The 115,343-nt window shown below is 64.9% G+C and carries 78 protein-coding genes, 4 pseudogenes and 1 riboswitch (2 of these 83 running past the window's edge); of the genes and pseudogenes, 47 read left to right on the forward strand and 35 right to left on the reverse strand.

The genetic code is table 11. From position 1 onward, the window contains the following. A protein-coding gene (locus ACK2SD_RS11250) for an ATP-binding protein (RefSeq protein ID WP_412462146.1) crosses the window boundary here: on the reverse strand, window positions 1-1,306 show its 5' portion. The gene continues 650 nt to the left of window position 1, outside the view; the window shows 1,306 of its 1,956 coding nt (coding positions 1-1,306); the start codon lies at window positions 1,304-1,306; its stop codon lies off the left edge, out of view. A gap of 237 nt (window positions 1,307-1,543) precedes the next feature. Here ACK2SD_RS11250 and ACK2SD_RS11255 point away from each other — a divergent pair, with 237 nt between their 5' ends. From ACK2SD_RS11255 to ACK2SD_RS11275, 5 genes and pseudogenes are all read left to right on the forward strand, one after another. Continuing rightward, window positions 1,544-3,334, forward strand: a complete 1,791-nt coding sequence (locus ACK2SD_RS11255; protein ID WP_412462147.1) for a putative bifunctional diguanylate cyclase/phosphodiesterase — start codon at window positions 1,544-1,546, stop codon at window positions 3,332-3,334. A 204-nt stretch (window positions 3,335-3,538) separates the two neighbouring features. Beyond that, window positions 3,539-4,147: pseudogene (locus tag ACK2SD_RS11260) on the forward strand (PAS domain-containing protein); the annotation flags it as partial. A 150-nt stretch (window positions 4,148-4,297) separates the two neighbouring features. Further along, window positions 4,298-4,756: pseudogene (locus ACK2SD_RS11265) on the forward strand (methyl-accepting chemotaxis protein); the annotation flags it as partial. Between the two features lie 40 nt (window positions 4,757-4,796). After that, window positions 4,797-5,105 (forward strand): chorismate mutase, encoded by a 309-nt coding sequence (locus ACK2SD_RS11270; protein ID WP_029613873.1) that lies wholly within the window; start codon window positions 4,797-4,799, stop codon window positions 5,103-5,105. 87 nt (window positions 5,106-5,192) lie between these two features. After that, window positions 5,193-7,547, forward strand: coding sequence for an FdhF/YdeP family oxidoreductase (locus ACK2SD_RS11275; RefSeq protein WP_412462148.1), 2,355 nt, complete (start codon window positions 5,193-5,195; stop codon window positions 7,545-7,547). Window positions 7,548-7,551: 4 nt separating this feature from the next. Here ACK2SD_RS11275 and ACK2SD_RS11280 read toward each other — a convergent pair whose 3' ends face one another. Together ACK2SD_RS11280 and ACK2SD_RS11285 are read right to left on the reverse strand one after the other, a co-directional pair. Then, window positions 7,552-8,349, reverse strand: a complete 798-nt coding sequence (locus tag ACK2SD_RS11280; protein WP_412462149.1) for an amino acid ABC transporter permease — start codon at window positions 8,347-8,349, stop codon at window positions 7,552-7,554. After that, complete coding sequence (locus tag ACK2SD_RS11285) at window positions 8,346-9,167, reverse strand: ABC transporter substrate-binding protein (RefSeq protein WP_412462150.1); 822 nt, start codon at window positions 9,165-9,167, stop codon at window positions 8,346-8,348. The genes ACK2SD_RS11280 and ACK2SD_RS11285 overlap by 4 nt, the downstream gene beginning before the upstream one ends. A 118-nt stretch (window positions 9,168-9,285) precedes the next feature. On the opposite strand from ACK2SD_RS11285, the gene ACK2SD_RS11290 reads away from it, so the two are divergent. Beyond that, on the forward strand, window positions 9,286-10,170 hold the full coding sequence (locus ACK2SD_RS11290; protein WP_412462302.1) for a homocysteine S-methyltransferase family protein: 885 nt from the start codon (window positions 9,286-9,288) through the stop codon (window positions 10,168-10,170). A gap of 18 nt (window positions 10,171-10,188) precedes the next feature. Here ACK2SD_RS11290 and ACK2SD_RS11295 read toward each other — a convergent pair whose 3' ends face one another. From ACK2SD_RS11295 to ACK2SD_RS11360, 14 genes are all read right to left on the reverse strand, one after another. After that, a complete protein-coding gene (locus ACK2SD_RS11295) occupies window positions 10,189-12,243 on the reverse strand; it encodes a TonB-dependent receptor (protein ID WP_412462151.1) in 2,055 nt (684 codons plus the stop codon). 75 nt (window positions 12,244-12,318) lie between these two features. Beyond that, a complete protein-coding gene (locus tag ACK2SD_RS11300; RefSeq protein WP_412462152.1) occupies window positions 12,319-12,723 on the reverse strand; it encodes a DUF2946 family protein in 405 nt (134 codons plus the stop codon). Window positions 12,724-12,782: 59 nt separating this feature from the next. Continuing rightward, window positions 12,783-13,511, reverse strand: a complete 729-nt coding sequence (locus ACK2SD_RS11305; protein ID WP_412462153.1) for a response regulator transcription factor — start codon at window positions 13,509-13,511, stop codon at window positions 12,783-12,785. Between the two features lie 112 nt (window positions 13,512-13,623). Beyond that, the gene (locus tag ACK2SD_RS11310; protein ID WP_412462154.1) at window positions 13,624-15,012 is read right to left on the reverse strand and encodes a UDP-glucose dehydrogenase family protein; all 1,389 of its coding nucleotides are present in this window, start codon (window positions 15,010-15,012) and stop codon (window positions 13,624-13,626) included. Continuing rightward, window positions 15,009-15,422, reverse strand: a complete 414-nt coding sequence (gene arnF, locus ACK2SD_RS11315) for a 4-amino-4-deoxy-L-arabinose-phosphoundecaprenol flippase subunit ArnF (RefSeq protein WP_412462155.1) — start codon at window positions 15,420-15,422, stop codon at window positions 15,009-15,011. The genes ACK2SD_RS11310 and arnF overlap by 4 nt, the downstream gene beginning before the upstream one ends. After that, window positions 15,419-15,769: a 4-amino-4-deoxy-L-arabinose-phospho-UDP flippase gene (locus ACK2SD_RS11320; RefSeq protein ID WP_342651357.1), complete on the reverse strand. Its 351-nt coding sequence runs from the start codon at window positions 15,767-15,769 to the stop codon at window positions 15,419-15,421. The genes arnF and ACK2SD_RS11320 overlap by 4 nt, the downstream gene beginning before the upstream one ends. Further along, window positions 15,766-17,406, reverse strand: coding sequence for a lipid IV(A) 4-amino-4-deoxy-L-arabinosyltransferase (arnT, locus tag ACK2SD_RS11325; RefSeq protein WP_412462156.1), 1,641 nt, complete (start codon window positions 17,404-17,406; stop codon window positions 15,766-15,768). The genes ACK2SD_RS11320 and arnT overlap by 4 nt, the downstream gene beginning before the upstream one ends. Further along, window positions 17,403-18,290 carry a 4-deoxy-4-formamido-L-arabinose-phosphoundecaprenol deformylase gene (arnD, locus tag ACK2SD_RS11330; protein ID WP_412462157.1) on the reverse strand — a complete coding sequence of 296 codons (888 nt, stop codon included), beginning with the start codon at window positions 18,288-18,290 and terminating at the stop codon, window positions 17,403-17,405. The genes arnT and arnD overlap by 4 nt, the downstream gene beginning before the upstream one ends. Further along, window positions 18,287-20,275, reverse strand: a complete 1,989-nt coding sequence (gene arnA, locus ACK2SD_RS11335) for a bifunctional UDP-4-amino-4-deoxy-L-arabinose formyltransferase/UDP-glucuronic acid oxidase ArnA (protein WP_412462158.1) — start codon at window positions 20,273-20,275, stop codon at window positions 18,287-18,289. The genes arnD and arnA overlap by 4 nt, the downstream gene beginning before the upstream one ends. 4 nt (window positions 20,276-20,279) lie before the next feature. Next, window positions 20,280-21,290: a glycosyltransferase gene (locus ACK2SD_RS11340; RefSeq protein WP_412462159.1), complete on the reverse strand. Its 1,011-nt coding sequence runs from the start codon at window positions 21,288-21,290 to the stop codon at window positions 20,280-20,282. Continuing rightward, the gene (gene arnB / locus ACK2SD_RS11345) at window positions 21,287-22,435 is read right to left on the reverse strand and encodes a UDP-4-amino-4-deoxy-L-arabinose aminotransferase (protein WP_412462160.1); all 1,149 of its coding nucleotides are present in this window, start codon (window positions 22,433-22,435) and stop codon (window positions 21,287-21,289) included. The genes ACK2SD_RS11340 and arnB overlap by 4 nt, the downstream gene beginning before the upstream one ends. A 218-nt stretch (window positions 22,436-22,653) precedes the next feature. Then, entirely contained in the window at window positions 22,654-23,571 is a 918-nt protein-coding gene (locus tag ACK2SD_RS11350; RefSeq protein WP_412462161.1) for an amidohydrolase family protein, read from the reverse strand. Between the two features lie 85 nt (window positions 23,572-23,656). Continuing rightward, complete coding sequence (locus tag ACK2SD_RS11355) at window positions 23,657-24,985, reverse strand: MFS transporter (RefSeq protein ID WP_412462162.1); 1,329 nt, start codon at window positions 24,983-24,985, stop codon at window positions 23,657-23,659. Between the two features lie 84 nt (window positions 24,986-25,069). Further along, window positions 25,070-26,047 carry a hydroxyacid dehydrogenase gene (locus ACK2SD_RS11360; RefSeq protein WP_412462303.1) on the reverse strand — a complete coding sequence of 326 codons (978 nt, stop codon included), beginning with the start codon at window positions 26,045-26,047 and terminating at the stop codon, window positions 25,070-25,072. 221 nt (window positions 26,048-26,268) lie between these two features. Between ACK2SD_RS11360 and ACK2SD_RS11365 the strand changes: the two genes are divergently transcribed. The 3 genes from ACK2SD_RS11365 (at window position 26,269) to ACK2SD_RS11375 (ending at window position 29,059) form a co-directional block, all read left to right on the forward strand. Further along, on the forward strand, window positions 26,269-26,946 hold the full coding sequence (locus ACK2SD_RS11365; RefSeq protein WP_412462163.1) for an RraA family protein: 678 nt from the start codon (window positions 26,269-26,271) through the stop codon (window positions 26,944-26,946). Window positions 26,947-27,077: 131 nt separating this feature from the next. Continuing rightward, a complete protein-coding gene (locus tag ACK2SD_RS11370) occupies window positions 27,078-28,271 on the forward strand; it encodes an MFS transporter (RefSeq protein WP_412462304.1) in 1,194 nt (397 codons plus the stop codon). Window positions 28,272-28,354: 83 nt separating this feature from the next. Then, a complete protein-coding gene (locus ACK2SD_RS11375) occupies window positions 28,355-29,059 on the forward strand; it encodes an IclR family transcriptional regulator (protein WP_317871935.1) in 705 nt (234 codons plus the stop codon). Window positions 29,060-29,100: 41 nt separating this feature from the next. Here the strand turns inward: ACK2SD_RS11375 and ACK2SD_RS11380 are convergent, their stop codons facing one another. After that, window positions 29,101-31,293: a TonB-dependent siderophore receptor gene (locus tag ACK2SD_RS11380; protein WP_412462164.1), complete on the reverse strand. Its 2,193-nt coding sequence runs from the start codon at window positions 31,291-31,293 to the stop codon at window positions 29,101-29,103. A gap of 260 nt (window positions 31,294-31,553) precedes the next feature. Here ACK2SD_RS11380 and ACK2SD_RS11385 point away from each other — a divergent pair, with 260 nt between their 5' ends. From ACK2SD_RS11385 to ACK2SD_RS11430, 10 genes are all read left to right on the forward strand, one after another. Then, complete coding sequence (locus tag ACK2SD_RS11385) at window positions 31,554-32,360, forward strand: ABC transporter ATP-binding protein (protein ID WP_412462165.1); 807 nt, start codon at window positions 31,554-31,556, stop codon at window positions 32,358-32,360. Continuing rightward, window positions 32,357-33,346: a FecCD family ABC transporter permease gene (locus ACK2SD_RS11390; protein ID WP_412462166.1), complete on the forward strand. Its 990-nt coding sequence runs from the start codon at window positions 32,357-32,359 to the stop codon at window positions 33,344-33,346. The genes ACK2SD_RS11385 and ACK2SD_RS11390 overlap by 4 nt, the downstream gene beginning before the upstream one ends. Beyond that, window positions 33,346-34,392, forward strand: a complete 1,047-nt coding sequence (locus ACK2SD_RS11395; protein WP_317871939.1) for an iron ABC transporter permease — start codon at window positions 33,346-33,348, stop codon at window positions 34,390-34,392. Before ACK2SD_RS11390 ends, ACK2SD_RS11395 begins: the two co-directional genes overlap by 1 nt. A 37-nt stretch (window positions 34,393-34,429) precedes the next feature. After that, window positions 34,430-35,365, forward strand: a complete 936-nt coding sequence (locus ACK2SD_RS11400) for an ABC transporter substrate-binding protein (protein WP_412462167.1) — start codon at window positions 34,430-34,432, stop codon at window positions 35,363-35,365. Between the two features lie 125 nt (window positions 35,366-35,490). Then, complete coding sequence (locus ACK2SD_RS11405) at window positions 35,491-36,465, forward strand: TauD/TfdA family dioxygenase (protein WP_412462305.1); 975 nt, start codon at window positions 35,491-35,493, stop codon at window positions 36,463-36,465. Window positions 36,466-36,522: 57 nt separating this feature from the next. After that, window positions 36,523-41,331: an amino acid adenylation domain-containing protein gene (locus ACK2SD_RS11410; protein ID WP_412462168.1), complete on the forward strand. Its 4,809-nt coding sequence runs from the start codon at window positions 36,523-36,525 to the stop codon at window positions 41,329-41,331. Between the two features lie 43 nt (window positions 41,332-41,374). Next, the gene (locus ACK2SD_RS11415) at window positions 41,375-50,830 is read left to right on the forward strand and encodes an amino acid adenylation domain-containing protein (RefSeq protein WP_412462169.1); all 9,456 of its coding nucleotides are present in this window, start codon (window positions 41,375-41,377) and stop codon (window positions 50,828-50,830) included. A gap of 11 nt (window positions 50,831-50,841) precedes the next feature. Next, on the forward strand, window positions 50,842-59,847 hold the full coding sequence (locus ACK2SD_RS11420; protein ID WP_412462170.1) for an amino acid adenylation domain-containing protein: 9,006 nt from the start codon (window positions 50,842-50,844) through the stop codon (window positions 59,845-59,847). After that, a complete protein-coding gene (locus ACK2SD_RS11425) occupies window positions 59,844-63,605 on the forward strand; it encodes a non-ribosomal peptide synthetase (RefSeq protein WP_412462171.1) in 3,762 nt (1,253 codons plus the stop codon). The genes ACK2SD_RS11420 and ACK2SD_RS11425 overlap by 4 nt, the downstream gene beginning before the upstream one ends. Then, a complete protein-coding gene (locus tag ACK2SD_RS11430; protein WP_412462172.1) occupies window positions 63,602-65,248 on the forward strand; it encodes a cyclic peptide export ABC transporter in 1,647 nt (548 codons plus the stop codon). The genes ACK2SD_RS11425 and ACK2SD_RS11430 overlap by 4 nt, the downstream gene beginning before the upstream one ends. Window positions 65,249-65,253: 5 nt before the next feature. Here ACK2SD_RS11430 and fhuF read toward each other — a convergent pair whose 3' ends face one another. After that, window positions 65,254-65,994: a siderophore-iron reductase FhuF gene (fhuF, locus tag ACK2SD_RS11435; protein WP_029612479.1), complete on the reverse strand. Its 741-nt coding sequence runs from the start codon at window positions 65,992-65,994 to the stop codon at window positions 65,254-65,256. 197 nt (window positions 65,995-66,191) lie between these two features. Between fhuF and ACK2SD_RS11440 the strand changes: the two genes are divergently transcribed. From ACK2SD_RS11440 to ACK2SD_RS11490, 11 genes are all read left to right on the forward strand, one after another. Continuing rightward, window positions 66,192-66,410 (forward strand): MbtH family protein, encoded by a 219-nt coding sequence (locus tag ACK2SD_RS11440; protein WP_039578105.1) that lies wholly within the window; start codon window positions 66,192-66,194, stop codon window positions 66,408-66,410. 35 nt (window positions 66,411-66,445) lie between these two features. After that, entirely contained in the window at window positions 66,446-67,864 is a 1,419-nt protein-coding gene (locus ACK2SD_RS11445; RefSeq protein WP_412462173.1) for a diaminobutyrate--2-oxoglutarate transaminase, read from the forward strand. A gap of 181 nt (window positions 67,865-68,045) precedes the next feature. Continuing rightward, on the forward strand, window positions 68,046-69,455 hold the full coding sequence (locus tag ACK2SD_RS11450; RefSeq protein WP_039578099.1) for an LLM class flavin-dependent oxidoreductase: 1,410 nt from the start codon (window positions 68,046-68,048) through the stop codon (window positions 69,453-69,455). A 19-nt stretch (window positions 69,456-69,474) separates the two neighbouring features. Then, complete coding sequence (locus ACK2SD_RS11455) at window positions 69,475-70,446, forward strand: AMP-binding protein (RefSeq protein ID WP_412462174.1); 972 nt, start codon at window positions 69,475-69,477, stop codon at window positions 70,444-70,446. Continuing rightward, on the forward strand, window positions 70,443-71,213 hold the full coding sequence (locus ACK2SD_RS11460; protein WP_029612473.1) for an ABC transporter ATP-binding protein: 771 nt from the start codon (window positions 70,443-70,445) through the stop codon (window positions 71,211-71,213). Before ACK2SD_RS11455 ends, ACK2SD_RS11460 begins: the two co-directional genes overlap by 4 nt. Then, complete coding sequence (locus tag ACK2SD_RS11465) at window positions 71,210-72,091, forward strand: branched-chain amino acid ABC transporter permease (RefSeq protein ID WP_412462175.1); 882 nt, start codon at window positions 71,210-71,212, stop codon at window positions 72,089-72,091. Before ACK2SD_RS11460 ends, ACK2SD_RS11465 begins: the two co-directional genes overlap by 4 nt. Window positions 72,092-72,095: 4 nt before the next feature. Beyond that, window positions 72,096-73,160: a branched-chain amino acid ABC transporter permease gene (locus ACK2SD_RS11470; protein WP_412462176.1), complete on the forward strand. Its 1,065-nt coding sequence runs from the start codon at window positions 72,096-72,098 to the stop codon at window positions 73,158-73,160. Window positions 73,161-73,238: 78 nt separating this feature from the next. After that, on the forward strand, window positions 73,239-74,576 hold the full coding sequence (locus ACK2SD_RS11475; protein WP_412462177.1) for an ABC transporter substrate-binding protein: 1,338 nt from the start codon (window positions 73,239-73,241) through the stop codon (window positions 74,574-74,576). A 92-nt stretch (window positions 74,577-74,668) separates the two neighbouring features. Beyond that, entirely contained in the window at window positions 74,669-75,487 is an 819-nt protein-coding gene (locus tag ACK2SD_RS11480) for an ABC transporter ATP-binding protein (protein ID WP_412462178.1), read from the forward strand. 2 nt (window positions 75,488-75,489) lie between these two features. Beyond that, the gene (locus tag ACK2SD_RS11485) at window positions 75,490-76,722 is read left to right on the forward strand and encodes an SfnB family sulfur acquisition oxidoreductase (RefSeq protein WP_412462179.1); all 1,233 of its coding nucleotides are present in this window, start codon (window positions 75,490-75,492) and stop codon (window positions 76,720-76,722) included. Between the two features lie 10 nt (window positions 76,723-76,732). After that, window positions 76,733-77,104: a hypothetical protein gene (locus ACK2SD_RS11490; protein WP_412462180.1), complete on the forward strand. Its 372-nt coding sequence runs from the start codon at window positions 76,733-76,735 to the stop codon at window positions 77,102-77,104. Between the two features lie 45 nt (window positions 77,105-77,149). Here the strand turns inward: ACK2SD_RS11490 and ACK2SD_RS11495 are convergent, their stop codons facing one another. Next, on the reverse strand, window positions 77,150-78,388 hold the full coding sequence (locus tag ACK2SD_RS11495) for an acyl-CoA dehydrogenase family protein (RefSeq protein WP_412462181.1): 1,239 nt from the start codon (window positions 78,386-78,388) through the stop codon (window positions 77,150-77,152). Between the two features lie 350 nt (window positions 78,389-78,738). Here ACK2SD_RS11495 and sfnG point away from each other — a divergent pair, with 350 nt between their 5' ends. Further along, window positions 78,739-79,830, forward strand: coding sequence for a dimethylsulfone monooxygenase SfnG (gene sfnG / locus ACK2SD_RS11500; protein ID WP_295481894.1), 1,092 nt, complete (start codon window positions 78,739-78,741; stop codon window positions 79,828-79,830). A 23-nt stretch (window positions 79,831-79,853) separates the two neighbouring features. Here the strand turns inward: sfnG and ACK2SD_RS11505 are convergent, their stop codons facing one another. Beyond that, window positions 79,854-80,957 carry a sigma-54 interaction domain-containing protein gene (locus tag ACK2SD_RS11505; RefSeq protein WP_412462182.1) on the reverse strand — a complete coding sequence of 368 codons (1,104 nt, stop codon included), beginning with the start codon at window positions 80,955-80,957 and terminating at the stop codon, window positions 79,854-79,856. 184 nt (window positions 80,958-81,141) lie between these two features. Between ACK2SD_RS11505 and ACK2SD_RS11510 the strand changes: the two genes are divergently transcribed. Beyond that, window positions 81,142-81,582 carry an SPOR domain-containing protein gene (locus tag ACK2SD_RS11510; RefSeq protein WP_412462183.1) on the forward strand — a complete coding sequence of 147 codons (441 nt, stop codon included), beginning with the start codon at window positions 81,142-81,144 and terminating at the stop codon, window positions 81,580-81,582. Between the two features lie 117 nt (window positions 81,583-81,699). After that, window positions 81,700-82,683: a 5'-nucleotidase gene (locus ACK2SD_RS11515; RefSeq protein ID WP_412462184.1), complete on the forward strand. Its 984-nt coding sequence runs from the start codon at window positions 81,700-81,702 to the stop codon at window positions 82,681-82,683. A 274-nt stretch (window positions 82,684-82,957) separates the two neighbouring features. Here ACK2SD_RS11515 and ACK2SD_RS11520 read toward each other — a convergent pair whose 3' ends face one another. After that, window positions 82,958-83,872, reverse strand: a complete 915-nt coding sequence (locus ACK2SD_RS11520) for a LysR family transcriptional regulator (protein ID WP_116888376.1) — start codon at window positions 83,870-83,872, stop codon at window positions 82,958-82,960. A 186-nt stretch (window positions 83,873-84,058) separates the two neighbouring features. Between ACK2SD_RS11520 and ACK2SD_RS11525 the strand changes: the two genes are divergently transcribed. The 6 genes from ACK2SD_RS11525 (at window position 84,059) to pgm (ending at window position 94,047) form a co-directional block, all read left to right on the forward strand. Then, a complete protein-coding gene (locus tag ACK2SD_RS11525; protein ID WP_304484140.1) occupies window positions 84,059-85,084 on the forward strand; it encodes a zinc-dependent alcohol dehydrogenase family protein in 1,026 nt (341 codons plus the stop codon). A 553-nt stretch (window positions 85,085-85,637) separates the two neighbouring features. Continuing rightward, entirely contained in the window at window positions 85,638-86,990 is a 1,353-nt protein-coding gene (locus ACK2SD_RS11530; protein WP_412462185.1) for a hypothetical protein, read from the forward strand. Then, window positions 86,990-88,336 (forward strand): aminotransferase class I/II-fold pyridoxal phosphate-dependent enzyme, encoded by a 1,347-nt coding sequence (locus tag ACK2SD_RS11535; RefSeq protein WP_412462186.1) that lies wholly within the window; start codon window positions 86,990-86,992, stop codon window positions 88,334-88,336. Before ACK2SD_RS11530 ends, ACK2SD_RS11535 begins: the two co-directional genes overlap by 1 nt. Window positions 88,337-88,417: 81 nt before the next feature. After that, window positions 88,418-90,070: a VRR-NUC domain-containing protein gene (locus ACK2SD_RS11540; protein WP_412462187.1), complete on the forward strand. Its 1,653-nt coding sequence runs from the start codon at window positions 88,418-88,420 to the stop codon at window positions 90,068-90,070. Beyond that, window positions 90,067-92,325 (forward strand): ATP-dependent DNA helicase, encoded by a 2,259-nt coding sequence (locus ACK2SD_RS11545; RefSeq protein WP_412462188.1) that lies wholly within the window; start codon window positions 90,067-90,069, stop codon window positions 92,323-92,325. Before ACK2SD_RS11540 ends, ACK2SD_RS11545 begins: the two co-directional genes overlap by 4 nt. A gap of 84 nt (window positions 92,326-92,409) precedes the next feature. Next, window positions 92,410-94,047 (forward strand): phosphoglucomutase (alpha-D-glucose-1,6-bisphosphate-dependent), encoded by a 1,638-nt coding sequence (gene pgm, locus ACK2SD_RS11550; RefSeq protein WP_412462189.1) that lies wholly within the window; start codon window positions 92,410-92,412, stop codon window positions 94,045-94,047. 81 nt (window positions 94,048-94,128) lie between these two features. Here the strand turns inward: pgm and ACK2SD_RS11555 are convergent, their stop codons facing one another. Continuing rightward, window positions 94,129-94,827 (reverse strand): pirin family protein, encoded by a 699-nt coding sequence (locus ACK2SD_RS11555; protein WP_029613496.1) that lies wholly within the window; start codon window positions 94,825-94,827, stop codon window positions 94,129-94,131. Window positions 94,828-95,046: 219 nt separating this feature from the next. On the opposite strand from ACK2SD_RS11555, the gene ACK2SD_RS11560 reads away from it, so the two are divergent. Continuing rightward, entirely contained in the window at window positions 95,047-97,518 is a 2,472-nt protein-coding gene (locus tag ACK2SD_RS11560) for a UvrD-helicase domain-containing protein (protein WP_412462190.1), read from the forward strand. A 157-nt stretch (window positions 97,519-97,675) separates the two neighbouring features. Continuing rightward, window positions 97,676-98,602, forward strand: a complete 927-nt coding sequence (locus ACK2SD_RS11565; RefSeq protein ID WP_412462191.1) for an alpha/beta fold hydrolase — start codon at window positions 97,676-97,678, stop codon at window positions 98,600-98,602. 50 nt (window positions 98,603-98,652) lie between these two features. Here ACK2SD_RS11565 and ACK2SD_RS11570 read toward each other — a convergent pair whose 3' ends face one another. The 3 genes from ACK2SD_RS11570 to ACK2SD_RS11580 form a co-directional block, all read right to left on the reverse strand. After that, window positions 98,653-98,955 carry a hypothetical protein gene (locus ACK2SD_RS11570; protein WP_317871108.1) on the reverse strand — a complete coding sequence of 101 codons (303 nt, stop codon included), beginning with the start codon at window positions 98,953-98,955 and terminating at the stop codon, window positions 98,653-98,655. 84 nt (window positions 98,956-99,039) lie between these two features. Next, window positions 99,040-100,392, reverse strand: coding sequence for a GntP family permease (locus ACK2SD_RS11575; RefSeq protein ID WP_412462192.1), 1,353 nt, complete (start codon window positions 100,390-100,392; stop codon window positions 99,040-99,042). Window positions 100,393-100,498: 106 nt separating this feature from the next. Next, entirely contained in the window at window positions 100,499-101,038 is a 540-nt protein-coding gene (locus tag ACK2SD_RS11580) for a gluconokinase (RefSeq protein ID WP_039578034.1), read from the reverse strand. A 196-nt stretch (window positions 101,039-101,234) separates the two neighbouring features. Here ACK2SD_RS11580 and ACK2SD_RS11585 point away from each other — a divergent pair, with 196 nt between their 5' ends. The 3 genes and pseudogenes from ACK2SD_RS11585 to ACK2SD_RS11595 form a co-directional block, all read left to right on the forward strand. Continuing rightward, window positions 101,235-102,254, forward strand: coding sequence for a LacI family DNA-binding transcriptional regulator (locus ACK2SD_RS11585; RefSeq protein WP_412462193.1), 1,020 nt, complete (start codon window positions 101,235-101,237; stop codon window positions 102,252-102,254). 218 nt (window positions 102,255-102,472) lie between these two features. Further along, window positions 102,473-103,102 (forward strand): annotated as a pseudogene (locus ACK2SD_RS11590) (PAS domain-containing protein); the annotation flags it as partial. Between the two features lie 153 nt (window positions 103,103-103,255). Beyond that, a pseudogene (locus ACK2SD_RS11595) lies at window positions 103,256-103,687 on the forward strand (methyl-accepting chemotaxis protein); the annotation flags it as partial. Here ACK2SD_RS11595 and ACK2SD_RS11600 read toward each other — a convergent pair. The 6 genes from ACK2SD_RS11600 to ACK2SD_RS11625 all read right to left on the reverse strand — a co-directional run bounded on the left by ACK2SD_RS11600 (window position 103,662) and on the right by ACK2SD_RS11625 (window position 109,856). After that, on the reverse strand, window positions 103,662-106,916 hold the full coding sequence (locus ACK2SD_RS11600) for a transporter substrate-binding domain-containing protein (protein ID WP_412462194.1): 3,255 nt from the start codon (window positions 106,914-106,916) through the stop codon (window positions 103,662-103,664). The pseudogene ACK2SD_RS11595 and the gene ACK2SD_RS11600 sit on opposite strands and share 26 nt — an antisense overlap. A 10-nt stretch (window positions 106,917-106,926) precedes the next feature. Next, a complete protein-coding gene (locus tag ACK2SD_RS11605; RefSeq protein WP_039578027.1) occupies window positions 106,927-107,541 on the reverse strand; it encodes a response regulator transcription factor in 615 nt (204 codons plus the stop codon). 253 nt (window positions 107,542-107,794) lie between these two features. Continuing rightward, entirely contained in the window at window positions 107,795-108,547 is a 753-nt protein-coding gene (cobM, locus tag ACK2SD_RS11610; protein WP_342651397.1) for a precorrin-4 C(11)-methyltransferase, read from the reverse strand. Window positions 108,548-108,575: 28 nt separating this feature from the next. Next, window positions 108,576-108,968, reverse strand: coding sequence for a cobalamin biosynthesis protein (locus tag ACK2SD_RS11615; protein WP_412462195.1), 393 nt, complete (start codon window positions 108,966-108,968; stop codon window positions 108,576-108,578). After that, entirely contained in the window at window positions 108,968-109,660 is a 693-nt protein-coding gene (locus tag ACK2SD_RS11620; RefSeq protein WP_412462196.1) for a CbtA family protein, read from the reverse strand. The genes ACK2SD_RS11615 and ACK2SD_RS11620 overlap by 1 nt, the downstream gene beginning before the upstream one ends. A gap of 10 nt (window positions 109,661-109,670) precedes the next feature. Next, the gene (locus ACK2SD_RS11625; RefSeq protein WP_039578008.1) at window positions 109,671-109,856 is read right to left on the reverse strand and encodes a CbtB domain-containing protein; all 186 of its coding nucleotides are present in this window, start codon (window positions 109,854-109,856) and stop codon (window positions 109,671-109,673) included. Between the two features lie 96 nt (window positions 109,857-109,952). Continuing rightward, window positions 109,953-110,170, reverse strand: a riboswitch (cobalamin riboswitch). A gap of 160 nt (window positions 110,171-110,330) precedes the next feature. Between ACK2SD_RS11625 and ACK2SD_RS11630 the strand changes: the two genes are divergently transcribed. Then, the gene (locus ACK2SD_RS11630) at window positions 110,331-111,062 is read left to right on the forward strand and encodes a hypothetical protein (protein WP_412462197.1); all 732 of its coding nucleotides are present in this window, start codon (window positions 110,331-110,333) and stop codon (window positions 111,060-111,062) included. A gap of 13 nt (window positions 111,063-111,075) precedes the next feature. Here ACK2SD_RS11630 and ACK2SD_RS11635 read toward each other — a convergent pair whose 3' ends face one another. Then, the gene (locus ACK2SD_RS11635; RefSeq protein WP_039578006.1) at window positions 111,076-111,960 is read right to left on the reverse strand and encodes an alpha/beta hydrolase; all 885 of its coding nucleotides are present in this window, start codon (window positions 111,958-111,960) and stop codon (window positions 111,076-111,078) included. Between the two features lie 192 nt (window positions 111,961-112,152). On the opposite strand from ACK2SD_RS11635, the gene ACK2SD_RS11640 reads away from it, so the two are divergent. Together ACK2SD_RS11640 and ACK2SD_RS11645 are read left to right on the forward strand one after the other, a co-directional pair. Then, window positions 112,153-113,241 (forward strand): metal-dependent hydrolase, encoded by a 1,089-nt coding sequence (locus ACK2SD_RS11640; RefSeq protein ID WP_412462198.1) that lies wholly within the window; start codon window positions 112,153-112,155, stop codon window positions 113,239-113,241. Further along, on the forward strand, window positions 113,190-113,960 hold the full coding sequence (locus ACK2SD_RS11645; protein WP_412462199.1) for a TraX family protein: 771 nt from the start codon (window positions 113,190-113,192) through the stop codon (window positions 113,958-113,960). Before ACK2SD_RS11640 ends, ACK2SD_RS11645 begins: the two co-directional genes overlap by 52 nt. A 15-nt stretch (window positions 113,961-113,975) precedes the next feature. Here ACK2SD_RS11645 and ACK2SD_RS11650 read toward each other — a convergent pair whose 3' ends face one another. Beyond that, entirely contained in the window at window positions 113,976-114,149 is a 174-nt protein-coding gene (locus ACK2SD_RS11650; RefSeq protein ID WP_412462200.1) for a hypothetical protein, read from the reverse strand. Window positions 114,150-114,293: 144 nt separating this feature from the next. Continuing rightward, a protein-coding gene (locus ACK2SD_RS11655) for an efflux transporter outer membrane subunit (RefSeq protein ID WP_412462201.1) crosses the window boundary here: on the reverse strand, window positions 114,294-115,343 show its 3' portion. It continues 369 nt past the right edge of the window; the window shows 1,050 of its 1,419 coding nt (coding positions 370-1,419); its start codon lies off the right edge, out of view; its stop codon occupies window positions 114,294-114,296.

Genomic DNA, 115,343 nt, shown 5'->3' on the forward strand with positions numbered 1-115,343 from the left:
TGCCGCTGCCGCTGTCGCTGACGCGGATGAGCACGTACTCACCGGCGCGCAACTCGGCATCGGCCTGTTCGCTGTTCACTGTGCTCACGCCCACCTCGACCTGCAGGCGGCCGCCCTGGGGCATGGCGTCGCGTGCGTTCAGGCACAGGTTCATGACCGCGCTTTCCAACTGATGGACATCGCAATAGCAAAGGACGGTCGCGCAGGCGGCCAGCACTTGGAAGTCGATCTGTGGCGTCAGGGTTCTGCTGATCAGGTCTTTCATGTCGTCGATCAGCAGCGCTGGATCGACCGCTTCGCTGGCTGGCGGCTGGCGTCTGGCATACGCCAGCAGGCGCTGGGTGAGCGAGCTGGCGCGCCGTGTGGCGGTCCTGGACAGGGTGACGTAACGCGGCAGCTCAGCGTGGCGACCCTGGGCCAGACGCTTTTCGATCATGTCCTGGGTGCTGGTGATGACCGTGAGCAAGTTGTTGAAATCGTGGGCCAGGCCGCCGGTGAGCTGGCCCAGCGCCTGCATCTTCTGGCTCTGCTGCAACTGCGAGCTGACCTGCTCGAACGCCTGCTGACGCTCACGGTATTGGGTGACGTCTCGGGCAATGGCGAAGTAGCGGCCAGCGCGTCCGGTAATACGCCAGTTCAGCAGCAGCGGCTGGCCATCGCTGCGCACGCTCTGGGTGTCCAGTTCGACGATGCTGCGTTCGCTCAAGCTGCGCAGGGCATCGGCGATCTGCGAGGGCGCGATCAGGCTGTAGAACGCGCCGTCGCGCAGTTGCTGGTCGGACCAGCCGGTGTGGACCTCCCAGGCAGGATTCATCGCCAGCACCGCGCCGTTCTCGGACAAGGTGCAGATCAGGTCGGGCGACACATTCCAGACACCATCGCGCTCGTCCTTGCGTCGCTGAGCTTCGGCCGCCAGCCGGTGGTTGGCCTGACCCAGTGCCCTCAGGTTGCGACGAAACAGCGCACACACCACCGCCATGGCGAAGGTGACCAGGCCGAAACTGGCGCTGTTGGCCCACGAGCCCCAGTCTGCCTCGAAGCCGATCGGGCCGATGAAGAAGTATTGCGCCGCCAACACCGCCAGTGTGCAGCCGAGCGCCGATGGCCCGATGCCGAGCCAGAAGCCGATCAGCATCAGGCCAGGGATGAAGAACAGGTAGGGCAGCGCCGTCGCCGGCATCTGCGAGCGCGCGAAGCTGCACAGGGCCACGACGGCCAGTGCGCCCAGATAACGCATCAGAACACTGAGCTGTGCGCCGTTCCAGCGCTTAATGACACGGGCGGTCCATCCGATGAATCGGGTCAAATAACACTCCGGCTTACAGATGTTCAATCAATCGGCCCGGCGGCCGACAACCTCGGTATAGGGCGAAAATAGCTTGGCCCGGCGGACAAATAGGCTATTCGTGGCCCTTCGTCCAATAGTTTTTTTCACTGTGACTGCGTATGAACTCCGTTATGTTGCACCGCTGTTGTTTGTCTAAGCTGGCTATATGCCGCTATGCAACACCGTTTCTTGTTTACCCTGATATCTGGAGGTCCCATGGGAATTTCGGCAATTGCACAGGATGAACGCCTGCGGTTGGTCGAAGTGGACCGCCTGACGTCATCCATTCCAAACGGCTCGGACCCTGTGCTCAATAGCGTGGTGTCCATGCTCTGCAGCTACTTTGGTGTGCCCACCGCACTGGTCAGCATCATCGACCGCGACTACCAGGTGTTCAAAGCCCGCATGGGCATGGATGCCGAGCGTACACCACGGGAGTTGTCGTTCTGCGCCCATGGGCTGCTGCTCGACGCGGTGCTGGAGGTCTGCGACACCACTCAGGACGATCGCTTCGCCGATAACGCGCTGGTGACCGGCGATCCTCACATCCGTTACTACGCTGGCGCGTCCCTGGTGGTGAGCCCAGGGCTCAGCCTTGGCCGCCTGTGCATCATCGACCAGCAGGCGCGACCGACGTTGAGTGCGCGTGATCGCGCATTGCTGGTCAATGCCGCTGACATCGTGGTCGCTCGCCTGAAGTCCATCCACAAACAGCATTTCTTCGATCCGATGACCGGCTTGCCCAACCGCAAGCGTTTCGAAGCCGACTTGAACGAGGTGCACGCCTTCAAGAGCCAGACGGCCGTGTTCATCGAGCCGATTTCCGCCTCGGCGATGGACGGCTTGGTCAAGGCGCTGGGCGTGGAATTCTTCGTGCAGTTCATGCTGGCGGTCAAAGAGGCCCTGTTCGAAGCGCTGCCGAGCGGCGCGCGCCTGTATCGGACCGGCACCTTGAGTTTTCTCACCGTATTGGAACGCTCCGATCCCGCGAGCCTGCAAGGGCAGCTCGACAGCATCGTCGCCGCGCTGGCCCGCCCACTGCATTGTGGCAGGGTGCCGGTCTTCGCCGACGTCGGGATCAGTTTCCTGCAGTTGGGCATCGAAACCGACGCCTCCATCGACAACCTTCGGCTGCTGGCCAGCATGACCGACACGGCGCGCCGCAGTGAGCGACGCTGGCTAGGCTACGACCCACTGATCGATGCCAGCTTGCGCCGCAGCACGGTGTTGCTCAATGCCTTGGAGGGTGCGCTGATCGCACCGGATCAACTGCACTTGGTCTATCAACCGCGCATCGACCTGTCGGTCAATCGCTGCGTGGCTGTCGAAGCCCTGCTGCGCTGGACCCATCCGGCGCTCGGCTCGATCAGCCCTGCGGAGTTCATCCCCCTGGCGGAAACCACCGCGTCGATCCGCGGAATCACCCGCTGGGTGGTTCGCCATGCGTGCGAACAGCTCGCTGCTTGGCGCGCCGACGGTCTGGACATGGTGGTCTCGCTGAACATTTCCGCGCTCGATCTGGCCGACGGCCACCTGTTCGACGACCTCACCCGAGCCCTGCGCGAGTATGACGTCGACCCTCGGCACCTGGAGCTGGAATTCACCGAGAGTGCGCTGGTCACCGACTTCGACATGGTCCAGGAACAATTGCAGCGTTTCCGCACGCTGGGCGTGGCCATCGGCATCGACGACTTCGGCAGTGGCTACAGCAACTGGGTGTACCTGCGGAAGATTCCGGCCACCAGCGTCAAGCTCGACCGTTCGCTGCTGGCCAACCTGCAGCCGGGCAGTAACGAATGGCACATCATCCGCAACCTCGTCAGCCTGCTGCGCGACTTGCGCCTGACGGTGGTGGCCGAAGGCATCGAAACCGATCTGCATCACCATCTGCTGCGCGGATGGGGTTGCGATCAGGGGCAGGGCTATTACTACGCCAAACCGATGTCGCCGGCGGACCTTGCAGGTTGGCTGCAAAAAGGCGGCGTGTTTCCGGCCACCTTGAACTAGCGTGTTGTGTACACCCCATGACTTCCAGCGCTGAGGGTTGACGATCCTTGGCCCTACACAGACCCCTGCCAACTCAAGGGAAGTGACATGTTCAACGCCAACCTCAAGAAAGAGATCGACCGACTCCAACGGGAAGTGGAGCAACTGCGCAGCGCTGAACGCAGCCGAAGCGATCAGATGCTGGAAATCACCGTGGATCGCGACATGCAGATCACGGCGGTCAATGACAATTTCGCGCGGTTGGTTGGGGTGGAGACGTCGCGGCTGGTCGGCAAGTCCCTCGGCACCCTTGCACCCAGCTATGTGAAAGAGCTGCAGTGCTACAAGAACTTTATGTTGGCGGTGCGCAACGGTCGTGGGGTCAGCGATGATTACCGCTACATCGCGGCTGACGGCAAGATGGTGTGGATGCGCGCGGCCTGGTGTCCGACCAAAGCGGCAGATGGCACCGTGACCCACATGTCGGCCTACGGTATCGATGTCACCTCGGCGATCAACAAAGCACGCGAGGACAATGAGTTCATCAGCGCGCTGTCGCGCTCTACTGCGGTGATCGAGTTCGATCTGGATGGCACCATCCTCAACGCTAACCAGAATTTTCTCGACACCGTCAGATACCCGTTGGCCGAAATCGTCGGCAAGCACCATCGCATCTTCTGCGACGCAGCCTATGCCAACTCGCAGGAGTACCAGCAGCTGTGGCGCCAGCTTAACGAAGGCCACTTCGTCGCGGACCGCTTCAGGCGTCTGGACAAGTCCGGTCGCGAGCTGTGGCTGGAAGCCTCCTACAATCCTGTTCGCGACACGCGTGGCCAGTTGTACAAGATCGTCAAGTTTGCCACCGATATCACCGAGCAGGTTCATCGCGAAACGGAGGTCAGTTCGGCGGCCGGAGTGGCTTACGAAGTGTCCCGCAAAACGGATGAATCGGCGCGGCGCGGCGCCGAGGCGGTGACCGACACGGTGCAGACCATGAACCGGATCGTTACCCAGGTCAGCAGCGCTTCGGCCGGTGTCGAAGCCCTGGGCCATCAGTCGCAGTTGATCACCTCCATCGTCTCGACCATCGGTGGAATCGCCCAACAGACCAACTTGCTGGCGCTCAATGCGGCCATCGAGGCTGCGCGGGCTGGCGATCAGGGGCGCGGCTTCGCCGTGGTGGCCGATGAGGTGAGAAAGCTGGCAGGACGCACCAGTGTCGCCACCGAGGAAATCGTCGAGGTGGTGCAGAAGAACAATGCCTTGGTGGAAGAAGCGGTGTTGAGCATGGGCGAGAGCAGGAAGCAGGCCGAGATCGGCTTGTCCTTGGCCAGCCAGGCGGGCAAGGTGATTTCCGAGATCCAGGACGGTGCGCAGGAGGTGGTCACGGCAGTCGGGCGCTTCGCCACGCATATGGCCGCGGAGACTGACGTCAGGCAATAATGGGCGCTTGTCTCGACTTCAGGAAAAGGAAATCGCCCCGATGGACGCACCCTGCACCTCACTCGATCAGGTTCGCCAACGTATCGACCAGATCGACCGCGAACTGGTGACGTTGCTCGCCAAACGGGGTGGCCTGGTTACCCAGGCCGCCCGTTTCAAGAAGACCACCGATGACGTGCGCGCACCGGCGCGGGTGGAGCAGGTGATCAGCAAAGTGAGGGGATTGGCCGAGCAGACCGGCGCTTCGCCGGTGGTGGTCGAACAGGTTTATCGCGCCATGATCGCGGCCTTCATCAATGAAGAGCTGGACACCCATGCCGCGTTGCAGGCAGACACCCGCACGCCGTGATTATGCCGCTCCACGGCGCTTGAACTTTAATTTGCAGGGCTTCCTCGAACGTTCAGACCCTCTGAACTCTGACCAGCGAGGCGGCCCATGTCGCTCATTCATCCCCAGGCGCACTACACACCTTATCGCTCGGCCGCTGGCGGCTGGGGCTCGGCCAGGTCGGTCATGGCCATCCTCTGGCGCGAGCAGGCCCTGGCCACCGCGCCCCGCGCGCTGCTCAAGCAGAACAAGCCCAAGGGCTTCGCTTGTGTGAGCTGTGCGTGGGCCAAGCCGGGCGATCCCCATGGCCTTGAAATCTGCGAGAACGGCGTCAAGGCCACTGCCTGGGAACTGACTCGCCATCGCACCGGCCCGGCGTTCTTCGAGGCCCATACGCTGACGGAACTGCGCACCTGGACTGACCACGCGCTCGAACAGCACGGCCGCTTGACCCACCCGCTGCGCTACGATGCCGCCAGCGACCGCTATCAGGTCACCACCTGGGAGCACGCCTACCGCGAGATCGGCGCGCAGTTGCGTCTGCTCGATCCGCAGCAGGTGGTCTTCTACGCCTCGGGACGGGCGTCCCTGGAAGCCTCGTTCATGTATCAACTGTTCGCCCGCGCCTATGGCACCAACAACTTGCCGGACAGCTCGAACATGTGCCACGAGAGCACCTCGGTCGGCTTGCAGGAGAGCATCGGCGTGCCTGTTGGCACCGTGACCCTGGCCGACTTCGAGCACACCGACTGCATCTTCTTCTTCGGCCAGAACGTGGGCAGCAACGCGCCGCGCATGCTCCATCCACTGCAGGCGGCGCGCAAGCGACAGATCCCGATCATTACCTTCAACCCGCTGCGCGAGCGCGGCCTGGAACGTTTCGTCAATCCGCAGTCGCCACGCGAGATGATCGGTCCCGAGTCCACGGTGATCAGCACGCAGTATCACCAGGTGAAGATCGGCGGCGACCTGGCGGCCGTGACCGGCATCATCAAGGCGCTGCTGGCCATGGAGCGCGAAGCCCTGGCCAGTGGTCGCGTGTCGGTACTCGACCATGCCTTCATTCGCGAACATACCCAGGGCTTCGATAGCCTCTGCCAGGCAGTGGATGGCTATAGCTGGGAAACCCTCGAGCGCCGTTCAGGTCTGGGACGCGCTGCATTGGAGGCAGCTGCCACGGTGTATGCCCGCAGCGAAAAGGTGATGGTGGTCTATGGCATGGGCATGACCCAGCACCGGCATGGTGTGGAAAACGTGCAGATGCTGGTCAACCTCCTGCTACTGCGCGGCAACTTCGGCAAACCCGGTGCTGGAATCTGCCCGGTCCGCGGGCACTCCAATGTGCAAGGTCAGCGCACAGTGGGCATCACCGAAGACCCGGCCAAAGTGCCGGCCGACACATTGCGCGCGTTATTCGGCATCGAGGTGCCGCCGAACAAAGGCCTGGCGACGGTGGACACCTGCGAGGCCATTCTCGACGGGAGGGTCAAGGGGTTCATCGGGCTGGGCGGCAACTTCCTCAGAGCGATCCCCGACTCCCCGCGTCTGGAGCGGGCCTGGTCCGACCTAGCACTCGATGTCCAGGTGGCGACCAAACTCAACCGAACCCATCTGGTACCCGGCGCCAGCACCTGGTTGCTGCCGTGCCTGGGGCACATCGAGATCGATCGCCAGGACGGCGTGGTGCAGGCCTATAGCACCGAGGACAGCACCGGCTGCGTGCGTGGCTGGTTGGGCACCCACGAGCCGGCCGGCGAGCAGTTGCGCTCGGAAGTGGCGATCATCGCCGGCCTGGCCAGCGGTACGCTGGGCGATAACTCCCGTGTTTCCTGGTCTGCCTGGCGACAGGACTATGCGCTGATTCGCAGCGCGATCGGCCAGGTGTACCCGGAGATCTTCCACGACATGGAGTCGCGAATGTGGCAGACCGGTGGCTTCCACCGTCCCGTTGCGGTCAACCAGCGACAATGGCCCACTGAGTCGGGCAAGGCACAATTCGTCGCGCCGGGTCGGCTCAATCCTGACGACGACGTGCTCCATGAGCCGATGCCGCGTGATGTGCTGCAATTGATGACGCTGCGCAGCAACGATCAATTCAACACCACCGTCTACGGCTACGACGACCGTTTTCGCGGTGTGCATGGCACCCGCAGCGTGGTGTTCCTCAATCGCAGCGATCTGGTTCGCCTGGGGTTTGCGGCAGGGGATTGGGTCACGCTGCGCACCGCCGTGGAACCCGAGGTGGTGCGCGAGGCGGGGCCCCTGCAGATCATCGGCTACGACATTCCCGAAGGCTGCGCGGCCGCTTACTACCCCGAATGCAACCCGTTGGTGCCGCTCTGGCATCATGCCGAGCGTAGCAAGGTGCCGGCGGCCAAGTCGGTGCCGGTCACGTTGCACCGGGCGCAGCCTTCAGCGGCGCAGCTGGCTCGGGCGGTGCCGGCGCGGGATCAGGTGCGCTGAGGGATCAGCGCAGGTACGCCTTGGCGAAATGCCGTTCGAGTCGCGCCTGGATCAACTCCAGCAGGATCGACAGCACCCAGTAGATCACGGCGGCGGTGGTGAGCATCTCCAGGTAGCGATAACTCGAGCGGCCATAGGATTGGGCCAGGAACATCACCTCCCAGATGCCCATCACCGAGATCAACGACGAGTCCTTGAGCATGGAAATGAACTGGTTCGCGGTCGGCGGAATGATGACTCGCATGGCCTGGGGCAGGACGATATGGCTGAAGATCTGCCGGCTGCGCATGCCCAGCGCCAGGGCCGCCTCGCGCTGGCCACGGGCGACACCCAGGATACCGGCCCGGAAAATTTCGCTCAGATAAGCGCCGTAGTTCAGCGACAGGGCGATGATGCCGGCACTGATGGCGCCGGGCACCAGCCCCAGTTGCGGCAAGCCCAGATAGATCAGCAGGATCTGGATCAACAGCGGCGTGCCGCGGAAGAACGACGTGTAGAAACTGGCGATGCCCACCAGCACGGCACTGCCCGACAGCCGGGCCAGTGCGGCGGCGAAGCCCAGCAGCACCGAGGCCAGTATCGAGCACAGGCACAGGAACAGCGTCAGGGCAGCGCCTTGCAGGAAGCCATTGGGTCCGAGCTTGAAACCGGCGAGGTTGGGAAACTTCTCCAGAATGATCGAGAACTTCAGGTCGAAGCTCAGGAAAAAGCCGATGAACAGGACGAACAGCGCCAGCCATGTCAGGTACAGGCGAGCGCGAAAGCCCAGCAGGGATCTTGAAGCAAAACGTTCGGCGTTCATTTGCTGATATCGGCACCGATCCACTTCTGCGACAGCTTGGTCAGCGTGCCGTCGGCTTTGAGCTCGGCGAACACCTGACGCACCTTGGCATCCCATTCGGGATCGCCTTTTTCGATAGCCACGGAGTTCGGTTCTTCATACAGCGGCGCACCGGCCAGTTTGAAGCGCTTGTCCTGGTTCAATCGCGGCTGAGCAGTCACCAGATTGGTGAGAATGGCATCCAGGCGCACGCCGGCACCCAGGCCCAGGTCCTGGAAGGCGACGTTGTCGGTGTCGTAGGGGGCGATCTGGACGAAGTCGAACGGATAGTCGATCTTGCGGCCTTCGTCGCCTTCGATCACCAGGTTCTTGTTCAGGTAGCTTTCATAGCTCGACGCGCTGGTCAGGCCGACCTTGCGGCCGTCCAGGTCCTTGGCGCCGTGGATACGGTCGTCCTGGGCATTGACCACGATCACCGCAGGGGAGGCGTAATACTCCACGGGGAAGTCGAAGACTTCGGCGCGCGCCTTGCTGGGGGTCATGGAGCAGATGCAGATGTCGTAGCGCCCGCTCCAGCGACCGGCGGCAATCACGTCCCACGACGGCGTTTCCAGGCGCAGCTTGACGCCCAGCCGCTCAGCGACGGCCTTGGCCACGTCGACGTCGAAACCATCCAGCTGGTTCTGCTCGTTCAGGAAAGAAAACGGCGGGTAGCTCTCCATCAGCACGTTGACCAGTTCCTTGCGAGATTCGACCCGCTCCAGCGTGGCGCCGGCAAGCGCGTGAGTGGCGGTGGCGAGCAGCACGAGGCCCGCGCCGAGCAAGGCAGGAAAACGCATGTAAGTACCTGAAAGGTTGGCGGAAAGTGAATTCGGATATTTAATAGGTATAAATCCGACGTTCATAATGAATTTTCTTCATAAGAACTTGCAGAGGCGTTATATGAAACAGCGTGACATGGTGATTCTTGACGGGGGCATGGGACGGGAGTTGCAACGCAGCGGCGCACCGTTCCGCCAGCCCGAGTGGTCGGCGCTCGCCCTCAGCGAGGCCCCCGAGGCGGTAGTCGGCGTGCATGCCGCGTTTATCGAAGCCGGGGCGCGGGTGATCACGAGCAACAGCTATGCGGTGGTGCCGTTCCACATCGGTGAGGCGCGGTTTGCCGAAGAAGGCCAGCACCTAGCCGACATCGCCGGGCAACTGGCGCGCCAGGCCGCCAGGGCCAGTGCGCATCCTGTACAGGTGGCCGGGTCGTTGCCGCCGCTGTTCGGTTCGTACCGGCCGGACCTGTTCCAGCCTGAGCGCGTCGCCGAGGTCCTCACCCCACTGGTTCTGGGCTTGGCTACACATGTAGACGTCTGGCTGGCCGAGACGCAGAGCGCCATTGCCGAAGTGCGCGCCATCCATGCCCATCTGCCCAAGGACGGCAAGCCGTTCTGGGTGTCGTTCACCCTCCAGGACGAAGAGGTCGACCCGATCCCTCGCCTGCGCTCCGGCGAGCCGGTGAGCGAGGCGGTGGCGGCGGCAGCCGAACTCGGCGTGGCGGCCGTGCTGTTCAACTGCAGCCAGCCTGAGGTCATCGGTGCCGCGATCGACGCCGCGCGTGCGGTGATCGACGCGCGCCAGGCCGACATCGCCATCGGCGCCTATGCCAATGCCTTCCCGCCCCAGCCGAAAGAGGCCACCGCCAACGACGGACTGGATGAGTTGCGCGACGACCTGGACCCGCCGGGTTACCTGAAGTGGGCCCAGGACTGGCGTGAGCGCGGGGCGAGCATGATCGGCGGCTGCTGCGGCATCGGTCCGCAACACATCGCCGAGCTCGCCCAGCACCTGCGTTGACCGGACCGGCTGGCGGACTTAGAAGTCGAAGGTGACCCCGGCGTACAGCGCGCGCCCGTCGCCTGGCGAATGCAGCGAAGCCTGCGCGCCATCGGGGTCGTACCAGACGTATGCGTAGTAGCGGTTGGCGAGGTTCTTCAACTGCAGGTCGACGCTGACCGACTCGCTCAGTCGGTAGCTTGCACTCAGGTTCATCAGCACGAAGCTGCCGTAGCGGCCCTGGATGTTTTCGCGTTCCAGGTAATAGCGCGACTGGCCGTTCATCCACGCGCCCAGTTGCAATGCTGGCGAGGCCTGGTAGCGGACTCCGGCATTCCACACGTGATGGGGGACATGATCGATCTCCTGTCCTCGGCTTGCCGGCAAGGCGGCGCTGGGCTCCAGGATGCGCGAGTACTGCCAGGTATAGGCCAGCCACCACTCGGTGCGCTCGTCCGGGTGCAGGTTCATCTGCAGGTCATAGCCCCAGCGCCGAGTTTCGCCGACATTGTCGGACTCGCCACTGGGATCGTTCAGGCGCCGGCTGACTTCGCCACTGGCCTCCTGGCGCCAGTAAGCCAGGCGACCGTCCAGCCAGCGCGTGGGGTTGAAGGTGATGCCCGTCTCCCAGCCCTCGTTGATCGAGGGCGCTAGGTCCTGGTGGCTTGGCGGGATCTTGTACGCCGCCGCGCCAGTGCCGACCTGGAAGGTACGACCCCAGTTCGCGTACAGGCCTGCCACGTCCCATGGCGTCCAGGCGATGCTGAGTTTCGGCTGGCGGATCAGGCCGTAGTCGTTGATCGGCGCCTGCTGTCCATTGGCGCGGTTGTCGAAGTGGCCACTGAGCGTGTCGACGCGATAGGCCGGGACGATTTTCAGCGAGGCGACTGGCTCGATCTCGGCCTGCACATAAGCGCCGAGCGTGTCGAAATCGAACTGCTGGTCGCGGGTACGGGCCTGGCGGGTTCGGTCGAGGGTGCGATAGCGCTGGCTGCGATTGTCCTGGCGGTTTACGTCGCTGCCGCCTTCCAGGGCAAAGCCGTGCAGGCCCTGAACCTCGGGTCGCCAGGTGAGCGAGGTGAGGGCACCATACTGGGTTTCGTTCGCGTAGCGCTCCTGTTGTGCGCTGGTGCGCCAGTACTGCGTCCAGCGCCGGTCGTCGAAGGTGTTGAGGTATACCTTGGTGGACCAGGCGAGGACGTCGGTCAGGTCGGTGTCCAGATGCAGGCTCAGTTGGTTGATGCGCCGGGTGCCTTGGTCGGTCGCATTGAAGGCATTGCTGTGGCGTGGATCGTGGCGGGCGTCGTCTGCGCTGAGGTAACCGGCCTCCTGGGCGGTGCTCTGGTAGTGGCGTGCGATCAATCCTGCGCGGTAGCGGCCGTCATCCGGGGTGTAGAACCATTTGCCGGAAAACGTATAGCGCTCGGTGTCGGCGTGGTCCCGGTATCCGCCGACCTGTTGGCGGGCGAAGAAGTAGTTCTGAGTCCAGTTCGTGCCTTCGATGCCTTTGGCCAGTTGCACTTCACGGGTGTCGAAACTGCCATAGCGCAGCCGCGCCTGGCTGTATTCACCCCCGGTGCGGGTGTTGATCGAAACGTTGCCGGCGATGTTGTTCAGTCCATAACGCGGGTCCTGGGTGCCGCGCACCACCTGGATGTTGTCGATGTCGAGCGGGAACACCGCATCGATGAAGGGCATGTTGCCGTCGTTGGTGTTGCTGGGGATGCCATCGATCAGCAACTTCACGGCGTTGACTTCGCCCTCGCCATTGAAGCCGCGCATCGACAGCTTCCCCGAGGTGGTGCCCTGGTTGAATTCGGTCAGCAGCACGCCCGGCGCGCGCCTGAACAATTCCCAGGCGTAGGCGACGGGCAGGGTGTCGAGCGTGTCGGCGCGCAGCACATCGACCGAACCGATCAGCGCGGCGCTGGACAGTGGGCCGGTTTCGCGGCCTGAGACGCTGACAGCGCTCAAGGTCAGGGGGGGAGTCGCGGGAGGGATCGTCTCGGCTTCGGCCTGGGCGGCCGGAGCGAGGGTGCAGGTGAGGGCAAGCGCGGGCAGGGCGGCGCGTGCGGCATGGCGTGACGCAGTCATGGAAAGCGGTTCCTGGCAGGACAGTCGTGTGCGTGCGCGCAGCAGTGCGCAGCGCGGTGCTCTAGGGACGAGTCTTCAAGCCAGGGGAGAGGCGCGCGGTGTGAGGGCGGGTCGTTGCTCGCGCGGGACTGGCCGGTCAGGCGCCGGGCTGAGGAGCAGGACGTCGGGCCAGAAGCGCGGAATCAGATGTCTGAAATAGGTCGAGGCCAAGGCGGCCTGACCCGCGTGGCCGCAGCAGCAATCGCCGGGCGCAGGTGGGCTGTCGAGCTGATCGGACAACTCGGCCTGGTCGAGCTTGAGTTGCGCCAGCACCGACTTGGGCAGGTTCTGCACACCATGCAGGCTGCAGAAACTGCCCAGCAGCAATGATGAGTCGACTGCAGGAGGACGTAGCGCGCGGTCGAGCGGCATCGCCAGCAGGTTGAACAGCACGACGAGGCAGGCAAGCAGCAGCAGGGGCGTGTGACGCGTGGTGGGCATTGGCCATCCTTGAGCGGGACGGCGCTATTAAGCCGCAGCTGGGTGAGTCTGTAAAAGCTTTAGGGCGCGCCCATTTGCCGCAGTTTGGCCACCGACCTGAATCGGTAGCCCACGGCCCTGACCGTGCTCGGCACTTGCATGACCCCTGCGGCTTCGAGCTTGCGCCGCAAATTATGGACATGCGTGTCGATCACGCGGCTCTGGGCATCGCTGTCGGGCATGCTAGACGCCAGCAGCTCTTCGCGGGTGAAAGCTTTGTAGGGGGTTTTCAGCAGTGCAGTCAGCACGCCCAGTTCGGTCCGAGTCAGACTCAGCAGGATCGAGTCTCCGTCGGCAGTGCGCACGCCACCGACCAGGGCGTCGAGGTCCACCCAGACGCCGTCGCATTCGAGGACGCTTCGCGACGCCTGCGCTGGCCAAGCACGGCGCAGTACAGCCTGAATACGCGCCGTGACCTCTCTTGGGTTATAGGGTTTGAGAATGTAATCGTCCGCCCCTTGGCGCAGTACGCCGATTTTTTCCGTGACGTCGGCCGCCGCGGTGAGGACGATGACGGGCGTCATGCGGGGTTGACGCAGGTTGAAGAGCAATCGGTGTAGATCCCTTCCTGGCAAGGTGATATCTAGCAGGACCAGCGCTGGATCGAGCTGGTGGAATAGGGCTTGGCCTTGAATGCCGTCGTGTACGACCGTAGTTTCGAAACCCTCCCTTTTTAGATGGCTCGCCAACCGGCCTGCTCCGTCGCAGGGGTCTTCAATGATGAGAATTCGTCGATGATTCAAAAGCACCTCGGGTCACAAACCGCGTGCAGCCTCCATGACCAACAAGGCGAGCACTGCATCGAATTAGGCGTTGTACTCAAAACGCCCGATTACCACCCTTGGACTTTTCCCAAGATCACTAAGCCGAAATCGACGAGTCCGACACCTCGTCGGACGTATCGCAGTCATCTGAGGTTGCACACGAGCGTCCACGGCCAATGGGGAAGTAGGTGATACCGTGCCTGTGCATCCGCTCGGGATCGAAGAGATTTCTGCCGTCGATGATGACCGGTGCGTTCAAGCGGTCTTTGATCGCCTCGAAATCCGGGGCCTTGAACTGTTGCCACTCCGTGCAGATAACCAAGGCGTCCGCCCCCGTCAGCGCCGCCTCGGGCGTGCCCATCAACGACAGGCGCGCATCGTGGCCGTAGGCGCGTTGGGTTTCCAGCATCGCCTCTGGATCGTAGGCATTGACCCGCGCCCCGTGGGCCCACAGCGATTCCATGAGTACTCGGCTGGGCGCATCACGAATGTCATCGGTGTTGGGCTTGAACGCCAGCCCCCAGAGCGCGAAGACCTTGCCGGTGAGGTCGCCGCCGAAGTAGCTCTTGATGCGTTCGAACAACTTGCTTTTTTGCCGTCCATTGATCGCTTCCACAGCCTCCAGCAGGTCGCTCGGGCATTGCACCTGCTGCGCGCTGTTGATGAGCGCGCGCATGTCCTTGGGAAAGCATGAGCCGCCGTAGCCGCAGCCTGGGTAGATGAAGTGGTAGCCAATTCGGGGATCTGCCCCCATGCCCAAACGCACCGACTCAATGTCGGCGCCCACGTGTTCGGCAAGTTCGGCGAGCTGGTTGATGAAGCTGATCTTGGTGGCCAGCATGCCATTGGCTGCGTATTTGGTGAGTTCGGCGCTGCGCAGCGCCATGAACAGTATGCGGTCATGGTTGCGATTGAATGGCTCGTAGAGTTCGCGCATCACCTGACGCACCGCTTCGCTCTCGGTCCCGATGACGATCCGGTCGGGGCGGCGACAATCAGCCAGTGCCGCACCCTCCTTGAGAAACTCCGGGTTCGAGGCAATTTCGAACTCCAGTGAGCGCCCCGCATCGTCGAGTCGCCGGCGAATGTGCTGGCGCAGGCGATCACCGGTACCCACCGGCACCGTGGATTTTTCCACGATGATGACCGGTGCTGAGCGGTGAAGGCTGATCTGATCCGCCACCGCGAAGACTGCCCCCAGATCTGCCGCACCGTCTGCCCCCGGGGGCGTGCCGACCGCGATGAATTGCACATGCCCATGCTCCGCAGCCAGACATGAGTCGCTGGTGAACTGCAATCGGCCGCTGTCCAGACCTTCGCGCAGCAGTGCCTCGAGCCCCGGCTCGAAGATCGTCGCCACGCCCCGCGACAGTGCGTCCACCTTGATCTGATCGATGTCCATGCACACGACATCATGACCGACTTCCGCCAGCACACTGGACTGCACCAAACCGACGTAGCCGCTTCCATAGACCGTGATTTTCATTGACTCTCCTTGGAACACTGGACAGGGCAGTCGCGGCTCCCACCGCAGGTATTCATTAGCCATACGCCGGCCACGACCAGGCTCACGCCCACTGTCTTGATGGCCGAGAAATGGGTGTCGAAAAAGGGCAGGCTCGCCGCCAGGATGTAGACCAGCGCGTAGCTAAGGCCAAGCAGGCCGTAGGCCCTGCCCAGAGGCAGGTGGCTTAGGGCCAGTAACCAGAAGCCGAGTGAAATCACGTAGGCCATCACACCGCCTGCCACACAGGCCAGTGCACCCATGGGCCACGTGCCCCAGGCCCAGTCAGAGAACGCTGGCAGACGGGTCATGCCCCAGTGCATGGCCAACTGCGCAGCACTGACCAACAGGACGCTGGTCCAGGCAGCGGCCAGACCTCTGCGGCAGCTCATGACAGCCCCCCCAGCATCAGTACGCCAGTTGCGATCAGGGCTATGCCTGCCAGACTTCGGCCTTGCAGGATTTCGCCGAACAGGTAGCGTCCAGCAAGCGCCACCAGTACGAAGTTCAGGCTCAGCATGGGATAGGCGACGCCGACATCCATGTGCCGAAGCACCCCCAACCAGCAGCCCAGGCCCAGGACAAGACTGATCGATGCCAACCACGGCCAGGGACAACCCAGAATGGCCCACCCCGAATTGCCGCCGGCCAACGCCGCCCAGCGCTGGGCCGTGAACTTCTGCGCGATCTGCCCGCAGCAGATCAGCAACGAGGTAGCGAGTAGCAGCAGGGTGATCATTGGCTCTGCTCGAGAATGATGAGGGAGAGGTGCCCCGATGCGTACCGCTCGCCGCCAGGAAGCTGGGGCAGATGGCGACCAGACCCGTCCTTGCTTCTCAACACGATGGCCACCGATCCGGTTTTTCGCGCTTCCTGCAACCACGCCTGGAAGGCGTCAGGCGCGACGCTGCGATGACGGTGTTCTGGGTATGACAAACCGTATTTCAGTTCGCCTTTGGTGTCGTAGAGGGTGACCTCGGGCCTTTTCGTACGCCACGCCAACGCCGAGGCGGCGCCCAAGTCATTGCTGACTAGATGCGTTACATTTGCCAGTTCTGGCAGATACGCGGCAATGAACGTATCAGGCGTCTTGTTGTTCACCACACGTGCGGGCATCGCCGCTGGCAGGATCGCGATCAGCGTCCAGAGGCCCAGCAGCGGGGTGTACCACAAGCGGATGGGCTTGATCGCCTGGGCCAGACCACACAGCCCCCACACGACGATGACGATGACTGCCAGCCACAACACCAGAGGTTCATCAACATAGACCGGCTGTTTCCACTGCACAACTGCCAGGCCGCCGCTGGCAATCACGGCGATGCCGAGATTGATCCAGCCGTTGAAGCGAAGCGCTGCACCTTCGTACTCGCTCAGGCGCCGGTCGATGGCACGGGCCATCATCAGCGCCAGGGGCATCAGGCACGGCATGATGTAGGTCGGCAGCTTGCCACGGCTCAGGCTGAAGAACAGGAACGGTAACACCAGCCAGAGCGCCAGGAAGACCATGTCGGCGGATGAGCGCTCGCGCCACGCTTGTTTGAGGCTGATCGGGAGCAGGCCGGCCCAGGGCAGGGTGGCCGCGAGCATGAGGGGCAGATAGAACCACCAAGGCCGCAGGTGCTGGGCGTCTTCGGCAGCGAAGCGTCGAATGTGCTCATGCCAGAAGAAGAAACTCCAGTAATCCGCCTCCCTGGCATGCACGCTCAACGCCCAGGGTGCGCACACCAACAGCGCCACCAGCACTGCGAGCGGTCCAAACTTCAGCAGTAGCTTGAAGCACTTGCGACACACGGCGTAGGGCACGGCGATCAGCACCGGCAACAGCAAAGCGAGGAACCCCTTGGTCAGGAACCCCATGCCGCAGGCCAGTCCAAGCACGGCCCACAGCCCGAGTCGCCGTCGGGTCGTTGAGGCGTTCAACGCGCCCCACAGTGCAGCGAGGCTGAAATTGACCCACCAGGTGAACTGAGGATCCAGGTTGCTGTAACCGGCCTGTCCGGCAATCAGCCCGAAGCTCGCATAGAACGCCGCCGCCAGCCAGCTGGTACGGCGGTTGTGCCAGATGTGCTGGGCCAGTTGGAAAATCAGCAGGGTGCTCAGGGCTGTGGCGAGTAGCGATGCGATGCGTACTCCGACAAGGTTCTCGCCGAAGACCGCTTGTCCTGCGGCGATCATCCAGTAACCCGCTATGGGCTTTTCGAAATAGCGCAGGCCCATGAAATGCGGGGAAACCCAATCACCGCTGAGCAGTATTTCCTGGCCGATTTGCGCGTAGCGCGTTTCGTCCGGGATCCATAGACCGTGGTTGCTTAGTGGCAGGGCATAGAACAGGACGAAGATCAGGGCGATCAGTGACCACTGTTGAACGCGACTCATGTGTGACGAACCCCCACCCAACCTTCGCGGCCCGCCACTGCCCCGCGTATGACATGGGCGGTCGGTAGGCGATGGACATCCTCTGGCAGCAACGCCCCCAGGGGCTTGAAATCGATGTCGCGCCAGGCCGCGCGTTTGAGCAACTGTTCGAATCCACCGGCCATGCTCCGGCCTTCCACTTCGGCATGTACGGTGTAGACGCCATAGTGGCTGGCAGTGAGACGCTCAAGGATGAGCTCGTTGAAGCTGTTCATGGATAATCCAGGCCTGGCCATTTCATCGAAGGTCGGTACGTTCACGGGAATCTGCGGGGTGCCTGGGCACTCGTCGGACAGCAGCGGGAGGAAAATTCCGCCGCCGCGGCAGTCGCTGTTATAACGAAAGCCAAGCGCCTGCTTGGCTGAAAGGATTGACGTGTCGGCCCGCCAGCCGGGCGCTGCCGAGCAGGTGACCGATTGGCCAATAATGTCTTCCAGGCATTCCTTGCCCTGACGCACCTGATCGATCAGAGCCCGATCCGACCAACGGCCGGCGTGGGCCTGCCAGGCATAGTGATCCCAGGCGTGCAGGCCGATCTCATGGCCAGCCTCCTGGGCGCGTCGCATGATCGGCGCGAGTTCGCGGCCTATCGACTTTCCAGGCCATGCCGTGCCGGCCAGGAGCACGTCCCATCCATACAGGCTGGCGGCCTTCGAGCGCAGCATTTTGCGCAGGAACGCCGGGCGAGCAAGTCGCCAGAGGTGGCGCCCCATGTTGTCGGGGCCCACGCTGAAAAAGAAGGTGGCCTTGACCGCAGCGGCCTCTAACAGATCGAGCAGCGCGGGCACGCCTTCGCGCGTGCCGGTGAAGGTATCCACATCGACTCGCAATCCCACCGGACTCATCGGCTTCTCCCGCGTTCGAGGAGCGCTTCGTTGAGGAAGAAGTCCAGGGTCTTGGCGATCGTCTGCTCCAGATCGACGGTCGGCTGCCAGCGCAGCAAACGGCGTGCATTGGCGATGCGCGGTTTGCGGTGGCTGACGTCCTGGTAGCCGTCGCCGTAGAACGTGCGGTTCTCCACCCACTGAAACCCGGCAAAGGGCGGGAACTCGGCGCGTAGCGGGTGCGCATCGAACTGGCGCAGCAAGGCTTCGCCCAACTCGCGAATGCTCGCCTCGTTGTCAGGATTGCCGATATTGATGATCTGCCCGTCGCAGCAACCGTCTGCGTTGTCGATGATGCGCGCCAGTGCTTCGATGCCGTCGGCGACATCGGTGAAGCAGCGCTTTTGCTCACCACCGTCGACCAGGCGTATGGGCGTGCCTTCCACCAAGTGCAGAATCAGTTGGGTGATCGCCCGCGAGCTGCCGATGCGCGCCGAGTCCAGGCGATCCAGGCGCGGTCCTACCCAGTTGAACGGACGGAACAAAGTAAAACGCAGGCCTTGTTTGCCGTAGGCCCAGATGACCCGGTCCAGCAGTTGCTTGGAAACCGAGTAGATCCAGCGCTGTTTGTTGATGGGGCCTACGACCAGATTCGACCTGTCCTCGTCGAACTCCGGATCCTGGCACATGCCATAGACTTCCGAAGTGGAAGGGAATATCACGCGTTTTCCATACTTCACGCAGTAGCGGATGATCTTGAGGTTTTCTTCGAAGTCCAGTTCGAAGACGCGCAACGGATTGCGGGTGTACTCAATGGGCGTGGCGATGGCGACCAGCGGCAGTACGACGTCGCATTTCTTGACGTGGTATTCGATCCATTCGCTGTGGATGCTGATGTCGCCCTCGACGAAGTGGAACTGTGGATTGTCCTTCAACCGTTCGATGGCATCCGAGCCAATGTCCATGCCATGGATTTCGTAGTTGCCGTCACTCAACAGTCGCTCGGACAGGTGATTGCCGATGAAGCCATTGACGCCGAGGATCAGCACCCGCGTCGGGCGTTTTGCCGGCGGGTGCGCCGCATTCAGCGACGCTCCCTCCACAAGGCCCAGCTCACGGGCCAAGCCCGCACCGCAGAGGTACAGACCATGGTCGCCGCGCTGGGCATGGCGCACCACCAGCGAATCTTCCCCGCAGGCGATGCGCAACGGATCGGCGCACAGCACCGTGCCTGGCGGCTGACTGAGGTTGCCCGGGATGACGTCGGCGTCCCAGATCAGCAATTTGTGCTCACCGCTCTTGCAATGGGCTCCAGGGTAAGGATGGGTGACCGCGCGGATCAGGTCGTAGAGCCTTTTGGCCGGGCACTGCCAGTCGATCAGGCCATCGGCGGCTGTACGGCGGCCGTAGTAGCTGGCCTGGGCTTCATCCTGCAGCACCTCGGCAAGGCCACCAGCCGCCAGTAGTGGCAGCTTTTCGCGCAGCAAGCCGATGGTTGCCGCGCGCAGTTTCTGTTGAAGCCTCAGACCAGTATCGGTTTCGGCGATGGCTACCGGAACTTGAGCAAGGATCGGCCCTGCATCGGCGCGTCCGACCATTCGGTGCAGGGTGACGCCGGTCTGCGTCTCGCCGTTGATAATGGCCCAGTTTGCCGGTGCTCTGCCTCGGTAGCGTGGCAGCAGGGACCCGTGCAGGTTGAATGCGCCGCGCTTGGCGCAGGCGAGGATACACTCGCCCAACAGCTGCCGGTAATAGAAGGAAAACAGGAAGTCCGGCTCAAGTTCGCGGATGCGTTGCACCCACAGGGGGTGATTGACGTCTTCGGGGGCGTAAACCGGGATGCCACGCTCAGCACACAGACGCGCCACTGAGCCGAAGAATATCCGCTCCTGCGGCTGGTCATGGTGGGTGAAGACCGCCGTAATGTCGTAACCGGCTTCGAGAAGGGATTCGATACCGGTGCAACCGATATCGTGATAGGCAAAGACAACGACTTTGACGTTCATGTCGTCAGGATTCTCTGGCAGAAGTAAGCGGATTGGCAGACGGCGTCGGCGCCGGGGGCGAGGCAGGACTGGCTCTGACGACCTGTTCGATCAGAAACCGTGGGCGCGCCCTGATGTCGCTGTACAAGCGGCCCAGGTATTCGCCCAGCAGTCCCATGCCCAGCAACTGGACGCCGCTGAACATGAACAACACGGCGAACAACACGAACAGACCGTTACCGGCCCAGGCCGCGCCAAACGTCAGGCGCAACAGCACCAGGGCGCAGGCCAGCACGAAGCCAGCACTGGCCATGACTGCACCGCACAGACTCAACAGGCGCAGCGGCATGTTGGTCATGCAGGTGAGCAGATCGAACATGAGGTTGAGCAGGCCCATCGGGCTGTACTTGGACTCGCCATGCTCACGCTCGGCATGGGCGACGCGTATTTCGCAGGTGTGGCGGGCGAAGCTGTTGGCCAGCACGGGAATGAAGGTGCTGCGTTCCTGGCACTTGAGCATGGCGTCGACAATTGGCCGACGGTAGGCGCGCAGCATGCAGCCATAGTCGTGCATGGCCACCCCGGTGGCGCTCTTGACCGCTCGATTGACAAGCCGCGAGGGCCAGCGTCGCCATGCTGAGTCCTGGCGGCGCTCGCGGACCGAGCCCACCACGTCATAGCCACAGGCGGCTTGTTCGACCAGCCGTGGAATTTCCTCAGGTGGATTCTGCAGGTCGGCATCCAGGGTGATGATCAGGTCCCCGGCAGACTGCTCGAAGCCTGCGAAAATCGCCGCATGCTGGCCATAGTTTCGGTTCAGCAGTACGGCCACCACCGGGCTGCCATTGGCCGAGGCTGCTTCTTGCATGATCGTCGAAGACTGATCGCGACTGCCGTCATCCACCAGGATGAGTTCGAACGGTTGCGATAGCTGACTGCAGGCAGCCAACGTTCGGCTCAACAGTTGGGGCAGGCTCGCTTCTTCGTTGAACACCGGAATCACGATCGAGATGAGTTCGAATGCAGCCGGCTTCATGTTCTTGCCTCCAGACTGTATTCGATGGCTGAAACCACGCGTTCCACATCACTGTCCTGCATGTCGGGAAACAGGGGGATCGTGCACAGTCGCGAAGCATTCCACTCACTCTCCGGCAGTCGAACATCCGGGTAGGCCTGGCGGTAGTAGGGGTGCAGGTGTGCAGGAATGAAGTGGATGCCGCAGCCAATACCCTGGTGCTTCATGGCCTCCATGAACGCGTCGCGAGTCAGGCCACAGGCCTGCTCATCGATGCGCAGGATGAACAGGTGCCAGACGTGGCGGATCGGGTAGGTCGGAACAGTCAGTGGCGTGACGGGCAGATCGGCCAGGCGAGCGGTGTACTGTTCGGCCAGCGCGTGGCGCCTGGCATTGAGTGCTCCCAACCGCTGCAACTGAACCAGCGCCATGGCCGCATTGATGTCCGCCAGGTTGTACTTGAAGCCTGGCTCGATGACCTGCGCCTGGGGGCGCCGGCCTTGGCTCGAGCGATCGAACGCATCGACTTCCAGTCCATGGAATTTCAGGCGCCGCACGCGATCGGCCAACGCGTGGTCGTCGGTGACCAGCATGGCGCCTTCGGCGCAGGTCAGGTTTTTAATGGCGTGGAATGAAAAGATGGCGGTGCCGCTGGCGCCGATCCGAGCACCGCAATACTCGGTTCCCACCGCATGGGCAGCGTCTTCGATCAGCGCAATGGCGTGCTGTTCTGCGAGGGCTCGCAGAGGTCGCAGGTCCAGTGCGGCTCCGGCGAAATGAACGGGTATGATTGCCCGCGTTCGCGGGGTAATGGCGGCCTGTACATGCTGTGCATCGCACATCAGGGTGTGCCGATCGACATCCACGAACACCGGCGTGGCGCCGATCAGTGAAATGATGTTGGCCGTCGAAACCCAGGTCAGCGAAGGCGTGATGACTTCATCCCCTGGACCGATCCCCAACGCCAGCAGCGTGACGTGCAATGCGCCGGTAGCACTGGACAGTGCAACTGCATGTTTGCCGCCCAGGTACTCGGCGAAGCGCTGTTCGAGCTCCAGATTTTTCGACCCGCTGGTGATCCAGCCTGATCGCAGCACCTGTGCAACGGCGGTAATCTCTTGCTCGCCAATGCTCGGACGAGAAAAGGGTAGAAAATGCTCGGTCATGCAGACCTCGGTAGCCGACTTGAAGGCAAGGAACCCATTGGTTCCTCGAAGCGCCGGGATCCTAGCGAGGTCGCATCAAGGTTTTCTTCAAGCAGTCTGAACGAAGGCTGAACGAGCGGAAGTTGAGGGGGTTAGCAGAGGGGCGGTGTGTGAGGTGCAAGGTCGAGCCGAAGAACAGAGGCCCCTGACAGGCCGCCCTCCTTGGCCGGCACGCTTGCTTAGAAGTCGTACAGCTTCACGGGCGTATCGCGCAGTATCATCGTGCGCACGCGGTCATCCGGTGCCCATTGCAGTAACAGGTCCAGCAGTGCTGCATCGTCCGGTTTTTGCTCTGGCGCCAACGTCGGATGCGGCCAGTCGCTGCCCCACACCAGGTGTTGGGGATAACGCGCGATTAGCGTGCTGACGACCACGCCCACATCCTGGTAACCCGGCGCACCGACTGCTGAGCGCAGGTAGGGCGCCGACAGCTTGACCCAGGTGCGTCCGGCGTCGAGCAGTCCTGTGAGCGCGGCGAAGGCCGTGGATTTCAGGCCCTCTGGCTGCGGTACGTGGCCCAGGTGATCGATCACCAGCTTGCTCGGTAGCTTGGCCAGGCGCGGTGCCACCTCCGGCAGCAGCGGCCCGGTAGCGACCTGGACGTTCCAGCCCAGTTCGTTCACACGGGCGGCCAGCGCTTCGATGCCATCCAGGGCCTGGGTGCCGACGCTGAGGTTGAAGCGGATACCGCGAACGCCGGCCTTATGGAGGTGCTCCAGCTCGGCATCGGTGATGCTGCTGGCCACCACCGCGACCCCTCGCGCATCGCCGCGACTGCGCAGCAGTCCGTCGAGCATGACGCGGTTGTCCGTGCCGTAGGTCGAAGGGGTGACGATCACCATGCGACGTAGCCCGAGACGCTGCTGAAGCTGGCGATAGTCATCCAGCGAAGCATCCGGCGGCAACAACGTGGCGCCAGCGGCGGCGGGAATACGGCTGTCGTACAAGTGCATATGGCAGTCGATGCTGCCTTGAGGTGGCACCAGGCGAGCTGGCGCCTCGCCTTGGCTGAACGGCACCTTGGCCAACACCCCGGTGGAAGCGGCAGCGCCAAGGGCGCCGGCCACCTGCAGAAAGTGGCGACGAGTAAGAGACATCGCAAACCTCGTTTTATTGTTGTAATGACAAGACGACGCCCAGGTTCCTCGACGGAAGGTGGGCGTCGATGCGTACGGTGCAGAATTACTTGGCCCCGAGCGCCGCCGCCGCTTCGGCCTGCTCAAGCTGACGTTTGCGACCGATCACCAACACCATGACGCCGGCCAGGGTGCACAGCGCCGCCAGTGGCATCAGCGCCAGCGCGTAGCTGTTGGTGGCGTCGTGGATGGCGCCATAGACGTTCACCATCAGGCCACCGCCGATGAGGTTGGCCATCGCGCCCACGGCCGCCAGGCCGGCGGCAGCGGTGGAGGAGGACAGCCAGCCTGACACCAGCGCCCAGAACGGACCTTTCATCGAGTAGGCGCCTACCAGCACCATGGTCAGCATCACCACGGTGGCCGGCAACGACGAGGTGAACAGGGTCATCAGCAGGCCGGCCGCGATCAGCAACATGGTCATTGCCGTGTGCCAGCGACGTTCGCCCGTGCGGTCGGAGCTGCGACCCCAGACGATCATCAGGACTGAGGCGATGCCGTAGGGAATGGCGTTGACCAGGCCGATTTCCATCGATGTCAGACCAAAGGTCTTGAGCAGTTGCGGGGCCCAGACGCTCATGGTGCTGCCCGCAGCAGAGGCGCCCGAGTAGATCAGCGCCAGCACCCAGATGTCCTTGTGGCGCAACAGCTTCCACAACGAAATATGGCCAATGGTGGTTTTCTTCGCCGCTTCCTCGGTCAGGCGTGTGGTCAGCCAGGCGCGTTGTTCGTCGCTCAGCCACTTGGCCTGCTCGGGGCGGTCGGTCAGCACGAGCAGACAAGCGATGCCCAGCAGCACGGCGGGAATGCCTTCGAGAATGAACAGCCAGTGCCAGCCGCGCATGCCCATCCAGCCGTCCAGGCTCAACAGCAGGCCGGAGAGCGGCGAGCCGATGAAGTTGGCGGCCGGAATGGCCACCATGAACAACGCCACCATTCGCGCACGGTAGGCCGAGGGCAACCAGTAGGTGAGGTAGAGCAGGACGCCGGGGAAGAAGCCAGCTTCAGCGGCGCCGAGCAGGAAACGCATCACGTACAGCGAGTTGGCGCCCTGGACGAAGGCGGTGCCGGCGGAGATCAGGCCCCAGGTGATCATGATGCGGGCGATCCAGATCCGCGCGCCGTAGCGCTGCATGGCCAGGTTGCTGGGCACTTCGACCAGGAAATAGGCGAAGAAGAACAGGCTGCTGGCGAAACCGAAGACCTTGGCGGACAGTTCCAGGTCCTGGTTCATCTGCAGCGAAGCCATGCCGATGTTGCCGCGGTCGATGATCGCGATCAGGTAGCAGACGATGAGAAACGGCAGCAGGCGCCAGGCGACGCGGCGCATGGTCGCGCGTTCGAGCTCACTGGGCTGTGAAGTCACTGAAATCATGGTGCTCTCCAATTGTTGTTTTTCTGGAGTGAGACTTGGCCCTGGCGCCTGCCGCACGGGCGGTGACGCGCCAGGGATGGATGATCAGCTGTCGAACAGGTGCCGGTTGACGACGCAACGTGGCTCCAGGGCCTTGCCTTCCCAGACGTCGAGGATCTGCTGGAGCGCCACCAGGCCGACGCGGTCGCGGGCCTCGGTGGTGTTGGCGCCCACGTGCGGCGTGGCGACCAACGTCGGCAGCCCCCACAGCGGGCTGTCGGCCGGTGGTGGTTCAGGGTTGAAGGTATCCAGGCCTGCGCCGCCGAGGCGTCGCTCGCTCAAGGCACTGACCAGCGCTGGCGTGTCGACCAGTTCACCGCGTGCCGTGTTGATCAGGATGGCGCCGGGACGCATGCGCGCGATTTGCGCGGCGCCGATGAGGTTGTGGTTGGTCTCGGTCAGCGGGCAATGCAGGCTGATCACGTCGCTGTCGGCCAGCAGGCGATCGAAATCCTCTTCGCGCTCGACATGCTCGCGTGCCGGCAACTGCTTGAGGTAGGGGTCGTAGACCTTGACCTTCATGCGCAGCGGCGCCACCAGGTCCATGAGGATGCCGCCGATCGAACCCAGGCCTATCAGGCCGAGCGTCTTGCCGCTGAGCTCGATGCCATTGGCCGAGGCTTTGTCCCAGTGTCCGTCGCGCAGTCGCGCATCGAGCAGGGCGGTCTGCCGGGCCACGCTGAACATCAGGGCAAAGGCGTGTTCGGCGACCGATTGGGCATTGGCACCCACCGCGATGGAGACCGGGATGCGGCGGTCGGCAGCAGCCTGGATGTCGATGGTGTTGTAGCCCACCCCATGCTTGGCGATCACTTTGAGGTTGGCTGACGCATCGATCATGGCGCGGGTCAGGCTGCCCTGGCGCACGACGATGGCGTCGGGCTGTTCGGCGCGAATGATCGCCTCCAGCTCCTCGGCCGGCAAATAGGGCGTGGTCGGGATGATTCGGACGCCTTGGGCGGCGGCCAGGCGCATGGCCTCTTCGGCCAACGCTGGGCCGGTGAGCAGAATGGTGCGGGACATCATCGATACCTTGTTCTTGTAGGGGACGGTATGGCCGTGCAGGTGCGGCATGGGTGAACACTACCATAATGAAATGGCGTTGCAACCATGCACGCGCTAACTGGCAATAAGGCTTTTAATCGGCACCAAAAATCAATTGATAATCCACTAACGAAATGACATTCTAAAAACCTAGTCGGCCTAGCCGATGAAATCGAATAACTCCAATAGAGGTAGGTCACATGAGCATTGGCTTCCAAGTGCTTGAGCGCGCTCGTAAAGTGGGCGACGAATGGGTTGCTCGCTATCGCGAGGTACCGGTTGCGAACGTCAGCGACTCGATGAATCGCATGACAGCCGGCGGCGCACGTCTGCGGCCCATGCACCGCGAAGGCGTGCTGTGCGGCGCGGCGCTGACCGTCAAGGCCCGCCCAGGTGACAACCTCATGCTGCACTACGCGATCGATATCGCCGAGCCGGGCGATGTGATCGTGGTCGATGCCGGCGGCGACCTGACCAATGCCCTGATCGGCGAAATGATGGTGGCCTATGCGGTCAAGCGCGGCGTCGCCGGTATCGTCATCAACGGCGCCATTCGCGATGCGGCCAACATTGGCGCGGGCCAATTCCCGCTGTTTGCGGCTGGCGTTTCGCACCGAGGTCCCTATAAGGACGGCCCCGGCGAGATCAACGTGCCGATCGCCATCGACGGTATGGTGATCCACCCCGGCGATCTGATGATCGGCGATGACGATGGTCTGCTGTGCGTGCCTTATGATGAGGTCGCTGAGGTCTACGCGCGTGCTACCGCCAAGCACAAGGCGGAAACGGCTCAAATGGAACACATTGCCCAAGGCACCAACGACCGCTCCTGGGTCCTGGAGTCCTTGAAGAAGAAAGGTTGCCTGCTGCCAGGCTGAACCCTATCCACGGCGCGCCTTGTCCAGGGCGTGTCGCAGGCGACGGGCGATGCTGGCGGTGGGTCCGTCACTGAGGATTCGCATCGTTGCCCCACCTGTCGTCATCCCCTCGCGCCCGCTGGCCTTCGGCCATTCGGGCGCTCGCTCATCGCAACTTCCAGATCTATTTCGCTGGCCAGGGCATCTCCACGTTAGGCAAGTGGGTGCAGCAGGTGGCGCTGGCGTGGCTGGCCTATCACCTGACCGGTTCTGCGGTGCTGCTCGGTCTGATCACCTTTCTGTCGCTCATACCGCAACTGCTCATCGGCCCACTGGCCGGTGCCTGGATCGATCGTCACGACAAACGGCGACTGCTGATCATCGTTCAGTCGATCCTGGTGGGGCAGTCTGCCGTGCTGGCCCTGGCCACGTGGTGTGAATGGGTCGATGGCCCCTTCATAGCCGGCATGGCACTGCTGCTTGGGCTGCTCAACGCGCTGGAAACCCCGCTGCGCCAAGCGTTGATCGGCAGCTTCGTCGATGAGCCTGCGGACTTGCCTAATGCGCTGGTGCTCAATGCCATGCTGATCAATGCCGCGCGTTTCATCGGCCCGCCGTTGGCCGGTGGCTTGATCGCGCTGGCAGGCGAGGCGGCCTGTTTCGCCCTGACGGCGATCGGTTTCACCGCCTTGCTCGCAGGGCTGCTCAAGGTGCGCGGCGGTGATAGCCCGCGCGCCAGCGGTTCGACCGCGCAGGTGTTTCGTGAAGGCCTGGCTTATCTCTGGCACACCGCCAGCGTTCGCCAGTTGCTGATCAATGTGGTGCTGGTCAACCTGCTGGCATCTTGCTACGCAGCACTGTTGCCCATTCTGGCCAAGGCGGTGTTCGCCGGCGATGCCCGCATCCTGGGCTGGCTGTGGGGCGCTGCAGGGGCAGGTGCATTCGTCGCCACCGTGGTGTTGGCGGTAGGCGGCGCGCTGCATCGGCTGGGTCGGTTCACGGTCGCAGGCGCGTTGCTGTGCGCGGTGTCGCTGGTCTGCCTGTGCCTAGCCAACGTGCTACCGCTGGCGTTGGTCGCCTTGGCGATACTCGGTTTCGGCATCACCCTGAGCAATGTCAGTACCAATATGCAGTTGCAGAGCGAGGCGCCAGGGCCTTTGCGCGGCCGCGTGGTGGCGTTCTACATCGCTTTGCGCTTTGGCTTCGAGGCGCTGGGCGGCATGATCGCCGGGGTGTTGGGCGCTCAATTCGGTGCCCCGGCGACGCTGGGCGTGGCCGGGGTGCTGTTGCTGCTGGCGCTCGGCACTGCCTACGTAGCCCGCTATAGGGCCGCGCTGCCAGGCTGACCGTGGCGTCGAGCAGGGCATTGGCGGATAATGCGCGCTTGGCCCACGAGGGGCCAGACTACCGATCAGACGAGGTTGTTCAAATGGTAAAAGCGCGGCCACGTCCCGCAGTCAATGGTGTGGCATCGGCCGACCGTGTGCTGACCGTGCTCACGGCGTTCCAGATCGGCGATACAGCCCTGAGCTTGGTGCAGTTGGTGGAGCGCACCGGGTTGATCAAGAGCACCATCATGCGTTTGATGGTCTCGTTGGAAACCCACGGCTTCATCACGCGCATGGCCGATGGCCGTTACCAACTGGCCAGCGAGGTGATGCGCCTGAATGCGGTGTATCAAGAGGCACTGGATCTGGAGCGGCATGTCATGCCGCGTCTGCATCACTTGGCCGAGCAGTCCGGCGAGACGGCGTCGTTCTACGTCAGGCACGGCGCCTACCGGATGTGCCAGTACCGGGTGAACTCGTCGCACCGGCTGCGCCTGAACCTACAGCCCGGCGACATGCGTCCCATGGACGAGGCGGCCGGTGCGCAGGCGTTGCGGGCACCGTATGACATCGGTATCGCTCTGCAGAAGCCGTTCTTTTCCCGGGGCGCCACCGATCCGCACGCGGCTTCAATGGCCTTGCCCATCTATGGGGCGCAGGGGGAGTCGATGGGGGCGTTGGTCATCTCGGGGCCTGCCAGTCGGCTGACCGAGGAGTGTGCTGAAAGCCTCAAGCAGATGTTCTTCGAGACGGCGCGGGATTTGATGCGCAGTCTGGGGTACAAACCGCAGGCCCCTGGCATTTAAAGCGCAGCCGCCGTAGGCGGCGTGCTGCGCTGCTCAGGCGCTTACCAGCGGAAATTCACCGAAGTGACCACTTCGCGTTCGTCACCGTAGCGGCAGATGGCGAACTCGCAATACGTATAGGCTTTGTTGGTGACGTTGTTGGCGTTGATGGCCACGTCCCAGTTCTTGTTCAACTGGTAGCTGGCGCGCAGGTCGAACAAGGTGTAGGCGGGCATCTGCGAGTCGATGCCCGAGGCCTGGGTGGTGCCTTTATAACGGGCACCGGCGCCGACTTTCAGTTGCGGCACGCCGAACAGGCCGAAGTTGTAGTCGACCCACAGGGCCGCCTGGTGGTAGGGCGTGTCTTCGCTGCGCTGGCCTTTCTCGCTGGGGTTGGCGCTCTTGGTGATGCGCGCATCGGTGTAGGCGTACGACGCCAGCAGGGTCAGCTGGGGTGTGACGTCCGCCTTGGCTTCCAGTTCCAGGCCACGCGAGCGCTGCTCGCCGATCTGCTGCGCATTGCCGTTGAAATCGGTCTTCACCACGTTTTCCTGGGTCAAGTCGTACACCGCCGCGCTGAGCAGTATGTTGCTGTCGTGAGGCTGGTAGCGAATGCCCATTTCATACTGCTTGCCTTTGGTCGGGTCGAAGGTCTGCCCGGTGAATTCGGCCACGCCCACCGGGAAGAACGACTCGCTGTAGCTGACGTACGGCGCAAGACCGTTGTCGGCCTGGTACACAAGCCCTGCGCGCCAGGTGGTGGCCTGGTCGTCTTGCTTGAGCTTCTGACCGTTGCGGAAGGCGCGTTGATCCTGGTCGGCCCAGTCGCGACGACCGCCGAGCAACAGCAACCAGCGCTCGTCGAAACGGATCTGGTCCTGGAAATAGAGGCCGGTTTGCAGGGTGTCGAGTTGCGAGCCGCGGTCAAGGTTCTGGCTCTTGTTGACTACGACTGGCTGGCCATAGTTATAACGGCTCAGGTCGAGGCTGGGCGCATTGCCGCGGAAGTTGTGCGAGTCATAAGACGCATCGTAGGTATCCAGGCCCACCAGGAAGGTGTGCTCCATACCGGCGATGTTCCAGCGGCTTTCCACGTTGGTGTCGCTGGCCAGTGCGCGTGAACGCTCACGACGATCACTGTACTGGCGACGCAACACCCCGGTGCTGGCCGAGGCAGCCACCGAGGCGGGGGTGGCCTGCAGGTACTTCCACTTCACATCCGATTCGTAGTACCGCAGCTTGTTGCTGATGCGCGTGTGCTCATCGAACCGATGCTCGAATTCGTAACCAATGGCGGACATCTCGCCATTCATGTCGTCGTAGGACGGCTCACCGATGAAGTCGTGACGGCCGATGGTGAACGGGCCGTTACCCACATGCTTGACCATCTGGTAGGGCAGGGGCGCGGAGAAGCGCGTGTCGCTCTTCTGGTAGAACGACAGCAGGGTCAGCGAGGTGTCTTCATTGGGGCGCCAGGTCAGCGCCGGGGCGATGTAGAGCTTGTCGTCATTGATATGGTCCTGGGAGGTGTTGCTGTCGCGCTGCAACAGGGTCAGGCGATAGCTCAGGGTGTCGCTGTCACCCAGCGGGCCGCTGAAGTCGCCGGTCAACTGCTTGCGGTCGTGGTTGCCATATTGCAGGCCCAGTTCGTGCAACGGCGTCTCGGTCGGGCGCTTGCTGATGCCGTTGACGAAGCCGCCGGGCGACAACTGGCCGTACAGCACCGAGGCCGCGCCGCGCACCACTTCGACACGCTCCAGGCCGAACGGCTCCTGCACGCCCTCGTAGGAGTTGTTCTGCAGGCGCATGCCGTCGCGCATCGAACCGCCGGTCGCGGACTCCACATCGAAGCCGCGCATGCGGAAGCGGTCGGCGGTGCGGTTGAAGCTGCTCGGCTGGCTGGTGAACCCTGGCGTGTAGCTCAGTGCGTCTGCCAAGGTGTCGGCCTTGCGCTCATTCATGTCATCGGCGGTCACCACCGACACCGACTGCGGCGTTTCGGTAATGGCTGCATTGGATTTGGTGGCACTGGCGTTGCGCAGGGCGACTTTGCCGGGCAGCGTGCCGGTGGGGTTTTCCAGGGCCTGGGCGCTGACGGTGGTGTCGCCCAGCTCGATGACGGCGGCGCCGGGCGCGGCGCTCTGTTCGGCCCCGTGAGCCTGCGCCGAGAGCATCCCTCCCAGGGCCAGGGCGATCGTCGTCAACTTGAAGGCGGGAAGGTTCTTGCGAGTGCGGGCTGTTGTTATGCGCAGCATCTAAATGTCCTTGAATTGACGCAGTTGAATGCCAATGTGCCCTTGATCCACGACGACTCTGGCCGAACCCGGGCCGGAACGACGGCCGATACTTTAACGCCAAATGATAAATGTTCACATTACTATTCTGTTGCCGTGTGGCGGCTGCGTCGCTTTTCGTCTTATCCTGTGGCCTTTTATCCGCCCGGACACGGCACAATGCGCTTCGGGTTTCGCACGCAAAACAGGCGCCGCGCGCGCCGCAGGGCTAGGAGAAACAGATGCTCGAGGCCAGCGGAGTCAAGCTGAGCTACGGTGAGCAACAGGTGTTGAAGGGCGTGACGCTTGAGGTTCCGCAAGGGGCCTTCACCGCGTTGATCGGCGCCAACGGCTGCGGCAAGACCACTTTGTTGAACGTGCTGGCGCGGATGTTGCGCCCCGAGGCCGGCGAGGTGCGGTTGGCCGGCCAACCGGTGACGCACTTTTCCCGTCGCGACCTGGCCCAGCGCCTGGCACTGCTGCCCCAGCGCACCACCTCGCCGGCAGGCATGAGCGTGCGCGAACTGGTGATGCAGGGGCGTTTTCCCTGGCAGAGCTGGTGGCAACAGTGGTCGCCCGCCGACCAGCAGGCCTGCGATCAGGCCATCGCCCTGGCCGGCATCGAACCCTTGCTCGACCGCTCCCTGGCCACGCTCTCGGGCGGGCAGTTGCAGCGCTGCTGGATCGCCATGACGCTGGCGCAGGACACGCCGGTGATCCTGCTGGACGAACCCACCACCTTCCTCGACATCGCCCACCAAGTGACCCTGCTCGAACTGCTGGTCAGCCTGCGCGAGCAGGGCAAGACCATCGTCGCTGTGCTGCATGACCTCAACCAGGCCGCGCGCTACGCCGACCATCTGGTCATGCTGCGTGACGGTCAGTTGCAAGCCGAAGGCCCGCCGCGCGAGGTCTTCACCGCCGCCAATCTCAAAGCGGTGTTCGACCTCGACGCCCACATCATCACCGACCCCCACACGGGCGTGCCGCTGTGCGTGCCAGCCGCCAAGTCCGCGCTGCGTGCCAGTGCGCTGCGGGTGGCGCAGTGAAGCCGTCCACTTCACTGCGCCTGCCGCTGTGGTTCGCCGTGCTGGCGGTATTGCTGGTTACGGCGCTGGCGCACCTGGCCTTCGGCGCCAAGTCGATTCCCTGGAGCGAGGCCTGGCAGGCGCTGGTGGCCTATGTGCCCTCGGACCCGGACCAAAGCATCGTGCGCGGCTCGCGCTTGCCGCGCTTGCTGGTGGCGATCATGGTCGGCGCCAGCCTCGGCTTGGCCGGTACCCTGATGCAGGCGATCGGCGACAACCCACTGGCCGACCCCGGCATCCTCGGCATCAACAGTGGTGCGGCGCTGTTCGTGGTGTTCGGCCTGTTGGTGCTGCCCGGCAACGACCTGTCGATGATCCCGCTGTTCGCCTTCGCCGGCGCCCTGGTCGCGGCGGTCGGCGTCCTGGCGCTGGCTGGCCGAGGGCATAACCCGGTGCGCCTGACCTTGTCCGGGGCGATGATCGCGGCGCTGTTCAGTGCCATTACCGCAATCCTGTTGCTGCTCGATCAGCAAGGCATGGACAGCCTGCGACGCTGGCTCACCGGCTCCATCGGCCTGACCGACAGCTCGGTGCAGCGCTGGGTCTGGCCGTGGATGGCCCTGGGCCTGCTGCTGTGCCTGATCAACCTGCGCGCCTTGAACATCCACCGGCTGGGTGCCCAGGCGGCGGCCGGCATGGGCGTGAATCTGTTGAAGATGCGTCTGCTGGGTCTGCTGGCGGTGGTGCTACTTTCCGGCTGCGCCGTCGTCCTGGCCGGGCCCATCGGTTTCGTCGGGCTGGTGGTGCCGCATGCGGCGCGCTTGCTGTTCGGCAACGACTACCGGCGGCTGCTGCTGGCAGCGCCATTGCTGGGCGCGCAACTGGTCATGCTGGCCGACCTCGCCGCTCGCACCCTGGTGCGGCCGTTCGAGCTGAACACCGGCATCGTCACCGCGCTGATCGGCGGGCCGATCTTCGTCGTACTGGTCTTGAGAAAGGTACGTTGATGAAAAGCGTTCTGCTGTTGCCTCGACGCTGGCATCCGCTGCCGGTGTTCGGTCGCCCCATCGATCTGATCTGGACGCTGCTATTGATACTGGCCACGGTGGCGCTTGGACTCTACGCGCTCACCGTGGGCAGCTACCCCATGGGGCTGAGCACGGTCTGGCAGGCGTTGACCCAGCCTGAGCGGGCTGACCCGACGGTGCTCAACCTGGTCAGGGAGTTGCGCCTGCCGCGCGTGCTGCTGGCGGTCCTGGCCGGCGCCGCCATGGCCCTGGCCGGCCTGTTGATGCAGTCACTGACGCGCAATCCGCTGGCCGCGCCTGGTCTGGTGGGGGTGGAGTCGGGTGCCAGCGTCACCATGTTGCTGATCATGGTGCTCTGGCCGCAGTGGCTGCCCCCTGCGCTCTATCCGCTGGCCGCGCTGGGCGGCGGCCTGGCAGTGGCGGCGCTGGTCGCGGTGCTGTCCTGGCGCCAGGGCATCTCGCCATTGCGCCTGATCCTGATCGGGGTAGGGCTCACCGCCATCCTCAGCGCCGTCGCCGACCTGATCATCACCTACGGCGATATCGATCATGTCGAGTCGGCCTTGATGTGGCTGGGTGGCAGCCTGCACCGCAGCGGTTGGCCGCAGGTGTACAGCCTCGGCCTCTGGCTGCTGCTGGCGGGCCTGCCGCTGCTGCTGTGCCATCGGCTGCTGAACCTGCTGCAACTGGGCGAGAGCGTGGCCTTGAGTCGCGGCCTGAACGTGACCCGCACCATGGGCTTGCTGCTGTTGAGCAGTGTGATGCTGACCGCGGCAGCGGTGGCCAACGTCGGCACCATGACCTTCGTCGGCCTGGTGGCGCCGCATCTGGCCCGCCAGCTCGCCGGCGATCGACACGGCGCGTTGCTGCCGCTGTCGGCCCTGTTCGGTGCGTTGCTGGTGCTGGCAGGCGATACCCTCGGGCGAGGCCTGTTACCGCCATTGCAGATCCCGGCGGGGCTGGTGGTGGCCTTGCTCGGTGCGCCGTACCTGATGTTGCTGCTGGCGCGCCAACGCAGTCGTTGATGCCCTGAATATTCATTCAAGAGAGAGCCGAGAACCGATGATGTTGCGCCAATTGACCGGTCTGCTGTGCCTGCTGCTGACCTGCCTCATACCGCCCGCCACGGCAGCCGAGACCCGCACCTTCGAGAATCAGTTCGGCCGCGTGCAAGTGCCCGTGGCGCCGCGCTGCGTGGTGTCGCTGCATGATTTCAGCCTGACAGCGCAGTTGCTCGAACTGGGTATCACGCCCTGCGGCTCCACGGGGCGCAAGAAGCTGTTCTCCGATGTCACCCTGCGTGGCGTGCAGGAGCGTTTCGATGTCAGTGCCATCCGCTATGTCGGCTCGCATCAGGCACCGGATATCGAAGCCATCGCCGCGCTCAAGCCAGACCTGATCGTCGGGCTGTCCTACCAGGCCGACCTCAAGGAAAAGCTGGCGGGCATTGCGCCCGTGGTGCTGCTGCCGGTACGCGAGGGCGATATCAAGACCTACGCCAGTCAGCTCGCCGACCTGGTCGGCAAGCAGTCGCGCTATCAGGAATTGCTCAAGGAATACCAATGGGTGGTGAGTGAGTTCAAAAAGCGCGTCAAGCAGCCGGAACGCATTACCGTGACCACCCTGGAGGTATACCCGGACGGCTTTCAATTGATCGGTCGTGGCGGCATGGACGATGTGATCGCCGATTTCGGCCTGGGCCGCGTGGCGGCCTACCGCGAGGCGCGTCGCAATGTGCCCTACAGCCTTGAGCGCATCGGCGACTTCAACAGCGACTTCATCATCGACACCTACGAAGAGATGCTCGGATCCGAGGCCAGTACGGCTGCGTTCCGCCGCTCGGCGCAATGGCAGAACCTGTTCGCGGTGAAGAATCGACAGTTTCTTTACTTCAACCGCAGCCGTTTCCCAGACACGATGCAAGGTCTGATCGGCTCGGCGTATCTGCTGATGTCACACATCGCCGAACGTGATTATTTGCTGCAAGATGCGCCGTAATGCCTTCATTTTGCTATCGCCAATGCAAATGATTCGGAATTGAATTCGTAACATCTTTGTATTAGGTTGTCGGCCAGGTAAAAAATCGCATAGTAATCTCAGGCGAGGACTGGTCCATGGAGAGCATGTTGGTACGGGTGCAGGAGCGGGCAGTCGATCTCGAGGGCCAGAGGGCCCTCCCGCTGGTGATCACGCCCCGACAGCCCGGCGCCGGTTGGCGCAGTGAACTGCCGGAGCTCGTACACCGCATCGAGCAACAGTTGCCACAGGTCGGTGGTGTGCTGCTCAGGGGCTTCGACTTTTCCGACGAGACGGATTTCGAAGCCTTCGCCCGCAGCTTCGGCCACGAACTGCTGACCTACGACTACGCATCCACGCCCCGCACCCGTCTCAACACCCGCGTCTACACCTCCACCGAATACCCCGCGCACCAAGTCATTCCCCTGCACAACGAACAGTCCTACTCGCTGGGCTGGCCGATGAAGATCTGGTTCCACTGCATCACCGCCTCGCCGGTCGGCGGCGAAACACCGATTGCCGACAGCCGCGAGGTGTTCCAGCGACTCGACCCCGCCATTCGCCAGCGTTTCGCCGACAAGCGCCTGATGTACGTGCGCAACTACGGCAACGGCCTGGACCTGACCTGGCAACAGGCCTTCAGCACCGACGACCGTGATCAGGTGGAACGTTACTGCCGCGCCAGCCAGATCGATTTCCAGTGGGACGAGGAGGGCGAACTGTCCACCCGCCAGGTGTGCCAGGCGGTCGCTCAACACCCGGTCAGTGGCGAGTGGGTCTGGTTCAACCAGGCCCACCTGTTCCATCTCTCCAACCTGGCGCCTGCGGTACGCGAAACCCTGGTGTCGATCGTCGGCGAGCAGGGGGTGCCACGCAATGTCTTCTACGGCGACGGCTCGCCCATCGAAGAGCAGGCGCTGGCGCACATCCGCGAGGTTCTCGAGCAGTGCCAGGTCACCTTCGCGTGGCAGGCCGGCGACGTGCTGATGCTCGACAACATGCTCGTGGCCCATGGCCGTTCGACCTTCCAGGGTCCACGCAAGGTCGTGGTCGCCATGGCAGAGCCGTTCGCCGGCCAGTGATCCATTCGCCGGGCCGAGCGATCGGCCCTGACCGCATTCATACATGAAGGATCTCCAATGCTCGATCGTCTGATGCAGGGTTGCTGGCTGCGCGGCATTCGTCTGTCCGCCCGCGCAGGTGAAGTGGTTGTCGACCATGCGCCACCTGGCGCGCTGGACGAGTCGACCGCCCAGGCGCTACGCAGCCACGGCGCCGACGTGGTGCGCTGGCTCGACGCCCACCCGGCGTATTTCCGCGACCGTGCGCTGACCGATAACGAACAGGCGCTGTGGTTTCTGCACCGCCTGGAGCCGCAAAGCTGCGCCTACAACATCGCCTATGCCGCACGGCTCAAGCCGTCGCTGCTCGATGAAGATTTGGTGCCGCGTCTGCAACGCGCCTGGCATGACGTCCAGCAGCGCCATCCGCTGCTGTGCAGCCCGTTCGCCGAGCGCGACGGCGTACCTGTGCAGCGCGGCGCGCCGACCCAGTGGCTTGGGTTGCGCCAGGTCGAGTTGCAGGCGGCCGACCCGAAGGCCCTGCACCAACGTCTCACGGACTTGGCCGACGAACCGTTCGATCTAGCCAGTGGCGACGTCAGCCGCCTGACGCTGGTCTGTAACCGGCACGCCGAAGGCTGCGACTACATCCTGCTGTTGGGCATCCACCACATCGCCGCCGATGGTGCGACCATCTATCAGATCATCGTCGACGAGTTGATCTCGCACCTGGCCAGCCAGCCTCTGGCGCCGGTCGATGCGCAGGCCTACCGCGACTTCGGCAGCGCCCTGTATCGGCGCAGCGAGGCCGAGCAGGCGAGCGAGCTGGCCTGGTGGCAGGCGCGCTTGCAGGACGCCCCGGCGCTGGTGCTGCCGACCGACTTCGTTACCAGCGACACACCCGCCCACGTAGGCGGCGATACCTCGGCCAGGTTCGACGAGACCGATACTGCACGCATTCGCGCCCTGGCCCGTTCCATTGGCGTGACGCCCTACGTGCTGTTGCTTTCGCTATTCCAGCAATACCTCGGCGTGCTATCGGGGCAGACCGATTTCGTGCTGGGCACGCCTGCCGGATGGCGACTGCGTCGCGAGCACCTGCGCATGCCGGGCTACCTGGTCAATCCGCTGGCTTTGCGCTGCACCCTGCAACCGACGCTATCGAGCATCGACTGGGCGCGCTGCGTGGAGCGCGAGGTAAAAGAGACCTTGCAGCACCGGCATTACCCGTTCGCCCGCCTGAGGCAGCAATTGGCGCTGCCGCGCGAGCACGGCCGCGCCCTGTTCCAGCACATGTTCACGCTGAACAAGGACCGCTCCATGCCCTACGAGGTGCATGTCGAGCGCCTGTTCGCCGAGCAGCGCGGCGCTGCCCATGCGCTGAACCTGGTGATCAACGACGAAGACCGGCATTTCCATTGCCGCTGGCGTTTCAGCAAGGCGCTGTACCGGCAGGACACTGTCGACCGCTTGCGTGACCAGTTCATCGGCTTGGTGCAGGCAGTGCTGGAGCGCCCGGATGTGCCGTTCGCCGACCTGGACTGGCTGGCGCCCCACGAGCAGGCGCAATTGCAGGGCGAGACCTGCGCGCCGGTGTTCGACAATGCCTGGCAGGCCTTCGTCGAGCAGACCGTGCAGCGCCCTGCGGCCGTGGCCCTCGAAGACCTGCACGGCTGCCTGGACTATGCCACCCTGGGCCGCCAGGTCGCCGTGCTCGCCGCCCACCTGCAAGGGCAGGGCGCGCCTCTGCCAGGCCAGCGCATCGCCTTGTGCCTGCCCCGCAGCCGCGCGCTGGTGCTGCACATGCTGGCCGCGTGGCAGAGCGGCGCGACCTTCGTGGTGGTCGACCCGGCATGGCCCGCCTCCCGCCAGCAGGCCATCTGCGAAGACGCGCAGCCGTGTCTGTGGATTGGCCAAGCGGCGCGGCCTGAGTGGCTGCCGGCCGCCATCGCCTGGCTGGAGCCCACCTCCTTGAAAGACGCTCCAACCATCGGCCTGCGCCCACAGTTGGCGCCCGAGACGCCGGCCTACGTGGTCTACACCTCCGGTTCCAGTGGCCGTCCCAAGGGCGTGATCGTCAGCCACGGCAACCTCATCCACTACGTCAGCGCCTGCCTGGCCCGACTGGACCTGCCCGTCGATGCCAGCTTGGCCAGCCTGGCCAGTTGCGCCACCGACCTGGGGCACACTGCGTTGTTCGGTGCGCTGCTCAGCGGCCGACGCCTGCGCTTGCTGGACGAATCACTTGCGTTCGATGCCGAGGGCCTGGCCGATACCCTGCAAGACCAGCCCGTGGACCTGCTGAAGATCGTGCCGTCACACCTCAATGCCTTGCTGGTGGCGTCCCAGCCGCAGCGCGTGTTGCCGCGCCTGTGCCTGATGTGCGGGGGCGATGCGCTCGGCGCCGAGCTGATCGCTCGGGTGCGTGAGTTGCGTCCCGCGCTGCGCATCGTCAACCACTACGGCCCCAGTGAAACCACTATTGGCGTGCTCACCCACGAGGTGGACAGCGCGGGCACGGCTGCGCTGGGACGACCGCTGGCCAATGTGCAGGTCAGCGTGCGCGACCCCGCCGGGCGGTTGCTGCCGATTGGTGTCGCAGGCGAACTGTGCATCCAGGGGCCGACCGTTGCGCTGGGCTATGTCCATGCCAGCGAGGCCGACCGAGCCCGGTTCACCGCCCACGGTTATCGCACCGGCGACCGCGTGAAGATCAACACTGCCGGGCGGGTGGAATTCTTCGGCCGCCTGGACGAACAGGTGAAGATTCGCGGCTATCGCGTCGAGCCCGGCGAGGTGGCCGAGCAACTGCGTGCACTGCCCGGTGTGCACGATGCCCAGGTGTTGAACGCGCCCGTTGCCCTGACCGGCAACCGCCTGGTGGCCTTCCTCATCAGCGACAGCGACGACCTTCAGCCGATCCAGGCGCGCTTGCAAGCGCTGTTGCCGGATTACATGCAGCCGGCCCAGTGGCATCGCGTCGAGCGCTTCGAGCGCCTGGCCAACGGCAAGGTGGACCGTCAGGCGCTGCTGCGCCGGGTCGATCAGGTGCCGCTCGCAGAGGCCCAGCCGCAGGCCGATGCAGCGCCGTCCAACGCGCTGGAAGCCCAGTTGCTGGAGATCTGGCGCACGCTGCTGGGCAAGCCGACGCTGGGCGTGGACGACAACTTCTTCCAGCACGGCGGCGACTCCATCCTGGGCTTGCAGATCATCGCCCTGGCGCGCCAGCAGCAGATCACGTTGACGCCCAAGCAACTGTTCGCCGAGCCCACCGTGCGACAACTGGCGCGGGTCGCCCGCACCCCGCGCAGCGAGACCGAACAGTGTCTGCTGGCCATTGCCCAGGAGATTCTCGGCAAGCCGGCGCTGCAACTGGACGACAACTTCTTCGCCGTCGGCGGCGATTCGATCCTCAGCCTGCAGATCATCGCCAAGGCCAAACAGGCCGGGCTGACGCTCAAGCCCAAGCAGATTTTCGAGTACCCCAGCGTGCGCGGCTGGGCCGAGGTCGCCGTGCGCAAGGATACGCCCGCCGCGAGCGCTGCCGATGCCGTCGAACCCAAGACGACGTTCGCCCTCACGCCGATCCAGCGCTGGTTCTTCGAGCAGGAGCAGCAGACGCCGGGGCACTGGGATCAGTCGATCCTGCTGGCCGTGCAGCAGCCCCTGGACACCGAGCGCCTGGCCGCTGCACTGGCGCGTCTGGTGGAGCGTCACGCCAGCCTGCGACTGGTCTTCGAACGCGATGCGACGGGCTGGGCCCAGCGCTACCAGCCCGCCACGCCTGACTTGCAGGTGCTGCACCTCGAAACGCGCCCGCTGGATGACGACTTGCTCGCTCACTGGCAAGGCGGCTGGTCGCTGGACCAGGCACCGATGATCCGCTGGGTGTACTTCACCCACGACCAGCAACTGCTGTGCAATGCCCATCACCTGCTGATCGATTCGGTGTCCTGGCAAGTGCTGATGGAGGAGCTCGAACAGCTCTATCTGCGTCCCGAGCAAGCGTTGCCGCCGGTCTCGGCGGGTTTCCACCGCTGGAGCGAAGCTTTGGCTCAGCATGCCGCCGAACCCCGCGTGCAGGCCCAGGCCGAGTACTGGCGCCGCCAGCTCACCGACAGTGTGGTCAATGCCGCAGGTGACAATCACTACGGCGACAGCCGCACGCTTGAGGTGCGCCTGTCGGCCGAGCACACCGACCGCCTGCTGGGCGAAGCCAACAGCGCCTATGCCACCCAGACCCAGGACCTGCTGGTCGCGGCACTGGGCAGGGTGATCGCCCGCTGGCTGGGTCGCGAGCAGGTCACCCTGGAGCTGGAGAGCCATGGCCGCAGCGCCTGGGACGACAGCCCCGAACTGTCGCGCTCGGTGGGCTGGCACACCAGCCGCTATCCGCTGGCGATCAAGGCCAGCGACGATCCGGCGAGCGCCATCGTCCAGGCCAAGGAAGCGCTGCGCGAGGTGCCCGAACAAGGCATCGGCTATGGCCTGCTGCGCGCCGACCCGGCCCATGGCCTGGGCGCTGCCGACCTGCTGACCTTCAACTACCTGGGCCGCGCCGATCAGTGGTTCGCCCAGTCGCAGCTCTGGCAGCTGGCGCGTCCGCTGTGTCCGGGGATGCGCGCCGCCAGCACCGCCCGTACCCACTGGCTGGATGTCACCGCGCTGGTGGAGCAGGGCCAGTTGCACCTGGAGTGGCGTTACGCCCCCCAGCGCCACAGCACGGCGCAGGTCAGCGAGCTGGCCAGGCAGATGGTGCAGACGCTGGAGGCGCTGCTGGAACACTGCCAAGGCCCCTCGGCAGGCCGCGCGACCGCCTCGGACTTCGCCGACTCAGGCCTGTCCGACGACGAATTCCTCGCCCTGCTCGAGCAGTTGGAGCAGTGACCACCCCTGCGGTGTTTCTTTCAAAGGTTCGGATACCGACAGCATGAACGACAAGGTCAAAGCACTTTCGCGCAACATCGAAGCGATCTATCCCTTGGCGCCGATGCAGCAGGGACTGCTGTTCCACAGCCTGCTCAATCCCGGCAAAGGCATGTACCTGCTGCAGTACCGGCATGTCATGGTGCTCCCGGACCTGAACCTGGAAGCCTTTCGCCAGGCCTGGGCCCAGGTGATCGAGCGCCACGAACTGTTGCGCACCTCGTTCGTCTGGAAGCAGCAGAAGCGGCCGATGCAGGTGGTACACAAACAGGTCGAGCTGCCGCTGACCTTCGAGGACTGGTCGCACCTGGACGGCGCCACCCAGCAGCAGCGCCTCGACCGCCTGCTGGCCGAAGAACGCGCCGAAGGCCTGGACTTCACCAAAGCGCCGCTCATGCGCATCCGCCTGTACAAGCTGGCGCCGGACACCTATCAGTTCGTGCGCAGCTATCACCACATCCTCATGGATGCCTGGTGCTTTTCGATCATCATGGTCGACTTCTTCAAGAACTACCGCGCCGCTTCGCAAGGCCAGCGCCTGGAGCAGCCCAAGCCGCGACCCTACCGCGACTTCGTGCGCTGGCTGGAAAGCCAGAACAGCGAGGACCACCGGCAGTTCTGGCAACAGCGCCTGGCCGGTTTCGACACGCCCAACGAATTCGGCTTCGGCTACGCCGGGCGCGTCACCGAGGCCGCCGAGCCGGTCGAGGACTGCGTGCAGCGGCTCAGCGCCGAACAGACCCGCAGCCTGCAACAGGTCGCCGCGCAGCATGGCATCACGCTGAACACCCTGGTGCAGGGCGCCTGGACCTTGCTCATGAGCCGCTACAGCGGCGATCGCGACCTGGTGGTCGGCATCACCGTGGCCGGGCGCCCGGTGCACCTGGCGGGCATGGACAGCATCGTCGGTTTGTTCATCAACAGCCTGCCGCTGCGTTGGCAGTGCAATCCTCAGGATCGCCTCGGCGCCTGGCTGCGCGGGCTGCAGGACGAAAGCCTGAGCCTGCGCGAGCACGAGAGCGTGTCACTGGCCGAGATTCAGGGCTGGAGCGACGTGCAGCGCCAGGACCTGTTCCACAGCCTGTTCGTCTTCGAAAATGCGCCGATCACCGACGATGTCCGGCAGGGGCAGTTGGATTACCTGATCAGCGACATGCACAACCGAACCCACACCAACTACCCGATCACCGTGGTGATCATCCCCGGCGAGTGCCTGCACCTGCAGTTGACCTACCTCACCGACTGGTTCCTGCGCCCGGAAGTGGAGCGCATGCTCGGTCACCTTCGCCGGTTGCTGCTGGAGATGGCTCAAGCCCTGGGGCGTGACCCGGACACGCCGCTGCACCGCCTGAGCATGCTCGACGACAGCGAAATCGCCACCCAGCACGCCTGGGCCGGCGGCGAACTGGCCGCGCAACCCGAGGCACTGCAACCGCTGTACATCGAGCGCTTGCAGCGACAAGTGCGCGCCACCCCGCACCACGCGGCCCTGATCCACGATCAGCAGCAACTGACCTTCGACCAGCTCAACCGCGCCGCCAACCGCCTGGCGCGCCACTTGCGCGAGCAGGGCGTGCAGCCCGACCAGTTGATTGCCGTGTTCGACGAGCGCGGGCTGGACCTGGTGGTCATGATCGTGGCCATCCTCAAGGCCGGCGCCGGCTGGCTGCCGCTGGATCCGCGCAACCCGGCGCAGCGTCTGGCCCAGGTGCTGCGCCAGAGCCGCACGCCACTGCTGCTGCACAGCGCCGAGATGGCCGAGCTGTCCGCCGAAGCGCTGGCGCTGCTCGACGCGCCGCCACGGCACTTGCGCTACGACGCTGCCGAGCTGGTGCACTACAGCGACACCGACCTCGACCTGCCGGTCCATCCCGCGTCGCTGGCCTACTGCATCTTCACCTCCGGCTCCACCGGCACGCCGAAGGGCGCCATGGTCGCCCAGGCCGGGATGCTCAACAACATGCTCGGCAAGCTGCCAGGTCTGGCGCTCGATGCCGACGATGTCATCGCCCAGAGCGCGCCGCAGTGCTTCGACATTTCCGTGTGGCAGACCTTGGCCGGGATGATCTTCGGCGCGCGCACCGTGATCCTGGCCGACTGCGTGATGCAGCATCCGCAGCGACTGGCCGACACCCTGGTCACGCAAGGGATCACGGTGCTCGAAGCCGTGCCTTCGTTGATGCAGAGTCTGCTCGACATCGACCTGCAGCACACGCGCCTGCGCTGGCTGCTGGCCACCGGCGAGGCCTTGCCCGCCGCCCTGGCGCGGCGCTGGTTCGACCAGCACCCTCAGATCGTGCTGATGAACGCCTATGGCCCGGCCGAATGTTCGGACGACGTCGCCTTCCACCCCTTGTTCGAGCGCCTGCCGCAGACGCGCAGCAACGTGCCGATCGGCAAGGCGACCCTGAACAACCGGCTGTACCTGCTCGATGCCGACCTGCAGCCGGTGCCTCTGGGTGCGGTGGGCGAGATCTTCGTTGCCGGGGTCGGCGTCGGGCGTGGCTACATGGCCGATCCGGCGCGCACGGCCGCGGTGTTCCTGCCCGATCCGCTGGCCAACGACGGCAGTCGCCTGTACCGCACCGGCGATCTGGCGCGCTGGCTGCCTGAAGGCGATCTGGAATACGTCGGGCGTACCGACCATCAGGTGAAGATTCGCGGGCACCGCATCGAGCTGGATGAAATCGAAGCCTGCCTGGCTCGTCATCCGGGCGTGCGCGAGGTGGTGGTGGTCGCGCGCGACGATGCCCAGCGCGCCAAGGTGCTGGTGGCGTACGTCACCGCTGACGGCGAGCCGAGCGTCGAGGCGCTGCGCGAGCATGTGCTGGCGCACCTGCCGCCATACATGGTGCCGAGCGCCTTCATGTTGCTCGAGCGCTTGCCGCTGAACGGCAATGGCAAGGTCGACCGCAAGGCGCTGCCGGCGCCGGACTTCGCAGCGCAGAGCCTGGCCCGCTACGTGGCGCCGAGCAGTGCACTGCAACAGCAGATGGTCGACGCCTGGCAGCAGGTGCTGGGGCTGGCGCAGGTGGGCGTGCAGGACAACTTCTTCGAGCTGGGCGGCCATTCGCTGCTGGCCACGCAACTGATCGGCCTGGTCGGCAAGCTGACCGGCAAGGACCTGCCACTGCGGGTGGTGTTCGAGCATCCCACCATCACCGCGATGGCCGAATGGCTCGACACGCGCGAGCAGCCGGCCAAGCAGGGGCCGAGCCGTTTGTCACGGCCGACGCCGGTGCCGCTGTCCTTCGCCCAGCAACGCCTGTGGTTCCTCCAGCAGCTCGACCCCCAGAGCCCGGCGTACAACCTCAGCGGCGCGGTGCGCCTGAGCGGCGCGCTGGCGGTAGATGACCTGCAGCAGGCGCTGCAATGCCTGGTGGACCAGCACGAGGTGTTGCGCACTCGCTTCCATGACGGCACCGATGGTCCCGTCCAGCACGTGCTGGCGCACCTGCACCTGGCGCTGCCGGTGATCGAGGTCGATGACGAAGCGGCGCTGCACCATAAGCTGCGCCAAGACGCGATGACAGCGTTCCGGCTCGACTGCGAGCCGTTGCTGCGGGTGCGTCTGTACCGGCTGCAAACGGACCTGCATGTGCTGTCGCTGAACTGCCACCACATCGTGGCCGACGGCTGGTCGCTGCACCTGCTGATCGACGGCATGTGCCAGCACTACCGCGCCTTGCGCAGTGGCCAGGCCCTTGAGCAGACGCCGCTGCAATTGCAGTACGCCGACTATGCGGTCTGGCAGCACCAGTGGATGCAGGGCCAGGACTGTAGCCAGGAACTGGCCTTCTGGCGCGAGCAACTAGCCGGTGAGCTGCCGGTGCTCGACCTGTCGCCGGACTTCCCGCGTCCAACCCAGGCCAGCCAGGCCGGTGCGCGTGTCGAGGTCCGGCTGCCAGAAGCCTTGGCCGCACGCCTGCGCGCCTTCAGTGCGCGCCACGGCTGGAGCAACTTCATCCCGTTGCTGAGCGCATTCCAGCTTCTGGTGCGCAGCCGCAGCGGCGAACAGGACGTGCTGATCGGCGTGCCGGCGGCCAACCGTCACCATGCCGTGCTGCAGCCGCTGGTGGGCTGCTTCGTCAACACCCTGGTCTACCGCCAGCACCTGCCGGGCGAGCGCAGCCTGCTGCAACTGATGGGCGATTTGCAGGCCTTGTCGGTGGCGGTGCAGTCGCATCAGGACCTGCCATTCGACTACCTGATCGAGCAACTGGGTGTGGTGCGTCAGGTCAGCTACAACCCGCTGTTCCAAGTGATGTTCAACTACTTCCCCGGCAATGCCCTGGAGCGTTTCGAGTTGACGGAGCTGATCGCCGAGCCGATCGACAATCGGCCCGACAGCGCCTTGTGCGACCTGAACCTGGACGTGCGCGACAGCGAGCATGGCATCGCCCTGAGCCTGCAATACAGCACCGACTTGTTCCGCGAATCGACCGTGCAGGCCATGGCCGAGGACTACCTGTCGCTGCTCGAGGCCCTGTTGACCCACCCCGAGCGCGCGCTGGGCGAGTTGAACCAGGCCGGGGCAGGGCGCGACGCTGCGCGTCTGCCTGGCGTGGCGGTGCCGCCTGGGCAAAGCCTGTTGCAGGCGTTCGCCACCCACGCGGCCCGCCACCCCGAGGCGCTGGCCGTGCAGGACGCCGGGCGGCAGTTGAACTACGCCGAACTGGACCAGGCCTCCAGCCACTTGGCCGCCGCCCTGCAAGCCCATGGCGCCGGGCCTGAGCAGCGCGTCGTGCTGTGCTTGCCGCGCGACCATCGCCTGCCGCTGGCGATGCTGGCCGTGCTCAAGAGCGGCGCCGCCTACGTACCGCTTGCCGAAGACACGCCCAGCGAGCGCGCCCGGCACATCCTCGCCTCTTGCGCCCCGGCCCTGTGCCTGGGCACCGCCGACACCTTGCCGGCGCTGCGGGCAGCCACCGAGGCACCGCTGCTGGACCTCGATACCTTGCGCTGCGACACGCCGCTATGCCCGAACCCGCCGCATCCGGCGCAACTGGCCTATGTGCTGTACACCTCCGGCTCCACCGGCAAACCCAAGGGCGTGGCCATCAGCCGTGGCAACCTCGACAACCTGATGCAGGCGGTGGACCAGGTGCTGCCGCTGACCACCGGCGATCGCGTGCTGGCCCTGACCACCGCGACCTTCGACATCGCCATCGTAGAGCTGCTGCTGCCGTTGGCGCGTGGCGCCAGCGTGCTGCTGGCCGACCGCGAGCAGGCCCGCGATCCGCAGGCCATCGATGCGCTGTTGCAGCACCTGCGTCCCAGCGTCATGCAGGCCACGCCCGCGACCTGGCGGATGCTGGTCGCGCACACCCACAGCACCTGGCAGGGCGTGCGGGCGATTTCCGGTGGCGAGGCGCTGCCGGCGGCCTTGGCCGAAGCGATGCAGGCGCGAGGGGCGTCGGTCATCAACGGCTACGGTCCCACCGAAGCCACGGTCTACAGCACCTTCGAGGTGTGCAGTGCGGCGCTGCGGGGCACTGAGGTGCCGATCGGTATGCCTGTGGCCAACACCCGCGCCTATGTGCTCGATGCCGACCTGCAACCGGTGCCCGAGGGCGTGATCGGCGAGCTGTACCTGGCCGGTGAGCATCTCGGGCGTGGCTACTTCGCCGCCCCCACGCTGACCGCCAGCGCTTTCCTGCCCGACCCGTTCGTCCCCGGCGCCCGCATGTACCGCAGCGGCGACCGGGTCCGGCGCAACGCCGCCGGCAGCCTGGACTACCTGGGGCGCGTGGATTTCCAGGTCAAGCTGCGCGGGCTGCGTATCGAGCTGGGCGAGATCGAAGCGGCCATGGCCGCCATCGCCGGTGTCGAGGAAGCGGCCGTGGCTTTGCTGGGGCAGGGCGAACAGCAGCGTCTGGTGGCCTACCACAGCGGCGACGAGCGCTCGGCGAGCGTGCTGCGCGAAGCGCTCGCCACGCAGTTGCCGGACTACATGCTGCCCAGCCAGTTCGTCTGGCTGCAGCGCCTGCCGCTGAGCCCCAGCGGCAAGGTCGAGCGCAAGGCGCTGCCGGCGCCGAGCGTGCAGCAAGGGCAGGCCAGCGCGCTCGAAGGCCATTGGCAGCAGGTGCTGGCCCGTCTCTGGCGGGAGCTGCTGGGCTGCCACGAAGTCGGTGCGTTCGATCACTTCTTCGAGCTGGGCGGCCACTCGCTGCTGGCGGCCCGACTGGTGGCGCGCCTTGCCGAGCAGCAGGGTCGACGCCTGCCGTTGCGGGCGGTGTTCGAGCACCCTCGACTGGTCGATCTGGCCAAGTGCCTGGAACAGACCGAAACTGAGGGCGACAGCCTGTTACGCCCGCGGCAGACGTCCAGCGCGCCGCTGCATTTCACCCAGCAGCGCCTGTGGTTCCTCGACCGCCTGCAAGGCGACACCCAGGCGTATCACCTGTCGGTGGCCCTGCATTTGGACGGCGTGTTGCGCCCGGAACTGCTCGAACAGGCCCTGGAGCAGCTCGCCCAGCGTCAACACAGCCTGCGCACCCTGTTCGTTGACGACGAGACGGGGCCTGTGCAGCGGGTCGAGGACACCTCGACGGGGCGCCTGGACGTGCAGACGCTGTCGCTCGATCCCCATTCGCCCGCGTTCGCCCAGTACCTCAGCGACGAGGCCAAGCGCGCCTTCGACCTGGGCACTGCGCCGCTGTGGCGCGTGCGCCTGTATCAGGGCCAGACGCACAGCGTGTTGCAGGTGACGTTGCACCACATCATCGCCGACGCGCGTTCGTTGGAGGTCTTCTGCCACGAACTGCAAGCCCTCTACCAGGCGCTGCTGGAAGGGCGCAGCGCCGATTTGCCCGCGCTGGTGTTGCAGTTCGCCGACATCGCCGACAGTTGGCAAGGCCCTGCCGGGCAAGCACAGATCGAACAGCAGTTGCAGTACTGGCGCGACAAGCTGGCGGGTGAGCCGCCCGTGCTGGATGTGCCGACCGACCTGCCGCGTCCGGCAGTGCAGGGCTTCAAGGGCCGGCGCCTGCGCTTCACGCTGCCGCAGGCGTTGGTGCAGCGCCTGCGTGACAGCGCCCGGCAGCAAGGCCTGACCGCCTTCGCGCCGTTGCTGGCTGCCTGGAAAGTGCTGCTGGCGCGCCACAGTGGGCAGCGCGAGTTGTGGGTGGGTCTACCGGTGGCGCACCGTCACCAGGCGCACACCGACCACCTCATCGGCTACTTCGCCACCACCCAGGTGGTGCGCAGCGTCATCGAGCCGACGCAGACGGTCGAGGCGTTCTGGCAGCAACTGCAGGCTGACCATCTCCAGGCCCAGCAATACGCCGACGTCCCCTTCGAGCGCCTGGTCGACGCCCTCCAGGTGCGTCGCGACCTGAGCCACACGCCGCTGTTCCAGGCGCTGTTCAACCTGATCCAGAGCGATCTGACCCAAGGTTCGCAGCAGTTCGCTGGCCTGTCGGCGCAGCGTCTGGCGGTGGAGAGCGACAGCGCGCTGGTCGACCTGGGGCTGCACGTCGAGCAACAGGGCGCAAGCTGGCCCTGCGTGCTGGAGTACAACACCGAGTTGTTCCTGCCGAGCACGGCCCAGCGTTACGTCGATGAATACCTGCACCTGCTGCACGGCATGCTCGAGCGTCCGCAGGCTGCGCTGTGGGACATCGACCTGGCCAACACCGACCACGCACTGGCCGAGCGCCCCTGGAACCTGCCCGGTCGCACGCAGCAGGCCACCGACGATCTCATCCAGCGCTTCGAACGGCATGCGGCGCTCACCCCCGAGGCCCTGGCGGTGGACTGCCAGGATGAACAGATGAGCTACGCTGCGCTCAACGCGCGGGCCAATCGCCTGGCTCACTGGCTGCGCGCGCAGGGCGTCGGTCGCGACGACCTGGTCGCAGTCTGCTTGAGCCGTGGCCCCTGGCTGTTGCCGACCCTGCTGGGCATCCTCAAGGCAGGCGCCGCGTATTTACCGCTGGACCCGCAGCAGCCCGGTGAACGCCTGCGCAGTATCCTCGCCCACGCGCGCCCAGTGCTGACACTGGGCGAGCAGGGCAGTGCCGAGGTGCTGGGCGAGGCTGCCGTGCACGAGGTCGATGGGCTGGCGCTGACCTCGCAGCCGGCAAACAACCTTGAGCTTGGCGTACACCCGCTGCAGCGCGCCTACGTGATCTACACCTCCGGCTCCACCGGGCTGCCCAAAGGCGTGCAGATCACCCGGCAGAGCTTGGGCAATCTGCTCGCCGGTCTCGACCGGCACCTGCCACTGAGCGCCGAAGATGTCTGGCTGGCCAGCACCACCTACGCCTTCGACATGTGCAAGCCCGAGCTCTTCCTGCCATTGGTCAACGGTGCCTCGCTACTGCTGGCGCGGCGTGAACAAGTGGTCGATGGTCATCGGCTGTTCGAGCTGCTGCGCCGCGCCAGCGTGTTCCAGGCCACGCCGGCCGGCTGGCAACTGCTGCTGGAAACCGGACAGCGTCACTGGCCAGCCGTGCGCGGCCTGATCGGCGGCGAAGCGGTGCCGGGCGAGCTGGTGCGCAGCCTGTCGGCACTGGGGGTGCGCCTGATCAATGCCTACGGGCCGACCGAGACCACGGTCTGGTCCACGCTGCAACCGCTGGAAACAGCGCCCCAGGGCATCGCCGACATCGGCACGCCGTTGCTCAACACCCGCTGCTACGTGCTCGACGAGCACCTGCGTCCGGTGCCGCTGGGCACTACCGGCGAGCTGTACATCGCCGGCAGCGGCGTTGCGCGCGGCTATCAGCATGCGCCGCAACTGACCGCCGCCAGCTTCCTGCCCGACCCGTACGCGCCCGAGCCGGGCGCGCGGATGTACCGCACCGGCGATCTGGTGCGCCGCCGGGGCGATGGTCGCCTGGCCTATGTCGGGCGCAGCGACTTCCAGATCAAGGTGCGTGGGTTCCGCATCGAACCGGGTGAGGTGGAGACACTGCTGCGCGGTTATCCGGGCGTGGAGGAGGCGGTCGTCATGCCCGCGCCCGACGGCCAGGGGCTGTTCGCCTGGCTGCAGACGCCCTCGGCGCTCGATCAACAGGCCTTGCGCCGCGCGCTGGAAGCGCGGCTGCCGGCCTACATGATCCCGACCGCCTTCGTCGAGCAACCCCGCTTCGCCCTCAACAGCAACGGCAAGATCGACCGCAAGGCCCTGCCGTTGCCGATGCTCGACCGCGCGATCGGCGTGGCGCCGCGTACGCCGCTGGAGACGCAGTTGGCCGAGCTCTGGCAGGACCTGTTGCAGGTGCCGCAGGTGGGGGTGACCAGCAGTTTCTTCGAACTGGGCGGGCACTCGTTGTTGGCGATGCGCCTGATGACCCAGATCGAGACACGCTTTGGCGTGCGCATCGAGCTGCGCAGCCTGTTCCAGGACCCGACCATCGCCGGGCTGGCCGCACAGATCGAGCAGCCCCAGGGCCTGCTCGGTGACCAGGCGCTGGACGAGATGCAACGCCTGTTATCAGAGATGGAAGACTAAGGATGAGTGGCATGACGCAAAACGGCTTCCTTGAGATCGCCCAGCGCCTGGCCTCGTTGCCAGCGGACAAGAAGCGGCTGTTCCGCCAGCGCTTGGCCGAAAAGGGCATCGACAGTTGGCGCCTGCCCATCGTCGCGCAGCCCGCGGGCGAGGGGGTTGGCCCCTGCCTGTCCCAGGCCCAGCGGCGTTTCCTCGCTGCCGAGGCGCTGAGCAATCGCGCTCTGTACAACCTCGCCTCGGTGCTGCGTTTCGACGGCCGCCTGGACCTGGAGCGGCTGCGCCAGGCCATGCAACAGCTCAGCGACCGTCACCAGATCCTGCGCACGCGCTACGTCGCCGATGCCCAAGGTCAGTGGCAGGCGCTGTGCACGCCGGTGGCGGTGGCGCTGCCGCCGATGTCACCAATCACGGCGCAGGACACCGACGCCTGGTGCGCCGACGAATACGCCCGGCAATTGGCCGAGCCCTTCGATCTGGCGCAGCAGGTGCCCTGGCGCTGGCAGGCCTTCAGCGACGCCGAGGCCGGCACCACCTGGCTGTTCCTGACCCTGCATCACGTGGCCTACGACGCCTGGTCGGCGCAGCAACTGACCCAGGAACTGGCCGAGGCCTACAGGGCCTTGCAGGCCGGTGACACGGCACAACAACCTGAGCTGAGCATCCAGTACGCCGACTACGCGGCCTGGGAGCAGGAATGGCTGGACAGCGACGAATGCCAGCGCCAGGTCGATTACTGGCGTGCGCAGCTCGACGATGCCCCGGCGCCGCTGAGCTTGCCACTGGACCGCCCGCGTCCTGCGCCCAGCCAGCGTAGCCATGCTGGCGCCGTAATCACCCGGGTGCTGCCGGACAGCCTGACCAAGACGCTCGACGCGGCCATCCGCCGCCAGGGCGTGACCCTGTACCTGTATGGCCTCACCGCCTTCAGTTGGCTGCTGGCGCGCTACAGCGGCGAGCGCGATTTCTGCCTGGGCACCTCGGTGGCGCTGCGCGACCGGCCCGAATTGATGCCGCTGATCGGGCCGCTGCTCAACACCCTGGTGATCCGTCAGACGCTGCAGCAAGACGCCGACTTCGCCAGCGCCCTGCGCAGCACTCGCGACCGGGTGGCGGGGGCCTACGATCATCAGCGCCTGCCGTTCGAGAACATGCTGCAGAGCCTGCAACCGCCGCGCAGCAGCGCCTTGTTCCAGGTGATGTTCGTACAGGTCGATCTGCCGGCCAGTCGTACGCTGGCGCTGCCGGGCGTGGGCGTGGAGGTGCTGGACCCGCCCCAGCGGCATGCCCGCTTCGACCTCACCCTGCGTCTGGTACGCAGCGCCGAGGGCGCCGTGCGCTGCGAACTGGAATACAGCGAGGAGCTGTTCGACGCCGCGACCGTTGAGCAGATGCTGGACGATCTGACGGCGCTCCTCGGTCAGGTCTGCGAGGATCCTGCCGTGGCGCTGGGCGACCTGCGCCTGGCCTCGCCGGGCAGTGAACTGTGCGCGCCCGCCTTGCAGGCGCCCACGCAGCCGCTCGACCGCCAGGTCCTCGAACATGCCCGGCGCACGCCTGAGGCCGTGGCGCTGCACGGGCCGCACGTCACCCTCGACTACGCCACCTTGGGCGGCGCCAGCCAGGCGTTGGCGCAGCGCTTGGCTGACAGTGGCGTCGCACCCGGCGCGGTAGTGGCCTTGTGCATGAGCCGCTGCCCTGAGCAGGTGGTGGCGACCCTGGCCTGCTGGCATCGCGGCGCAGTCTGCCTGTTCCTCGATCCCGCGCAGCCCGCTCAGCGTCATCAGCAACTGGTGCACGACAGCGGTGCCTGCCTGTGGCTGAGCCTGGGTGAAGCGCCGCCCCCGGGCAGCGACCTGGCCAGCCTGACGCTGACCCGCGCCGACCTGTACAGCGCCGCTGCGCCCACCGCTGTCGCCAGCCTCAGCGACCCGGCGCTGGCGGCGTACCTGATCTACACCTCGGGTTCCAGCGGTCAGCCCAAAGGCGTGCGGGTCAGCCACGGCAACCTGGCGCACTACGCCGCGGCCGTGGTCGAACGCCTGCAGGCCCCGGCGGATAGCCGCTGGGCAAGCCTGGCCACGGTCGCGGCGGACCTGGGCCTGACCTCGGTGTTCGCCGCCTTGCAGGCCGGGCAGACGTTGGTGCTGCCACCGCCAGCCTTGGCCTTCGATCCACCGGCCTGGGCCGACTTCCTCGACCAGTCTCCAGTCGATTGCCTGAAGATCGCCCCCTCGCACCTACGCGGCCTGTTGGCACTGGCCGATGCCGAGCGGGTGTTGCCCCGCGAGCGCTTGATCGTGGGCGGCGAAGGCTTCGATCCGGCGCTGCTGGCGCAGGTGCGTCGATTAGCGCCGGGGCTGCGCGTGTTCAATCACTACGGCCCCTCGGAAACCACGGTCGGTGTGGTCTGCGGTGAAGTCGACGAATCCCTCCACTGCGCCAGCAGCCAGTACTTGCCCCTGGGCCAGCCCCTGGCCGGTTGCCGCCTGCGGGTGGTCGATGCGCAGGGCAACCGGGTCCCGCGTGGCGTGGCAGGCGAGCTGATCATCGCCGGCCCGCAGGTGGCGCTGGGTTACCTCAATCAGCCCGAGGCCAGTGCCCAGGTGTTTGGCGTGGACGCCGATGGCGAGCGCCACTACCGCACCGGCGACCGCGTGCGTCTGGACCGCGCGGGCCTGCTGACCTTTCTCGGTCGGCGCGACGAACAGGTCAAGATCCGGGGCTTTCGCGTGGAGCCGGGCGAGGTCACGGCGTGGCTCAACGCTCAGCCCCAGGTACGCGAAGCGGCGGTGGTGCCGAGCGAAGATCAGGGCCGCGCACAATTGCTCGCTTACCTGAGCCCGGCGTTGGCGGCGCACGACCTTGCCGAGCTGCAAGCCAGCGCCCGTGCTGCGCTGCCCGAGGCGATGATCCCGGCGCACTGGGTGCTGCTCGACGCCTTGCCGCTGACGGCCAACGGCAAGCTCGACCGCCGCGCGCTGCCTGTGCCTGCCGAGGCCGAGCGCAGCGCGGCCCAGGCGCCGCAGGGTGGGACCGAAGCGACCTTGGCGCGGTTGTGGCAAGCGTTGCTGGGCGTCGAGGCTGTCGGACGCGGCGACGACTTCTTCGCCCTGGGTGGCGACTCCATTCTCAGCCTGCAACTGATCGCCCAGGCTCGCCGCGAAGGGCTGCGCCTCAAGCCCCGCGATGTCCAGCAGCACCCGGTGCTGGCGGATCTGGCGCTGCATCTGGATTGCCAGTCGCAGCCGGCGCTGAGGGCCGTGCTGGAAGCCTTCCGCGAGGTGCTGGCACAGCCTGCGCTGGGGGCCGACGACGATTTTCATGGCGCCGGCGGCGATTCGATCCTGGCCCTGCAACTGATCGCCCGGCTACGGCGCGCCGAGATGCGCCTCACGCCGCGTCAGTTGCACGCCCATCCCACGCCGCGCGCCCTGGCCGGGGTGCTGGCGCCGTCAGCGCCGGTCGCCGAGGCCGTGCCGGTCGCTGACACGCCGACGCCCACCAGTGGCCGTTATCCGCTGTCCCACGCCCAGCAGCGGGTGTGGTTCATGCAGCAACTGGACCCGCAGCAGACCGCCTACAACGTCACCCAATTGCTGTCGCTGCAAGGCCCGTTGGATGTGGCGCGCCTGCAACGTGCCTGCGAGGCGCTGGTGACGCGTCACGAGGCGCTGCGCTGCCGCTTCTTCGAGGCCGACGGCGAGGTCTGGCAGCGCCTGGATCAGAGCGCCGGGCTGCACTTCGAACGGCATGCGCTGCACGATCTCGACGCGGCCGAGCAACAGGCATTGATCGCCCGCTGTGCGGGGCGCGCCTTCGATCTGGGCGAAGGCCCGCTGCTGGCGGTGGATCTGCTGTGCCTGGGGCCGCAGGACTACCGCCTGTTGTTCAACGTCCACCACATTGCCGTCGATGGCTGGTCCATGGGCTTGCTGGTGAAGGATCTCGCGCAGCTTTATCAGGGCCAAGCCACGCCCGCGCCGCACGGTCTTCTGCCATGGATCGCCCAGCAGCGCGCGCACCTGCAGGGTGAGCAGGGCGACGCGCTGCTGGGCTACTGGCAGACGCGTTTGCAGGGCCTGCCCGATGCGCCGCTGCAATGGCCGCAGCAACCGCAACGTCCCACGGTGCAGGACTACCGCGGCGCGCGCGACAGCTTCGTGGTGCCGCAGGCACTGGACGCGGCCCTGGCCAGCCGCGCCGCCACCTTGGGCGTCACGCCCTTCGTGCTGTATTTCGCGGCCTACCAACTGCTGCTGTCGCGTCACACCGGCAGCCAGGACTTCGCGATCGGTCTGCCGGTGGCCGGACGCGAGTCGGTGGAAGGCCAGCACTGGGTCGGGTTGTTCGTCAACACCCTGGTCTGCCGAGTGCGGATCGACGTCCAGCAGGCCGTGCAGGACTTCCTGCGCCAGTTGGGCGATCGCTTGGCAGACGACCTGGAGCACCAGTCGCTGCCGTTCGAGCACCTGCTCGACGTGCTTGGCGTGCAGCGCAGCCTGGACCGCACGCCGGTGTTCCAGACCCTGTTCAACTTCCAGGTCGACCACGATCAGGCGCGGCGCCTGGAACTGGCGGATGTGCAGGTGCAGGCGTTGCCGCTGCCTGAAGGGGTGGTCAGCGCCAAGTTCGACCTCACCTTCAACCTGTTCAGCCAAGGGCGCGGCGAGCAGGCCCGCACCCAACTGATCGTCGAGCGAGCCTGTGCCTTGCTCGACGCGCCGACCGTGCAGCGCCTGGTCGACGACTACTTGGGGATGCTCGAGGTGCTGGCCCATGGCGAGCTGCACGCGCCGCTGCTGGAACTGCCGTTGCGCAGCCTCGCGCCATCACCCGAACCAGGGCCGCAACGCCCGCTGCTGGCCTGTGACGACTTCGTCAGCCGCTTCGAGGCCATGGCCAAGCAGCAGCCGCACGCGGTGGCGGTCTACTGCGCCGACCGACAAATGCGCTACGGCGAGCTCGATGCCCAGGCCAACCGCCTGGCCCATTGGCTGCTCGAACAGGGCGTGAGGCCGGAGAGCACCGTCGCGTTCTGCCTGCCCCGCGACGAACGCCTGCTGATCTGCCTGCTGGCCATCCAGAAAGCCGGGGCCTGTTACCTGCCGCTGGACCCCACCCATCCCCCCGCACGCCTGACGCAGATCCTCGAACGTGCGCAGCCGCTGCTGGTGCTCTGCGATGAACCCTTGACTGCGCTGACGCGACCTGAGCGCTGGTGGCGCTGGAGCGCGTTGGATGTGCAGCACTTCGCGGCCCTGGCGCCTGACGTCCCGCGCGCATTGGCGCAACTGGCGTACACGCTGTACACCTCCGGCTCCACCGGGCAACCCAAGGGTGTGCAGGTCAGTCGCGGCAACTTCGCCAACTTCCTGCTGGCCATGGAGCAGGCGCTGGCCCTGGACGGTGTTCAGCGCTACCTGGCACTGACCACGGTGAGTTTCGACATTTCCGGCCTGGAGCTGTGCCTGCCGCTGGTGCGTGGCGCGGCCGTGGTGCTGGCCGATGACGCCCAGCGCCAGGACCCGTTGCTGCTGGCGCACGTGATCGATCACCACCAGGTGCAGTTGATCCAGGCCACCCCGGCCACCTGGCGCCTGCTGCTGGAAAGCGCCCCGCAGGTGCTCGACGGGCGCATTGCCCTGGCCGGTGGCGAGGCGGTGTCGGCCGAGCTCGCCCAGGCGCTGACGGCGCGGGTCGCACGCCTGCACAACGTCTATGGACCGACCGAGACCACCGTCTGGTCGACCCAGACCCTGCTGGAGACGCTGGATCAAGCCAGCGCCCCCATCGGCCACGCGTTGCTCAATACGCGCTGCCATGTGCTCGACGAGCACCTGCGCGAAGTGCCGCTGGGCGCCGTGGGCGAGCTGTACATCGCCGGGGCAGGACTCGCCAGGGGCTATGCCGGGCAACCGGGGCTGACCGCCGAGCGTTTCATCGCCGATCCCTTCGCCGCCGATGGCGGGCGCCTGTACCGTACCGGCGACCTGGCGCGTCGGCAGGCGGATGGTCAGTTGTATTTCCTCGGCCGCAACGATGACCAGATCAAGCTGCGTGGTTTCCGCATCGAGCTGGGTGAAATCGAAGCGGCGCTGCTGGCCCATGCCCAGGTCAGCCAGGCCGTGGTGGCGGTGCAGGGCGAGCACCTGGCCGGTTTCTGGGTCGGTGCGCTCGAACAGGAAGGTCAACTGCGCGAGCACCTGCTGGCGCGCTTGCCGGCATACATGGTGCCGACCCATCTGCAGCGCCTGGCGCACTTGCCGCTCAACAGCAATGGCAAGGTCGATCGCAAGCAGTTGCCGTTGGCCCAGGTGTCGATGCCGTCAGCAGAGGCTTCGGGGCGGGCGCTGACACCCCGCGAAGCCGGTCTGGCCGAGGTCTGGCAGCAGGTGCTGGGCGTGCCAGTGCTGGCCGCCGAGGCCGACTTCTTCAGGCTTGGCGGCCACTCGCTGAACGCCGCCCAAGTGCGGGCGCGGCTGCGCGAGCAAGGGCTCGACATGCCCCTGCGCTGGCTGTTCGAAACCCCGCAACTGGCGGCGCTGGCGTCCCGCCTCGATACGTTGCAGGCCGGGCAGAGCGGGGCATCGGCGCCGATGACCCGCGTCGACCTGGCGCAGGAGCAGGTGTTGTCCTCGGCGCAGCAGCGGGTGTGGCTGATGCAGCAGCTCGAACCGGCTGACAGCAGCTTCAACATGAACAGCCAGATCCGCCTGCGCGGTGCGCTCGACGTCGAGGCGCTGCGCGGCGCGATCCAGCGCGTGGTCGAACGTCATGCCATTCTGCGCACGACCTACCATGGCCGCGACGGCGAGCCGCGCCAGCGTATCGCCGCGCCCCAGGCGGGCGTGCTGCAGTGCATCGACAGCGATGGCCAGCGCTGGGAGCAGGCCGCGCTGGAGCTGGCGACACGCCCGTTCGACCTGAGCCAGGAACCCTCGCTGCGCGCCGTGCTGTACCGCCTGGCTGAGCATGAGCACGTCCTGCAACTGGTGCTGCACCACATCGCTTCCGATGGCTGGTCTGGCTCGGTGCTGATCGGCGAGATCGTCGAAGGCTACGAGCAGGCGTGCGCGGGGCGCGTGCCGGCATTGACCGAACTGCCGATCCAGTACGTGGACTACGCCGTCTGGGAGCGCTCCAGCGCGACCCGGGCGCGACACCGCGAAGGCCTGGCATTCTGGCGCAGGCGTTTGTCCGGCATGCCCGCGCAGGTGCCGCTGCCGTTCGATTTCCCGCGCGCCGAGCACAGCGACAGCCGCGGCGCGGCGGTGGACTTCCAACTTCCGGCGGCCACCGTGGCGCGTCTGAACGCCTTGGCCCAGGCCACCGGTACGTCGTTGTTCATGGTGCTGCTGACCTGCTACGGGGCCGTGCTGCACCACGAAAGCCACGGACGCGACCTGGTGATCGGCACCGACCTGGCCAACCGCGAACATCCGGATACCGAATCGCTGATCGGCTTCTTCGTCAACCTGCTGGCGCTGCGCCTGGCGCTGCAACCGGAGCGCAGTTTCCGCGAGCATCTGCTGCAGGTGCGTGAAACCTGCCTGGAGGCCTTCGCTTGGCAGGACACGCCCTTCGACCAGGTGGTGGAGTGCCTGCAACTGCCGCGCATCGCCAACCAGCATCCGCTGCTGCAGACCCTGTTCGTACTCGACAACACGCCACGCCAGACCCGTCGCCTGGGCGAGCTGGAGGTCGAGCCGCTGCTGCACGAGCAGCGTCACTCCAAGTTCGACATGGCGCTGTTCGCCCGTGCCGAGGGCGATGCCCTGGCGCTGCGCTGGGTCTATCGCCCGAGCTTGTTCCGCGCAGCCACCGTCGAGCGCCTGCGCGACACCTTCCTCACGCTGCTGGAGCAGGCGCTGCACGCGCCGGACAGCAGCCTGGAGGCACTGATTCCGACGTCTACCGGAGCTGTCACCATGTCCACCGACAACCCTCTGCAACGCAAGATGAGCAAGCTGGGGCGGATGCGCCAGGGCGCAGGCGCCGCGCCGCGCGCCCCGATCGACACGCGGCCGCTGCGCGAGGGCTCGCGTTTCCCGCTGCTGGTGCAGTTGCGCGACGGCGAACTGGCCCCGGCGGTGTGGGCCGAGCGCAACCGAGAGCAGGTGGAACAGTGGCTGCGCGAGCATGGCGGCCTGCTGTTCCGCGGCTTCGACCTGCCCGATCCGGCGGCTTTCGAGGCGTTCTGCCAGGCCCTGTGCCCGCAGTTGTACGGCCAGTACGGCGACCTGCCGAAGAAGGAGGGTGGCAAGAACATCTACAAGTCCACGCCCTATCCGAAGGACCGCATGATCCTGTTCCACAACGAAAGCGCGCACCAGCACCGCTGGCCGCGTCGGCAATGGTTCTACTGCGAGGTGCCGGCCCGCGTGGGCGGCGCCACGCCGATCGTCGACAGCCGCGAGGTGTTCCGCGAACTGCCCGCGTGGCTGCAGGACAACCTGCGCCGCAAGCAGCTGATGTACGTGCGCAATTTCAGCCGTAGCCTGGATGTGAGTTGGCAGCATTTCTTCCAGACCGAGTCGCGCAGCGAGGTGGAGCGGCTGTGTCTGGACACCGGCATCCAGTTCCACTGGCAGGGCGCCGACGACCTGCATACCCGTCAGGTATGCCCGGCGGTGATCCTGCACCCGCTGACCGGTGAAGAGAGCTTCTTCAACCAGATCCAGCTGTATCACCCGGCTTTCCTCGACGACGACATTCGCCAGCAGTTCCTGCGCGACGGCGAAGCGGCCCTGCCACGCCAGGTGTTCTACGGCGACGGCAGTGAACTGGAGACAGCCGCCATCGACGCCATCAACGCCGCCTACGCGCGTTGCGCCGTGCGTTTCGACTGGCAGCAGGGCGATGTGGTGATGCTCGACAACATGCTCGCCGCCCATGCCCGCGACCCCTTCGAGGGCGAACGCAAGATCGTGGTGGCCATGGGCGAGATCTATGGCCGTGATCAGGTCACGGCGGCCCCGGCGCCTGCCGTACAGCAATTGGAAGAGTCGAACCCATGATGGATCTTGGACTGAATCTGTCACCGCAACAGAAACAACTGGCCCAGGCCAACCCACAGCCGTACCGCTGGGCGTGGTTGCAATTGGGCGGCGCGGGCGAGCACACCTGGACGCGGCTGCAGGACTACCTGCACGCGCACCAGGCCCTGCACATGCGCTACGAGCGCCCACAAGGGGCCACCGGCCTGCGCCAGCGCCGTGCGGCGGCAGGCGCCTTGACCTTGAGCTGGCGCCGCGTGGCGGATGAGCGCCTGACCAGTACCGATCAATGGCTGGCCGACGCCCGCGCCCATTGCGCGGCCGAACAGCCGGACCTGCTGGCCTGGCTGCTCGGCGAGCGTCTGCTATTGGCCCTGCCAGCCTACTCGGCCGACCTGCGCAGTGTGGCGCAGTTGCGCGACGCGCTGCTCGGCGTGCCCAGCGGCGTCGAGGAACCGATGCAGTACGAGGACTACGTGCTGTGGATCAACGGCCTGCAACAGGACGAGGATGCCGAACAGGGCACGCAGTTCTGGCGCAACCTGGGGCTGCACGCCTTGCCGGGCCTGCGCCTGGTGGAGCGTTACGGCGTGGCCAGCGGCGAGCGCGGCGAGCAGCGACAGGTGCTGCCTGAGGCAGTGATATCGGCATTGCTGGCCGCTGAGGGCGATCCACAGACCACGCTGTTGGCCGCCTGGGCGGCCTTGCTGGCGCGGCTCAACGGCCAGCGCCAGGCGCAGGTCGGCATCGTCCATGATCCGCGCGACGACTATGAAGAACTGCAAGGCGCCTGCGGGGTGTTCGAGCAGGTACTGCCGATGGTGGTGCAATTGTCTGAGCACAGCACCTTGGGGAGCCTGTCGCGCCAGCTCTCGCGTCAACTCGAACAGGCCGTGGCGTGGCAGGAATACGTGGGGCAGGCGCAGTTGCTGCCGGACTGCCGCGCCAGCTTGCAGGCGGCGGTGCAGGTCAGCCGTGTCGAGGGCCTGGAGGCGGTGCAGTGGGTGTCCTGCGAAACCCCGGTCGAGCTGCTGCTGCACCTGAGCCTCGACTCGGCCGGGCGGGGGCAGTTGGCGCTGGTCTACGACGCGGGGCTGTACCGCCAAGCGCAGGTGCAGCGCCTGCTGTCTCGCTTCGCCCAGTGGCTCGAACGGCTGCTGCTGGCGCCGCAGCAGGTGCTGGATGCCGTCGACGCCTTGCTCGATGACGAGCGCGTCGCGCCAGAGACACCAACGCTGCCGGCGGACCTGGACATCGTCGCCGCCGTGCGCCGCCACGCCCGCGAACACCCCGAGCGTGCGGCCCTGCGCTTCGCTCGCCAGTCGTTCACCTATGCCCAGCTCGATGCCTTGAGCGATCAGGTGGCCGCCAGCCTGCGCCAGCACGGGGCCGGGCGCGATCAGCGGGTCGGTCTGTACCTGCCCAGGGGCGCCGAGATGCTGGTGGCCATGCTCGCCTGCTTCAAGGCCGGAGCCGCCTACCTGCCGCTGGATCCGCAACAGCCGCCGATGCGCCTGGCGAGCATACTCAAGGATGCGCAGCCGTGCGTGTTGCTGCACGCGCCAGGTGCCGCGCCGGACAGCGAGGTGCCATGCCTGGATTGGGCGACTGCGGTGCAGGCTCCGCCCATCGAAGGCGTCGAAGCCGCCGCCGCCAATGACCTGGCCTATGTGCTCTACACCTCCGGCACCAGCGGTCGGCCCAAGGGCGTGCAGATCGAGCAGGGCCAACTGCGCCATTACACGACGCAGGTGACCCACGCCTTGCAACTGCCCGAGGGCGGGCACTACGGGCTGGTGTCCTCGTTGCTCGCCGACCTGGGCAATACCGTGCTGTTCCCCGCCTGGCTGCAAGGCGGCTGTGTGCACCTGCTGGAACAATCGGTGGTCACCGACGCCCAGGCCTTCGCCGAGGCCATGCGTGAGCACCCGCTGGATGTCTTGAAAATCGTCCCGTCGCATCTGCTGGCGCTGCTGGGCGGGCACACCGAGGCCCAGTCGCTGCCGCGTCAGGTCCTGGTGCTGGGTGGCGAGCCGGTCAGCGATACGCTGCTGGAGCGCCTGCAACAGGCGCGTTCGGGCTGCCGCGTGTACAACCATTACGGACCTACGGAAACCACGGTCGGCGTGCTCTGGCGCGCGCTGGACCTCAACGGCCAGCGCACCGACAGCGCATTGAGCCAGGTGCTGGGCGATAACCGCATCGCCTTGCTGGACGAGCAGGGACGCGCGGTGCCCAGTGGTCAGGCGGGTGAGTTGTGCATCACCGGCGCGAGCGTCGGGCGTGGCTACCTGGGCGCTGTGGAAGGCAGCACGTTTGGCGTCGATCCGCAGGACGGCCGGCGCCGCTACCGCAGCGGCGATCTGGCCCTGCGCCAGGCCGATGGTGCGCTGCGCCTGCTCGGGCGCAATGACCAGCAGGTGAAGATCCGTGGCCTGCGCCTGGAACTGGGAGAAGTGGAGCAGGCGCTGCGCAGCGAGCCAGGCGTCGAGCAGGCGGCGGTTCTGTTGGACGGCGAGGGCGACCACGCGCGGTTGCTGGCATTCGTCGTGACGGCCGACGATGCAGGCCAGGTCGAGTCGCTGCGTGACAGCCTGGCGCTGCGCCTGCCGGACTACATGCTGCCCAGCGCCGTGTTCGCACTGCGCACGTTGCCGCTCACCAACAACGGCAAGCTCGACCGCCAGGGGCTGCTGGCCCTGGCCCGGCAGCGACTGCAACACACCCGCGTACCCCCGCGCGATGCCCAGGAGGCAGCGGTGCTGCAGATCTGGAGCGAGGTACTCGACAACACCGAGCTGGGCGTCACTGACAACTTCTTCACGGTCGGCGGCCACTCACTGGCGGCGATCAAGGTGGTCTCGCTGCTGCGCGAGCGGCTGGGGCTGGACCTGCCGACCAAGCTGCTGTTCGAACGGCACACGGTGCGGGCGTTGGTCGAAGGGTTACAGGACGGCGGCGACACGCCGTTCCAGGTACTGCACGACGCGGGTGAGCACGCGCCCTGCGTGTTGCTGGTGCACGGCGTCCAAGGCCACGTGCACACCTATCAGCCGCTGGTCGAACGGCTCGGTGGCCGGGTATCGCTGTATGGGCTCAGTGCTCCGGAGCAGGGCTGGGATGGCCGCGATATGACGGCGCTGCTCGATCAGTACGTGCTCAGTTTGCCCGCGCACCTGAAGTCGCGGCCTTTGGTGTTGCTGGGCTGGAGCTTGGCCTCGCGCCTGGCGCTGTTGCTGGTGCCGGTGCTGCAGGCCCAGGGCTTCGAGGTGGCGGCGCTGGCGGTGATCGACCACGACCCGCAACGCAGCCTGGCGGGCGAGGACGACGAGGTGGGTCAATTGACCGCCGATGTGGCCTGGTACTGCCGTCAGCAGGGTCATCCCATGGGCGAGGCGCTGCATGAGCACCTCGACCGCACGCTGGCCGGGCTGAGTTATCCGGATGCCGTGGCGCGCCTGCTGCAAGACCCTCAGGCGCGTGAGCACCTGGGCGCGCTGGCTGACGAACATCACCTGCACGCTGTGTTGACGGCGCAGCGGGCGATCAAGACGCAGCTCTACCAGCAGCGCTTGCCGCAGGTCGATGTGCCGGTGTGGCTGTGGCGCGGCAATGCCCATGGCGATCTGTCTGCCCAGTGGCAGGCGCACACCAGCGCTCAGGTCCAGCAATGGACCCTGGACGTCGGTCACCGAGCACTGCTGGATGAAGCACGCCTGGCCGAACGGTTGGTGGCGCTGCTGGCGCCGTTCGCGGCCAGGATGGAGTCGATGCCATGAACCTGATGAAAGAGCTGTTGCGCCTGGCCCGCTGGCGCATCCTGCTGGCGGTGCTCGCCAGCGCGGTCAGCGCCGCCACCAGCATCGGGCTGATCGGCTACATCAACCGCAGCCTGGACCAGGGCGTGGTGGACTTCGGCGCGGCGCTGCTGCTGTTCGGGGGCTTGCTGGTGCTGTTGTTCGTCAGCGGCGTGTGCTCGCAGTGGCTGCTGGTGCAGATCGGCCATCGTCTGGTGTATCAGTTGCGCATGCGCCTGGTCGGCAAGGTGCTGGTCACGGCGCTGGAGCGGATCGAGCGCCTGGGCACGCCGCGCATCTACAACGCCCTGACCAAGGACGTGAACACCGTGGCCACGGCGTTCAAGCAGTTGCCCATCTCGCTGTACAACGGCCTGTTGCTGCTGGCCGGTCTGGGCTACATGGCGTGGCTGAGCCTGTCGTTCTTCGCCTTGACGCTGGCGGTGATCGCCGCGGGTGTGGGCCTGGACATCCTCCTGGGACGCCGGGTCAAGGCGCTGATGCAGGCGGTGCGTCGGCAGGACGACGAGTTGGCCGAGCAGTACGAGGCCGCCATCGAGGGCCGCTGCGAGCTGGGCCTGAGCCGGCGCCGTCGCTACTTCCTGTACGACGGCAAGCTCGAACCGATCGCCCGCGCCTCGCTGGACGCCTCGGTGCGGGCCGACACACTGTGGGCGATCAACCTGAACTGGACCACGCTGCTGGTGTTCTTGCTGATCGGTACGTTGTTCTTCCTCGGCCAGGGCCTGGCGCTGCTCAGCCAGGAGGTGGTGGTGGGCTACGTGCTGGCGATCATGTTTCTGCGCACGCCGATCGCGATGATCCTCGATGCCATTCCGGCCGTGATTCGCGGCCATGTGGCGTTGCAGGCCATCGATGCCCTGGACCTGGGCGAGGGCTTCGGCCAGGGCACGGCAGCCCAGGCGGTCGAGCCGTTCCAGAAGCTGCAACTGTCCGGGGTGCGTTATCGCTATCCCGGTCAGCGCGATGACTTCGGCTTCGAGCTGGGCCCGATCGACCTGACGATCCGTCGCGGTGAACTGATCTTCATCGTCGGCGGCAATGGCAGCGGCAAGTCGACCCTGGCCAAGCTGCTCACCGGCCTCTACAGCCCCAGTGCGGGGCAGGTGTTGCTCAACGGAGTGTCGATGTCCGCTGAGCAGAGTGACGCGCATCGCGAGCATTTCGCAGCGATCTTCGCCGATTTCTACCTGTTCGCCGATGTGCTGGGCAAGCTGGGGGAAAGCGAGGGGTTGCAGGCGCGGGTCGAGCATTACCTGGAGCGCCTGGGCCTGACCCATAAGGTGCGCTTCGTTGAGGGTCGACTGTCTACCACTTCGCTCTCGCAAGGGCAGCGCAAGCGCCTGGCACTACTGCTGCTGATGATGGAGGGGCGCGAGGTGTTCCTGCTCGACGAATGGGCCGCCGACCAGGACCCGGTGTTCCGCCACGTGTTCTACAAGGAGCTGTTGCCCGAGCTCAAGGCCGCGGGCAAGACGGTGATCGCCATCACCCACGATGACCGCTACTTCGATGTGGCCGATCGTATCTACCGGCTCGATTACGGTCAGTTGGTGGACTACGACCGCAGCGCCGAAAGCCCCTTCCAGTTGGCCAAGGGATGAATGCTTCAGCGCGTGCGGGCGGCGTGTCGGCACTCCAGCGGGCAACTGCTGCAGTAGCCAACCCCGGCCAGCCGGTAGCGGATGCAGCAGATGCGCCGCAGGCGTGGCGGCTCTTCGTCACCGGGCGCGGCGGGCAGGTAGCGGACCGGGGCGAACAGCGGATTGCGTCGCCCATCGGGCAGCAGGCGGGCGTTGAGCACCTCATGGGCGGCGGCGGTGCAGCCGCTCACCGCCAGCGGATGCAATTCCAGGCGCGTGGTGACGAACTCGAAGGTGTTGCCCGCATTGCTCCAGAACAGCCTGGGGGAGGCGCCGGTGGCCGAGGCCAGGCTCTGGATCACAGGGGTGAGGTGATGCTCGATCAGGTCGTGGAAGCGCGCGAAGCCTTCGCGGTGCTCGATGAGCTGGCCGTCGCTGGCCAGGTGCAACGCCTGCGGACGGTCGTCGTCGCCGAGCACCAGGCCCGTCTGTTCCAGGGCGATCGGCAACTGCCGCTGCAGCAGCAGATTGGCGCCCATGTACGGGCCGAGGAAGGTGCTGAAGTACCACTTCGACCACAGCGAGGCCAGGGCGATGCGCTCATCGGTGCGGTGGCGCACCTGCAGGCCATCGAGAAAACGCGCGAACGGCTTGGCCGCGAAGAAGGCGTCGCCCGCCTGATCGACACGCGGCGTCTGGCGCCATTGCAGTTTTTCGGCGAAATCCGCCAGCGGCCCGACGTAGAGCGGTGCGAGGCTGGGAATCATCGGGTTGTCCGGGAAACCATGGTGGGCGGTGCTCCATCCCTGTTCATCAAGGCCAGGCGGTGTGCTGAGCGGCACGGCGCTGGCGATATCGGCGAGGTGAAGGATAACAGGTGAAACCGTCGAGCCTTAATGAGAATTGATCACGTTGGTCGTACCAGCAGTCGAAACACTCACTCAGTCAGTCAAGGAGTCACACGATGAGTTCAGAAAATCCGCAGGTGCTGTACCGGGTCGTCGTCAATGACGAAGAGCAGTATTCCCTCTGGCCTGCCTACAAAGACATTCCCCAGGGCTGGCGGGGCGTCGGCGAGGCCGACAGCCGTGAAGCCTGCCTGGCCCACATCGAAGCGGTGTGGACCGACATGCGCCCGCTGAGCCTGCGCAAGGCGATGCAGGAAAACCCGCAGAACCACTAGTTCGCTGTGCTTCACACTGCCCAGGGAGTTTCGTCATGTCATCAGTGTCCACCCACGGCTTCAGCCTGGAAGCCTTCCGGCTGCAGGCCCCCCGCGTGCTGGAGAGCAATGCCTTGCTGCAGCGCCAGGCTGCTCGGGAATCCAATGCGCGGACTTATCCGCGGCGCATCCCGCTGGCGCTGCAACAGGCCCATGGCATCTACGTGCAGGACACCTCAGGCCAATTGTTCATGGATTGCCTGGCGGGTGCCGGCACCCTGGCGCTGGGGCACAACCACCCAGTCACCCTGCAGGCCATGCGCCAGACCCTCGACAGCGGCCTGCCGCTGCACACGCTGGACCTCACCACGCCAGTCAAGGATCACTTCGTCGAAACGCTATTTGCGGCCTTGCCCGAGGGCCTGGCTAGGGACGCGCGCATTCAGTTCTGCGGCCCCAGCGGCTCGGATGCCATCGAGGCCGCGCTGAAACTGGTACGCACGGCCACTGGACGCAGGACGGTGCTGTCGTTCAGCGGTGGTTATCACGGCATGACTCAGGGCGCCCTGAGCCTGATGGGCAATCTGGCGCCCAAGCAAGGGCCTGGGGCGGTCAACAACGACGTGCAGTTCATGCCGTATCCCTACGACTACCGATGCCCGTTTGGCCTCGGTGGCGAAGCCGGGGTGGACGCTGGGCTGCATTACCTGGAGCAGATGCTCGACGACCCGGAATCCGGGGTGTTGCCCCCGGCCGCCGTGGTGGTGGAGGTGGTGCAGGGCGAGGGCGGGGTGATCCCCGCGCCGGTGCGCTGGCTCCAGGGGCTGCGCGCCCTGACCCGCAAACACGGTGTCGCGCTGGTGATCGACGAGGTGCAGACCGGGCTGGGCCGCACCGGCACGCTGTTCGCCTTCGAACATGCCGGGATCGAGCCTGATGTGCTGGTGCTGTCCAAGGCCGTCGGCGGCGGCCTGCCGTTGGCCGTGGTGGTGTATCGCCACGAGCTGGACACCTGGAAGCCCGGCGCGCACGCCGGCACTTTCCGCGGCAACCAACTGGCCATGGCGGCCGGCAGCGCGACCTTGCGCCATATCATCGACGAAGGGCTGGCGAAGCGTGCCGAGGTACTGGGGGCGCGCCTGATGAATCACTTGCGCCAACTGCAGGCCGACTCTCCCTGCTTGGGCGATGTACGAGGTCGTGGCCTGATGCTCGGCATCGAGGTGGTGGCGGCGCTGGAGCAGGGACAGCGGCGCCCGCCGGCCGATACGGCGCTGGCCCAGGCGATTCAGCAACAGTGCCTGCGTCTGGGGGTGATCGTCGAGTTGGGCGGTCGCCACGGCGCGGTGGTGCGGCTGTTGCCGCCACTGATCATTACCGAGCAAGAGGTCGATGAATTGGCGCAGCGGTTGCGCAAGGCGGTGCAGGCCGCCGTGGCGGGCCTGCGCGCGCCGGAGCGTATGGCCCACGCGTGAATCGGACGCTGTTGATCGGCGTGCAGCCGATCAACAGCGTTGCGCTGAGGGCCACACCAACACTGTCGATTTAATTTTTAAGTCACTGTTCTAGAACGCTATTTTCACTTGGCACGATTCCTGTTGGTAAGCCTTTGAACTGCACGTCCCAGCGTGCGCGGCTTATCGCTCAGGAGTCCCCATGCCACGTGAAATCCGTTTGAACGCCTTCGAGATGAATTGCGTGGGCCATCAGTCGCCAGGGCTGTGGCGCCATCCGCGCGATCGCGCCTGGCAGTACAAGGACCTGTCTTACTGGACCGACTTGGCCAAGCTACTGGAACGCGGCAAGTTCGACGGACTGTTCATCGCCGATGTCATCGGCCTTTACGACGTATTGGGCGGCAACGCCGATGCGGCGCTGCGCCAGGCCACCCAGGTGCCGGTCAATGACCCGCTGGCGTTGATCACTCCCATGGCGTTGGTCACCGAACACCTGGGCTTCGGCCTGACCGCGTCGCTCACCTTCGAGCATCCCTATCCCTTCGCCCGCCGTCTGTCGACCCTGGACCACCTGACCCAGGGCCGCATTGGCTGGAACATCGTCACCTCCTACCTCGACAGCGGCGCGCGCAACCTGGGGCAGAAGGCGCTCAGTGACCACGATGCGCGCTACGACTACGCCGATGAGTACCTGCAAGTGCTCTACAAACTGTTCGAGGGCAGTTGGGAGGACGGCGCGGTGCTGCGTGACCGCGAACGCGGCATTTTCAGCGACCCCAGCAAGATCCACGAAATCCGCCATCAGGGTAGACACTTCCAGGTGCCCGGCATTCACCTCTGCGAGCCGTCGCCGCAGCGCACCCCGGTGCTCTACCAGGCGGGGGCGTCCAGTCGCGGCAAGGCATTCGCTGCGGGCCATGCCGAATGCGTATTCGTGGCTGCGCCTTCGAAAGTCACCCTGAAGAAGACCGTGGCCGACATCCGCCGTCGCGCCGCCGAGGCCGGGCGCGATCCGCGCAAGGTGCTGATTTTCAACCTGCTCACGGTCATCGTCGACGAGACCGACGCCAAGGCCCAGGCCAAGTGGCGTGAACTGAAGGGATACGCCAGCTACGAAGGCGCGCTGGCGCTGATCTCCGGCTGGACCGGCATCGACTTCAACCAGTACCGACCCGACCAGGTGCTCAAGCACATTCATACCAACGCCATTCAGTCGGCGGTGGAAACCTTCTCCACGGCGGATCCTGACAAACAGTGGACGGTACAGGAGCTGGCCGACTGGGTCGGCATCGGTGGCTTCGGCCCGCTGATCGTCGGCAGCCCGCAGACCGTGGCCGACGAACTGCAGGCCTGGGTCGAGGACACCGATGTGGACGGCTTCAACTTTGCCTATGCGTTGGCCCACGAAACCTTCCGCGATGTGGTCGAGCTGCTGGTGCCTGAGTTGCAGAGGCGCGGGGTATACAAGACCGAGTACCGCGCCGGAACCCTGCGCGAGAAGCTCTTCGGCGACGGCCCACGCTTGCCGTCCAACCATCCGGCGGCCGGTTACCGCGATCTGCGTGCGCACCTGCAACCGGCCCGCGCCGACAGCGTCGAGCTGGCATGAGCCTGAGGAGACCTTGCCCATGACTCTTCATGAACTTCACCCATCGCCCGCCGAGGCCGTCAGTGACCGCGCGCTGGTGGCGTTGCAACGCTGGGCCCGGGAGCGGCCGACGCAGATCGCGCTGCGCCATCGCCGTCGCGGGGCGTGGCACGCCTGGCGCTGGATCGATGTGCAGCGCGACGTCGAGCGCCTGGCCGATGGCCTGCGCCAGCAGGGTTTTAGCGCAGGTGCGCGGCTGGCCTTGAGTGGTGCGCTGGAGCCGAGCCTGCTGCTGCTGGCACTGGCCGCGCGGCAACTGGGTGGCCACAGCCGGGTGATCAGCCCGCACAGTCGTGGCCAAGCGTTGCAACGGCAATTGCGTCAGGCGCGCCCGAGCTTCGCGTTCGTCCAGCGCCGCGAGAGCCTCGCGCACTGGCTGCACAGTGGCTTGGCCGATCAGTGGCCGCTGCAGTTGTTCTGCGCCCAGGCCACGACTCTGGGCAAGGCGCTGTGGCAGGTGCAGCCGCTGTCGGCGTTGCTGGTCGCCGAGGCGGCGCCTGCCCAGCGGCAAGGCTGGACGCAGGTGGCCGGTGATGAGGTGTTATGGGTAGACGAGGGCACCGAGTGGCAGGACGGTCTGGGGCACCTGTTGCAGCACTGGCTGGAGCAGGGAATCAGCGTCGCGTTTCCTGAAAACCGCGAGTCGTCCAGCCGTGACCGTCGCGAAATAGCCCCGACCGGGCTGCTGCTGTCGTCGGCCAGGGTCGAGACGTTGGCCGAAGAGATCGAGGCCAGCCTGGCGCCGGCGGGCAGTTGGCGGCGACGTTGGTGCGACTGGACCTTGGCCCATCCTCAGCGGCTGTTCGCCCGCGCGGTGAAGGCGCGCGTGCGGCGCTTGCTCGGCTTTCAGCGCTTGCGCCGCATCGAGGTGCCGAGCGCTGCCTTGGGCACGGCGCAGCCACAGCCTGTCTCCGGCGCGTGGCTGGCGCAGTATCTGGAGCGCGCGGCATGACTGCCTTGCTGGAGGTGCGCAATGTGTCGCTGGCATTCCAGGGCGTGAAGGCGATCTCGGACCTGTCGTTCAGCGTCCGGCGCGGCGAGGTCTGTGCCCTGATCGGGCCGAACGGCGCCGGCAAGAGTTCACTGCTGAACATCCTCAACGGCGTCTACCGGGCCGATGCAGGCGAGTTGCTGTTCGACGCCAAGCCCCTGCGCCGCGCGCACCCCTTGCACGCGGCGCGGCTCGGTATCGGCCGGACCTTCCAGAACAATGCGCTGTTCAAGCCGCTGAGCGTGCTGGACAACCTGCTCACCGGGCTGTCGCGCTTCCAGCGCAGCCTGTTTCTCGAACAGGCGCTGGGCTTGCCCCGTGCGCGGCGCGAGGCGCGCGCCTTCAGCGAACGGGCCGAGGCGGTGCTGGAGTTTCTCGACCTTCAGCCTTGGCGCGAGGTGGCGGTGGGCAGTCTCGCCTACGGTCTGCAAAAGCGCGTGGAACTGGGGCGCGCACTGATCGCCCAGCCCAGGTTGCTGCTGCTCGATGAACCCATGGCCGGCATGAACGCCCAGGAAAAACGCGACATGAGTCGCTTCATCGCCGATATCAACCGCGATCTGGGCACCACGGTGATTCTCATCGAACACGACATCCAGGTGGTCATGGGCCTGTCCAGCCATGTGGTGGTGCTCGATTACGGACGCAAGGTGGGTGACGGCACGCCGGCCGAGGTCCAGGCCAATCCTGAGGTGATCGCTGCGTACCTGGGAGCGCCGCACGGATGAATTTCTTTCTCGAAACCCTGATCGGTGGCGTGCTCGCCGGTTCGATGTACTCGTTGGTAGCCATCGGCTTCGTGCTGATCTACAAGGCCAGCGGCGTGTTCAACTTCGCCCAGGGCGCCATGCTGCTGTTCGCTGCGCTGACCTTCGTCAGCCTGCTGGGGCAAGGGCTGCCGTTCGCCCTGGCCCTGGCGATCACGGTGGGGGTGATGGTCCTCGGCGCCTGGTTGATCGAGCGCCTGGTGCTGCGGCCGCTGGTCAATCGCTCGCAGATCACCCTGTTCATGGCCACCTTGGGCTTGTCGTTCGTGATCGAGGGCCTGGCCCAGGGACTGATGGGGGCCCAGGTGCGCGCGTTGGACTTGGGGATTGAGGATGTTCCGCTGTTCCTGGGCGAGATCATGGTCAGCCAGTTCGACCTGATCGCCGCCGGGGTGTCCGCGGTGCTGGTGGCGGTGCTGGCGCTGCTGTTCAACAAGACCCGCATCGGCGTGTCCCTGCGCGCGGTGGCCGACGACACCCGCGCGGCGTTGTCGCTGGGCATCGACCTGAACCGTATCTGGCAGATCGTCTGGGCCGTGGCCGGGGTGGTCGGGCTGGTGGCCGGGCTGCTCTGGGGCGCGCGCCAGGGCGTGCAGTTCTCGCTCTCGCTGGTGGTGCTCAAGGCGCTGCCGGTGCTGATCATCGGAGGCTTCACGTCGATTGGCGGGGCCATCGTCGGCGGCTTGATCGTCGGCGCGGCGGAGAACCTGGCCGAGGCCTACATCGGCCCGCTGATCGGCGGTGGCATCACGCCTTGGTTCGCCTATTTCCTCGCCCTGATCTTCCTCTACATCCGCCCGGCCGGCCTGTTCGGCGACCGGGTCATCGAACGGGTATGACGCCATGACCGCCACCGTTTCACCGCTTGTTTCAGGCGCTGGCGAAGCGCCGGTGATCCTCATCCGACGCCGCCGCTCGCGAGCTTTACCGCTGTTGTCGCTGGCCGTCCTCATCGGGCTGGCCTGGCTGGGCAGTGACTACTGGCTCAATGCGATCCTCATCCCCTTCCTCGTGTTGTCGCTGGCCGGCCTGGGCCTGAACCTGCTCACCGGCTACACCGGCCAGACCTCGGTCGGCGCCGCTGGCTTCATGGCGGTGGGTGCGTTCGCCACCTATGGGCTGTTGCTGCGGGTGCCGGGCTTGCCGTTACCGCTGGCCCTGCTGGGCGGCGGGCTGATCGCGGGCGCGGTGGGGCTGCTGTTCGGCATTCCCAGTGCGCGGATCAAGGGCTTCTACCTGATGGTGACCACCCTGGCGGCGCAGTTCTTTCTGGAATGGGTGTTCGCCAAGTTTCCCTGGTTCTACAACTACGCGTCCTCCGGCACCATCAGCGCCCCACGCCTGGAACTGTTCGGCTACAGCCTGGCCACGCCGGCGGGGCGTTACCTGCTGACGCTCGGCTGCGTGGCGTTGCTGACCTGGGTCGCGGTCAACCTGGTGCGCAGCCAGGTCGGGCGCAACTGGATGGCGATTCGCGACATGGACACCGCCGCGGCGGTCATCGGCATCCCGGTGGAGCGCTACAAGCGCCTGGCCTTCGCTGTCAGTTCGTTCTACCTGGGGATCGCCGGGGCGCTGTGGGCGTTCGCCTACCTGGGTACTGCCAGCGCCGGCAGCTTCGACATCAACCGCTCGTTCCAGATCTTGTTCATCATCATCATCGGCGGCATGGGCAGCATTGTCGGCAACTTCATCGGAGCCGCGTTCATCAGCCTGGTACCGGTCCTGCTGAGCCACCTGGGGCAATGGCTGTTCGACGGTCACGTCGACGCCGGGCAGTTGCAGAACCTGCAGAAGATCCTTTTCGGCGCCCTGATCATCGTGCTGCTGATCAAGGAACCAGAAGGACTGGCGCGCTTGTTGACCACCGCGCGGCAACGCATACGGGTCTGGCCGCTGCGGTTCTGAACTCACCTGTTTCACTCACATGCCTTGACCCGGCCCCGGGAAAGGAGTTTTTCACTCCTTCAAGAAGACGTACACATCATGGGCAAAACCTTGCATCGCTACTTGTTCGCCAGCCTGCTCGCGCTCGGTGGTCAGGCTCTTCTGCCGGCCAGCGCCGAGGCGGGCGCCGATCAACAGTTCATTCCCCTGGCCACCTACCGGGTCGGCGCCTACGCCTCCAGCGGCATTCCGGTATGGGCCGGGATGATCGACTACCTGCGCTACATCAACGAAGTGGAGGGCGGGATCAATGGCGTCAAGCTGGTCTGGCAGGAGTGTGAGACCGAGTGGACTGCGGAGAAGGGCATCGAGTGCTACGAGCGTTTCAAGAACGGCCTGGACGGCGCCCCAGTGGCCGTCTATCAACCCAACGGTGCGCCGGCCGCCTATGCCCTGAGCGACAAGGCCGAGGCCGACAAGATCCCGCTGATCACCCTGGGCTACGGCCGCACCGAGGCCACCGATGGCCGTGTGTTTCCGTACAACTTCCCGGTGATGCTGACCTTCTACAGCGAGGCGTCGGCCTTCATCAATTACGTGGCCGAGCGCGAAGGCGGGCTGGACAAGCTCAAGGGCAAGAAGATCGCCACCGTCTATCACGACTCGGCCTATGGCCGGGAAACCCAGGGGCCTTTGCAGTTGCTGGCGGCGAAATACGGCTTCGAGAACATCCAGATTCCCGTCGCCGATCCCGGCAACGAGCAGGCCGCGCAGTGGCGTCAGGTGCGCCAGCTCAAGCCGGACTGGGTGTTCCTGCGCACCTGGGGCGTGTCGACCCCGGTGGCGATCAAGACGGCTGCGCGCTTCGGCTTCCCGGTCGAGCGCATCGTCGGCGATATCTGGGCCAGCTCCGACGAGGACGTGCTGCCCACCGGCACCGCGGGCAAGGGCTACCTGGCGTTGACGCCGTACCCCGGTGGCACCGGGTTCGACATCCACCAGCGCCTCAAGCACCACATCCTCGACGCGGGCAAGAGCGACCTGAAAGACCCGCACAGCTTCGGCAGCGTGTACTACAACTCGGGCCTGGTGAATGCCGCCATCGCCGTGGAGGCGATCCGCGCCGGGCAGAAGCGCTTCGGCAATCGGCCACTCAACGGCGAGGAAGGTCGCTGGGGGCTGGAGCACCTGGACCTGGACGATGCGCGCCTGAAAGCGATCGGTTTCCTGGGCTTGATGCAGCCGCTGAAGTTGTCGTGCAGCGACCATGAGGGTGGCGGCGCGGCGAAGGTCCAGCAGTGGGATGGCCAGCGCTGGAACCTGATCACCGACTGGGTACGCGCCGACCGCGCCACCCTGCGCGAACTGATCGACGACAAGGCCGCCGACTACGCCAAGCAAAAGGGCATCACGCCACGCGATTGCACCGGTGCCTGAATCGTCAGCCACATAAGCCGCAAGCTGTAAGCGGCAAGCCACACGTGAGCTTGCTGCGTATGGCTTGCAGTGCTGCAAAAAAGGAGCGGGACATGATCGAGGCACGGAATGTCAGCGCTGAGCGGGCGGCGCTGTTGAGTGTGGACGACATCGAGGTGATCTATGACGGGGCCATTCTTGCCGTGGGTGGGGTTTCGTTGCAGGTGGGGCAGGGCGATATCGTCGCCTTGCTTGGGGCTAACGGTGCAGGCAAGAGCACCACGCTCAAGGCGATTTCCGGGTTGCTCCAGGCCGATCGGGCGCGGGTCAGCCGAGGGACTGTCCGTTTTCAGGGGCAGGATACCGCTGGCGTGGCGGCCAATCGGCTGGCGCGCCAGGGCATCGTGCATGTGCTGGAGGGCCGTCACGTTTTTGCGCACTTGACCATCGAGGAAAACCTGCGCAGCGGCGGCTTCCTGCGCAAGCCCTCGCGACGGCAACTGGAGCAGGACCTGGAGCGGATCTACGCCTGGTTTCCCCGCTTGAAGACCAAGCGCAAAACCCAGGCCGGGCTGACCTCCGGCGGCGAGCAGCAGATGCTCGCTCTCGGCAGGGCGCTGATGACCCAGCCACGCCTGGTACTGCTCGACGAGCCGTCCATGGGACTGGCACCGCTGATCGTCGAGGAAATCTTCGCCATCGTCGCTCAACTCAACGCCCAGGAAGGGATGAGCTTTTTGTTGGCCGAACAGAACATCAACGTCGCCCTGCGCCACGCCAGCTATGCCTACATCCTCGAAAACGGTCGTGTGGTGGGGCAAGGCACGGCCGCAGCGCTGGCTGCGCGCGAGGACATCCGCCACTTCTACCTGGGCGGCAAGGCGGGTGGCCAGGGGCAATCGATTCAAGAACCTTCGACTCGACAGGAGTAGACATGAGCACTGCACTCTCACCCGATCTCCATGCGCAGACGCGCGCGGCGCCGCTGCGTGCGGCGCAGGTCATTGGTAGCGGCAGCGAAGCCATCGAAGTGGCACAGCGCCTGGCTGCGGATTTCGCCCGCGAGGCCGCCGCACGCGACCGTGAGCGGCGCTTGCCCTGGGCAGAACTGGCGCGCTTCTCCGACAGCGGCCTGTGGGCGATCACCGTACCCAAGGCCTACGGCGGTGCTGGCGTGTCCTACCGCACCCTCAGTGAAGTGATCGCCACGGTGTCCGCCGCCGACTCTTCACTCGGGCAACTGCCGCAGAACCACTTCGGGGTGCTGAGCAACCTTGCCCTGACCGGCAGCGAGGCGCAGAAGCGCGCCTATTACGCCAAGGTGCTGCAGGGCTATCGCTTCGGCAACGCCTTCTCTGAAGCGCGCAGCCAGTACGTGACCACCTTCCAGACGCAGATTCGCTTCGAGGGCGACACCGCCGTGTTGAACGGTGAGAAGGCTTACTGCACCGGCGCGCTGTTCGCCCATATCGTGCCGGTGGCGGGCGTCGATGAACACGACCGCCCGCACATCGCCTTCGTCCCCCGCGATGCCTCCGGCCTGAGCGTGATCGACAGCTGGGACGGCTTCGGCCAGCGCATCACCGCCAGCGGCCAGGTGCGCATCGAGGGCGTGCGCGTGCCGACAAGCGCCGTGATACCGGCCTGGAAGGCCTACGAGCAGCCCACCGCCGATGGACCGATCTCGCAGATCATCCAGGCTGCCGTGGACACTGGCATCGCCCGTGGCGCCTTTGCCGAAACCCTGCGCGTGGCGCGCTTGGCCCGCCCCTGGGTCGACAGCGGCCTGGAGCACGCCTGGCAGGACCCGCTGGCCCAGGCGCTGATCGGCGAATTGGCCTGGCGCCTGCACGCCGCCGAGGCGGTCTTGCAACGTGCCGGCGAGGCGGTGGATGACGCCGTCGCCGAGCCCAGCGAGGCGCGGGTGGCGCAGGCGTCGGTGATCGTCGGCCAGGCCAAAGTGCTGTCCACCGAAATTGCCCTGCAAGCGTCCAGTCGTTTGCTGGAGCTTGGGGGCACGCGCAGCGTCTCGGCCAGCCAGGGGCTTGACCGGTTCTGGCGCAATGCCCGGACCCACACCTTGCATGATCCGGTGCGCTGGAAGTATCACCTGGTCGGCAACCGACTGCTCAATGGCATCGCGCCACCCCGTCACGCCTGGAACTGAGGACCTTTCCATGTCTATTTCACATGCTCAAGGCCGTGGTGACCTGGCCCATGCCCGCCATGTCGAAGCCTCGCTGCTGGACTACCTGCGCGGGCAGAGCGCCCGCCATGAAGCGCTGGTGATTGCGGCTGTCGGTGACCTGCGTATTCGTATCGACGCAGCCGACGCCTTGCGCGCCCGCGCCGACGACTCGCCTGCGGCAGCCATCGCTTTTCGGTTGGCGGCGGCGGAGGCTGTGCGCCTGGCCGGGCAGACGCACCTGGAGTTGGTCGGGCACGGCCTGCCGGCGCCCGCACCCTCCGAGGGCGAGCCGGCGCTGCCGACCCAGCGGCGCCTGCTCGGCGATCACTATCTCAACGGTGCTGCACCTGCGGCCGGCTGAGCCCGTTTCCTGGGGGGCGTCCGGACGCTGGCCGCAGGTCGGTGTTCAGGACGCCTGGGCGCCGCCGCCGATCTGCCAGACATACGGCGGTTCGCTGCCATTGACTTCCCAGTCGCCAACGATGCGCTCCTTGTAGATCACCGGGTTATGCGAGGCGGCCGTGCGGGCATTGCGCCAGTGGCGATCGAGCTGCCGGGTGATGCGGGTGCTGGACGCGCCCAGGGCGTTGAACAGATCGCTGGTGGCCCGCAGCACCAGGTCCACGGCGGCGACCTGGGCCTGCGCCGAGGTCAGTTCGGCCACCACGTTGGCGTCTCGTTCGGCTGCGGGTGCATCCGCCCAATGGGCCAGGTAGGCCTGGTGCGCCGCTTCGGCTGCGCGCAGGGTCGCGGCCTCGGCGGCGTAGACCAGGCCGCTGGCCTTGCCGATCACTTGCAACACCTGGGCATCCTGGCTTACGGCCTGAGTATTGCCATGGCTGAACACCCGCGTGCGGGTACGGGTTTCGCTGCTGAAGTCACGCACCGCAGCGCGTCCGGAGCCGACGATGACGGCCAGCAGCACCAGTTGATAGAACGCCGTCTGGTACTTGAAACGGGTGGCGAAATCGATGATGTCCTCTGGCTCTACCACGGCGTTGTCGAACACCGAGGTGCCGCTGCCGGTGGTGCGCTGGCCGAAACCGTCCCAGTCGTCGCTCAAGGTGACGCCCGGTTGCCGCGTCCGCACCGCCGCGATCACGTCGGCGCTGGTGTCGTCGCGGCGGGCGAACAGGTCGATCCAGTCCGCGAAAATGCTACCGGTGCTGTAGTACTTGGTGCCGTTGACCACCCACTGGTCGCCTTGGCGCGACACCCGGGTGAGGACGTCGCCGATCTTGACCGCGCCTATTTCGGTCCAGGCGCAGCCCACCAGGTCACCGTCCACGAAGCGTTTGAACCAGCGGTCCTGGGCGGCGCTGGCATGCGCGTTGAGGCGATCTTCGACGAAGGCGAAGTGCCCGCGCAGCGCCTGGGGCAGATTCGAGTCGGCTTCGGCCAGCTCGATCAGCAGTTGCACCAGTTGCGTCAGCGACGCGCCCGCACCGCCATGCTCGATCGGCACGCGCACGGCGCCGAAGCCCGCTTCCTTGAGCCAGCGGATCGGCTCGAACGGCAAACGGCGCTCACGCTCGCGCTCGACGCTGCCTTCGGCAATGCGGGCGAACAGGGGGCGAAAGCGTGCGGCGAGGGTGTCGTAGTCGGTGCCGGTGGACAGCGTGGGAACGTGGGCGTGAGCGGTCATGGCAATTCTCCTGAGGATGCGAATGCAGTCGGCAGAGGCCTCGCAAACTCCGTGCCCTCTGCGAAAACCCCCGTAAATCAGGAACTTGGTGATTCAGACGGGCGATTGAGCTGTGGCGCGCGCAACAGCTTGCTGAATCACTGTTGGCAGCGAGGCAGCAGTGCTTGTCGATGCGGCTGTTGCCGGGTGGTCAGGGGTTCAGCAGAGTGCGTGCTTCAGGGCAGTACGGATCGCCTCGGGTTTTAACAAGTCCTTGATTTGAAATAATTTCTGCTATTGGCACGGTTGCTGCTCCAGCCCTTGTGCGGTCGCCAGTGCGGCCTGACTTTCGAGCCACAGGAGACTTCGTCATGAGCCAAGCGATCAAATTTGCCTACTGGGTGCCCAACGTCAGCGGCGGTCTTGTCGTCAGCAAGATCGAGCAGCGCACCCATTGGGACATCGACTACAACCGCACGCTGGCGCAGATCGCCGAACGTGCCGGATTCGATTACGCGCTGTCGCAGATTCGCTTCACCGCAGGCTATGGGGCCGACAATCAGCATGAGTCGGTGACCATCAGCCACGCGCTGCTGGCGGCCACCGAGAAACTCAAGGTGATTGCCGCGATCCTGCCCGGCCCCTGGACGCCGGCCTTGGCCGCCAAGCAACTGGCAAGCATCGACCAGTTCACCGGCGGGCGCATCGCGGTGAACGTGGTGTCCGGCTGGTTCAAGGGCGAGTTTCGCGCCATCGGCGAGCCTTGGCTGGACCACGACGAGCGCTACCGACGCTCCGAAGAATTCATTCGGGCCCTGAAGGGCATCTGGACCCAGGACAACTTCAGCTTCCACGGCGACTTCTACCGCTTCAACGACTACAGCCTCAGACCCAAGCCACTGCAGCGACCGCACCCGGAAATCTTCCAGGGCGGAAGTTCGCGGGCCGCACGCGACATGGCCTCGCGGGTGTCGGACTGGTACTTCACCAACGGCAACAGCGTGGCCGGTATAAAAGCCCAGATTGATGACCTGCGGGCCAAGGCGGCAGCCAACGGTCATTCGGTGAAGGTCGGCGTCAACGCCTTCATCATCGCCCGCGACAGCGAGGAGGAGGCCCAGGCGGTGCTGGCTGAAATCATCGCCAAGGCCGACCCCGAGGCGGTGCGAGGCTTTGCCAGCGAAGCGAAGAACGCCGGGGCGGCCAGTCCCGAAGGCGAGGGCAACTGGGCGCAGTCCAGCTTCGAGGACCTGGTGCAGTACAACGATGGTTTCAAGACCAACCTGATCGGCACGCCCCGGCAGATCGCCGAGCGCATCGTCGCGCTCAAGGCCGTGGGGGTCGATCTGATCCTTTCAGGCTTCCTGCACTTCCAGGAGGAGGTGGAGTATTTCGGTCGGCGGGTCCTGCCGCTGGTGCGCGAGCTTGAGCAGGAGGTGGTGGCGCCCCGGGCGGTGGCCTAGGGCGTTCGATCCCGAGCACGCGCTCAGATCGAGAATTGCAGGGTCCGCTCCGGACGCGCCAGGGAAGGCGCGCCGCGCCGATTGACCACCAACTCGCCAATGGCGATCAGCCGCGCGCGGGTGATGTTGCGGCTCAAGCCCAGCAAACTGGCCGTGTGCACCTGGTTGCAGTGGCAGAAGCGGTAGGCGGTGCGCAACAGGCTGTCTTCGACCTTTTCATGCAGATCGCCCGCCTGTTCCTCGAACAACCGATGGAACGCCTGCAGCAACTGATCCTCGGCGCTTTGCGGCGCAGCGGTCTGGACCGAGCTCTGGCGCTCGATGCGCAGGTGCGACAAGCGCAGGTCGTCATCACGCACCAGACCGTTGCGGCACACCAGAAGGGTGTGGTGGATGACGTTTTCCAGTTCACGAATATTGCCCGGCCAGTCATAGCTCAACAGCTTGCGCTCGGCCTCGGGCGTCAGGCGCACCTGGCTGTAGCCGAGCCGGTTGCAGTAGGTGTCGAGGAAGTGCCGGGTCAGCGGCAGGATGTCGCCCGGACGCTCGCGCAGTGGATACAACTGCAGGCTGACCACATTGAGCCGGTAGTACAGGTCCTCGCGGAAGTGACCTGCGCCGATGGCCTTGTCCAACTGCACGTTGGTGGCGGCGACCACGCGCACGTCGATTGGCAGGCTCTTGCGCGACCCCAGCCTCACCACTTCGCGCTCTTGCAACACGCGCAGCAGCTTGACCTGGATCGCCATGGGCAGGTCGCCGATCTCGTCGAGGAACAAGGTGCCGCCATTGGCTTCCTCGAACCAGCCAGCCTTGGCGGTCAGGGCGCCGGTGAACGCCCCTTTCTCATGACCGAACAGCTCGGCCTCGACCAGTGATTCAGAGAAAGCCCCGCAGTTCACCGCCACGAACGGGCCTTCGCGTCGGCGGCTCAAATGGTGGATGTGACGGGCGACCAGCTCTTTGCCGGTGCCGGTTTCGCCGATCACCAGCACGCTGGCCTCGCTCGGCGCGACTTGTTGCAAATGGGCGAGCAACGCTTGCGAACGAGGGTCTTCGAAGACCTGCGCGGTCGCTCGGATCGAGGTAGCCAGAGTCGGCGAGGGAGGGAGGGTCAGCAGTTGCATGGCGATCCTTATCAGTTGCGCACGCGGCTTGGCGTGGATAAACGATTTGGTAGCCAGAGGGTTATAAAGGGGTCGGGTGCTTTTAAAAAATAATAAAAAATCCTATTTGTATTCCTCTGGGGAATATTGAGTGTAAGGGCCTGTGATTTAAGATCGACACAGGTACGTTCTGGAGGACGCCATCTTGGATGCCATGACTGTCGATGAACTCGCCGCGCAGCTGTTGGCGCAAGGCTGCAACCCGTCGCTTTACGCCATCGGTTCGCGGGGCGCGGCGTCCGATGTTTTTTATCTGAGCCAAGCGGGTGGGCGTTGGCAGGTTTGCTATACGGAGCGCGGGCGGGATGCTGAGCCGATCTATGTATCGGCGAGTGAGTCAGAGGCTTGCCAATTCTTTTTTGAGCACGTCATGGCGATGCGGCATGACCACTGCGTGGGTTTTTTCGACCGCGAAGACGAGGCTGTGGCGTTGCGGCGCGAGCTGGGTGAATTGGGGGTGCAGAGCTGGATCGATACGATTCCCTATGGGGGCGAGCGGGATCTTCGGTATCGGGTGTTTGTGGTGGGGAAGGGGATTCATGTGGCAATGGCGGTGTTGGGGGCGGTGCCGTGGCGTGGACGTTGAATGACTAGTGCGTTCTACCCAAACCCCCTCTCATGGATATGCCCCTACCAGGTCGCAAGACTATAAATATGGCCGTGATGCTAAAGTGCAAGTATTTTACTGTCTGTGGAGAGATGTGTGCCCTACGAGTTAGAAGGTCGCTTGGTCATTGGCGTAGCCTCCAGCGCTGTATTTGATCTGAGCGAATCGGATGCCGTGTTCAAGAGCGAAGGAGAAGAGAAATATCGGAAGTTCCAAGAGTCAAATCTGACGACGCCTCTGCCCAAGGGCATCGCTTATCCTTTCATTAAACGGCTTTTGTCAGTGAACGACCTCTCGCCTGACCCATCGGATCCTCTGGTGGAGGTGGTCCTGCTTTCAAAGAACGACCCCGATACCGGCATGCGTGTGATGAAAACGATCGAACACTATGGCCTTCCTATGACGCGAGCTATTTTCATGCAGGGCCAATCTCCGTACCAATACATTCCTGCATTGAATATTGCTCTGTTCCTTTCTGGAGATAAAGAGGACGTCGAGGCAGCTATCAAAGCGGAACATCCTGCGGGTCGGATGCTTGAATCCCAATTCGATGACGACGAAAGCGATCAGACTTTACGCATCGCTTTCGACTTCGATGGCGTGCTTGCTGGCGATGAGTCTGAAGCAGTGATGCAAGCAGGTGGGCTCACCGAGTTCCATGAACACGAAGTAAAAAACGTCATGCAGCCTCACAATCCAGGGCCTTTGAAAGAGTTCATGGTACGTCTGGCGAAAATCCAGTCTGCTGAGGAGGCGCATAAAAAACTCAATCCCAGCTATAAAAACCGTATTCGTGTTTCCATTGTCACTGCCCGCAATGCGCCATCCCATGAGCGCGCATTGAATACGCTAAAAAGCTGGGGTGTGATGGCAAACGACGCATTTTTCTTGGGTGGTATTGATAAAGGTAAAGTGCTGGCCGTGCTGAAACCCCATATTTTCTTCGATGACCAATCTGGTCATCTAAAATCAGCCAGCGCGGTAGTACCATCCGTGCACATCCCCTTTGGTATTACAAATCAGCCTGGTCTGAAGGCTGCTCCAGTCGAAGTCCCTCAGACTCTGGAACAAATGGGTTAGATTAAAAAAGAGCGAGGATCAATGTACGGGCTGGGATCGATTTAAGTACTTCACCCGTACTGCTGAGGTTGGGGTGCGTACTCATGAGTTTGCGACGTAGAAATGACTCCCGTTATTGGTACTTCATCCCAAGGCAAGATTGGTGTCGGTCGATCATTTCCGCTTAGAGCAAAATCCGTTAGCAGGCTGCGGCGTACACCGAGTTCGTATCAAGGGCGCGAGAGATAGTTTTCCTAAGCCTCCTCGTTTGACGGAGTAACTTTGAGGGCGAAACCTACAAACTCTCCGGATCCCCAAAAAACATCTGTATCCGCGACCGCAACCACCGCTCCGCCGGATCGTTGTCCTGCGCGCCACGCCAGGCCATGTGCAACTCGAACGTCTGTACGTCCAGCGGCATGTCCTCGGCTCGCAGTCCGCCCGCCGCGGTGAGCGTCTCTGCCGCGTAGTCAGGCACGGTGGCGATGATGTCGGTGCCCGCGAGCAGGGTGCCCAGGCCATTGAACTGGGGCACGGCCAGTACCACGTGGCGCTTACGACCGAGAGTTTCCAGGGTTTCGTCGATGAAGCCGGACAGGTCGCCGGCGAACGACACCAGCGCGTGCGGGCGGGCGCAGAAGTCGTCCAGGGTCAGGGCGCCGGGTACGCTGTCGGCGCGCAGCAGCTTGGGCTTGCTGCGGCGCAGGACCTTGCGCTTGGCGTTGGCGGGCAGGTCGGCGGTGTAGCTGACGCCCACCGAGATTTCGCCGGAGGCCAGCAGGGTGGGCATCAGCAGGTAGTTGACCCGGCGCACCACCAGGACGATGCCCGGTGCTTCGGCGCGGATCCGCTTGAGCAACTGCGGCAGCAGGGCGAATTCGGCGTCGTCGGACAGGCCGATGCGAAACACCGAGGTGCTGGTGGCGGGGTCGAACTCGGCGGCGCGGCTGACGGCGGTGGAGATCGAGTCCAGCGCGGGGGAGAGCAGGGCGAAAATCTCCTGGGCCCGGGCCGAGGGCTCCATGCTGCGGCCGGTACGCACGAACAGCGGGTCATCGAACAGGTTGCGCAGGCGTGACAGCGCCGCACTGATCGCCGGCTGGCCGAGAAACAATTTCTCGGCGGCGCGGGTCACGCTGCGCTCGTGCATCAGCGTTTCGAACACGATCAGCAGGTTGAGGTCTACTCGGCGCAGGTCGTTGCGATTCATCGGTGCGTGTCGCCTTGCTCTGGTGGGTCGGGATGAATAGTACGGCCAAAGGCTGTTAACCTGCACGGATTTACCGGCCTCGGATCAATCGCAGGCATGTCGACTATTAATGGCCACTGATGGTCTAACCGGCAAAGCCCCGATAAAGTTCGTGGTAATACGAGATTCACACAGGCGAGGTATGCGATGTCCCGCATGATCCGGTTCCACAAGTTCGGCCCGGCCGATGTGCTGCGCTGCGAAGAGCAGCCCGAGCCGTCGCCGGCGGCCGGCGAAGTCCAGGTGCGCGTCCAGGCCATTGGCCTGAGTTGGTACGACGTGCTCTGGCGGCAGAACCTGGCGCCGTCCCACGCGCGACTGCCGGCCGGTATCGGTCATGAAATGGCCGGGGTGGTGACCCAGGTCGGCGAGGGTGTCGATGACATCGCGGTAGGCGACCGCGTCGCCAGCTTCCCGGCCACCAGCCCGAACGAGCATCCGGTGTACGGCGATGTCATCGTTTTGCCGCGCACGGCCATTACCCGCTACCCCGAACACTTGACGCCCATCGAAGCGAGCGTGCACTACACGCCGCTGCTGATCGCCTATTTCGCCTATGTCGACCTGGCACGGGCCAAGGCCGGACAGTCGGCGCTGGTGACCGATGCCAGCCACTGCGCAGGCCCGGCTTTCGTGCAGTTGGGCAAGGCCCTGGGCCTGAAGGTGATCGCGGCCACCAAGGAGCCCGAGCAGCGCGACTATCTGCTGGGCCTGGGCGCTGACAAGGTGATCGTCACCGAAGAGCAGGACTTGCTGATGCAGATCGGCAAGTACACCGATGGCCGCGGCGTGGATATGGTGCTCGACGGCATGGGCGGTCCGCAGATGTCACTGCTCGGCGATGTCCTTGCGCCGCGTGGCAGCCTGGTGCTTTATGGCCTGCAAGGCGGCAACCAGACGCCTTTCCCGGCGTGTGCGGCGTTTCAGAAGAACATTCAATTCCATGTGCACTGCATCGGCAACTTCACCGGCAAGCCTGAGCTGGGCATTGCTCAGGATCAGGTGGCGATGCAACGTGCGCTGCGCGATATCAATCAGTTCACTGCCGATAAGCTGCTGACACCACAGATCATCAGGGTCTACCCCTTCGAGGAGGTCGTGCAGGCGCACCGCCTGATGGATGATTGCCCGTGCGGCGGACGGATCGTGCTGGACTTGGGGGCCGCTCCCTGATCGAAGCGATGCGCTGATTGGGTGTCCCCGACAGCCGCCCCTGTACTCCCACCATGCGCCCTGTCGGGTGCGGGATTACAGGGGCGGCTTTTTGCATTGATGCGCATAGACTGATCGTTTGTTGGTCAGGCGCTGAAACTTCCTACAAACATTTAGTGCGTATCTGATATCTAAAATGTATGCAATGTCATCGGCATCTCATGCGGCGGCTCATATCCTTAAAACAAGCGGCGTAATCCTTATAGTCACCTTTGAATAACGATTAACTGAATGGTTTTTTTACGTTCATCTGTATCTGTTATTCAACGCATAACCCCCGATAATGGCCCTGTGACACCCAGGCTGAACGCCTGCGGCGGGGCCGGTTGCTTCAGTCTTTGGCTAGCGAGCGCGGGGATTGAAGCTGTGGCGCGTCAATAACCCAAAATAGTTGCGAGAAGCTGCTTCAAGTTTTCCTAGTTAGTTGTAGGAAATCTCCGGAATGCTGAATCAAACATATTCAGCAGTTCGACGACCCGAGGCTTTATTGCGCTCAAGGAATGGAGTGGAACACATGAGCAGTATCCATGATCAAGCAATGCACTACATCTATCAGCAAGTGCTGGAGCGGTTGCTCGACCATATGACCCAAGCCCAGCGTGCCTCGGTTCAGTTGTTGGTTCAGCGGCTGCTGGTGTCGGCTGGCGGCGTCGAGTATCTGCGCGATTTCCGGCTGTTGGTGTTGCTGGGATACGACCGCAGCAATGTCAGTCTGTTGGCGTTTCTACGGGCGGCGCAACTGAGTATTGCCTTGCGCGGCCCCGAGACCTTTCGCCTGCAAGTGGTCGTCAATGCCAGACCGGCATTGACCGACACGCTGCTCGACCACCTGGAACGAACCTTCGGCGCACTGTTTCTGCATGACGATCCGAGGGTCGAGTTGCTGCTGGCAGGTGCTGGCTACGTTCAGCCGTTCAGTCGCGACCCTTCGTGTACAGCCGAGTCGCAGCAAGCCGACCGCGACGCCTTGCTGGTGTTCGGCCATTTGTGTGCAGGCCAGCCTGAGGCGGTGCTGGGTAGTCGCTTGCACCTGGAGTTGGGCGATACCGTGCGCACGCTATTGCAGCGCGTGGCGCAACCCAGCGCCGTGATCACTGCCGTGCCCTTGCGCCAGCGTCAGCGCTTTGTGGCCTGGAGCCGCGCCGCGATGCGTGTCAGCGGTGAGCGGGGCGACGCGGCCTTGCACCGCTGTGCAGGCGCCTTGTGCGAGTTGCTCGGGCGCATGCACTGCACGCTAGCGTCCCCGCTGCAGCGGCCGGATCCTGTGCCTTACGGACGTAACGGTAAATTGGCGCTGCGCATCATCGCCGTCGATGACCTGCTTAACGAGCGGCGCGACGATGATCATCTGGTCGAGGCGCTGGGCCTCGGCGCGGCGTCATCTGCCAGCCCGACACCTCTGGCGGCGTTCTCCGATCCTGCCTATCTGGCGCACTTGCAGCGCCTGCGCACCCACTGGCTGGGAAGCGCCAACGATACCGCGTGGTTGGCAAGCGAGCCAGGGCACGCCATGCTCCAGCGCGCCTTCGGCATCGACGACGTGCAGTCCACCTGTCTGCTGTTCGCCCCCTTCGCCGAGCGAGGCGAAGGATTGGCGGCCTTCGTCCAGCGCTGTCATCCGGCCATGCGTGTGGCGCTGCCGTATCTGCACCGGGCGCTTCAGGGCGAGCCATGTCCGGACGCGGTGGTGCAGTGGCTGCTCGACACCAGCGGGCTGAGCCTGGCTCAACTGCGCGGTATCTATAACGGACGTATCGAGCCGACGGCCGCGCGGCTGATGCACCGACTGGCTCGCCGCGATGCGCGTCTGCGCCTGGTGCTACCACCGATGCTGCGCCTAGGCGTCACCGCGCCGATTGCCTGCTGATGGGACGTTCGGTACGTGGGGAGTTTGCCTATCAGGCGGTCTATCGCTATCTGCTCACGCAGATCACGCAAGTGCGGGGGACTGAGGATGAGCGTCTGCCTTCGTTGCGCGATCTGGCACGACGGCTGCGCGTCTCGCTGGCTACCGTGCAGTGCGCCTACAGCCTGCTGGAGGCCGAGGGTCGCGTACATACAGTGCCCAAGTCGGGCTACTACGCTCGACCAGCGCACCTGGGGCCCAACGAGACAGTGCACCAGGCATTGCCTTTGAGCGGTTCCCCGCCACCCTGTGCGACGCTCGAACCGTTGCTGTTGGCCCACGAGCGGCGGCTGGGTGGTCAGGCGCAGGAGGAGCGGGTCGCTCAGGCGGTGCTGTGCCGCGCGATTGCCGCGCGGCTGACGCATTCATCAAGCCTTTACTGGCGGGCCGAAGACGTCTGTCTGTCGCCCGACTTACCGGCATTGCTCTCTACCTCGTTGCACGCCTTGAATCTGCAGGGCAGCACGATCCTGGTGGCCACGCCCTGTTGCGCACGAGACGTTCAGGTGCTTGAGCAATTGGACATGCGGATTGTGGAGTGGCCCCTTGAGGTGCCGGACTTCGACGCACTGGCGCGGCTGCTGGAGGCGGAACAGGTGCACCTGGCAGTGATGCCCGCCTGCCTTGCCAGCCCGCCCGGGCGCTGGCTTTCGCCTGACGAACAACGCGAGTTGGCACGCTTGCTCGGCCTTCATGGGGTTTGGCTGCTGGAGAACGATCAGGACAGCGAACAGTGTTTCGCAGGATCGCCGGCATCGCACCTTCGCGATTGGGTGGACCCGCGCCGGCTGTTGGTGCACGGCACATTGGAGGCGATTGTCGGCGCAGAAGCCCCCATTGCCTATCTGCTCAGCCCGCATGCTGAGGTGCGCGAAGCCGTAGCGCGGCGCAACTTCCGGCTTCCACCCCGACGTGTGTTGGCTGTGGCGCGTGTACTGAGCCGATCGGATCTGGACAGCCAGCTTGAGCAGGCACGATCGACGCTGCGAGGGCGCATGGCGACACTCTGCCAGTTGATGGATCAGCACCACCTCGGTGACTGGCTGGCCTACGCTGCGCCGCAGGGCGGATACACGCTGTGGTGCCGTTTGCATCGATCCATCGACATCGATAGCCTGTGCGCTCGCCTGCACAGTCCTGCGCTGCGGGTGGTTGCCGGTACTCGGTTCAGTGTGCAGGGGCTGTTTGAACAGTGCCTGGCGCTGAGCTGGGAGGGCGACGATGCAGCGGCACTGGGTCAGGCGCTCGCGGACCTGGCCCGAGCCTTGTCAGACCTCCACGGTGCCGACCAGCCGGTTGCGGGATGACCGCCGATCCGGCGCGCTTGCCAGAATCCGTGATCTGTATGTATAACCAGTGCTTCTCCGTTCAGCTTCCGATCCTTCGCCGTGATTGCCCACTCCGTCGACGACCCGTTCTATTACCTGCACAACTTCCGGCAAGTGCTGCGTTGGGTCGAGCAACGCTATGCCGACCTGCTCGACGCCGAAGATCAGGCGTTTCTCGTACAGTTTGCAGGCCTGCCCCAGCCTGCCCAAGCCCTGTTAGTGCGCATGGTGATGCGCAAGGGCGAACTGTTTCGCGATGACCGCCTGCACTATGCCGAGATCGGCGACACCGCCCAGGCCCTGGCGCCGTTGCTGAGCCTCGGCTGGGTCTGTGCAGAGCCGGTACTGACGTTGGAGCAGTTGTTCGCGCTGCTGCGCAAGGACGAACTCGCGTGCTGCTTCGCCAATGACCTCAGCCAGCCCAAGGCCACCAAAGCGCGACTATTGGCTGAGCTGCAAGCGCTGGAGTTGGTCGAGCGCCCGTTGCACGCCTGGTACGCCGAGGCGCCGCTGCGCATCCTGCACTGGCGCCGGCAACCGTTGTGCGACCGTTTGCGCTTGTTGTTCTTCGGCAACCTGTATCAGGACTGGTCCGAATTCGTGCTGGCCGATCTGGGGCTGCTGCGCTACGAGCAGGTCAGCTTCAGCCGCGACTCGCGCGCCCTGCGCCAGCGCGCCGATGTCGATCTGGCCATGGCGCTGCACGCCTGCGCCGAGCGACTGGAGCAGGGCGAGGCGCCGGAGGGGCTGGTGCTGCTGTTGGGTCGTCTGGTCAGTGACAACCCTTGGCTGGCGCGGCGCCGCACCCGGTTGCTGTATGCCATCGGCCAGCGCTGTGAGCGCCTGGGTGACTGGGCGCAGGCGGCTGCGGTGTATGAAGGGCTCGCCCACCCGCAGGCGCGGATTCGTCGGGTGCGGGTGTTCGAGCGCAGCGAGCAGTGGGAGAGGGCGCATGCGCTCGCTCTGCACATGGCCCAGGCGCCGGCTAACCCGCTGGAGGTGCAGGCACTGGCGCGCATGCTGCCGCGCCTGAGCCGCAAGCTCGGCGGGCCACCGCATCGGCGCAGGGCTTCGGCGGTGCAGGAACTGATCGAGCTGCAATTGCCTCTGGACAGTGCCGGGCAAGGCGTCGAGCGTGCCGTGCGTGCGCATCTGCAGCAGTCCGGGGGCGAGGTGCACTATGTGGAAAACACCCTGTTCAACAGCCTGTTCGGCCTGCTGTGCTGGGAGGCAGTTTTCGCGCCGCTGCCCGGCGCCTTCTTCCACCCTTACCAAGCCGCGCCGCAGGACCTTCACGACGACGACTTCCAGACCCGCCGCGCCGCGTTGTTCGAGGCCTGCTTCGCTCAGCTCGACGACGGTCGCTATCGCCAGACCATCCGCGACCGCTTCGCCGCCAAATACGGCTTGCAGTCGCCCTTCGTGTTCTGGGCCGCGCTGAATGAAAACCTGATCGAGCAAGCGCTGGCCTGTGTGCCGGCGCAGCATCTGAAGCACTGCTTCGTGCGGCTGTTGCAGGACATTCGCAACAATCGCACCGGCATGCCCGATCTGATCCAGTTCTGGCCCGAACAGGCGCGCTACCAGATGATCGAGGTCAAGGGGCCGGGCGATCGTCTGCAGGACAACCAGTTGCGCTGGCTGGAGTTCTGTCGGGAGCACGCCATGCCGGTGGCGGTGTGTCATGTGCGTTGGTGCGAGGCGGTGGCGTGAGCCTGAGCGTGGCCGTCCGCGCACTGTGCGAGTTCGCCGCCAAGGTGGGCGATCTGGACCTGCGTTTCACCCCTTCGCCCACCGCCCAGCAAGGCATGGAAGGCCATCGACAGGTGGTTGCACGCCGCGACCCCGGCTATCAGTCGGAGGTGTCGCTCGAAAGCGAGTACCAAGGTTTGCGTGTGCGTGGCCGCGCCGACGGCTACGATCCGGTGCGCAATCGCGTGGAAGAGATCAAGACCCACCGTGGCGACTTGACCCGCCAGCCGGACAACCACCGCCAACTGCACTGGGCCCAGGCCAGGGTTTATGCCTGGCTGTTGTGTCAGTCGCGAGGGCTGGCGCAGATGGAAGTCACCCTGGTCTACCTGGACATCGACAGCGACCGCCAGACGCTTTTCAGCGAGCAGCTGCAGGCCGACGATCTGCAGCGTTTCTTCGAGACGCTGTGCCAGCGCTACATTGGCTGGGCCCAGGCCCAGCGCCTGCGCCAGGCCGAACGCAACCGCGACTTGCAACGTCTGGCGTTTCCTTACCCGCAGTTTCGCCAGGGCCAGCGCCAGTTGGCCGAAACCCTGTACAAGGCGGTCGCCACCGGGCGCTGTCTGATGGCCCAGGCCAGCACCGGCATCGGCAAGACGCTCGGTACGCTGTTCCCGCTGCTCAAGGCCATGGTTCCGCAGCAACTGGACAAACTGTTCTTCCTCACGGCCAAGACTCCGGGTCGGGCTCTAGCGCTCGATGCACTGCGCCAGATCAGCGCCGCTACCGCGCAACCTGGGCTGCGAGCGCTGGAGCTGATTGCCCGGGACAAAGCTTGCGAGTATCCCGACCGCGCTTGCCACGGCGAGTCCTGCCCACTGGCCAAGGGCTTTTACGATCGTCTGCCGGCGGCGCGCGAGGCGGCGTCGCACGTGCCGCTGCTCGATCGCGCCGCGCTGCGCGAGGTGGCCCTGGCCCATGAGGTCTGTCCTTACTACCTGGGGCAGGAGATGGCGCGTTGGGTTGACGTGGTGGTTGCCGACTACAACTACTACTTCGATGCCCACGCGCTGCTGTTCGGCCTGACCCAGCTCAACCAGTGGCGCGTGGCAGTGCTGGTGGACGAAGCGCACAACCTGGTCGAGCGCGGTAGGGCCATGTACAGCGCCAGTCTCGATCAGGGTCAGTTGATGGCGCTGCGTCAGCGCAAACCGGCCGGATTGACCACTGTGCTGGAGCGCCTCAATCGTCAATGGAACGCCCTGTACAAAGAGCAACAGGCCCCGTATCACGCCAGCGAGCCGGTCCCCGACGCCTTCATCAGGGCATTGCAGCAGTGTACCGGGGTGATCCAGGAGCACCTGGAACAGATGCCTGCCCAAGTCGATCCGCAGGTGTTGCAGTTCTATTTCCAGCTCCTGCAGTTCACCCGAGTGGCGGAGCTGTTCGATGAACACTTCCTGTTCGACATTCAACTGCGCAACGGCCCCCGGCGCCGGCGGCTGGCGACGCTGACGCTGCGCAATGTGGTGCCTGCGCGCTTGCTCGCACCGCGCATGGCCGCCGCGCGCAGCGTCACGCTGTTCTCGGCGACCCTCGGCCCGCGACGGTTCTATGCCGATCTACTGGGCATGCCCGCCGACACCGGCTGGCTGGAGGTCGCCGCGCCATTTCGTGCCGAGCAGCTACAGGTGCACATCGTCAGCCAAGTGTCGACCCGCTACCAGCAACGGCAGCGCTCCCTGGCCCCCATCGTCGAGCTGATCGCCGGGCAATATCATCGTCAACCCGGCAACTATCTAGCGTTCTTCAGCAGTTTCGAGTATCTGCAGCAGGTCGCTTCGCTGTTCGCCGAGCGGCACCCCGAGGTGACGCAATGGTGTCAGGCCCCGGGTATGGACGAGGCCGCGCGGGAAGCTTTCCTGGCGCGCTTCGTCGAGCAGGGGCAGGGTGTCGGCTTCGCGGTGCTCGGCGGTGCGTTCGGTGAAGGTGTGGACCTGCCCGGTACGCGTCTGATCGGCGCCTTCGTCGCCACCTTGGGCTTACCGCAGGTCAATCCGGTCAACGAACAGTTCAAGGCGCGCCTTGGACGTCAGTTCGGTGCCGGCTTCGATTACACCTACCTGTATCCGGGCGTACGCAAGGTGATCCAGGCGGCCGGTCGGGTGATTCGGGGGGAACAGGATCGCGGCGTGTTGTTTCTGATCGACGAGCGCTTCAGCGAACCGCGCGTGCAGCAGATGTTTCCCGCCTGGTGGCAGATCGCCGAGTGAGCGGCGTGTGGCCATCGCGCCGCCGTGCAACTCCCAGTACACTGCGCGTTCCAACACCTACATCCGTAGAACTCGAGGTTTTGCATGACGCTCAGTCCTTTGGCAGGCAAGCCGGCTCCCGCCAGCGTGCTGGTCGATATTCCCCGCCTGTTGACGGCCTACTACACCGGTCGCCCGGACGCCTCCATCGCCGCCCAGCGCGTGGCCTTCGGCACCTCGGGACACCGTGGCACTTCGTTCGAGCTGAGCTTCAACGAGCACCATGTGTTGGCCATCACCCAGGCGATCTGTCTGTATCGCCAGGAAAAAGGCATTGATGGCCCGCTGTTCATCGGCGCCGACACCCACGCCTTGTCAGCCCCGGCTGCCGCCAGCGCGCTGGAAGTCTTGGCGGCCAATGGCGTGCAGGTGCGGCTGTCCAAAGATGACGAATACACCCCGACACCGGCGGTGTCCCACGCCATTCTCTGCTACAACCGCGGGCGCCAGCAGGGACTGGCCGACGGTATCGTCATCACCCCGTCGCACAATCCGCCCCAGAGCGGCGGCTTCAAGTACAACCCGCCCAACGGCGGACCGGCCGACAGCGATGTGACTAAGTGGATCGAAGCCAAGGCCAATGAACTGCTGGCGGCCGAGCTGGCCGGCGTCAAACGCATCCCCTACGCCCAGGCGTTGCAGGCCGCGACCACCGAGCGCCATGACTACCTTGGCAACTACGTCGCCGACCTGGAAAACGTCATCGACTTCGAGGTCATTCGCAACGCCAAGCTGCGCCTGGGCGTCGACCCATTGGGTGGCGCTGGCGTGCGCTACTGGTCGGCCATCGCCGAGCTCTATGGCCTGGATCTGGAAGTGGTCAACACCGAGGTCGATCCAACCTTCCGCTTCATGAGCGTCGACTGGGACGGGCAGATCCGCATGGACCCATCCTCGCCCCACGCCATGCAAGGCCTGATCGGCTTGCGCGAGCGCTTCGACGTGGCGTTCGCCTGCGACCCGGACCACGACCGCCATGGCATCGTCACTGCTGACGGGCTGCTGCAGCCGAACAACTACCTGGCCGTGGCCATCGACTATCTGTTCCGTCATCGCCCGCACTGGCGTCACGACGCAGCCGTCGGCAAGACCGTGGTGAGCAGTGGGATGATCGACCGGGTCACCGCTCAACTGGGCCGTGAGCTCTACGAAGTGCCAGTGGGCTTCAAGTACTTCGCCCAAGGCCTGTTCGAAGGCACGCTCGGCTTTGGCGGCGAGGAAAGTGCCGGCGCCTCGTTCCTGCGCCTGGACGGCAGCGTCTGGGCCACCGACAAGGACGGCCTGATTCCAGCACTGCTGGCGGCCGAGATGACCGCCCGCACCGGACGCAACCCGAGCCAGGCCTACGCTGACCTCACCGCCACCCTGGGCAAACCCTACGCCACCCGTGTAGAGGCCAAGGCCGATGCCCGGCAAAAAGCGCTGCTGAGCAAGCTGGCGCCCGAGCAGGTCACGTCCACCGAGCTGGCAGGCGAAGCCATCGAGCAGATTCTCAGCCACGCGCCTGGCAACGGTCAGGCCATCGGTGGTCTGAAGGTGATGACCGCCAATGGCTGGTTCGCCGCACGTCCATCGGGCACCGAGGACATCTACAAGATCTACGCCGAAAGCTTCATCGACGAAGCGCACCTGCAGCGACTGGTACAGGAAGCGCAGGTCTTGGTGGATGCCGCGATCCGCTGAAGCCGCTGATGCATGAGCGTCAACAAGAATCCGAGGACTGCCTGGCAGCCCTCGGATTCATGCATTCAGGAGGATTGAACCTCAGGCAACATCCACCAGCACGATCTCGCTGTCTTCGATCGCCGTGACCCGCACGACCCGTTCATCTTCGACGGCGACGCCATCTCGTGCATGGGCGCGCACGCCATTGACTTCGATCACACCCTTGGCTGGCACCAGGTAACCACGGCGCCCCTCATCGAATCGGTACTCGGCACTTTCGCCAGCGTGCAGGGTGGCCGCCACCAAGCGTGCATCGGCGCGGATGCGCAGGGTATCGCCGGGTTCCTCACGGCCGCTGGCCAAGGTGACGAAGCCTTCGCCACGCTCGCCTTTGGGAAACGGACGAGTGCCCCAGGACGGCGCTCCACCGACGTTCTCCGGCACGATCCAGATCTGGAAAATACGCGTGTCGACCGGCTCAAGGTTGTATTCGCCGTGAACGATGCCGGTCCCGGCACTCATCACCTGAACGTCCCCGGCTTCGGTACGGCCCTTGTTGCCCAGGTTGTCCTGGTGACTGATTGCCCCCTCACGCACGTAAGTGATTATTTCCATGTCCCGATGAGGATGGGGTGGGAATCCGCTGCCGGCCGCGATCAGGTCGTCGTTCCACACCCGCAGGTTGCCCCAGTTCATACGCTGCGGGTCGTAGTACTCGGCGAAGGAAAAGTGATGGTGGGCATCGAGCCAGCCATGATTGGCGTGGCCCAGGCTCTCGAAGGGGCGCAGTTGCAGCATGGTGGAGTCCTCGTTAATTCGTGATGGAGCCATGATGCGCCGATTGAATATCGAAATTAAGCGTAAATATCGACTCAGATTGATCGGCTGGGTTGATTAATAAATATGCTGTGCTTTCTACGTTTCATCGCCTAATTGCCTGATCTGCAAGCCGAAGCTGGTACTTTTCGGCGGATCGTTGGAACATGCTCGCCTGATTCGTTTAGCCCTGGAGAGACCGTGTCCCACGAGCAGCCGCCATCGTCGCCGCCCGACCTGACCCCGCCCGCGCAGTTGCCGTGGCTACGCCGCCTGGCTGCGCGCCTGTTGGGTCGCGGACTGAGCCGATTACAGGCGCAGCATCGCGATTCCTGGTTCCTGGGTCACGCCATTGGCCAGCGCAGCGGACACACCGACGGTGTGCGCGATGGCTACGAGCGTGGGCGCGCCGAAGGCTATGAAGCCGGGCGTCAGGTGCTGGTGATTCGTGACTGTCGCGATGACACGCCTGCTGTGCCAGGGCAGGACAACAACCTGTTCGACGATTGGCGTCTGTCGCTCACCGCCGACCTGAAAAAGCGCTTCAAGGCCGATGTCGCCCAGCGCCTGCCGGCCACCGCCCAGCCCAGTGCGGCGCAGTGGAAGCTGATCTTCAGCGACACGCCCAGCACCTGCGTGGTGGCCGGTGCGGGGGCGGGCAAGTCCACATCCCTGGTGCTGCGCATCCTGCTGCTGCGTCATTACCTGGGCTTCGAACTCGATGCCATGACCGTGGTGACCTTCACCCGGGAGTCGCGCAGGGACTTTATCAAGCGCCTGGTGCAGGTGTTCGGGCTGTGGCACGTCGAGATGTCACCGGCCACTGCCCGCGAGTTGGTGCGCACCTTCCACTCACGCATCCTGCAGCTGGTGCGCAGCCTGCCGGGCTTTTCCCAACTGCGGGCGTTCGAGACGCTGGGCAATGACCTGCCGGCAGGCAGCGAGGCGTTGGCAGAAAGTATCGCGTTCGACCTGCGCCTGAATGACGCCCAGCGCCAGGCCATGAACCTGTGCTACCGCGATCTGCTCGCTGAAAGCCCACGCTTCGCTGAACTGGTGGCCTCCTTGCGTCGCGAGGCGCTGCTGCTCAAACCGTTGGATCCGGACCATCCGGATGTGCAGAAGCGCGTGCAGGTCACCCAATTGGCTGCGCAGCGGGACGAAGAGTTGTGCGATGTGATCGAAGACCTGTGGTTCGCGGCCGGCGCCTGGCCCATCAAGGGCATCGAGCCGTGCCGTGAGACCGTGCAGATACGTGGGCAACGCTTTCACGTGCATGGGCGCCTCGCAGGGCAGGACACCTGGGTCGTGTTAGGCTTCGACCCCGGCGAGAGTGCTCAGTATCAGCGACCCGGCGCCAAACTTTCGGTGCGCGCAGAATGGTCGGTCAAGCGCACATTGCTTCAAGCTTTTTGCGACAAGCCCCTGATTTGGCTGGATAACTACGACAGCGCCAAACGGCTGGCCGGCACCCTCGCCGGGGATGCCGTCGCCGGGCCGGGGTTCGAGTTCAAGGTCAAGGGTGAACTGGCAGCGGCCCCTTTGCTCGACGCGTTCGTCTCCGCTGCCGGTTTCATCGAAAACCTGGGCCTCGATGTCGGGCGTGCGGTAGCGGACCTGAGCTTCCCGTCAGGCGATGCCGATGCGTCATTTTTCGAAGCGTTGGCGCTGTATTGGAAGGCGTTCGAAAACCATCTGCTGGGGATGTCGCCGCCGGTCATGACCTATAACCGCATGTTCGCGCTGTTCGGCGAGCTCAACCCGCAGAATCTGCGACTGCTGCCTGATACGCTGCTGCGTCCGATGGCTCACCTGATGCTCGACGAGTTCCAGGACGTCTCGCCACAGATCGTCAGTTGGCTGCGCGCCACACTGGCTGAAATCCGCCGGCGCGGTCCGAGTCTGACTACGGGGCGTACCGCGGCGCATTCTTCCTTGCTGTGCGTGGGCGACGACTGGCAGTCGATCTATGGCTGGCGCGGCAGCTCGCCCGATTACTTCATCGGCTTCACCCAGACCTTTCCATCACCTGCCAACACCCGTGTGTTGATGGTCGAGAATTACCGCAGCCAGCAGCACATCATCGACGCCGCCGAGCACTTGGTGCGTGGCGCGCCGGCGATCGGAGGCAAGAAAGCCAGGGCCAGCGGCGCCGCCGCCGAGCTGCCGCTGTCGGCCGTGAAGGTATTCGAGCGCGACGACGAGGCCATGGCCCGCACCGTGGCCGAGCACTACGAACAAGGGGAAAGTATCCTAATCCTGTTTCGAAAATCGTCAGATAAGACACTGATTTTAAAAAGTATTGATCAATTACTTAAGGTGGAGTCTGAACTGCCGGCTGACCGCCGGCGAATCCGCCTGCTGACCTATCACAGTGCCAAGGGGCTGCAAGCCGATACCGTCTTCATGCTTGGCGATTGCCAGTACCTCACTCGCTCACCCCACAAGAACCAGCTCTACCGTTTGGCAGGTTTGGCTCGCGATGGCGATGCGCAAGGCTACGACAATGCGCAGAAAGACGAAGTGCAGCGCCTGGCCTACGTCGGCGTCACCAGGGCGATCAGGCACTGTTATTGGTACGTGGAGCAACCGGATGGCGAGGCCAGGGCGCTGCCTAGCGCTGCGCGCAGGGTCGATGCCCGGCTGCCGTGTTTCGACGATCTGCGCGGATGAGCCGGTCGAGGCCAGGCGCTGTTGCGTGAACTGATTGGCGGCGTCGCGTCTGCCTAAGTGACGGTCGCGCTCGGGCCTTTGGCCAGTGCCCTGATGGTCCAAGGTGGTTCACTCGCCCGCGTTGTTTCGGACGTCGGGCCATGCCAGGGAGCGCGCCATGCCTACGCAGTCCATGCCCAAGGATTACCTGCTGGACCTCAACGGTATCGAGATGGCAGTCCGCACGTGGGGAGAGCAGGGAGCCATTCCGGTGCTCGCGCTGCACGGCTGGCTGGATAACGCGGCCTCGTTCGAGCGCCTGGCGCCGCTCATGGAGGACTGTTTCATCGTGGCCCCCGACCTGATTGGGCACGGTCGCTCCGATCATCGACGCGAAGACAGCGGGTACTACCTCTGGGAGCATGCCGAAGATGTTCTGGCATTGGTCGATCGCCTGGGGCTTGGGCCTTTCCATGTTGTGGCGCACGGCATGGGCAGTGGCATCGCCTCGATACTCGCCCTGCTCACCAGCACTGTCGTCAGCATGACCTTTCTCGACGGCATGGGAGTTCCCTTCACCGTCGATGAGGGCGAGCGGCTGCCGCATCTGGCCCGCGCCTATCGGCTCAAGCGCATGGTGCAGCGCAGCCAAGCGGGCAGCACCGAGCCGTTGTCGGGCAGTAGATTCGAGAACCTCGAGCAAGCCATGGGACAGCGTCGCGACCGATTGGGCGCTGAGGTATCCGAGGAGGCAATCAGGGTACTGGCTCAGCGAGACCTGCTGCAGACGGGCGATGGCTATCGCTGGCGCCATGATGAACGGCTGGCGCTCCCGGAAAGCATGCCCTTGACCGAGAAAGAGGCGTGCAAGCTGCTCCAGCAGATTCACTGCCCGTTGTACCTGATTCTGGCCCGCCAGGGCATGTGTGCAGGCCCCGTGTTCAACCGCCGTAAATCCGCCTTGCCCGCTCATGCGCAGGTGTCGTGGTACCCGGGTGGGCACCATTTTCACCTCGATGAACCTGAGCGAGCCTTGGCCGAGCAGATAGGGCGGATTCTGGCGCGCCATGAAGGCGCGCCAGTACTGCGTCGCGTCAACGAGTGAGTATTGCTAGGCAGGCAGCGGTGTAGCGGGTTGCACCGCGTCAATGCCACTCAGCGATTGGCGCCGCCATCGCCCTGCGCGCCCGCGCCTTCTGACCCGGTTTGATCCATACCTGGCAGGTCAGCATCATCCTTTTGCTTGATCGACGGGCTTTCGCTCTCGGCGTTGGGCACACGTGGGTCGGTGTCCCGAGGCATGGGCTGCTGGATGGGATTGAGGGTGCTGTCCACCCCAGGCGCAGGGCCTGGGTTGTGCGGGTCGTCCGGGTAGGTGGTGCCAGTGCCGACGGCCATCGCCAGCGGTGAGCACAACAGGGCAGCCAGCAGGCAGGAACGGGTCAGGGATCGCTTCATGGGGCAAACTCCTTTGCGCAGAACAGGGCGTGTTTCCCTTGGGCCCTGTCATGCGCGGCAAGGTGCCATTATCCCGACCGACGGTCAGACAACCGTCGACAGCAACATGATGAAGATGATGCCGACCACCGAGAGGAGGGTTTCCATCATGCTCCAGGTCTTGAAGGTTTCAGCGACGGTCATGTTGAAGTACTGCTTGACCAACCAGAAGCCGGCGTCATTGACGTGGGAGAGGATCAGCGAGCCGGCACCGGTGGCCAATACCAACAGCTCACGGTTGACCCCAGGCACCAGCTCGATCACCGGCGCGACGATGCCGGCGCCGGTGATGGTGGCTACCGTCGCCGAACCGGTGGCGATACGAATCACTGCGGCCACCAGCCAGGCCAGCAGGATCGGTGAGATTTCGGCTTGGACCGCCATCTGCCCGATCACGTTGCCGACGCCGGTATCGACCAGCATCTGTTTGAAGCCGCCCCCGGCGCCGACGATCAGCACGATGGCTGCGGTGGGCGCCAGGCTGTGGTCGAGCATCTCCATGATCTGCTGACGGCTGAAGCCGCGCGCCGAACCGAAGGTATAGAAGGCCAGCAGCAGGGCAGCGAGCAGGGCGGTGATCGGGTGCCCGATCAGGTCCATCCATTGGCGCACGATATGGTCGGTCGGCAGCACCACGTCGGCGAAGGTCTTGAGCAGCATCAGCGCGACCGGCAACAGCACGGTGACCAATGTGATGGTGAAGCTGGGCAGGTTCTTCTGGTCCGATTCGCGGGCGATCTGGTCCATCAGTTCCTGGGAGGGGTTGCCGGGGATGTAGCGCGAAATGAAGTTGCCGAACAACGGGCCGGCGATCACGGCAGTGGGCAGTGCTACCAGCAGGCCATAGAAGATTGTCTTGCCGATATCGGCGTGGAAGATGCCGATCGCCAGCAGCGGTCCCGGATGCGGCGGCACCAGGCCGTGCACCACTGACAAACCCGCCAGCAACGGGATGCCGATCTTCACCAGCGATACGCCCGAGCGGCGCGCGACGATGAATACCAGCGGGATCAGCAGCACGAAGCCGATCTCGAAGAACAGCGGGATGCCGACGAGGAAGGCGGCGAACATCATCGCCCAGTGCACCTTTTGCTTGCCGAAGGCGCGGATCAGCGTCTGCGCGATCTGGTCGGCGCCGCCGGAGTCGGCCATCAGCTTGCCGAGCATGGTGCCCAGCGCGAGGACGATGCCGACGAAGCCGAGCACGCCGCCGAAGCCGTCCTGGAACGATTTCATGACCTTGGCCACCGGCATGCCCGAGGTCAGGCCGAGAAAACCGGCAGCCAGGGTCAGGGCGACGAAGGGGTGGACCTTGAAATGGGTGATCAGCAGGATCAGTCCGACGATGGTGACCAGCGCGTCGAGCAGCAGGTAGGTATCAGTAGCCAGTCCGAACATGGGAGTCTATGCCTCGGTCTTGTCGTTGTTGTAGTGGCGGAGCAGGGTAGGTCTTGAGTGCAAGGCATCAAGACAGCGCTATCTTTGGTGAGCCGGAAAACCGCACTCAGGCGGTTCGCGCCAGGCTCCGCTCACCGCAGGGCTTTAGCCAGTCGTTCACACGCTCGGCCAGCGCGGCGATCGGACGTGTGGCATCCAGCGCAAGCGTGAGGGGTTCGCCGTGAGGCGGCTCGAGGGCCGCGAACTGGCTGTCGATCAGGCTGGCGGGCATGAAGTGGCCGGGGCGGGCCAGCACGCGGCGCTCGGCTTCCTCGGGGCTCAGCTCGAGAAATACGAAGCCAAGGCCCGGCATGGCCTGGCGCAACGTTTCACGATAGCGGCGCTTGAGCGCGGAGCAGGTGAGGATGGGGCGCTCGCCGGCCTTGACGATGGCCTGCAGTTCTTCGCCCAGGCGCGTCAGCCAACCGGCGCGGTCGTTGTCGTCCAGGGGAATACCGGCGCTCATCTTGCGGATGTTTTCGGCAGGGTGGAAAGCATCGCCTTCGATCAGGCGACCGCCGCTTCGGGCCGCGATGGCCGAGCCGACGCAGCTTTTGCCGCAGCCTGCCACGCCCATGACCACGATGGCGCAAAGGGAAGGGTTCATCGGTACCTCCTGCGGGGTAAGACAGCGCTGTCTCACGCTCGACGAGCCGTGGTGCAGGCGCCACCCTCCCGGGTGTTATTGATTTTGTGATACGCAGTTCGGACTGCTGCAACGATTGAGGCGTTGCCTGCATCCTGAGACAGCGCTACCTTAGAGACCGTTCCCCCTTTCTGCAAGTAGTAAAATTACAACATCCATGACCCGCATCGGCTCCCGCACCACCGGTCGTCCCACCCTGGCCGAAGTCGCCAGATTGTCCGGGGTTTCCCCGATCACCGCTTCGCGCGCGTTGCGCGGCGTCAGCACCGTTGCCCCGGCGTTGGTGGAAAAAGTCGTGGCAGCGGCCGCGAGCCTGGGCTACGTGGCCAATCCCGCCGCACGCGCCCTGGCTTCGGCGCGCAGCCACTCGGTGGTGGTGCTGATTCCGTCGTTGTCCAACCAGTTGTTCATCGACACCCTCGAAGCGATCCATGAGGTGATGCGTCCGCGTGGCCTGGAAGTGCTGATCGGCAATTACCACTACGATGTCGGCGAAGAAGAGAACCTCATCCGCAATTATCTGGCCTACCAGCCCTGCGGCATCCTGCTGACCGGCTTCGAGCGCAGTGAGGCCTCGCGGCAGATGCTCGCGGCCAGCGGCGTGCCTTGCGTGCACATGATGGAACTGGGCGGTGAGCCGGGCGATTTGTCGGTGGGTTTCTCCCAGCAGTGCGCCGGTCGCGCCGCCGCCGAGCATTTGATCGCCCGTGGTCGGCGGCGTCTGGCCTTCATCGCGGCGCAGTTGGACCCGAGGGTGATGCAGCGCGCCGAGGGTTTCCGGCAGGCCCTGCGCGAAGCCGGGCTGGCCGCACCGACGCTGGAGGTGCTCGATCCGCAGCCGTCGTCCATTGGCCTGGGCGGCGAATTGTTCAGTCGTCTGCTGGAACAGGCGCCGGATGTGGACGGGATTTTCTTCTGCAATGACGACCTGGCTCAAGGCGCTGTGTTGCAAGCCCTTCGCCAGGGTATCGAGGTGCCTCAGCAGGTGGCCATGGTCGGCTTCAATGACCTGCCGGCCTCGGCGCACATGGTGCCGCGACTGACGTCCATCCGAACCCCGCGCGCCGCCGTGGGGCGCCATGCTGCCCAGGCGCTGCTGAACCTGCTCGACGGAAAGCGTGTGGTCGATGAGCGCCAGGACATGGGCTTCGAACTGGTCGTGCGGGAGAGTTCCTGAACCCCCACTGCAGTCATCGGGACACTGGACAAACGGCGATGCCGCATCGCTTGCATGGTGCCAATTCCGTTATATGCTCTGCACATTCCCGCCCATACAAGGAGGTTCGGCGCATGTTCGGTTTTCAGCGCAAGTCCGATTCGATGCACAACGAGCGCTGCCGGGAGGCGTTGGCTGCGGTGCAAGCCAAGCTGGCCGCGATCAGCCGGTCGATGGCCATGATCGAGTTCTCCGTTGACGGCGTCATCCTCCAAGCCAATGCCAAGTTCTGTGCTGCAATGGGCTACACGGTCGATGAGATCCTCGGCCAGCATCATCGCCTGTTCTGCGAGCCCGAGTACGCCAAGAGTGCCGAGTATCAGCAACTGTGGCACGAACTGAGTCAGGGCAAGGCCATCAGCGGCACCTTCGAGCGCCTCGACAAGGCGGGCCGCGAGGTGTGGCTGGAGGCAAGTTACATGCCGGTGCTCGACGAGCAGCAGCAGGTGACCAGCGTGATCAAAGTGGCGGCCGATGTCACCCAGCGCTCCCGTGAATCCCATGAGCGCGAGAGCCTGCTCCAGGCCATCGGGCGCTCGATGGCGGTCATCGAATTCACCCCCGAAGGGCGGGTGATCGCCGCCAACCAGAACTTCCTCGACACCATGGGCTATCAGCTCGATGAGGTGGTCGGACGCCACCATGGTCTGTTCTGCCACCCCCATGAGCGTGAATCGGAGCAGTACCGACAGTTCTGGGCATCGCTGAACCGCGGCGAGTACCATTCCCACCGCTTCGAGCGCATCGATAGACAAGGCCGGACAGTGTATCTGGAGGCTTCCTATAACCCGATGTTCGACAGCAAGGGCCGCCTGTACAAGGTGGTCAAGTTCGCCAGCGATATCACCGACCAGATCAGCACCCAGCAGAGCGCAGCCGAGGCCGCCCATGCCAGTTCGGTGCAGACCGACGCTTGCGCGCGCAAGGGCACCGAGGTGGTGCAACAGGCCGTGCAGGTGATCGAGCAGATCTCCGTCGAGCTCAACGACGCCGCGCGCAGCATCGACGCCGTGAGTCGGCAGTCAGAGGTGATCGGGCAGATCGTGTTGACCATTCGCGGGATCGCCGACCAGACCAACTTGCTTGCGCTCAATGCAGCCATCGAGGCGGCGCGGGCCGGGGAGCATGGTCGAGGGTTTGCGGTGGTCGCCGATGAAGTGCGCAGCCTGGCGGCACGCACCAGCAAGGCGACGCTGGAGATCGTCGAGGTGGTGCGCCAGAACCAGGATCTGTCGTTGACTGCAGTTGCCAGCATGCAGTCGAGCCTGTCACGCACAGGCATGGGCGTTGAGTTGGCCAATGAAGCCGGCACGGTGATCATGGAGATCCAGCAGGGCTCGCGGCATGTGGTCGATGCCATCAGCCAGATCAGTTCGACCCTGCAATTGCATTGAGCCCTTGGCGCAGTTCCAGCGCCAGCCCCTGCAGATTCGTCTCCAGGCGCCGTAGGTGCTCGGCGCTGGGGCTGTCATCGGCGAGGGCCTGTTCCAAGGCCTCGCAGTCGCGGACCACGCCACGCACCTTGAGCATGCGCGCGCCGCCCTTGATCCGATGGACCAGCGCTTTCAGCTCGGCAGGAGCGCTGTCGGGTGTGAGCGCGCGCAGGGCTTGGAGATCTTCGGCGGTGCTGCGTGCAAGTTGTTCGAGCAGGCGCCGGGTGAGACTGGCGTCGTCCTGGGTCAGGTGACGCAGTTGAGCAAGGTCGAAACCGCTTTCCGGGCGATCAGGCGTACGCGCGGGCGCCTGTGGCAGATGGGCCTTGAGCAGCTGCAGGCCGATGGGTTTGAACAGGCAGTCGTTCATGCCGTCGGCCAGGCATTGCGCTCGCGCTTCGGCCTGGGCATTGGCCGTGATCCCCAGAATGGTGCAAGGCGATAGGCCGCGTTCGCGCTCCAAGGCGCGGATGCGACGCGTCAATTCATGGCCGTCCATCACCGGCATGCTGCAATCGGTGAGCACCACGTCGAAATCCTCCGCTTGCCACAGGACCCACGCCGCCTCACCGTTTTCCGCGAGGCTGACGTGGTGACCGAGGCTATGCAGTTGCTTTTCCAGGAGCATGAGATTGGCGGGGTAGTCGTCAGCCACCAGGATGCGCAAGGGGTTGCCACCGACGACTTCGATGGGCAAGGCTGAGCCGCTGCTGGGCACGGGGGGGGCGCTCTGTAGCCTGAGTCTGACCTCGACCCGCGTGCCGACGCCTTCCAGGCTGTGCAAATGCAGTTCGCCTGCCATGAGCTGGCACAGGGTTCGGCTGATGATCAGGCCCAGTCCTGCACCGTGACGTACGCGCTGGCTGTCGAGCTGGCCGAAGGCTTTGAACAGCCGCGCCTGGTCCGGCTGGCTGATGCCGATGCCACTGTCCTGCACCTGCAGTTCGACGCGCAGCCAGCCCTCGGCGTCGGGTTCGGTCCAGAGCCGGACATCGACCTGACCCTGGTCGGTGAACTTGATGGCATTGCTGATGAGGTTGGCGATGATCTGGCGCAAGCGCACCGCATCGACGCTGACCCAGGTCGGCGCGTCTGGCAGGCTGGCCTGCAGCGCCAGACCCTTCAGGCGTGCATTGGCCTCGAATGCACGCAGCACGGACCTGACCAGCTCGACCAGGTCGGCGGGAACGGGTTGCAAGGTCATATGGCCGGATTCGATCCGTGAAATATCGAGAATGTCGCCAATCAGCTCGAGCAGGCCACGCGCTGCATCATGCGCGGTTTGCAGGCCCTGCGGATCGCTGCGGCTTTCGCGGTGATCGTTCAGCGCCAGCTCCAGCAAACCCATGATGGCGTTCATCGGCGTGCGAATTTCGTGACTCATGATCGCCAGAAAACTGCTCTTGGCCTGGCTTGCGCGCTCTGCCTCCTCCTTGGCCAGACGTAATTGCTCGAGCAAGCTGCGACTGAGCGTCAACTGGGTCTGCAATGCCTGTTGCGCCTCGCTGCGCTGGTGGATGAGCTTGCGCAGGTAGCCATTCCAGAACACCACGCCGGCCAATAGAACCGCCGACAGCACCAGCACTTGCAGGGCCAGTGAACGGTAGTTGCCCCACAGGCTATCGCTGGCGATGGTGCTGGTGCGCCAGCGGTTGATCAACTGGTCGAGTTCGTCCGGTGGAATGCTCAGCAGCGCCTTGTCCAGGATCGATTGCAGCACGGGCAGATCCGGTGACACGGCAAACGCAGCGACGGACTGTTCGTCGTCTTGCAAGCCAGCGATGCGCAGCTTGTCCTTGAACACGTGGGTGAGGTAATAGGCCGCGGCGATCTGGCTGATGAGCGCGACATCGGCTTCGCCCTTGGCCACCGACTCCATCATGGTCAGCGCGTTGTCGCTCTCGATGACACTGGCCGCAGGGTAGCGTTGCAGCAGCGCCACATGCGGGGAGGCGCCGCGCACCAGGGCGATGCGCTGATCGTCCAAGCGCTGTGTCAGCGGTGCGTTGCGGCGGACAACACGCACGGTCGGGCTGATCAGATAAGGGCGAGTGAAGCGCACCCGCGAGGCACGTTCGCGACTGTAGTCGAGCGCACCGGCCATGTGTGCGGCCCCCCTTGCCACCTCGTCGACCATGGCCGCCACTGAATCGCGCTCGACGATTTCGAAGCGCAGCCCGGTGCGCAGGCTGATCTGCTTGAGCACTTCCAGGGTGATGCCGGTTGGTTGCTGTTGGCTGTCATTGAAGGTCAGGGGCGCCAGGCTGGGATTGACCAGCACCTGCAGCGTCGGCGCCGTGACCAGCCACTGTTGCTCCTCGGCAGTGAGCGTGGCCAGACGACGTTGCAGCAGCAGGCTGGTGTTGCCGCTGGACCAGCGGCGCAGGATGTTCAGGCGTTCGCTGTCGGTGATGCGCTCCAGTGCCTGATCGACCAGCTTCAGCAGCCTGACGTTGTGCTGGTCCAACGCGAAGGCGAAGCTGCCGGCGGGCGTCGGCACGAAGTGATCGATGCGCACCAGACCTTGGTAGGCGCGGCCGATGGCATAGTCCGAGCTGATCGCATCGCCGATATAGGCGTCGGCACTGCCCAGCGCCACGGCGCTCAGGCCGGCCTGGGTCGAGCGGTAGAGCTGTAGTCGAGCCTGGGGGTAAAGCGCACGCACCGTGCTGGCAGGCACATAGTGATCGACCATGGCCAAGGTCATTCCGGCCAGGCTTTGATCGTCGAGTTGAGGGCGGTCCTGGCGGGTCACGATCACCGGCAGATCGTCGGCGTAGGGGTGGCTCAGTGCAAGGCCGCCATCTTCCGCCTCGAAGCCGTTGGAACTGCCGAGCAGATCGATCTGGCCGCGCCGTAGTGCATCGATGGCCTCTGTACGGCTAGCGAAGCGCCGCACCGTGATCGGAATGCCCAACTGCTCGCCGATCAGGCCGGCATAGTCGGCGCTCAGGCCTTCGTAGTCCTGCGGGCTGACGTTGATTTCAAACGGTGGATAGTCGGGCTGGGAGCTACCCAGCACCAGCACCTTGCGCTCATCGAGCCATTGCCGATCGTCCTGACTCAACACCAGCGCAGGACTGGCACTGAGCGAGCGGGCCAGCAGTTGACGCGGCTGGCTGTCCGCCAGGGCGGCTGCCGACACTGTGAGCGTCAGTATCAGCAACAGTCTGCGCAGCCAGGGCGTCATGGGCGCGGGCTCAGGTGATGTTGTTGCGTTTGGCCAGATCGACCATTTCCACCAGCGACTCGGTCTTGAGCTTGTCGCCGATCCGGCCACGGTAGGTGCTGATGGTCTTGGCACTGAGGTTCATGGCGGTGCCGATGTACTTGTTGTTTTCCCCGCGTGAAAGCCGGCGCAGCACTTCCATCTCGCGGTTCGACAGACTGTTCAGGCGCACCGTCTCCGACTCCAGCGTGTTGCTGTTGACCGACATCTGCGGAAACGTCGAATACCCCTTGACCAAGGCCTTGAGCGCGAACAGCAGGGCGTCGAGATCTTCGTCTTTGTTGACGAAGGCCGCGATGCCGGCATCCAGGCAGCGGCGTACGTACAGCTCGGAAGATTGCCCGGTCAGGACCATGATCTTCGGCGCCGGCTCCAGCATCTGCAGGCGCTTGATCACCTCCATGCCGTCCAGCCCCGGCAGACCGATATCGAGGATCACCACCTTGGGTGAGAGCTGACGCGCCATTTGCACGGCCTCGATCCCGTTTCCGGATTCGCCGACCACCTCGAAGCGTTCGCGCTCGAGCAGAATGCGCACGGCCAGGCGGACGGTTGGGTGATCATCGACCATCAGTACGGTGGTCATGGGCAAGCTCCTGTAAGAATTTATGTTCGTTCCTGGCATTACCCAGGAATGCGTCTGTAGGGCCAATCTGGCTGCGCGCACGATACGTCCATCAGAACGCTTTGATAATGGCGAGTATAGGCGTGTGGAAAAAGCCGCCACAGGATGTAGATATTCCCTACAAAAGCGGCTGAGGATGTGGGATTGAGATGACGCTCGCGGCGAGCGCTATCGCGAGCGTGTAGGGCGCGGCCTAGGCAGGGAAGGCGCCCGGTCAGCTGAGCGGCCGGTAGAGGTGGGCGTGGCCTGCCCGGTAGAGCGCCGATTCAGAGAACGGTGCATCGCCCAGGACATGGCCGACCAGAATCAGCGCGGTACGCCGAAAACCCTTCGCTGCCACACCCTCGACAATATCGGCGAGTGTGCCGCGCACCCAGTCCTGATCCGGCCAAGTGGCCCGGTGGACCACGGCAACCGGGCAATCGGCGCCGTAATACGGCAGCAGTTCGGCGACGATCTTCGGTAGGTGACGCACACCCAGGTGGATCGCCAGCGTGCTGCGATGGCGTGCCAGGTCAGCCAACTGCTCGCCAGCGGGCATGGGCGAGGCATCGGCGTAACGCGTGAGGATCACCGTCTGCGCCACATCGGGCAGCGTCAGCTCGCAGCCGAGCAAGGCGGCGCTGGCGGCCGTGGCGGTGACGCCCGGGATGATCTGGTAGTCGATCCCCAGTTCGCGCAGATGGCGTATCTGCTCACCGATCGCCCCATACAGGCTCGGGTCGCCACTGTGCACGCGAGCCACGTCCAGGCCTTGCTGGTGGGCATCGTGCATGGCGTCGACGATCTGCTGCAGATGCAGTTCGGCGCTATTGAGTACGGTGCGAGCGCTATGGCCCTCGAGCACCGCTGCCGGTACCAGGGATCCCGCGTAGATGATCACCGGACATTGGCGGATCAGGCGCTGGCCCTTGACCGTTATCAGCTCGGGATCGCCGGGGCCGGCCCCGATGAAGTAGACCGTCATGAGACTTCCTTGGGTAGGAGAAGCAGTGCTAGCCGTTGCAGGCAATTGCCAGGGTAGCGCTAGCGAACACTTGGCGGGAAATGCGCAGGCGCGGCTGATCCCCCTGACCGCCGGCCAGTGCCAGTGCCGCGCTTTCGGCGACGCCCCAGCAGCCCGTGGTTTTGTGGGATATTTCTGAGCGGTGGCTGAGCTGGTTCAGGAAGGGCCGCAGTTGTTGCGCGTCGTAGCACACCAGAGGCAGGGCCAGGCGCCGTGACAGCGCACTGAGACCCGGCTCATCGGCCTTCAACGCAATACTGGCAATTCCGCGCACGGCCGTGATGGCCAGGCCGTGGGCCGCGAGGCTGCGCCGTAGCAGGTGCTCCAGCACCTCGACAGAGCAGCCTCGGCGGCAACCGAAGCCTGCGTACAGCGCGCTCATCAGGCCTGAGCGGAACGACGGTAGAGCCAGGCGCTGAGCAGGCCCAACGCAATCCAGAACGCCGCGTTGGTCAACCAGGAGGCCACTTTGAATTGCGCTTCGAGTGCTTCGGGCGCCAGGCTCTCGTGTATCTCGGGCTGAGGGGCACCGATCAGGTGGGGAACGACCAGCAGCGCGGCGCCCAGTACCTTGACCAACCAATGCCGGGCAAACACCAACAGGGCCAGGCCCACGGCTGTGGCCGCTGCGGTGCCGATCCACCAGGTCTGGCGCTGGCCCAGGTCGGCAGCGGCCGTGCCCGGCAGCTCCGGCGGCAGGCCCAGCGTCGGTGCCAGGCAGAACACTGCGAAGCCGCCCAGGCCCCACAGGGCACCCGTGCTGACGCGCCCCGGCTCGCGCAGGCTGTACAAGGCGGCGAGGATCAAGGCGAACCCGACCGCCACCACCAGGTTGCCGCCGGTGGTCGATAACACACGCTGCCAGCCATCTTCCGGAGACCAGGCTTCGCTGTCGTGCTCATGGGCAGCCACGGCTTGGCCTGCAGCGTGCTCATGCTGTTCGGCCGGGGCTGCGCTTTCGTAGGTTTCGGCCTGAAGAATCAACGGGGCCACCCAGAAGCTCTGCAGCAGGGTCAGCAGCAGGGCAGCGAGCAGGCCACTGAAGCCTGCGGTGCGGGCAATACGCGTAATCATCGCTGGGCCCTCAATGGCAAGGGAAGGCGGCGCTGTGGCGGGTGTCGTGGGCCGCGTTATGCACGGCCTCCAGGTGCGAGAACCCGGCGAAATAGACCAGGCACAGGCCCAGCAGACTGGCACCGATGGCGACCACCAGGCGTTGGCTGAGACTGACGGGCGTGGCAATGCTGTGTTTGGCGCTGGTGACGGACATGACGCATTCCTCTGCTTTTTTCATGGCGACAGCAAGCGCGGCGAGCCCGGAGCGACAACGTCCAGGAATCGGCAACAGCGCCCGCCCACCGCGGGGTGTGATGACTGAACGTCGGGCCGGTCTCCGGGCTGGCGAGCAGAAGCAAGGCCTCCAACAGCAGCGTCACCTTCCCATGCCTTGGACACAGTGGATCAGACGCTCGCTCGCTTACCGTTGCGGGGGCAGCACCGGACTGATCGAACCCTGGAATGGGCCTCGACGCACCGGTTTCCCGTTTCACCCCTGCAAGGGGCACCCAACGTAAGGGCGTAAGCAGATCACGGTCATGCGCGCGCCGTCAATTCTTGTTACCAAATACCCTCGCCATGGACGGGCTTTGTGCACAGGCGTCGCACTTTTTTACATTTGCAGGCTCTATGCAGGGCCTGGCTGCGCCGATTCCCGGCTTGGCCGCTGACCCGGACCACGGTGCCGATGCCTGTTCCTGCTCTTCGTCATGGCGCTCGCCTGTTGCTGGTGGGCACGTTGATCACCCTGTGCGCGTGTACTCGCCAGCAGGGTCAGGATGTCTTCACCCAGTTGGGCAATGGCCATCCCAGCGAACTGTTCCAGACCAGCGTCGACCGCATGGCGACCCTGTCGATGCGTGACAACCTGCAGAGCCTCTATCTGCTGATGAACAAGCTGTACCTGCGCAACCCCAACCAGTGGCGTCAGTCCGGCTACCTGGACGCTGCCACCGCCGAGCGGCAGATCCGCCAAGCCATCGAGCAGCGCCAGCCGCTGGCGCAACTGGGCCAACGCCGTGACCTGGCTGCCCTGAGCTATGCCTTGAGCCCCGAGTTTCGCGGTGACCGGGTGGGCGCCTTCATCTATGCCATCGGCAGCATGCTGGTGACCGCCCATGGCGGGCGCACCGAGTTCTACATGACCGACGCCATCGATCCATTGTTCGTCAACAACGCCGCGCGCAACATCGAGAAGGCTACCTGGATGCTCAGCCAACGCCAGGACGCCAACGGCGTGCTGCTGTTGTTCTCCAATGAGATTTCCGAGGAGGGTAGCAACCTGAGTTTCGCCGTGGAGTTCGGCAAGATCGTCGCGCGCCTGGACCTGCTGGCGCAGATGCTCGACGAGCGCTATCGGCGCATTGGCCTGAACTACGCCCAAAGCCTGTTGCTGATGAATTTCCTGCCCGTGCAATGAGCCGCAGGCGCCCCTACAGCAAGGCTTCGATTGCGCGCCGATAGCGCTGGCCCGCCAGGCTCATGCTGTTGTTGTGGGTCGCGCCGGGCACCAGCAGCAGTGCCTTGGGCTCCTGGGCGGCGTCGAACAGGGCCTGGCTGAAGCGCGGCGGCACGTAGCGATCGTCCAGGCCATGCACCAGCAGCACGGGCAGGCCGACCTCGCCGATTTTGCCCAGCGAGTCGAACTTCTGCGACAGCAACCAGCGCACCGGCAGGCTGGTATTGGCCACGGCAGCGGCGACGTCGCCAAGTGTCGTAAAGGTCGATTCCAGAATGAGGCCGCGTGCGGGCACTGGCGTGCCGTCGCTGCGGGCCTGCCGGGAAAGTTCGGAGGCCAGCTCAACCGCCACGGCGCCACCGAGCGAGTGGCCGAAGATCAAGCGCTTGCCCGGCACCGGCTGCAGTTGGGCAAAGCGGTCCCAGGCGATGCGCGCGTCTTCGTAGACCGTGGTTTCCGACGGCAGGCCGCCCCGGCTCTGGCCGAAGCCGCGGTAGTCCACCGCCAGTACCGAGTAACCCATGGCATGCAGTTGCTGGATGCGGAACAACTGGCCGGTCAGGTTCCAGCGTACGCCATGCAGATAAAGGATCGCCGGTGCATCCGCGCGTTTGGCAGGCCACCACCAGGCATGCAGGCTCTGCCCCTGGGTGAAGCTGCGCGCACGCAAGTCCAGCTCCTGTACGCCAGCCGGCAGGCCATGGAACCAGCTGGCTTGACCGGGTTCGATACGAAACACCAGCTCACGCTCTTTATGTTGCAGCACGGCGCAGCCCGCTGGCAGGCCGATCACCAGCAGGGCCACGGCCAGCCAAGTGAACCAGCGGCGTTTGAGATGAGAGAACAGGGTGGCGGTCATGAATAAGGTCGCAGGACAAGGCACCGAAGCGTTTTAGCAGAACCTCGCTGCTGGCTGTAGGAAATTTTCCCCGAGCGGTTCGGCGACAGGGTTACAAGCTGTGTCGCTCACGGCACAACAGCCAGGCCGGTCCTTGCTCGCAGTGGCGTAGGAGGGTTAGCTTTCTCCGATACTGTCAATGGAACGCTGATCTTGGACTCGATTACCCAAGCTGTACTGGGCGCGGCGCTGCAGGGCACTTTGCTCGGCCGTCTGCAGGGACGCCGTGCGCTGGTCTATGGCGCGGCATTGGCCACTGTGCCGGACCTGGATGTGGTGATCCACTACGCCGATCCGGTGTCGCAGATGACCTATCACCGCGGTTTTTCCCACTCGATCTTCGTCCTCACCGGGGTGGCCTTGCTGCTCGCCTGGCTGGTGGCCTGGATCGGTCAGCGCCGCAGCCCCGACGCAGGCTACCGCTGGCCGCGACTGTTCGTGGCGTTCTGGCTGGTGCTGGTCACTCATCCGCTGCTGGACGCCTTCACGGTCTACGGCACCCAGTTGTTCTGGCCGCTGACACTGACGCCGCTGAGCTGGGCCGCCGTGTTCATCATCGACCCGGTCTACACCTTGCCCTTGCTGATGGCCGTGGCTTACGCCTTCTGGCGCGGGCCGGGGCGCAGAGCCCGGGGCTTGATGACGGCGGCGTTGATCTTCAGCACGGCGTACCTGGGTTTTGGACTGGCCGGGCGCATGACCGTCGAGCAGCGCTTCGAGCAGGCCTTGCAGGCGCAAGGCGTGGCGCCGCGCGAAGTTCGCGCCATGCCGATGGCCTTCAACAACCTGCTCTGGCGAGTCCTGGCCAAGACTGAGGACGGCGGCTATTACGAAGGGGTGAGCAGTCTGTTCGACCGCGAGCCGCCGGAGATGCAATACCTGTCGCGGAATGCGCCACTGGCCAAGGTGTTGCAGGACGACCCGTTGTACACGCGTCTGCGCTGGTTTACCGATGACTGGCTGCGCTACGACGTGGTCGGCAGTACGCTGGTAGTCACTGACCTGCGCATGGGGATTCCCGGTAATTACAATTTCCGCTTCGCCATGGCCCGTCGCGACGAACAAGGTCAGTGGCAGGTCGAAACGCCGTCGCGCTGGCGCGACAATGGCACTTCGATGTTCAACGGCGGTGATCTGGCGCTGATCGGGCGGCGCATCCTCGACCAGCACCCGCCGCTGCCGTTGCAGGCGTGGACGGCACGGGCGATGACGCCTGCGGCAGCGTCCGGGGTGTCTCGCTGAACGGTCGCTCGGCCGGGCTCGACCTGGTCAAGTGGGTGGCCATCCTCAGCATGGTCGCCGATCACCTGCGTTATCTGTGGCCCGAGGCCGTCGATCTGTTCGTCATCGGTCGGCTGGCGTTCCCGTTGTTCTGTCTGGTGATCGCCTGCCATGTGATGCGCGTGCCATCGGGGCAGTTGTACCGCTCGACCAGTGCGCGCTACCTGGTTTGGATGCTGGCGTTCTGCGTGCTCTCGGAGCCGGCTTATCGCTGGCTGGACACGGGAACAGCGACCTTCAGCGTGATGCCGACGCTGACCTTGGGCCTGCTCTGCGCATGGGGCGTGCATCATCCACAACGGCTGGCGCGGCTGGCAGCAGTCTCGGCGGTGCTAGTGGCATGGCTAATCCGTGATCGGTTGATGTACGGGCTGCCGGGCGTGTTACTGCCCGCCGGCTGCCTTTTGCTGTGGAACGGACTGCGGGTGGGATTCGTGTTGCCGATGGTGTTGGCCATCGCCGGCAACATGACCAACAGTTGGCTGGCCTCGCATCTGGCACAGCCCTTCACATGGATGGTAATGGCCAGCGCTGCCTTGGCGATTCCCCTTGGGTGGCGAATGCTCGCGTGCAACCGCTGGCGCATCAGCCCTGTAGGACGTTGGGCCTACGGGTTCTATCCGTTGCATCTGCTGGTGATCAAGGCGGTGCTGATCATGCGTGTGTCCGGCACCGGGTGACGGCAGGCGTTGGGCTCAGGCGCCCGAGTCAGGGTCGACACGTGGCACGGTGGGATGCTTTTCCTGGTCATCGTCGGTGAGGTTAGGTGCCGCGTCGGGGTCTTCGACGCGGTCGTTGCGCTGTTCAGGATCCAGGTCAGGCCATTCGGTCTGCGCATCGCCGCCACCCATCCGGTGTTTGTCGTTCATGGTATTCACCTCGAGACTCTCGCTGTACCGCAGGCTGGAAAAAAGGCCTGCCCGCAGGCAGGCCAACACAGGAGTGAGGGGCAGCCCATTGGCCGCCCTCATAGGCTGTGAGTCAGCCAACACCCGCAGTGTCCATGCGAACGCTCAAGGGGCCGACCGACGGTGCTGTTCATCCACTGCCCACCCCCCGCCCAAGGCCACATACAGGTTCACCTCGGCGAGCAGTTGCGCCAGTCGGTCATCGATCAGCCCTTGGCGCGCGCTGAACAACGACCGCTGCGCATCGAGGAAGGTCAGGCTGCTGTCCACTCCCGCCCGATAGCGGTTGCTCGCCAAGTCGTAGTAGCGCTGAGTGGCGTTCACCAGGTCACGCTGCGCCAGCAGTTGCCGACGATAGGTCGAACGCGCAGCCAAACCATCGGACACCTCCTGGAACGCGGTCTGGATGGATTTTTCGTAGCGCGCCACCTCGAGTGTTTTCTGCAGTTGCGCATAATCAAGACTCGCGCGCAGGCTGCCGGCGGTGAACAGTGGCAGGCTGATTTGCGGCTGGAACAGCCACGTGCCGCTGCCGCCGTCGAACAGCCCGGAGAGTTCGCGGCTGGCACTGCCGGCGCTGGCAGTCAGGCGAATGCCAGGGAAGAAGGCCGCGCGCGCTGCTCCGATATCCGCGTTGGCCGCGCGCAGACGGTACTCGGCCTCGAGAATATCGGGCCGCCGTTGCAGCAGGTCGTCGGGCAGCCCGGCGGGTAGCTCGACCACCTGTTCGGCCGCCAGCGGCAAGCCCGGCAGGCGCTCGTCGAGCGTTGAACCCACCAGCAGGGACAACTGATTGACGTCCTGGGCGACCTGGCGCTGGTAGCGAGCAACCGCCGTACGGCCCGTCTCGACGCGGGTCTTGGCTTGCAGCACCTGCAAGGCCGACACGCTGCCGGCACGACGCTGACCTTGGGTCAGGTGCAGACGCTGTTGATCGGCCTCCAGGGTCTGGTGTGACAGCGCCAGCAATTCCAGGTCGGCGCGCCAGGTCAGGTAGCTGCTGGCGACGCTGGCCACCAGGGTGAGTTGCACGCTGCGGCGGGCCTGTTCGCTGGCCAAATAGGTCAGCAGGGCCTTGTCGCTAAGGCTGCGCAGGCGGCCGAACAGGTCGAGCTCGAATGCACTCAGGCCCAACGTGGCGGAGTAGGTCTGGCT

Source organism: Pseudomonas sp. SC11 (assembly GCF_047039205.1).
GTDB lineage: Bacteria > Pseudomonadota > Gammaproteobacteria > Pseudomonadales > Pseudomonadaceae > Aquipseudomonas > Aquipseudomonas boreofloridensis.

Excerpts from the sequence above, each read along its gene's own strand:
- ACK2SD_RS11365 (WP_412462163.1), top strand. The coding sequence starts at position 26,269 with ATGAGCATTGGCTTCCAAGTGCTTGAGCGCGCTCGTAAAGTGGGCGAC.
- ACK2SD_RS11450 (WP_039578099.1), top strand. The coding sequence starts at position 68,046 with ATGCCACGTGAAATCCGTTTGAACGCCTTCGAGATGAATTGCGTGGGC.
- ACK2SD_RS11415 (WP_412462169.1), top strand. The coding sequence starts at position 41,375 with ATGAACGACAAGGTCAAAGCACTTTCGCGCAACATCGAAGCGATCTAT.
- ACK2SD_RS11565 (WP_412462191.1), top strand. The coding sequence starts at position 97,676 with ATGCCTACGCAGTCCATGCCCAAGGATTACCTGCTGGACCTCAACGGT.
- ACK2SD_RS11375 (WP_317871935.1), top strand. The coding sequence starts at position 28,355 with ATGGTAAAAGCGCGGCCACGTCCCGCAGTCAATGGTGTGGCATCGGCC.
- ACK2SD_RS11475 (WP_412462177.1), top strand. The coding sequence starts at position 73,239 with ATGGGCAAAACCTTGCATCGCTACTTGTTCGCCAGCCTGCTCGCGCTC.
- arnF (WP_412462155.1), bottom strand. The coding sequence starts at position 15,422 with ATGAGCTGCCGCAGAGGTCTGGCCGCTGCCTGGACCAGCGTCCTGTTG.
- ACK2SD_RS11605 (WP_039578027.1), bottom strand. The coding sequence starts at position 107,541 with ATGACCACCGTACTGATGGTCGATGATCACCCAACCGTCCGCCTGGCC.
- ACK2SD_RS11495 (WP_412462181.1), bottom strand. The coding sequence starts at position 78,388 with ATGACCGCTCACGCCCACGTTCCCACGCTGTCCACCGGCACCGACTAC.
- ACK2SD_RS11420 (WP_412462170.1), top strand. The coding sequence starts at position 50,842 with ATGACGCAAAACGGCTTCCTTGAGATCGCCCAGCGCCTGGCCTCGTTG.
- ACK2SD_RS11490 (WP_412462180.1), top strand. The coding sequence starts at position 76,733 with ATGTCTATTTCACATGCTCAAGGCCGTGGTGACCTGGCCCATGCCCGC.
- ACK2SD_RS11350 (WP_412462161.1), bottom strand. The coding sequence starts at position 23,571 with ATGTCTCTTACTCGTCGCCACTTTCTGCAGGTGGCCGGCGCCCTTGGC.
- ACK2SD_RS11355 (WP_412462162.1), bottom strand. The coding sequence starts at position 24,985 with ATGATTTCAGTGACTTCACAGCCCAGTGAGCTCGAACGCGCGACCATG.
- ACK2SD_RS11310 (WP_412462154.1), bottom strand. The coding sequence starts at position 15,012 with ATGAAAATCACGGTCTATGGAAGCGGCTACGTCGGTTTGGTGCAGTCC.
- cobM (WP_342651397.1), bottom strand. The coding sequence starts at position 108,547 with ATGACGGTCTACTTCATCGGGGCCGGCCCCGGCGATCCCGAGCTGATA.
- ACK2SD_RS11300 (WP_412462152.1), bottom strand. The coding sequence starts at position 12,723 with ATGCCCACCACGCGTCACACGCCCCTGCTGCTGCTTGCCTGCCTCGTC.
- sfnG (WP_295481894.1), top strand. The coding sequence starts at position 78,739 with ATGAGCCAAGCGATCAAATTTGCCTACTGGGTGCCCAACGTCAGCGGC.
- ACK2SD_RS11520 (WP_116888376.1), bottom strand. The coding sequence starts at position 83,872 with ATGAATCGCAACGACCTGCGCCGAGTAGACCTCAACCTGCTGATCGTG.
- arnB (WP_412462160.1), bottom strand. The coding sequence starts at position 22,435 with ATGACCGAGCATTTTCTACCCTTTTCTCGTCCGAGCATTGGCGAGCAA.
- arnD (WP_412462157.1), bottom strand. The coding sequence starts at position 18,290 with ATGAGTCCGGTGGGATTGCGAGTCGATGTGGATACCTTCACCGGCACG.
- ACK2SD_RS11485 (WP_412462179.1), top strand. The coding sequence starts at position 75,490 with ATGAGCACTGCACTCTCACCCGATCTCCATGCGCAGACGCGCGCGGCG.
- ACK2SD_RS11380 (WP_412462164.1), bottom strand. The coding sequence starts at position 31,293 with ATGCTGCGCATAACAACAGCCCGCACTCGCAAGAACCTTCCCGCCTTC.
- ACK2SD_RS11650 (WP_412462200.1), bottom strand. The coding sequence starts at position 114,149 with ATGAACGACAAACACCGGATGGGTGGCGGCGATGCGCAGACCGAATGG.
- ACK2SD_RS11385 (WP_412462165.1), top strand. The coding sequence starts at position 31,554 with ATGCTCGAGGCCAGCGGAGTCAAGCTGAGCTACGGTGAGCAACAGGTG.
- ACK2SD_RS11635 (WP_039578006.1), bottom strand. The coding sequence starts at position 111,960 with ATGACCGCCACCCTGTTCTCTCATCTCAAACGCCGCTGGTTCACTTGG.
- pgm (WP_412462189.1), top strand. The coding sequence starts at position 92,410 with ATGACGCTCAGTCCTTTGGCAGGCAAGCCGGCTCCCGCCAGCGTGCTG.
- ACK2SD_RS11575 (WP_412462192.1), bottom strand. The coding sequence starts at position 100,392 with ATGTTCGGACTGGCTACTGATACCTACCTGCTGCTCGACGCGCTGGTC.
- ACK2SD_RS11615 (WP_412462195.1), bottom strand. The coding sequence starts at position 108,968 with ATGAGCGCGCTGTACGCAGGCTTCGGTTGCCGCCGAGGCTGCTCTGTC.
- arnA (WP_412462158.1), bottom strand. The coding sequence starts at position 20,275 with ATGAACGTCAAAGTCGTTGTCTTTGCCTATCACGATATCGGTTGCACC.
- ACK2SD_RS11505 (WP_412462182.1), bottom strand. The coding sequence starts at position 80,957 with ATGCAACTGCTGACCCTCCCTCCCTCGCCGACTCTGGCTACCTCGATC.
- ACK2SD_RS11400 (WP_412462167.1), top strand. The coding sequence starts at position 34,430 with ATGATGTTGCGCCAATTGACCGGTCTGCTGTGCCTGCTGCTGACCTGC.
- ACK2SD_RS11290 (WP_412462302.1), top strand. The coding sequence starts at position 9,286 with ATGGTGATTCTTGACGGGGGCATGGGACGGGAGTTGCAACGCAGCGGC.
- ACK2SD_RS11470 (WP_412462176.1), top strand. The coding sequence starts at position 72,096 with ATGACCGCCACCGTTTCACCGCTTGTTTCAGGCGCTGGCGAAGCGCCG.
- ACK2SD_RS11295 (WP_412462151.1), bottom strand. The coding sequence starts at position 12,243 with ATGACTGCGTCACGCCATGCCGCACGCGCCGCCCTGCCCGCGCTTGCC.
- ACK2SD_RS11320 (WP_342651357.1), bottom strand. The coding sequence starts at position 15,769 with ATGATCACCCTGCTGCTACTCGCTACCTCGTTGCTGATCTGCTGCGGG.
- ACK2SD_RS11530 (WP_412462185.1), top strand. The coding sequence starts at position 85,638 with ATGAGCAGTATCCATGATCAAGCAATGCACTACATCTATCAGCAAGTG.
- ACK2SD_RS11455 (WP_412462174.1), top strand. The coding sequence starts at position 69,475 with ATGACTCTTCATGAACTTCACCCATCGCCCGCCGAGGCCGTCAGTGAC.
- ACK2SD_RS11285 (WP_412462150.1), bottom strand. The coding sequence starts at position 9,167 with ATGCGTTTTCCTGCCTTGCTCGGCGCGGGCCTCGTGCTGCTCGCCACC.
- ACK2SD_RS11410 (WP_412462168.1), top strand. The coding sequence starts at position 36,523 with ATGCTCGATCGTCTGATGCAGGGTTGCTGGCTGCGCGGCATTCGTCTG.
- ACK2SD_RS11425 (WP_412462171.1), top strand. The coding sequence starts at position 59,844 with ATGATGGATCTTGGACTGAATCTGTCACCGCAACAGAAACAACTGGCC.
- ACK2SD_RS11460 (WP_029612473.1), top strand. The coding sequence starts at position 70,443 with ATGACTGCCTTGCTGGAGGTGCGCAATGTGTCGCTGGCATTCCAGGGC.
- ACK2SD_RS11395 (WP_317871939.1), top strand. The coding sequence starts at position 33,346 with ATGAAAAGCGTTCTGCTGTTGCCTCGACGCTGGCATCCGCTGCCGGTG.
- ACK2SD_RS11280 (WP_412462149.1), bottom strand. The coding sequence starts at position 8,349 with ATGAACGCCGAACGTTTTGCTTCAAGATCCCTGCTGGGCTTTCGCGCT.
- ACK2SD_RS11275 (WP_412462148.1), top strand. The coding sequence starts at position 5,193 with ATGTCGCTCATTCATCCCCAGGCGCACTACACACCTTATCGCTCGGCC.
- ACK2SD_RS11585 (WP_412462193.1), top strand. The coding sequence starts at position 101,235 with ATGACCCGCATCGGCTCCCGCACCACCGGTCGTCCCACCCTGGCCGAA.
- ACK2SD_RS11360 (WP_412462303.1), bottom strand. The coding sequence starts at position 26,047 with ATGTCCCGCACCATTCTGCTCACCGGCCCAGCGTTGGCCGAAGAGGCC.
- arnT (WP_412462156.1), bottom strand. The coding sequence starts at position 17,406 with ATGAGTCGCGTTCAACAGTGGTCACTGATCGCCCTGATCTTCGTCCTG.
- ACK2SD_RS11405 (WP_412462305.1), top strand. The coding sequence starts at position 35,491 with ATGTTGGTACGGGTGCAGGAGCGGGCAGTCGATCTCGAGGGCCAGAGG.
- ACK2SD_RS11625 (WP_039578008.1), bottom strand. The coding sequence starts at position 109,856 with ATGTCCGTCACCAGCGCCAAACACAGCATTGCCACGCCCGTCAGTCTC.
- ACK2SD_RS11525 (WP_304484140.1), top strand. The coding sequence starts at position 84,059 with ATGTCCCGCATGATCCGGTTCCACAAGTTCGGCCCGGCCGATGTGCTG.
- ACK2SD_RS11600 (WP_412462194.1), bottom strand. The coding sequence starts at position 106,916 with ATGACGCCCTGGCTGCGCAGACTGTTGCTGATACTGACGCTCACAGTG.
- ACK2SD_RS11480 (WP_412462178.1), top strand. The coding sequence starts at position 74,669 with ATGATCGAGGCACGGAATGTCAGCGCTGAGCGGGCGGCGCTGTTGAGT.
- ACK2SD_RS11570 (WP_317871108.1), bottom strand. The coding sequence starts at position 98,955 with ATGAAGCGATCCCTGACCCGTTCCTGCCTGCTGGCTGCCCTGTTGTGC.
- ACK2SD_RS11270 (WP_029613873.1), top strand. The coding sequence starts at position 4,797 with ATGGACGCACCCTGCACCTCACTCGATCAGGTTCGCCAACGTATCGAC.
- ACK2SD_RS11465 (WP_412462175.1), top strand. The coding sequence starts at position 71,210 with ATGAATTTCTTTCTCGAAACCCTGATCGGTGGCGTGCTCGCCGGTTCG.
- ACK2SD_RS11535 (WP_412462186.1), top strand. The coding sequence starts at position 86,990 with ATGGGACGTTCGGTACGTGGGGAGTTTGCCTATCAGGCGGTCTATCGC.
- ACK2SD_RS11340 (WP_412462159.1), bottom strand. The coding sequence starts at position 21,290 with ATGAAGCCGGCTGCATTCGAACTCATCTCGATCGTGATTCCGGTGTTC.
- fhuF (WP_029612479.1), bottom strand. The coding sequence starts at position 65,994 with ATGATTCCCAGCCTCGCACCGCTCTACGTCGGGCCGCTGGCGGATTTC.
- ACK2SD_RS11620 (WP_412462196.1), bottom strand. The coding sequence starts at position 109,660 with ATGATTACGCGTATTGCCCGCACCGCAGGCTTCAGTGGCCTGCTCGCT.
- ACK2SD_RS11430 (WP_412462172.1), top strand. The coding sequence starts at position 63,602 with ATGAACCTGATGAAAGAGCTGTTGCGCCTGGCCCGCTGGCGCATCCTG.
- ACK2SD_RS11555 (WP_029613496.1), bottom strand. The coding sequence starts at position 94,827 with ATGCTGCAACTGCGCCCCTTCGAGAGCCTGGGCCACGCCAATCATGGC.
- ACK2SD_RS11255 (WP_412462147.1), top strand. The coding sequence starts at position 1,544 with ATGGGAATTTCGGCAATTGCACAGGATGAACGCCTGCGGTTGGTCGAA.
- ACK2SD_RS11440 (WP_039578105.1), top strand. The coding sequence starts at position 66,192 with ATGAGTTCAGAAAATCCGCAGGTGCTGTACCGGGTCGTCGTCAATGAC.
- ACK2SD_RS11630 (WP_412462197.1), top strand. The coding sequence starts at position 110,331 with ATGCCTGTTCCTGCTCTTCGTCATGGCGCTCGCCTGTTGCTGGTGGGC.
- ACK2SD_RS11580 (WP_039578034.1), bottom strand. The coding sequence starts at position 101,038 with ATGAACCCTTCCCTTTGCGCCATCGTGGTCATGGGCGTGGCAGGCTGC.
- ACK2SD_RS11445 (WP_412462173.1), top strand. The coding sequence starts at position 66,446 with ATGTCATCAGTGTCCACCCACGGCTTCAGCCTGGAAGCCTTCCGGCTG.